The organism is Pseudomonas sp. Y39-6, from assembly GCF_023651955.1.
GTDB classification, from domain to species: Bacteria; Pseudomonadota; Gammaproteobacteria; order Pseudomonadales; family Pseudomonadaceae; genus Aquipseudomonas; species Aquipseudomonas veronii.
Genome location: NZ_CP069594.1, coordinates 4,975,458 through 5,090,800 on the forward strand (window position 1 = coordinate 4,975,458; position 115,343 = coordinate 5,090,800).

The 115,343-nt window shown below is 60.4% G+C and carries 97 protein-coding genes, 1 tRNA gene and 8 pseudogenes (2 of these 106 cut by a window edge); 42 read left to right on the top strand and 64 right to left on the bottom strand.

Annotated elements, in window-relative coordinates:
• The 5 genes and pseudogenes from JN756_RS22535 to JN756_RS22560 all read right to left on the bottom strand — a co-directional run.
• Nucleotides 1-493, bottom strand: the beginning of a protein-coding gene (locus tag JN756_RS22535; protein ID WP_201021395.1) for a Druantia anti-phage system protein DruA. The gene continues 737 nt to the left of window position 1, outside the view; 493 of the gene's 1,230 nt are visible here — the first part of the coding sequence; the start codon lies at nt 491-493; its stop codon lies off the left edge, out of view.
• A 798-nt stretch (nt 494-1,291) separates the two neighbouring features.
• Nucleotides 1,292-2,193 (bottom strand): annotated as a pseudogene (locus JN756_RS22540) (IS3 family transposase); the annotation flags it as partial.
• A pseudogene (locus JN756_RS32470) lies at nt 2,194-3,544 on the bottom strand (IS110 family RNA-guided transposase).
• A 222-nt stretch (nt 3,545-3,766) separates the two neighbouring features.
• Nucleotides 3,767-4,027, bottom strand: a pseudogene (locus JN756_RS22555) (transposase); the annotation flags it as partial.
• Nucleotides 4,028-4,092: 65 nt separating this feature from the next.
• Nucleotides 4,093-4,383, bottom strand: a pseudogene (locus JN756_RS22560) (LexA family protein); the annotation flags it as partial.
• A gap of 100 nt (nt 4,384-4,483) precedes the next feature.
• Between JN756_RS22560 and JN756_RS22565 the strand changes: the two are divergent.
• Complete coding sequence (locus JN756_RS22565; RefSeq protein ID WP_201021396.1) at nt 4,484-5,134, top strand: SOS response-associated peptidase family protein; 651 nt, start codon at nt 4,484-4,486, stop codon at nt 5,132-5,134.
• Between the two features lie 81 nt (nt 5,135-5,215).
• On the opposite strand, the gene JN756_RS22570 is transcribed toward JN756_RS22565, so the two are convergent.
• Together JN756_RS22570 and JN756_RS22575 are read right to left on the bottom strand one after the other, a co-directional pair.
• Nucleotides 5,216-6,919: a LeoA/HP0731 family dynamin-like GTPase gene (locus JN756_RS22570; protein ID WP_201021397.1), complete on the bottom strand. Its 1,704-nt coding sequence runs from the start codon at nt 6,917-6,919 to the stop codon at nt 5,216-5,218.
• Nucleotides 6,919-10,164, bottom strand: a complete 3,246-nt coding sequence (locus JN756_RS22575; RefSeq protein WP_201021398.1) for a DUF726 domain-containing protein — start codon at nt 10,162-10,164, stop codon at nt 6,919-6,921. Before JN756_RS22575 ends, JN756_RS22570 begins: the two co-directional genes overlap by 1 nt.
• 654 nt (nt 10,165-10,818) lie before the next feature.
• Here JN756_RS22575 and JN756_RS22585 point away from each other — a divergent pair.
• Nucleotides 10,819-12,057 (top strand): Shedu anti-phage system protein SduA domain-containing protein, encoded by a 1,239-nt coding sequence (locus JN756_RS22585; RefSeq protein ID WP_201021399.1) that lies wholly within the window; start codon nt 10,819-10,821, stop codon nt 12,055-12,057.
• 159 nt (nt 12,058-12,216) lie between these two features.
• Here the strand turns inward: JN756_RS22585 and JN756_RS22590 are convergent, their stop codons facing one another.
• From JN756_RS22590 to JN756_RS22600, 3 genes are all read right to left on the bottom strand, one after another.
• Complete coding sequence (locus JN756_RS22590) at nt 12,217-12,591, bottom strand: hypothetical protein (protein ID WP_236255053.1); 375 nt, start codon at nt 12,589-12,591, stop codon at nt 12,217-12,219.
• A gap of 316 nt (nt 12,592-12,907) precedes the next feature.
• Complete coding sequence (locus JN756_RS22595) at nt 12,908-13,294, bottom strand: hypothetical protein (RefSeq protein ID WP_201021400.1); 387 nt, start codon at nt 13,292-13,294, stop codon at nt 12,908-12,910.
• Nucleotides 13,243-13,542 (bottom strand): DUF8453 domain-containing protein, encoded by a 300-nt coding sequence (locus tag JN756_RS22600; RefSeq protein ID WP_201021401.1) that lies wholly within the window; start codon nt 13,540-13,542, stop codon nt 13,243-13,245. Before JN756_RS22600 ends, JN756_RS22595 begins: the two co-directional genes overlap by 52 nt.
• 243 nt (nt 13,543-13,785) lie before the next feature.
• On the opposite strand from JN756_RS22600, the pseudogene JN756_RS22605 reads away from it, so the two are divergent.
• A pseudogene (locus JN756_RS22605) lies at nt 13,786-15,216 on the top strand (IS1182 family transposase).
• Between the two features lie 229 nt (nt 15,217-15,445).
• Here the strand turns inward: JN756_RS22605 and JN756_RS22610 are convergent.
• From JN756_RS22610 to JN756_RS22660, 12 genes are all read right to left on the bottom strand, one after another.
• Nucleotides 15,446-15,841, bottom strand: coding sequence for a single-stranded DNA-binding protein (locus JN756_RS22610; RefSeq protein WP_201021402.1), 396 nt, complete (start codon nt 15,839-15,841; stop codon nt 15,446-15,448).
• Between the two features lie 2 nt (nt 15,842-15,843).
• Complete coding sequence (locus tag JN756_RS22615) at nt 15,844-16,416, bottom strand: DUF3158 family protein (RefSeq protein WP_201021403.1); 573 nt, start codon at nt 16,414-16,416, stop codon at nt 15,844-15,846.
• A 4-nt stretch (nt 16,417-16,420) separates the two neighbouring features.
• Complete coding sequence (locus JN756_RS22620; protein WP_201021404.1) at nt 16,421-17,194, bottom strand: PFL_4669 family integrating conjugative element protein; 774 nt, start codon at nt 17,192-17,194, stop codon at nt 16,421-16,423.
• Between the two features lie 239 nt (nt 17,195-17,433).
• Complete coding sequence (locus JN756_RS22625; protein ID WP_268933211.1) at nt 17,434-18,741, bottom strand: STY4528 family pathogenicity island replication protein; 1,308 nt, start codon at nt 18,739-18,741, stop codon at nt 17,434-17,436.
• Entirely contained in the window at nt 18,741-19,328 is a 588-nt protein-coding gene (locus JN756_RS22630; RefSeq protein ID WP_236255054.1) for an STY4526/YPO1902 family pathogenicity island replication protein, read from the bottom strand. Before JN756_RS22630 ends, JN756_RS22625 begins: the two co-directional genes overlap by 1 nt.
• Nucleotides 19,315-20,454, bottom strand: a complete 1,140-nt coding sequence (locus JN756_RS22635) for a hypothetical protein (RefSeq protein ID WP_328804352.1) — start codon at nt 20,452-20,454, stop codon at nt 19,315-19,317. The genes JN756_RS22630 and JN756_RS22635 overlap by 14 nt, the downstream gene beginning before the upstream one ends.
• Before the next feature lie 27 nt (nt 20,455-20,481).
• Complete coding sequence (locus JN756_RS32245; protein ID WP_328804353.1) at nt 20,482-21,042, bottom strand: ParB family protein; 561 nt, start codon at nt 21,040-21,042, stop codon at nt 20,482-20,484.
• A gap of 27 nt (nt 21,043-21,069) precedes the next feature.
• On the bottom strand, nt 21,070-21,429 hold the full coding sequence (locus tag JN756_RS22640; protein WP_201021406.1) for a hypothetical protein: 360 nt from the start codon (nt 21,427-21,429) through the stop codon (nt 21,070-21,072).
• Nucleotides 21,429-22,769: a replicative DNA helicase gene (gene dnaB / locus JN756_RS22645; protein WP_201021407.1), complete on the bottom strand. Its 1,341-nt coding sequence runs from the start codon at nt 22,767-22,769 to the stop codon at nt 21,429-21,431. Before dnaB ends, JN756_RS22640 begins: the two co-directional genes overlap by 1 nt.
• Nucleotides 22,766-23,653 (bottom strand): ParA family protein, encoded by an 888-nt coding sequence (locus JN756_RS22650; protein WP_201021408.1) that lies wholly within the window; start codon nt 23,651-23,653, stop codon nt 22,766-22,768. The genes dnaB and JN756_RS22650 overlap by 4 nt, the downstream gene beginning before the upstream one ends.
• Nucleotides 23,654-23,775: 122 nt before the next feature.
• Nucleotides 23,776-23,851, bottom strand: a tRNA-Asn gene (locus JN756_RS22655).
• Nucleotides 23,852-23,934: 83 nt separating this feature from the next.
• Entirely contained in the window at nt 23,935-24,819 is an 885-nt protein-coding gene (locus JN756_RS22660; protein ID WP_046382593.1) for a LysR family transcriptional regulator, read from the bottom strand.
• A gap of 101 nt (nt 24,820-24,920) precedes the next feature.
• Here JN756_RS22660 and lldD point away from each other — a divergent pair, with 101 nt between their 5' ends.
• Together lldD and JN756_RS22670 are read left to right on the top strand one after the other, a co-directional pair.
• Nucleotides 24,921-26,063, top strand: a complete 1,143-nt coding sequence (gene lldD, locus JN756_RS22665; RefSeq protein ID WP_046382592.1) for an FMN-dependent L-lactate dehydrogenase LldD — start codon at nt 24,921-24,923, stop codon at nt 26,061-26,063.
• 304 nt (nt 26,064-26,367) lie between these two features.
• On the top strand, nt 26,368-27,294 hold the full coding sequence (locus tag JN756_RS22670) for a GGDEF domain-containing protein (RefSeq protein WP_046382591.1): 927 nt from the start codon (nt 26,368-26,370) through the stop codon (nt 27,292-27,294).
• A 21-nt stretch (nt 27,295-27,315) separates the two neighbouring features.
• On the opposite strand, the gene JN756_RS22675 is transcribed toward JN756_RS22670, so the two are convergent.
• The 5 genes from JN756_RS22675 to trhO form a co-directional block, all read right to left on the bottom strand.
• Nucleotides 27,316-28,086, bottom strand: coding sequence for an iron-containing redox enzyme family protein (locus tag JN756_RS22675; protein ID WP_186352193.1), 771 nt, complete (start codon nt 28,084-28,086; stop codon nt 27,316-27,318).
• A gap of 78 nt (nt 28,087-28,164) precedes the next feature.
• Complete coding sequence (locus tag JN756_RS22680; protein WP_169865548.1) at nt 28,165-30,627, bottom strand: EAL domain-containing protein; 2,463 nt, start codon at nt 30,625-30,627, stop codon at nt 28,165-28,167.
• A gap of 71 nt (nt 30,628-30,698) precedes the next feature.
• Nucleotides 30,699-32,516, bottom strand: a complete 1,818-nt coding sequence (locus tag JN756_RS22685; RefSeq protein WP_201021409.1) for an ABC transporter ATP-binding protein — start codon at nt 32,514-32,516, stop codon at nt 30,699-30,701.
• Entirely contained in the window at nt 32,509-33,111 is a 603-nt protein-coding gene (locus tag JN756_RS22690) for a DsbA family protein (RefSeq protein ID WP_169881343.1), read from the bottom strand. Before JN756_RS22690 ends, JN756_RS22685 begins: the two co-directional genes overlap by 8 nt.
• A gap of 36 nt (nt 33,112-33,147) precedes the next feature.
• On the bottom strand, nt 33,148-34,089 hold the full coding sequence (gene trhO, locus JN756_RS22695; protein WP_017845867.1) for an oxygen-dependent tRNA uridine(34) hydroxylase TrhO: 942 nt from the start codon (nt 34,087-34,089) through the stop codon (nt 33,148-33,150).
• An 86-nt stretch (nt 34,090-34,175) separates the two neighbouring features.
• Here trhO and JN756_RS22700 point away from each other — a divergent pair.
• Nucleotides 34,176-34,298, top strand: a pseudogene (locus JN756_RS22700) (outer membrane lipoprotein carrier protein LolA); the annotation flags it as partial.
• A gap of 17 nt (nt 34,299-34,315) precedes the next feature.
• On the opposite strand, the gene JN756_RS22705 reads toward JN756_RS22700, so the two are convergent.
• The gene (locus JN756_RS22705) at nt 34,316-34,609 is read right to left on the bottom strand and encodes a BolA family protein (protein WP_026139887.1); all 294 of its coding nucleotides are present in this window, start codon (nt 34,607-34,609) and stop codon (nt 34,316-34,318) included.
• Between the two features lie 6 nt (nt 34,610-34,615).
• Nucleotides 34,616-35,134, bottom strand: coding sequence for a DUF2059 domain-containing protein (locus JN756_RS22710; protein ID WP_010567461.1), 519 nt, complete (start codon nt 35,132-35,134; stop codon nt 34,616-34,618).
• Nucleotides 35,135-35,327: 193 nt separating this feature from the next.
• Between JN756_RS22710 and JN756_RS22715 the strand changes: the two genes are divergently transcribed.
• The gene (locus JN756_RS22715) at nt 35,328-36,716 is read left to right on the top strand and encodes a class II fumarate hydratase (RefSeq protein ID WP_017845865.1); all 1,389 of its coding nucleotides are present in this window, start codon (nt 35,328-35,330) and stop codon (nt 36,714-36,716) included.
• 493 nt (nt 36,717-37,209) lie between these two features.
• On the opposite strand, the gene JN756_RS22720 is transcribed toward JN756_RS22715, so the two are convergent.
• The 3 genes from JN756_RS22720 to pap all read right to left on the bottom strand — a co-directional run bounded on the left by JN756_RS22720 (nt 37,210) and on the right by pap (nt 41,069).
• On the bottom strand, nt 37,210-38,166 hold the full coding sequence (locus JN756_RS22720; RefSeq protein ID WP_201021410.1) for a DMT family transporter: 957 nt from the start codon (nt 38,164-38,166) through the stop codon (nt 37,210-37,212).
• A 108-nt stretch (nt 38,167-38,274) separates the two neighbouring features.
• Nucleotides 38,275-39,459 carry a thiolase family protein gene (locus JN756_RS22725; protein ID WP_046483950.1) on the bottom strand — a complete coding sequence of 395 codons (1,185 nt, stop codon included), beginning with the start codon at nt 39,457-39,459 and terminating at the stop codon, nt 38,275-38,277.
• 92 nt (nt 39,460-39,551) lie between these two features.
• Entirely contained in the window at nt 39,552-41,069 is a 1,518-nt protein-coding gene (pap, locus tag JN756_RS22730; protein WP_046382583.1) for a polyphosphate:AMP phosphotransferase, read from the bottom strand.
• Between the two features lie 141 nt (nt 41,070-41,210).
• Here pap and mnmC point away from each other — a divergent pair, with 141 nt between their 5' ends.
• The 5 genes from mnmC (at nt 41,211) to JN756_RS22755 (ending at nt 48,549) form a co-directional block, all read left to right on the top strand.
• Nucleotides 41,211-43,196, top strand: a complete 1,986-nt coding sequence (mnmC, locus tag JN756_RS22735; RefSeq protein ID WP_046382582.1) for a bifunctional tRNA (5-methylaminomethyl-2-thiouridine)(34)-methyltransferase MnmC2/FAD-dependent 5-carboxymethylaminomethyl-2-thiouridine(34) oxidoreductase MnmC1 — start codon at nt 41,211-41,213, stop codon at nt 43,194-43,196.
• Nucleotides 43,197-43,480: 284 nt separating this feature from the next.
• Nucleotides 43,481-45,253: an N-acetylglutaminylglutamine amidotransferase gene (locus JN756_RS22740; protein ID WP_201021411.1), complete on the top strand. Its 1,773-nt coding sequence runs from the start codon at nt 43,481-43,483 to the stop codon at nt 45,251-45,253.
• Between the two features lie 3 nt (nt 45,254-45,256).
• On the top strand, nt 45,257-47,002 hold the full coding sequence (gene ngg, locus JN756_RS22745) for an N-acetylglutaminylglutamine synthetase (protein WP_128192359.1): 1,746 nt from the start codon (nt 45,257-45,259) through the stop codon (nt 47,000-47,002).
• Nucleotides 47,003-47,077: 75 nt separating this feature from the next.
• The gene (locus tag JN756_RS22750; protein ID WP_046382579.1) at nt 47,078-48,262 is read left to right on the top strand and encodes an osmoprotectant NAGGN system M42 family peptidase; all 1,185 of its coding nucleotides are present in this window, start codon (nt 47,078-47,080) and stop codon (nt 48,260-48,262) included.
• A 59-nt stretch (nt 48,263-48,321) separates the two neighbouring features.
• Entirely contained in the window at nt 48,322-48,549 is a 228-nt protein-coding gene (locus JN756_RS22755; RefSeq protein ID WP_003236706.1) for a YheU family protein, read from the top strand.
• Between the two features lie 9 nt (nt 48,550-48,558).
• Here the strand turns inward: JN756_RS22755 and csrA are convergent, their stop codons facing one another.
• Both csrA and JN756_RS22765 read right to left on the bottom strand, forming a co-directional pair.
• Entirely contained in the window at nt 48,559-48,756 is a 198-nt protein-coding gene (csrA, locus tag JN756_RS22760) for a carbon storage regulator CsrA (RefSeq protein WP_017845857.1), read from the bottom strand.
• Between the two features lie 169 nt (nt 48,757-48,925).
• Complete coding sequence (locus tag JN756_RS22765) at nt 48,926-49,741, bottom strand: SDR family oxidoreductase (protein WP_046382578.1); 816 nt, start codon at nt 49,739-49,741, stop codon at nt 48,926-48,928.
• 331 nt (nt 49,742-50,072) lie between these two features.
• Here JN756_RS22765 and JN756_RS22770 point away from each other — a divergent pair, with 331 nt between their 5' ends.
• Nucleotides 50,073-50,225 (top strand): DUF3309 family protein, encoded by a 153-nt coding sequence (locus tag JN756_RS22770; protein WP_010208879.1) that lies wholly within the window; start codon nt 50,073-50,075, stop codon nt 50,223-50,225.
• 55 nt (nt 50,226-50,280) lie between these two features.
• On the opposite strand, the gene JN756_RS22775 is transcribed toward JN756_RS22770, so the two are convergent.
• The 5 genes from JN756_RS22775 to JN756_RS22795 form a co-directional block, all read right to left on the bottom strand.
• A complete protein-coding gene (locus JN756_RS22775) occupies nt 50,281-52,368 on the bottom strand; it encodes an LTA synthase family protein (RefSeq protein ID WP_046382577.1) in 2,088 nt (695 codons plus the stop codon).
• A gap of 414 nt (nt 52,369-52,782) precedes the next feature.
• The gene (locus tag JN756_RS22780) at nt 52,783-52,974 is read right to left on the bottom strand and encodes a PLDc N-terminal domain-containing protein (RefSeq protein ID WP_010567448.1); all 192 of its coding nucleotides are present in this window, start codon (nt 52,972-52,974) and stop codon (nt 52,783-52,785) included.
• Nucleotides 52,975-53,041: 67 nt separating this feature from the next.
• Nucleotides 53,042-53,572, bottom strand: coding sequence for a hypothetical protein (locus JN756_RS22785; protein WP_046483965.1), 531 nt, complete (start codon nt 53,570-53,572; stop codon nt 53,042-53,044).
• A 41-nt stretch (nt 53,573-53,613) separates the two neighbouring features.
• Nucleotides 53,614-54,129 (bottom strand): ankyrin repeat domain-containing protein, encoded by a 516-nt coding sequence (locus tag JN756_RS22790; protein ID WP_017845853.1) that lies wholly within the window; start codon nt 54,127-54,129, stop codon nt 53,614-53,616.
• 111 nt (nt 54,130-54,240) lie between these two features.
• Nucleotides 54,241-56,067, bottom strand: coding sequence for a long-chain-acyl-CoA synthetase (locus JN756_RS22795; protein WP_169865542.1), 1,827 nt, complete (start codon nt 56,065-56,067; stop codon nt 54,241-54,243).
• Between the two features lie 395 nt (nt 56,068-56,462).
• Here JN756_RS22795 and JN756_RS22800 point away from each other — a divergent pair, with 395 nt between their 5' ends.
• Nucleotides 56,463-56,741, top strand: coding sequence for a DUF3509 domain-containing protein (locus tag JN756_RS22800; protein WP_016970113.1), 279 nt, complete (start codon nt 56,463-56,465; stop codon nt 56,739-56,741).
• 55 nt (nt 56,742-56,796) lie between these two features.
• On the opposite strand, the gene JN756_RS22805 is transcribed toward JN756_RS22800, so the two are convergent.
• From JN756_RS22805 to aroC, 4 genes are all read right to left on the bottom strand, one after another.
• Nucleotides 56,797-57,063 (bottom strand): response regulator transcription factor, encoded by a 267-nt coding sequence (locus JN756_RS22805; protein ID WP_046382574.1) that lies wholly within the window; start codon nt 57,061-57,063, stop codon nt 56,797-56,799.
• A 210-nt stretch (nt 57,064-57,273) separates the two neighbouring features.
• The gene (locus JN756_RS22810) at nt 57,274-57,804 is read right to left on the bottom strand and encodes an acireductone dioxygenase (protein ID WP_017845848.1); all 531 of its coding nucleotides are present in this window, start codon (nt 57,802-57,804) and stop codon (nt 57,274-57,276) included.
• Nucleotides 57,801-58,964 (bottom strand): MFS transporter, encoded by a 1,164-nt coding sequence (locus tag JN756_RS22815; RefSeq protein WP_017845847.1) that lies wholly within the window; start codon nt 58,962-58,964, stop codon nt 57,801-57,803. Before JN756_RS22815 ends, JN756_RS22810 begins: the two co-directional genes overlap by 4 nt.
• Nucleotides 58,965-59,016: 52 nt before the next feature.
• Entirely contained in the window at nt 59,017-60,108 is a 1,092-nt protein-coding gene (gene aroC / locus JN756_RS22820; protein WP_046382572.1) for a chorismate synthase, read from the bottom strand.
• Nucleotides 60,109-60,250: 142 nt separating this feature from the next.
• Between aroC and JN756_RS22825 the strand changes: the two genes are divergently transcribed.
• Nucleotides 60,251-61,213 (top strand): alpha/beta hydrolase, encoded by a 963-nt coding sequence (locus JN756_RS22825; RefSeq protein WP_169865539.1) that lies wholly within the window; start codon nt 60,251-60,253, stop codon nt 61,211-61,213.
• A 99-nt stretch (nt 61,214-61,312) separates the two neighbouring features.
• A complete protein-coding gene (locus JN756_RS22830; RefSeq protein WP_017845844.1) occupies nt 61,313-62,119 on the top strand; it encodes a hypothetical protein in 807 nt (268 codons plus the stop codon).
• 105 nt (nt 62,120-62,224) lie between these two features.
• Here JN756_RS22830 and prmB read toward each other — a convergent pair whose 3' ends face one another.
• A complete protein-coding gene (gene prmB, locus JN756_RS22835; protein WP_057003896.1) occupies nt 62,225-63,133 on the bottom strand; it encodes a 50S ribosomal protein L3 N(5)-glutamine methyltransferase in 909 nt (302 codons plus the stop codon).
• A 240-nt stretch (nt 63,134-63,373) separates the two neighbouring features.
• On the opposite strand from prmB, the gene JN756_RS22840 reads away from it, so the two are divergent.
• From JN756_RS22840 to JN756_RS22860, 5 genes are all read left to right on the top strand, one after another.
• Complete coding sequence (locus JN756_RS22840; RefSeq protein WP_026139885.1) at nt 63,374-63,964, top strand: cysteine hydrolase family protein; 591 nt, start codon at nt 63,374-63,376, stop codon at nt 63,962-63,964.
• Nucleotides 63,965-64,104: 140 nt separating this feature from the next.
• Nucleotides 64,105-64,425 (top strand): hypothetical protein, encoded by a 321-nt coding sequence (locus tag JN756_RS22845; protein ID WP_046382569.1) that lies wholly within the window; start codon nt 64,105-64,107, stop codon nt 64,423-64,425.
• A gap of 75 nt (nt 64,426-64,500) precedes the next feature.
• On the top strand, nt 64,501-65,058 hold the full coding sequence (locus JN756_RS22850; RefSeq protein ID WP_017845840.1) for a Smr/MutS family protein: 558 nt from the start codon (nt 64,501-64,503) through the stop codon (nt 65,056-65,058).
• 78 nt (nt 65,059-65,136) lie between these two features.
• On the top strand, nt 65,137-65,682 hold the full coding sequence (gene folE, locus JN756_RS22855; protein ID WP_017845839.1) for a GTP cyclohydrolase I FolE: 546 nt from the start codon (nt 65,137-65,139) through the stop codon (nt 65,680-65,682).
• Nucleotides 65,683-65,782: 100 nt separating this feature from the next.
• Nucleotides 65,783-66,154 (top strand): glutathione S-transferase N-terminal domain-containing protein, encoded by a 372-nt coding sequence (locus JN756_RS22860; RefSeq protein ID WP_169865535.1) that lies wholly within the window; start codon nt 65,783-65,785, stop codon nt 66,152-66,154.
• Between the two features lie 16 nt (nt 66,155-66,170).
• Here the strand turns inward: JN756_RS22860 and JN756_RS32475 are convergent.
• The 4 genes and pseudogenes from JN756_RS32475 to JN756_RS22880 form a co-directional block, all read right to left on the bottom strand.
• A pseudogene (locus JN756_RS32475) lies at nt 66,171-66,296 on the bottom strand (outer membrane lipoprotein carrier protein LolA); the annotation flags it as partial.
• On the bottom strand, nt 66,266-66,583 hold the full coding sequence (locus JN756_RS22870; RefSeq protein ID WP_046382567.1) for an AtuA-related protein: 318 nt from the start codon (nt 66,581-66,583) through the stop codon (nt 66,266-66,268). The pseudogene JN756_RS32475 and the gene JN756_RS22870, both read right to left, overlap by 31 nt.
• Nucleotides 66,580-67,905, bottom strand: coding sequence for an acyclic terpene utilization AtuA family protein (locus tag JN756_RS22875; RefSeq protein WP_169865533.1), 1,326 nt, complete (start codon nt 67,903-67,905; stop codon nt 66,580-66,582). The genes JN756_RS22870 and JN756_RS22875 overlap by 4 nt, the downstream gene beginning before the upstream one ends.
• 1 nt (nt 67,906) lies before the next feature.
• Nucleotides 67,907-69,199, bottom strand: coding sequence for a CitMHS family transporter (locus tag JN756_RS22880; RefSeq protein ID WP_201021412.1), 1,293 nt, complete (start codon nt 69,197-69,199; stop codon nt 67,907-67,909).
• Nucleotides 69,200-69,310: 111 nt separating this feature from the next.
• Here JN756_RS22880 and JN756_RS22885 point away from each other — a divergent pair, with 111 nt between their 5' ends.
• Nucleotides 69,311-70,207 carry a LysR family transcriptional regulator gene (locus JN756_RS22885; RefSeq protein WP_046382564.1) on the top strand — a complete coding sequence of 299 codons (897 nt, stop codon included), beginning with the start codon at nt 69,311-69,313 and terminating at the stop codon, nt 70,205-70,207.
• A gap of 42 nt (nt 70,208-70,249) precedes the next feature.
• On the opposite strand, the gene JN756_RS22890 is transcribed toward JN756_RS22885, so the two are convergent.
• Entirely contained in the window at nt 70,250-70,852 is a 603-nt protein-coding gene (locus tag JN756_RS22890) for a glutathione S-transferase family protein (protein WP_017845833.1), read from the bottom strand.
• A gap of 10 nt (nt 70,853-70,862) precedes the next feature.
• The gene (locus tag JN756_RS22895) at nt 70,863-72,029 is read right to left on the bottom strand and encodes an aminotransferase-like domain-containing protein (protein WP_017845832.1); all 1,167 of its coding nucleotides are present in this window, start codon (nt 72,027-72,029) and stop codon (nt 70,863-70,865) included.
• A gap of 81 nt (nt 72,030-72,110) precedes the next feature.
• Between JN756_RS22895 and JN756_RS22900 the strand changes: the two genes are divergently transcribed.
• The 3 genes from JN756_RS22900 to JN756_RS22910 all read left to right on the top strand — a co-directional run bounded on the left by JN756_RS22900 (nt 72,111) and on the right by JN756_RS22910 (nt 74,781).
• Nucleotides 72,111-72,545, top strand: coding sequence for a MarR family winged helix-turn-helix transcriptional regulator (locus JN756_RS22900; protein WP_046382563.1), 435 nt, complete (start codon nt 72,111-72,113; stop codon nt 72,543-72,545).
• A gap of 196 nt (nt 72,546-72,741) precedes the next feature.
• Nucleotides 72,742-74,073: an NCS2 family permease gene (locus JN756_RS22905; protein WP_201022321.1), complete on the top strand. Its 1,332-nt coding sequence runs from the start codon at nt 72,742-72,744 to the stop codon at nt 74,071-74,073.
• 66 nt (nt 74,074-74,139) lie between these two features.
• A complete protein-coding gene (locus JN756_RS22910) occupies nt 74,140-74,781 on the top strand; it encodes a LysE family translocator (RefSeq protein ID WP_169881302.1) in 642 nt (213 codons plus the stop codon).
• Here JN756_RS22910 and JN756_RS22915 read toward each other — a convergent pair.
• The 6 genes and pseudogenes from JN756_RS22915 to uraH form a co-directional block, all read right to left on the bottom strand.
• Complete coding sequence (locus JN756_RS22915) at nt 74,762-80,026, bottom strand: dermonecrotic toxin domain-containing protein (protein ID WP_201021413.1); 5,265 nt, start codon at nt 80,024-80,026, stop codon at nt 74,762-74,764. The genes JN756_RS22910 and JN756_RS22915 overlap by 20 nt on opposite strands.
• 588 nt (nt 80,027-80,614) lie before the next feature.
• Nucleotides 80,615-82,960, bottom strand: coding sequence for a T6SS phospholipase effector Tle1-like catalytic domain-containing protein (locus JN756_RS22920; protein ID WP_177029979.1), 2,346 nt, complete (start codon nt 82,958-82,960; stop codon nt 80,615-80,617).
• Nucleotides 82,948-83,463, bottom strand: coding sequence for a Tli1a family immunity protein (gene tli1a, locus JN756_RS22925; RefSeq protein ID WP_177029978.1), 516 nt, complete (start codon nt 83,461-83,463; stop codon nt 82,948-82,950). Before tli1a ends, JN756_RS22920 begins: the two co-directional genes overlap by 13 nt.
• A gap of 102 nt (nt 83,464-83,565) precedes the next feature.
• The gene (tla1, locus tag JN756_RS22930; RefSeq protein WP_104904523.1) at nt 83,566-84,321 is read right to left on the bottom strand and encodes a toxin Tle1 chaperone Tla1; all 756 of its coding nucleotides are present in this window, start codon (nt 84,319-84,321) and stop codon (nt 83,566-83,568) included.
• Between the two features lie 291 nt (nt 84,322-84,612).
• Nucleotides 84,613-84,720 (bottom strand): annotated as a pseudogene (locus JN756_RS22935) (IS110 family transposase); the annotation flags it as partial.
• 129 nt (nt 84,721-84,849) lie between these two features.
• Nucleotides 84,850-85,203, bottom strand: a complete 354-nt coding sequence (gene uraH / locus JN756_RS22940; protein ID WP_017845823.1) for a hydroxyisourate hydrolase — start codon at nt 85,201-85,203, stop codon at nt 84,850-84,852.
• Between the two features lie 389 nt (nt 85,204-85,592).
• On the opposite strand from uraH, the gene puuE reads away from it, so the two are divergent.
• The 7 genes from puuE (at nt 85,593) to JN756_RS22975 (ending at nt 91,340) form a co-directional block, all read left to right on the top strand.
• Complete coding sequence (gene puuE / locus JN756_RS22945) at nt 85,593-86,519, top strand: allantoinase PuuE (protein ID WP_108524669.1); 927 nt, start codon at nt 85,593-85,595, stop codon at nt 86,517-86,519.
• Nucleotides 86,516-87,031: a 2-oxo-4-hydroxy-4-carboxy-5-ureidoimidazoline decarboxylase gene (gene uraD, locus JN756_RS22950; protein ID WP_017845821.1), complete on the top strand. Its 516-nt coding sequence runs from the start codon at nt 86,516-86,518 to the stop codon at nt 87,029-87,031. The genes puuE and uraD overlap by 4 nt, the downstream gene beginning before the upstream one ends.
• 41 nt (nt 87,032-87,072) lie before the next feature.
• Entirely contained in the window at nt 87,073-88,074 is a 1,002-nt protein-coding gene (alc, locus tag JN756_RS22955) for an allantoicase (RefSeq protein WP_201021414.1), read from the top strand.
• Nucleotides 88,075-88,215: 141 nt separating this feature from the next.
• Nucleotides 88,216-88,719 carry an ureidoglycolate lyase gene (locus JN756_RS22960; RefSeq protein WP_017845819.1) on the top strand — a complete coding sequence of 168 codons (504 nt, stop codon included), beginning with the start codon at nt 88,216-88,218 and terminating at the stop codon, nt 88,717-88,719.
• A gap of 51 nt (nt 88,720-88,770) precedes the next feature.
• Nucleotides 88,771-90,054, top strand: coding sequence for a urate hydroxylase PuuD (locus tag JN756_RS22965; protein ID WP_104902724.1), 1,284 nt, complete (start codon nt 88,771-88,773; stop codon nt 90,052-90,054).
• A gap of 107 nt (nt 90,055-90,161) precedes the next feature.
• Complete coding sequence (locus JN756_RS22970; protein WP_152032038.1) at nt 90,162-90,539, top strand: hypothetical protein; 378 nt, start codon at nt 90,162-90,164, stop codon at nt 90,537-90,539.
• A 15-nt stretch (nt 90,540-90,554) separates the two neighbouring features.
• The gene (locus JN756_RS22975) at nt 90,555-91,340 is read left to right on the top strand and encodes an outer membrane protein OmpK (RefSeq protein ID WP_026139882.1); all 786 of its coding nucleotides are present in this window, start codon (nt 90,555-90,557) and stop codon (nt 91,338-91,340) included.
• Between the two features lie 46 nt (nt 91,341-91,386).
• On the opposite strand, the gene JN756_RS22980 is transcribed toward JN756_RS22975, so the two are convergent.
• The gene (locus tag JN756_RS22980) at nt 91,387-92,541 is read right to left on the bottom strand and encodes a patatin-like phospholipase family protein (RefSeq protein ID WP_017845816.1); all 1,155 of its coding nucleotides are present in this window, start codon (nt 92,539-92,541) and stop codon (nt 91,387-91,389) included.
• Nucleotides 92,542-92,571: 30 nt separating this feature from the next.
• Nucleotides 92,572-93,507 (bottom strand): lipid A biosynthesis lauroyl acyltransferase, encoded by a 936-nt coding sequence (locus JN756_RS22985; protein WP_057003886.1) that lies wholly within the window; start codon nt 93,505-93,507, stop codon nt 92,572-92,574.
• Between the two features lie 119 nt (nt 93,508-93,626).
• Here JN756_RS22985 and minC point away from each other — a divergent pair, with 119 nt between their 5' ends.
• From minC to JN756_RS23020, 7 genes are all read left to right on the top strand, one after another.
• A complete protein-coding gene (gene minC, locus JN756_RS22990; RefSeq protein WP_017845814.1) occupies nt 93,627-94,364 on the top strand; it encodes a septum site-determining protein MinC in 738 nt (245 codons plus the stop codon).
• A 200-nt stretch (nt 94,365-94,564) separates the two neighbouring features.
• Nucleotides 94,565-95,377 carry a septum site-determining protein MinD gene (gene minD, locus JN756_RS22995; RefSeq protein WP_003209098.1) on the top strand — a complete coding sequence of 271 codons (813 nt, stop codon included), beginning with the start codon at nt 94,565-94,567 and terminating at the stop codon, nt 95,375-95,377.
• A 3-nt stretch (nt 95,378-95,380) separates the two neighbouring features.
• Entirely contained in the window at nt 95,381-95,635 is a 255-nt protein-coding gene (gene minE, locus JN756_RS23000; RefSeq protein ID WP_003175252.1) for a cell division topological specificity factor MinE, read from the top strand.
• A gap of 96 nt (nt 95,636-95,731) precedes the next feature.
• On the top strand, nt 95,732-96,367 hold the full coding sequence (locus JN756_RS23005) for an RluA family pseudouridine synthase (protein ID WP_015885133.1): 636 nt from the start codon (nt 95,732-95,734) through the stop codon (nt 96,365-96,367).
• A gap of 161 nt (nt 96,368-96,528) precedes the next feature.
• Nucleotides 96,529-97,818 (top strand): M18 family aminopeptidase, encoded by a 1,290-nt coding sequence (locus JN756_RS23010; RefSeq protein ID WP_046382553.1) that lies wholly within the window; start codon nt 96,529-96,531, stop codon nt 97,816-97,818.
• A gap of 146 nt (nt 97,819-97,964) precedes the next feature.
• Entirely contained in the window at nt 97,965-98,141 is a 177-nt protein-coding gene (locus JN756_RS23015) for a hypothetical protein (protein ID WP_169796378.1), read from the top strand.
• A 72-nt stretch (nt 98,142-98,213) separates the two neighbouring features.
• Nucleotides 98,214-100,382: a mechanosensitive ion channel family protein gene (locus JN756_RS23020; RefSeq protein ID WP_057003885.1), complete on the top strand. Its 2,169-nt coding sequence runs from the start codon at nt 98,214-98,216 to the stop codon at nt 100,380-100,382.
• Nucleotides 100,383-100,454: 72 nt separating this feature from the next.
• Here the strand turns inward: JN756_RS23020 and JN756_RS23025 are convergent, their stop codons facing one another.
• The 5 genes from JN756_RS23025 to JN756_RS23045 form a co-directional block, all read right to left on the bottom strand.
• Nucleotides 100,455-100,676, bottom strand: coding sequence for an MbtH family protein (locus JN756_RS23025; RefSeq protein WP_017845810.1), 222 nt, complete (start codon nt 100,674-100,676; stop codon nt 100,455-100,457).
• 82 nt (nt 100,677-100,758) lie between these two features.
• Entirely contained in the window at nt 100,759-102,171 is a 1,413-nt protein-coding gene (locus tag JN756_RS23030; RefSeq protein WP_046382551.1) for an aspartate aminotransferase family protein, read from the bottom strand.
• A 174-nt stretch (nt 102,172-102,345) separates the two neighbouring features.
• Entirely contained in the window at nt 102,346-103,113 is a 768-nt protein-coding gene (locus JN756_RS23035) for an N-acetylmuramoyl-L-alanine amidase (protein ID WP_046382550.1), read from the bottom strand.
• A 124-nt stretch (nt 103,114-103,237) separates the two neighbouring features.
• Nucleotides 103,238-104,557: an ATP-binding protein gene (locus tag JN756_RS23040; RefSeq protein ID WP_046382549.1), complete on the bottom strand. Its 1,320-nt coding sequence runs from the start codon at nt 104,555-104,557 to the stop codon at nt 103,238-103,240.
• Nucleotides 104,557-105,237 carry a response regulator gene (locus tag JN756_RS23045; protein WP_046382548.1) on the bottom strand — a complete coding sequence of 227 codons (681 nt, stop codon included), beginning with the start codon at nt 105,235-105,237 and terminating at the stop codon, nt 104,557-104,559. Before JN756_RS23045 ends, JN756_RS23040 begins: the two co-directional genes overlap by 1 nt.
• A 177-nt stretch (nt 105,238-105,414) precedes the next feature.
• Between JN756_RS23045 and dsbD the strand changes: the two genes are divergently transcribed.
• From dsbD to dsbG, 3 genes are read left to right on the top strand one after another with little or no spacing between them, the layout of a single operon-like run.
• Nucleotides 105,415-107,142: a protein-disulfide reductase DsbD gene (gene dsbD, locus JN756_RS23050; protein WP_128192343.1), complete on the top strand. Its 1,728-nt coding sequence runs from the start codon at nt 105,415-105,417 to the stop codon at nt 107,140-107,142.
• Nucleotides 107,142-108,002, top strand: coding sequence for a TlpA disulfide reductase family protein (locus JN756_RS23055; RefSeq protein ID WP_046382546.1), 861 nt, complete (start codon nt 107,142-107,144; stop codon nt 108,000-108,002). Before dsbD ends, JN756_RS23055 begins: the two co-directional genes overlap by 1 nt.
• Nucleotides 107,978-108,739 carry a thiol:disulfide interchange protein DsbG gene (dsbG, locus tag JN756_RS23060; protein ID WP_017845803.1) on the top strand — a complete coding sequence of 254 codons (762 nt, stop codon included), beginning with the start codon at nt 107,978-107,980 and terminating at the stop codon, nt 108,737-108,739. Before JN756_RS23055 ends, dsbG begins: the two co-directional genes overlap by 25 nt.
• A gap of 114 nt (nt 108,740-108,853) precedes the next feature.
• Here dsbG and JN756_RS23065 read toward each other — a convergent pair whose 3' ends face one another.
• Nucleotides 108,854-115,343 carry the 3' portion of a non-ribosomal peptide synthetase gene (locus tag JN756_RS23065; protein WP_201021415.1) on the bottom strand. It continues 6,407 nt past the right edge of the window, so 6,490 of the gene's 12,897 nt are visible here — the last part of the coding sequence; the start codon falls outside the window, past its right edge — the gene reads right to left on this strand; the stop codon is at nt 108,854-108,856.

Consider the following 115,343-nt stretch of genomic DNA (forward strand, 5'->3'; position numbering starts at 1 on the left):
TGTCATGAATATCCCAGCCAATGAATTTGTCTCTAACTCCCAGATTGAAGACAGGATCACCAATCGCGATAAGCCCCATGAGCTTGCCGTTGCTTTCATCCCAAACCAGGTAACGCAGACGCCTACCGAAACCGTTTGAAACTGGCACCGACCAGGACAAGGCAGCAAGCCTGAATAAATCGCCCTGCCAAGTATTTGAGGAAACCCGTTCCAAAACCGGAGAAATCTTCTCAGGATTCACATCTTTGCCCGATGCAAAAAACTGCATCAGCTTTCCCCCTGCCCGCGACACGAATTTCTCGCTCGCGAGAAGTCGCTCCTCGCGCTGGGCGCTGTGAAGGGTTCGGATCGCGTCTTTGGTATTACCTGGGGCTCGTAGAGCCCCCTCATCCGTTTTGGTGAAGCCTAAGGAGTGCAGATGTTCGCGCAGCTTTCTCTTGAGGTTCGCTTCCCGGGGATTGAGCCCAATGATGATTGCATCGCCTTTTGGCATTAGCTGCTTCCTGCCCAATACTTTTCCAATTGAACTCTTTAAAAACAGAGGGCTCGGGTTCCGGTACTAATACACGGATGATGCTAGTGGTCTTAGCAAAACATAGGCCGTGGAGTTGCAAAGCAATGCGTGCATGGACAGCTAGTGAGCACACACTCGCCAACCATATCGATCAGCGTCAGCATGCCCGTTATGGCGTTCAAAATGTAACTTCCCCAAGCGTTCAAGCTGTAGCTCGCTAGGTCGGCAAATCGTACAGCTCTGTCGGGCTTATAGAAAGGCTACTGACGCTAAACACCCCGTAGCGGCAGCCCGAGCTAGTCGCTGGTGCGATCTGGTCCAGCGCCCTAACGGTTTGCGAACGGCTGCTCTGGCCGTTCTCTACCGATCATGGTTACAAAGCGTGCAGGTGGTCAGGTTGAGTGCCTTTCGCAACCGTGACCACACGACTTGTAGGTTGCGATCGCAGCCTGAGGTGTCGCCCCTAAATAAATGTCTAGGGTAATTCCGAATTTTGTAACCTTAATTTTTGCACTGTAAACCAAGGTAGTTAACAAGTCACAAAAATTGGTTTACACGAAGCAGTATCACCACCTCGAAGAACTTGGAGAGGCTGGTTTTTCACTGCGCGAAGAAGTGATTGAACCTTACTGGTCGAGCTTGAGGTACACACCCCTACGCGCTGTTATCTCAAAGCTTTCTCGGCCCGCGCGGATCCAACGAAATTAAGTTTGACGCGGGTAACTGCCGCTCGAGTTCAGCGATACGGTCATACAACTCAATGTATTTTTGTAGTGGTCAACTAATCCCGGACACGACGTTAAGTTTTTCCTCGGCCCGCGCTGGTGCCAACCCCTCGTTGAATTGGTGAGGCCGAATCCAGTTGTAGCGATGCATCAAAAAATGGCTGATATCGCGCTGTGCTTCCTGCGCAGTTCGATAGCCCACGGTCGGTATCCATTCTGTTTTCAAGCTGCGAAATACGCGCTCCATCGGTGCGTATCCCAGCAGTTTCCTCGTCGACTCATGCTCTGGCGCATGCGGTATCGCCACAACCGCTGGCGAAAGAGTCGGCTTGCATATTGCGATCCTTGGTCCGAGTGGAATAGCAGATCCGAAGGCCTGCCACGCTGCTCGTAGGCCATATCCAACGCTTTGATCACCAGTTCAACGTCTGGCTTTTCCGACAGCGCCCAACCCACGATCCGACGCGTACAAAGATCCAAGACGACAGCCAGGTAATGCCACTTTCCTTGCGCCCAAATGTAGGTGATTTCGCCGCACCAGACTTGATTGGGCGCTGGCACGTTGAACTCGCGGTTCAATGTGTTCGGGATATCGAGTCTTTCTACTGTTGCTCGTTTGTAGGCATGGGAGCCGGGTTGTTTGCTGACTAAGTCAAGCTCGCGCATCAAGCTACGCACTTTGAATCGACCGAGTTACTCACCGTCTTCACGCATCAGCGACAGAATGCTACGACTGCCCGCAGAGCTGCGACTTTGCGAGAATAGCTCACTGACGCGACTACGTAATCGAAGCCGTTCAACATCGGGCGTGCGGCGCCGCAGGCGCTGGGCGTAGTAACATGAGCGAGTGACGTCAAACACCTTGCACAGCCAATCAACCGGCTCATGGGCGCTCAACTGGTCAATCAGCGCGAACGCTCGTGATCTTCCGACATCAAGAGCGCGGTAGCCTTCCTAAGAAACACCCTCCAGTGGTTGCAGCGTAAAACCAAACTCAGCCGCGCGTCGGTGTAGGCCTTTGACGACTCGCTCGCGATATTTTTGCTCATAGTGATCTGCTCCAGGGTCTTGATAATTCATGCCGAAACGCATGGCGTTGTAGAACAGGATCGCGATCTTTCGAGCGGTAGCCGTGACCGCCTTGGCTTTGCCGATTCGCGCCGCGAGCCGCCGATAAAACGCCCCCAATGCGGTATTGGTTCTGCCGACCGTCACTGCGGCTAAGCGCAGATGGGCGGTCACTCGATTTTTGGTCTTGCGGGTATGGGCCGAAAGTACCTTGCCGCCACTGATGCGACAGCCGGGTGCAAGGGTGAGCCAGGAAGTGAAATGGTGACAAGTCCGCCATCGACTCAGATCCGTGCCACACTCGGCGACCAGCCGAAGAGCCAGGTAGGGGCCGATGCCGTGGCATCTGGGTCAGATCAACACCGACCAGTTGATAGAGCAAGGTACGTACATCGAAATTGAGCGCGTTGGGTTGCCGAGTGTTATGCCGTGGTTTTGGCAGCGGCTCAGCGGGCAATGTCTTTTCCTGCGAGAGCTTAATCAACGTTTGTGCAATCTGCTGGTCGCAAACCAGTAGCTGCGCTTGATAAGCGTCATACATGGACAGCGCCTGCGTCAAAGCGAAAACGTGCTCGGGCTGGTAGTTGCCGACCAGCGATGCCTCAATCACATCAACACCTGCCTTGCAGCGCTTGTCACTCAGCGCCGCTAACGAGGAGGGGTTGCGCTCGCCTGCGACGATGGCGCGAATTATCCGCATCCCCGACAAGCCGGTGATATCGGCCACGACGTGATGCAATTGCAGGTTCATGTGCGTGAGAGCTTTTTGCATGTGCTGAATATGCGCCGCGGCATAATCGAGATGACGCTCCCGCAGCCGCAAATAGCTGCGCAAAGCCGAAATTTCACGATCAGGGTGAAAGCTGGCTCGAAGCAGCCCACATGCATGGAGTCGTTGAATCCACTGTGCATCATTCACATCGGTTTTGCGTCCTGGCACCGCACGGGCATCACGCGCATTGGCGAGTACGACCTGAAGGCCGTGCGCTTCCAGTATTTCGTAAACCGGAATCCAGTAAACGCCTGTTGATTCCATGGCGACCGTCGTTATCCCAAGACTTACCAGCCAGTTGGCCATGCGCTCGAGATCGGCAGTGAAGGCCTGGAAAGTTTGAACGGATTCTTTGGCCAGGTCTGCAGGAACGGCCACCACATGAAAGCGTGAGCCAATATCAATGCCGGCTGCGTAATCATGAATAACCGGTAACCCACGCTGCTTCAGATCATGCTTTTTCATGAGCACCTCCAGTCAAGTTGAACTGGACGGGGACTCGGATCAAATCACCTTCCTAAACGGGGTCACGGAACGTGCCACCACTAACGGGTCCGCAGCTTCCCCTGGGTCAAGTTTTTTGACGGGGACTAAGCCTCCAAAAAGCCAGCGACCACTGTCCAGTAAGATCAGTGTAGAACGCAGTGTTTCTAATCCAATGGGCCGCGGAGCGCCGGGGAGGCGGTTTTTTAGTATTGATTTCTCTCGCTCAAGCCGAGCAATCCGGGCTTCCAGCTCCTGAATTTTTTGCTGCTCCGACGTCAGTGCCTTGCTCTGCGGAGTGATGCCTTTATGTTCTTTCTGAATCTGGTCAACCCAGCGGCGCAATGCCGACTCACCAATGCCGAGTGAACGGCTGGCTTCGATGTAGCTGTAGTTTTGTTTGAGCACAAGGTCGGCAGCCTCGCGCTTGAATTCAGCGGAAAAGGAACGGCGTTGTTTGGTCATCTGACACCTCGATCTGGCGAGCATTCTCGCCTAAATGGGTGTCCGGTTTCATTAGACCACTACATGCACACTGGGTCGTTGTTAAGCAACGCTATGACGACATGCCCGTTAAGAGGCTCAATGGACCGATCCACAATCGCCAAGTCACCGTCGAAAATTCCGATGCCTTGCATGCTATCTCCCGCAATCGACACCAGATAAACATGGGGCGCTCGGATGTTCAGCAGCTCATCCAATGAGATCTGTTGTTCGATATGGTCGGCCACCGGTGAAGGGAAACCCGCCGGGACTTTGAAGGAGCAGAGAGGCAGTTGGACGCCGCCCTCTGTCAGAGGGCCTAGAATGACAACGCTCATGACGCAAGATTTCTCAGATACTGTATAGAAATACAGTTAACTTTGAAGGCAGTCTGCGGTCAATTCAGTTGTAGGAAATTACGACAAGCGGGTGATTACCATGTGCGGACGGTTTGCTCAGTACCAAGGTATGGCGGACTACCTAAGAGAGTTCGATGCAGAGCAGGACGTGATCAGCGGCTACGACAACCAGCCAATCGCCCGCTACAACGTTGCACCGACCACCCGAGTACTCATCCTACACAGCGTCGACGACGGTTTGCGAATTGACCCCGTTCACTGGGGATGGGCGCCATTCTGGGCCAAAGGCAAACGCCCTGACCCGATCAACGCCAGGGTTGAAACAGTCACCACCGGCAAGTTCTTCAAGCAGCTCTGGCCAAATGGCCGGGCACTTGTTGTAGCTGATGGTTGGTATGAGTGGGTAAAGGATCCTGATAATCCAAAGAAAAAACAGCCTTACTTCATTCGTCTCAAAACCCAGGCTCCTATGTTCCTCGCAGCGCTCGCTCAAGTTCATACCGGTCTTGAGCCTCACGGGGGAGATGGGTTCGTCATCATCACGGCGGCCAGCGACCAAGGCACGGTGGACATCCATGATCGGCGACCGTTGGTTTTGTCTCCGGAACACGCTAGGGAATGGTTGGATCTGGATCTGTCGCCAGCTCGAGCGGAAGAGATAGCAAAAAACCTATGCCTGCCCGTCGACGAATTTGAGTGGTATCCGGTGGGAACTCCGATGGGGAATTAGCTGAGTGCACAAGCCCTGTTAGTCGTGGGGACCCTGGCCGTGAAGCTCCCGCTGCATCCTGCTTCGGGCGCTTGAGTGAGGTCAGTTCAATCGCTTGAATTCTGCATCGATGGTTTCCGCTTCAACGCGCCATGCCTGGAAGCGCTGCTGGCGTATACGGCTGTCATCCACATTGCTCTGCAATTCCTGGCGGCGAGTGTTGAGCAACAGATAGTCAGGGAAGAACTCTTCCTTGAAGCGCTCTGAGTTCACGAGGGCGAGGAAGTCCTGACGCTGCTTTTCGAAGTTGCTGACCATCGTCGTGACGGCCTTCTTGAAGGCCTCTTCGCGCTTGTATTGCTCCCAGCTGTCCCAGGCTTCAAGGGCCACACCGAGGAAGACCAGTGCCCCGTTGGCACCTTTGGCGAACTTCACCGCGCCCCACGGTTTGAATTTCAGGTACTTCCCGATATCCATTCCCACTGTCTTTGCGATGGTGGTGAGCCCATCACGTGCGGCCAGTACAGTGGTGTTATTGATGAAGTTGCCTTTCAGGACGTGGTTGATACCCTGTTTGCCCAAGGCTTTGACGGTGGTGTTGAAGTGGTTCACTTCGCTGTCGAAGCCCGTTTGCATCTTTTCGACTTCAAGCGTGATCGACTGAGTCTGGCGGCTGAATTCATTCTGCAATCGGGTGGACAGGATGATGCCTTCAGCACCGACCTCACGCTCGAAGAAATCTGCGAAGGTTTCCAGACTGCAACCATTGACCTGCAGGATCAGGTCAGAGAAGTAACGAGTGGCGAAATCGCGCAGACTGATGCGCGCTTCTTCGATTTGCTGCCCAGTCGTCGTCAACTGCTTACCCAGGCGAGAGTTGAGCTCGTCGAGCCTAGCTACTTCCTGGGAAACCTTCTGATCGTTCTCGATGGCAACAGGCAACTGGTTGTGGAGCACGTCACGGATGACGCTGGCGCGCATGTCGTGGACCAGCGCGGTGCTCCCACCGTTTTGCTGGATCTTTCCAGTGGTCGCCGTCTGAAGTGTGGAGATGTGCGACAGCGCCTTGAACTGCTCAAGGTTGCGGAGCCAGTGCTCCACACCCATATCGAAGGGGTTGGCGGCAACGGCGACGATGGACAGCTCGGCCGCTTCCTGATCAGTCAACCCAATCTGCTCGCGAAGCCGGCCTGTCACGTTTTCGCGTTTGACCTGCAGGTTGGTCTGATAGTCCTGCTCGTCCTCTACGTCGGCCACTTCATCGAAGCGACTGAGAACAAAAATCGTACGCGGCAGCAAATTCAGAGTGCGGAACAACCAAGTCAGGTCCTCCTTGTGGCTTTCCTTGACGGGGTTGGTCGAGTTCATCACATAGAGCACCAAGTGAGATTCGCTCACGTACTTTTTGGTGATGTCCTTGTACTTTTCGATGGCGTGAGTTTCGGCATTCTCCTGTTCCTTGAAGCCAAACAGCCCAGGGGTATCGATCAGCACGAAGTCTTCGTCGACTTCATAGACCTTCACCTCGTTGGAGGACTCCTGATGGCTGATCTTCATGCTGGACCGGTCCAACTCCTCCATCCAGGCTGCTGCAATCGAAGTCTTGCCTTCAGAGAAGCCGCCAATCAGAGCGACCTTGAGTTTCTCACCAGACACGCTGCTGATGACATTCTGCAGCTTGCTGCTCAACGCCGGGTCAATCGGTACGCCGGCCTGCGCGCCCTGGCCGAGGAACGTCTGCAGTCTGTCGAGCAGCGTCAGCGCGTTTGCCTGTTGGACCTTGAACGTCTTGAGAGTGTTTTCCATTACAGGTTTCCTGCGATTTCAATTTGGCGGGATAGGATTTTCAGGCGGATGGTCGAGCGAGATAGCGTGTTCACCTGGTTGGCAGCCTGTTTGGCTGGTGCTTCAAGTGCCAGGTCGAGTTGGTCGATCGTTCCCTGCATTTCGTTCAATGCGATATCCAGGCTTTTGCGCAGCATGTCGCGCAATTGCTCGGTTGCGCTGCGCAAGTTCTTATCAAGGGCTTGCCGTTGCTGGGACATCTTGTAGTCCGTGCTGAGCGCGCTCCAGAGTGCCTTGCTGATCGAGACTATCGCGGTCAGTACAGACGCCCCAACGAACCACAGACTGGCGCCTCCAGTGAATGGTGCTGCGGCGATACCAACGAGGCTGGCCAGTAGCCCCGCAACCTTGACGCCGTTGTCGATTTTTATGTCGAGATTGAACGGCTGGTTGAATCGCATGCTGCCGAGCTTTCCGTAGCTTGCGGCCAACTCCTGGGCGTGTTTTTCAAAACGGCTGAGAATATCCTCGGCCGCCTTCTGGAATTTGCTGACCTCTGCGTTGACTGCAACAGGCAGTTGTTTGCTCAACTGTCGCTGCTGAGTTTCAAACGCCTCGGTCAGGGCACTTTTGAAAGCGTCGTTGCTGATGTCCTCTTCAATGCGCGCATAGATGCTGTTCCGCACCTTGCTGGCGAAGCTGTCGATCAAGGTTTCGCCGCAAGACTCTAGACGTTTTTTCAGCGCCCCAAAGCTGCTGCTCAACTGGCTCTTGGCGCTTTGCTCTTCCTGGGAGAGCTTGTCCGACAGTGCGCTAAGGGTTTGCTGAACGCCCCGGAGCGTCTGGGTAGTCTGGTTGAGCGCGTCATTTGCCTTGTTGAAGTTGGCGCGAATGATCTTGGCTTTGCTGTTTTGAATCAGCTCGCGGTCGAGCAGATCCAGAAAGTCACGCAGGCGGGATTTCTCAAGCAACTCGTCGGCACCGAAATCCTCGAGCACTTTGCTGCGGCGCTTGGCATCCTGCGACCCCGGCGCGAAGTGGTCGGTCGAGGCGAGGAAGGCAGGCATCGCGCTCAGCGGAAACACCTTCTTATAGTGTTTGCCAAGCTGTTCGCCCATTCTCTGGTCAAGGCCGGCAAGACTAATGTTTTCGTCTTCGGAGACCAGCGGACGGTCAGACAATGAGCGCTTGGGGTTGGTGATCTTCTTGTTGAAGACGGTCCAGACCTCCGTTTGCGCTCCCAGGTGCTGTTTGATTTTTTCCAGCATGCCTTGGTGTTTCCCGTCGCCCGTTTGCGGTGGGGCCGGCTGATTGGTGACATAGAACACTGCATGAGCGGTCTGCACCGCGCGTCTTATGTGATCGAGTACCAGGTCTTCCTTCCCCTCGATTCCGGGTACGTCCAATAGTGCGAAAGGCTGGCCGTCCAGCTCAAGCTCATACCGCTGCGTCTCTCGCGTGAAGTCGGCTCTGCCGTCACCGATGATTTCCCCGTCGGCGTGAACCTGGAGTTCCCCCAGCAACTGCGCCAGCCGGGTTTCATTATCGAGGCCCTGCTCGGTGAGCGTTCGGTGCTGATGTGCGGCCTCTGCCTGTTGCGCGGAAAGCACCGCACAAGCGTCGTCGCGCTTCATTGCGATCTCCTTCACCTGCCGCTCCATCGCAAGGCGCTCACATTCAGCCTTCTGCTGTTCGATGCCCAGGGTCGCGGCAGCACTGTCACGTGCTGCTGTGCTCTCTGTCAACGCTGCGGTGGCGGCACTCAGTTGAAGCTCTTCCGGCATTTTTCTGAAGAAATTCAGCAGAGTCTGCCAGAGCGAGGCGTTACTTTTGCGTGTCGTAAGAAGCGTATGAAGACGGGTGACCGCAGCCAGGGCGTCCTTGTGCGATTGCTCGTGATGCTCGAATGCACTGCCAAGCCGTTGCGTCACCTCGCTGGAGCGGGCGTTGGCCTGGCCAAGGGCATTCTGAGCGTCCCTGAATGGCTGTTCGAACTGCAGCATTGTTGCACTCAGTTGTTGCGTCAGTGCTTCAAGTCGCGCTTCAGCTTGTTCGATGCTCTGCCGCAGGTGCTGCAGAGTGTCTTCAGTCAGCCCATACTGCTCCCGCACCTTGCGAAATGCCTGCTGGCTGGCCCGCTTACCGGGCTCCTGGAGCAGGATTCGCAACGTCTCGATCAGAGTCGACTTGCCCGCACCGGTCTCGCCATAGAAGGCAATGGTGAACGTGTTCCATTCGGCGTTCTTTTCAAGCTCAGCGAGCCGGTCGAGCAGCGCTGAGCGATGCTCGGTAAGTCGGCGGATTGCCTCCTCGCGAGCCTGGTTCAAGGCTTCGTCGTCCGAGGGATGTCTCAGTTCACCTATGATGAGCGCCAACTCGTCATTGATCTGCTGGTAAACCTCATGTGGGCTATTTAGTTCGAGTTTCATATCAGGTTCTTCGGCGATTTGTTCGGGCATCAGAGGGGGCAAGAGTGCGTCGGCTGGGGGTTGAGCAGGCCCTGACGAGCCGGGGGCGAGAGCTTTGAAGCGGGTTTCGTTCAGCACTTCCGGAAGCCGCATCCAGTAATCGGTATGACCGAAGTCATTCATCTCGATGCTTTCGAAATGCTCGACCTCGTTACGCCCCAAGCAGGCTTCACCCCAATTCAACAGCAGGGTACGGTCTGTCTTTGAATAAGCATTGATCAGACGCCCCTTGAAGCGATCACGCAACTGGCGCGCTTCAATGGCGGTCACTTCAACAGCAGCCGCCATCAGCAGCACATCGTTGATAGCCAACTGCTGACAGTACGAAAAGGTCTTCAGACTGCTAATCAACAGCCGGCCGCCAAGCGAGTGGCCGATCAGGTTGATGGTCTTGATCCGTGGGTGGTTGCTGCGCAGGTACTCCTGCAACTGATCGAGCAACACAGCCCCCATGTGCTCCGCCCGGGTGCGCGCCTCAGTGAAATTGCCCATCCGATCCTTGGCGAATGCCCCCGCAAGGCCAAAAGATTCGAGGGGCGAACTCGACATGGTTTTGCCGAAACTCAGACCTGCGGCGCCAAGTGCCCAAAGCGAAGACTTGTTGAAACGCAGAAGATGATTCGAAGGCCAAAACGCAAAGATATTGGTGTAGTGCTGCAACTGATAGGGAATCTTGTCGAGCAGAAACTTCTTATCCTCATCGCTATGCCCGGCGCTGTAGCCATGGACGAAAATGTTGGCTTCAGTCGTGTCCTTTGCGGCGGATGGCGAGGTTTGAAACTGAAAAAGGTGTGGCATGGATTCTCCTTATCCGGTCATGCCATTCGGCGGCTTGGCTATCAGACTTATTCGCGTGGGTACTTGGCCTCCGGGTGCGATAGAGCAAGTCCCTTGGGACCCTCATTGCGGGCGGGCATGAATACGTCCTTATGCTGTTTGGGGGGAGCGGGCTTGTTCGCATCACTTCTTTGGCTAATCTACCTTAAAAATATGGCAAGTTGATATCAGAAGGGGCGGGGGTTGAGGAATGCGGGGTGGCGATGCCTTTTGAATTTGGACATGCACGGCCGAAAACAGCCATCACCCCTAGGCTGAAAGTCACGCTGCGTGTAGGAAATGAATTCGAAGGTGAAACGTACGAGATAATCCATGAGGCTGATACGCTCAGCACTCTCCTGGCAGAGTAGGAAGCAACCAAGGCTGCGAGGAAAAAGTTCAGGTATGTGGAAGTGACATCGGTCATGTCGATGTGACAGTGACCTCACTCAGCTCGCACCAAGACTTTGCTGTCAGACCAATTGTCTGGCAGATCACGTTGAGTTGAGCCTCCAACGACAGGCCGCCATCGGCCCAAAGGGGCAATCGCGTGTCTAGGATATCCGGGGGGATTCAGTATACTCAGCCACCACACTTGATAGAAAAACCATATCAAACGCCAGGCTCACTTAAATAATGAACAAAACACTAGCCCGAGAACATGACGAAATTAACATATTTGAGAAATTCCTTGAGCAATTATTCAAAGTGTATTTGGATCCTCTTAGAGAGTACGCTAAAAGCAAGCCTGCGCTGATACGCACTGCGCCTGGGTTTTTAATAAATCCAGAAGAAATAATTCTCTATATTGGCCGCACACACATTGCTGTAGAATACCTCGGCTCAGAAGTCTCGGAGGAAATTAAGCCAATTAAAGGAATAAAGGTACAAGTCTGCAATTACCTTTCAAAAGAATGCAATCTTTTCGAAAAAATCGTAGGGTTCGAATACGATTCCACTTCAACGCATTTGTTTTCATTACCGCTCCCGCCATTTAGCGAAGATTTGATTCTCCCAACAAATAAAGGTTGGGATATGCTTTGTGAGCTGAAATGGAATTTTGCAGCACAAAACAGCATCACCGGATTCAACGTACCAAACCCGAAACCAGTCGCGGGTCAGTTTACTCGAATTGTAAATGGAATGTTCTTTGACGCCAATGAGTCCGGCTTGAAGACAAGACATATAAAATGGCTAGACTTTTTCCCAATCGATTATGATGATAGCAACGAAGATTTCGACAGATTCGGCTTTAGTCTTGATTATATCGCGACGCGTGTCGAACAAGATGCACATTATCGCTACCCCTTGCCGGATGACTATAAATATATCCAACTCCCAAAAATAAACAGGTTCATTGAGATATGGGGAAACTCAAAAAGCACTGAGCCAGAAATAACCTCTCACATCTCAAAGCCAGAAAACAAATTCATCCTCACGATGAAGTTCGGAGCAACAGATATTTTCCCTGAGTTGACCTGCGAGTGGCAGAGCGAATCACGTAACAGTATCAGGCCCGACTTTTTTGTGTTGCAACCAAATGGCTATGCAGACATAGTAGAATTCAAACTTCCTCACATAGATAAAAGTTTTCTTGTAGGCAGTGAGAACAGAGAGGTGTTTGCTTCGTGGCTTAGTTCTTATATCGCTCAGACCAGAGTATACGCCACCTACTTTGACGACCCGAACAATAGAATATGGTTTGAGAAAAAATACGGTTTCAAAGTTCATAAGCCTCGTAGGTGGCTTGTTGTAGGGCGTAGAGGTGATTTCAAGGCTGAGGTATGGAGGGAAATCATGGCTGACTATAAAGACCTAGAAATCCTGACGTTTGACGACTTAATTGATGGGGTAGTGGTGCAGTTTTACAAATAACTCATACCCAAACCGTGCCCGAAGCTCTGGCAGCTAGGGGTCGAGTTCTATCGGTCTTGACAGGCAGAAATCGACCCCTTGCAACCACTCCCTACGTCCTGGTTATGAACTACGGAATGCAGTCCCGATTGAGAACAGTAACAGATTTTATCAATAGTTCTAAAAGTTGCTCGGAAGCGCTGCTTGTTCGCCCCACGCATAGAGGTCTTTGCCTTGTATGCACTCAAGAAAACGAATTGTCGTGTGGTACTTGATGGCTGTGGGACTTGTGAAATCATTTTTAGCTGCGTACGACGCAGCTTTTTCCCGCAGAAACTTGAATCCAAGAATATCGTTGGGAAATTCCGGTGCATTCCATTGCGAGTACGACTTATCAACTTCTCCCATCAAAGCGGATGAGTACCAAGAGCGGAGCTTAAGGAATGGATTCAGAAGCAGAACTCCATCTTCCCTCTTTGCCCATACTTTTTCACTTGCAAATGTATCGATAATTCCTGGATCCGCGGCTTCAAAGGGTCTCCATGCCGAAGGCATGATCGTGATTCCGATCCACTTCTCCTGTTGCTCTGCTTTGTAAGCCTCTATAAGTGCTTTACCGAAATAGACTTGAAGAGTCCATTAAGTTCCTCCCATCGCTCAAAGGACTTAAGCGCGTTATCAATGATTGCGTAAATTTCTTGAGTGCTCTTGGTTTCCACAAACTCGCTAAAACCAAGAACGTCTAGAAAGAGCAGATAGCGTCCCTGGCTCAGATCGGTAGTTGTTTTCATTATGGATGGCCACCATTTGGTTAAAGGGGGACTTTCAGTCCGTGACTATACTCAGGCCTCGCCATTCCCAATATGGCTAATTACTTGTCAGCTAATGCTGATGTTTTGGAATCATCCAGAACTGGCAACGTAGGCAAATCAAGCAACGGTTTTTCAAGGTGCCTATCAATTGATTTTAAAGTGGCATTTAAAGCTTTTAGCTCTTTGACGAGATTCGGGCCATAGCCGTGCTCAGTTGACTCAGAAGTTTGGAACATTCTTATATCAAGAGTTGAGCTTGATCGAAGCTTCTTTGAAAACAGACCGTTAGAATGTGCTCTGTAGCAAAAAACATCAATACGAATGGGCTCATTCCCTAAGTACTTATGTAACCCACCATACTGCCCCCAAGAGATTGAAAGTCGCTGGCCAGGCGCTAAAAACGGTATTCCGCTGGCGATTGGCCCGGATTGCATTTGGTCTGGCATTTTTTCTGGTACCTGGATGGAAAATGCATTTTCTGGTAAGGGGCGACTGGATTTAAAAAAACTCCGTGGGCTGCGCCTCTGCCGATATTTTCGACGATGAGGTTCACTATTGATTGTCTTTGAAGGTCCGGCTGCGCATATACAATCACCGTCGGATCTGTTGCGGAGCGGAAAACAGCGTACGTGACAATCGCTGTGGCCACGGCAATCAAAGCCATAAATATTGAGATCCAGCTAGCGAGATCCATCAGCCTTTTCCTTTACCAATTGATGTCCCATGACGGAGCGTGACCATGATTCCATTTCCGCTATGATCATACGTGCAGAAGGCTTTCACTTGAGATTTATTCACGACAACAACTAACCCCTGACCTGAATTGCCACCACATTTCGCAAACACACCTGAAGGACCGCAATTGGCCCAGAGTGGGTAAAAACGCTTTCGCAAACCCTTGCTATGATTTCTGAGGATTTCATCGCAGGGATCGCCCATGAAACGCTTTATCCAAGGTGAACATCGAGGCCAAGGAACCTTCCTTCCGGAGAGCCTCGACGATTACGTCACGGATACCAATCCGGTGCGCGTAGTCGACGTCTTTGTCGACGAACTCGACCTGGTCAATCTGGGTTTTGAAGGTGCCATTCCAGCCGATACTGGCCGGCCTGCTTACCACCCCGCGATCTTGCTGAAGATCTACATCTACGGCTATCTCAACCGCATCAAGTCGAGCCGACGTTTGGAGCGAGAAGCTCAACGCAACGTCGAGCTGATGTGGTTGACCGGGCGTTTGATGCCGGATTTCAAGACCATCGCCAACTTCCGAAAAGACAACAGCAAGGCCATCCGAGGCGTCTGTCGCCAGTTCGTCGTGCTGTGTCAGCAATTGGGGCTGTTCGGAGAACATCTGGTCGCCATCGATGGCAGCAAATTCAAAGCAGTCAACAACCGCGACCGCAATTTCACCTGCGCCAAACTGAAGCGGCGCATGGAAGAAATTGAATCGAGTATCAATCGTTACCTGGCGGCACTTGATGCTGCCGATCGGCAAGAACCAACAGCTTCCGAGCCCAGCGCCGTGCGGCTGGAAGAGAAAATCGCCAAGCTGAAAACTCAAATGAAGGAGCTTCAGGCGATTGAAATCCAGCTCAACGAATCCCCGGATAAACAGGTATCACTGACCGATCCAGACGCCCGTTCCATGATGACGCGCGGCACTGGAATCGTCGGTTACAACGTGCAGACAGCGGTCGATACCAGGAACTATTTGATAGTTGCGCATGAGGTGACCAACGTCGGTTCCGACCGCGATAAACTCAGCTCGATGGCCTAGCAAGCCCGCGAGGCGATGGCATCAGATACGTTGTCGGTAGTGGCTGATCGAGGTTACTTCAAAAGCGAAGAGATCCTGGCTTGTCACAATGCAGGCATCACTGCCTATGTGCCCAAGCCGATGACCTCTGGAGCCAAAGCGGACGGGCGTTTCAATAACGATGCTTTCATCTACGACGCGGCAAAAAACGAATACATTTGCCCGGCGGGAGAAGCACTGATCTGGCGCTATACCAGCGTTGAAAAAGGCCTGACGCTGCACCGTTACTGGAGTTCGAAATGCAGGGGCTGCGCAATGAAACCGCAGTGCACGCCGAGCACGGAACGGCGGGGTCGACGCTGGGAGCCTGAAGCCATACTGGAGGAAATGCAGAACAGACTGAGCAACACGCCGGACATGATGCGAGTCCGCAAGCGTACGGTCGAGCATCCCTTCGGGACACTCAAACAATGGATGGGCGCCACGCATTTCCTGACACGAAAGCTGAACGGAGTAAGTGCGGAGATGAGTTTGAACGTCCTCGCCTACAACTTGAAGCGGGTCATGAAAATTCTCGGTACCAGCGGTTTAATGAAGGCGCTGTCGGCCTGAAGAGGTCTGTATTTTGGCCACCCAGCAAGGTAGAAGCGGCGCTGAGGGCTCCCAGGCCCTAGTGATGATCCGCAGGACTTGTTGCGAGCAATTACTCAGCTAACAACCGTCGGCGCTGCGCGCCGACAGTGCATCAGCGCGTTTTTACACACTCTGGGCCGACTGCAGCCCTTTGTGAAGAGCAGCAATCGGGTCGAAGGCAGAAACTGCGTAACAGCCAAAACTTTTTTTAAACTACGTCTTCAGAAGGTGCATGGTCGTTCGATCTCACCATCAAACTCTGAAGACGGTTCGGCAAAATCCCCACCCGGCTAGCCTGCACCTTCATCGCACTGCACTCCTCGCCACTGTCATCCTCCCACTTGTCCATGACCATGCGACCTATCACCAGCACCCGCATGCTTTTACTGTAAAGCTCCGAGTAGCGCTCTGCATCTTTATGCCAAAGCTCCACGTTCGCCCAGAAACCACCACGATCTTCATACTCTCCATCACCCTTAGGCACCGGGTTGTCAAAGTAGACGTTGAGTCTGAGCAGTCGCCTGGGTTCTTTGTTGCCGTTCGCAAACTCCCTGAACTCGGGCTTCGTGCCGATGTTCCCCTCGCCCCAAAACTTGGTGGCCATGTTCATACCTCCGTTGTATTGCTTGAGACCTGCTGAGAAATTCGCTGCTGATAAATCTGTTCGGCAACTCGGATTTTGGAAGCACACAAAAACGCCTGTCGGCTGATACTGTGGATTAAGCTGATCTGCATGTTGATCGTTATGCGCTGAAGCTCCATGGCGTAAAGATCCGGAACCAGGCTGATCGGCGTCTTGTCATTGCCTAACAGGTCAGCCCATAGATCGACTCCCATCTTGCTGCGATCCATTCGGCTCCAGCGCAGAAATACCGTGCCCGCTCCAGTCGACTGCCGTGTCATACGAATGGGGAGCAACGTGAACGGATAACGTTCAGCCTGAGCCAGCACGTCATCGGTAGCTAACTGAATCAGGCTGCTCATGAGCCGACTGCACACGTCACCAAATTGGATGAGCTCCCCCTTACCCTTAAAAGGCTTTAAAAGCCCTTTAAGGAAGGCAGCGTGTTCTATCGATGAGAAGGCACTCTGTTGCAGCGGCTGGAAGGCAATGTGTTTCGCATCTACCGTCGATTCGGCAGCAGTGACAGCGCCGGTGGCATCTTCGGAATGAACCATCGACTCATCCTCCAACCGCTTCTGTTGGCATTATGGTTTCCACTGGAGCGATGCTGAGTGGGCTATCCGGATCGTCATCTGGATCATCGTCCTGCCCTTCTTCCCGTGGTCGACGCTGGTATATCGGAGGCGCAAACTCACAGCGGCGTATCCCTTCCAGGACGTCCTGTGGCAGCTCTCCATACCTCTCTCGAGCCTCCCGGGCGACCGCATTGTTCGTCACAAAGTCATCACGCGTGGCGCCCGAGACTTTGTATTGTTGGGCCAACCCAAAGAGACTACGCAGCACGTACCCCCCGGCGTTGATCCAGACTTCCATGTCTCGCCGGCCCATCAACGCTGTGTGGTGGGCCAGCAGCAACCGACGAACCATGTCGTCATAGGCGATGAGGAGGTATACAGCCAAAAAGCCAAACGGAGAGTTGATGTAGACCGGAAGCGTGACCGGGTGAACGTTGAGGTTCTCCCCCACACTCAATGCTTCAGGCAGACTGTTCATGGACTGGTCCAACCGGGCTTTTATTTCTCCCAGTTCGGATTTTGAAGACTCAAGTTTTTCATGAATTCGGATCAGCCAGAAGTCTGCATAAGGGTCATCCTGCTCCGCCGCGCGCTTCATTCTGTTCATCAAGCTGACAAAGCCACTCAACCCAATAATGCCGTTTTTGCCATTCCCTGCAGGTCTACCATGCCAGACACGGGCCGCATGATGGGTATGGAGAGTGAGCTTCATGGCACTGCGCAACGGGCCAAGATTTAGTTGAACAAGGTCAGACATGGATTGCTCCTGCAAGTAGATGTCACTGCATCAGTGTTGCGGGGAACAAGATCGTCGTCAGTCCGGAAACAGATTCGTAGACGGGCTGTTTTGAGAGCGCCTCCCAAGCTGAGGGAATGGTCCAACAAACCCAGCGAGCTGATTCCACTGGAATCAAAGAAGCGGTCTGCCAGCATGATTCCAGTGGAATCAGCATGCTGCTCGGACAAGAGTGATTCCACTGGAATCACTCCACTCACCTATGGTCTTGGTCCAGACCTCAGGAGCTCCATAATCGCGTTCATACCTTCACGACCCGCCAGAAGGCTCTCAGACGTCGGTTTGTCGCGCTGTATCAACGTCTCAGATAGGTGCGGTACTCGAGCCGACACGGCGCTCCCTGACCCGCTGCGAGCATTGGGAGGTCTATTACCGCCACCGTTGTCACTGCCTTGATTGAACTCACCGCGTTGAGCCTTCTGGATCATGCCGAATAGGTATCCCGCAGGGTTGCGCACCTCCGCACTGACGCACCTTGCAGCCCACTGATCCAGCACTTTTTGCTGCAACCCAGGCTGAATTGATCCAAGCGCTACCATGACGGTACGCCGCTGCTCTGAGGCAAGCTGGAGGAGTTGCTCGGGTAATCGCAGATCCTCGCGCGCCCGCGGTACTGTGTTTTTACAAACATCTGTATGAGTATTAGTACTAGATGAGTTCGGATTCCGAACTAGGCTCACGACACAAGCTTTTCGGCTGAGTTCGGAATCCGAACTCGGTCCAACGTGACTCCGAACTGGGGTCTTTTCACTGAGTTCGGATTCGTTTCTACTGAGTACGGATTCACTTGCCCCAGCTTGAGCAATTGTAGCGTTGGTCCACCCCTGCCCCACCATTCGCTGCTGCAGCTTCTCAAGATGTGAAGGCAGGGCGTTCTCGCGAAGGTAGGGGTCAGTTGCTAGCTCCTCAAAGACATGGGCTGCAACGTCCCGGATCGACTTGTTTGAGTGGCCTACGCATTCCGCTATCAACTCCAGGTAACCACTGTCCAACAAGACTGCTTCAGCAATGCTCACTGGCTCATCGTGCAGTAGGTAAATATTGCCCTTCATTTGCCCTGTGGACTCATCGCGCACTCGTCCTCCAAGACTGAGCCAGCGAGTCATGCGCAAGGCCGTCAGGGCTTTGGCCACAGTTTCTCTGGACGCCAACTTAAAGGGTGTGGATGCCAAATAAGGACGTAGTTGCTCGTAGGTAGGGAAGGACGTCAGGCCATCATCATTGAGCAGCAAGCGAAAGACCTGCCAGGCATTACGCTCCAATGGGGTAAGGCGGTTATCCAGCAACAGCCTCCTTGGCACTGCCTCATGTGGATTACCGGTGAAGATAATCCCGGTTCTCTCCGTATCCAAAATAGGCGTGAGCGGCCGTGTCGACGGCCTCTCACTTTTCGCCGCCGCATGCTTATCAGTTCGAGTCTCGCTGAGTGCCGCGCTGGCCGAGTCGAGCAAAGCATTTAGCGCATCAAGGTTCCCTGGGTTGAACCGGGAGTTGCCTCCTCCTCTCATCACACCAAATCCTGCGCAATCCAGCTCTGAATGGCGCTCCAGATGATCGCGAGATTCAGACTGCGCTCACGCTCAGCCATCAACATTGCTACATCAAGAATAGATCGAGGATTCCCCAGATTGGTGCCCAGCTCTTTAGTAAGGCTTACCCAATGCTTCCAAAGAATTGCCTCATCCTCAGGACCAACATGAGGCCATCGCCCCCTACGATGTGGCACGCCCAGAATCTCCCGCCTGATTGCTGACTCCTTAGGCGGGAGCCCGAAGAGCTCAAGAATCATTGGAGAACTTGCCCCAAGGGATATCGCACGATTGATCAGTTCATCTTCGTCAGTGTTTTTTGCGTGTGCGAGTACTCGTCTCACTGCAACACCGTCCACCACAACTTTGAACCAAGGTACCGGTGAGTTAACCAGCGCCCCCATGCAAAGCGGGTCAATGAGCGTCTTCAGGTCGTTTTCTTCAAAACCCATAGCCAGACAACTGCGCAACTGGCCATTTTTGATGTTGTTCAAAATCTGAAAGGCGACTGCCAGATTTAAGGGATGCACAGAAACCTCCACCACTCCGTGGTTATTGGATGACATCGCAAAAAGACTGCTTGGATTCCAACTCAATGAGCCGACGCCCCAGGCGTATGACTCTAAATAGCTTGACCAGGGCAACATCACTCAGCCGACCAGCTAGAGAGGCCGGTTGATCTTTCAAGGGGGAACCGCCGAGCAGGAGTTGCCCCAACTCGGCGAGAAAGCGATAGCTATTCATCTCAGGCCCCGGATCTACTGCTTGCTCCCGAAGCAGCTTCAAAGCCGGAGCGAAACGCCCACTCAACCCATCCAGAAGATTGAGGACCGTGTAGGCCTCAGGACTGAGGGCCATGGGAGTTTCAGAAAAGAGGTCGTTACCCCAATCAGTTGGTCGAGCGCATAGAAAGCCAATACCCCAATCACTCTGGGTGAAGTATTCATGAGGAAGCGACACTTCAGTTGCTATGTCCTGTACCAGGCCGAAAATGGCCTGGCGCAACGAATCAGGCGAGTCAACAGCACGCTCGATGTACCAAAGGTCAGCGACCGGATGAAGCCCACCCGCCTGGATGGGAATGGACTGAAGGCAAGAGTCCTCGAAATGCGGAATCGCTTCACCAGTCGCTTGCGCCAACTGATGTTTGATAGCCTGAGTCCGCGTTGTAACTCCTGCAATAGGGGAAAGCGTATTGGACTGCATACGCGCTTGTTGCTCATCCTCATGAAGCATGAACACAGGCTCATCCGGTTGTGCCAACTCATCAGGTGCGTTTTGCCCCAATCCATCGCTGTCCGATACTTGCTGAGGTCGCTGTGCGAGTGGAGCGACGGCATGAACCTGAGGAGTCAGATCGCGGCCGCGGAGGGCAGGTTCAGGCCGCTCGATCGGATATGAACGATCTGGCTCGAGCACATCCAGCTTCAAACTGTTGTAGTCCTGCCCCAACAGCTGCCCCATTTTATGGAGCAGTTCATCCTGGAAACGCTCGTAACTAAACTCGCCTTGGTCGAAGAGAGAAAGCACCTCTTGGAACAGATGCTCATGTTCAATTTCTTGAGGTGTTGCCCCAGCATGCTTAAGCCAAGCCTTTTCGCTCGAACGGCGCAAACTCGTTAGTTTTTCGATCTGAGGTTTACCAAGCCCGGCATATAAAGCGTTAGGGATTGCTGGCAAGAGATAACGCACCGCATCCTGCATTTTGCTGATATGCGGCTAAGAGATTGGGTAACCATCCTGCTTCAGAAGCCTCGCCAACTCTCTTTGGGAGATCTGTGTATCGGCCTCAAGCTGATAAAACTCCCGCGCGCGCTCCACTCCCAGAGCTCGCTCTATGAAGGTCAATTCACCATGGAGATCGCTTTCGGCTAGGTGCCCAGTAAGAGCAACAATTTCCCCGCGGCTAGGCCAAGGCCTGAACAAGCAGTGAATGCGAAAGAAGCGTTCCTCTCCGGTCTCTCGCCATAATTCATTGAGAATAGCCAGGCGTGTGTTGCCGCCATTGCGGATGATGAAATGCTCCTCACCCTCCCGACGTGTTACCGGAGGTGGAGCGTCCAAGCCTCGACTCTGAATTGAGGCACGAAGGTCATCGTAACGAGGGTTCCGGTTCAACCTGGGGTTGTGGTCATATGGCCTGAGCTGGTCCAACGTCAGGACCATTGGAGTGTCAACAATTGGATCAGACAGACGACCTACCAGCGGTGCGTTGTTCGTAAAAGCGCCCTGCAGCAGCTTCCCTTTAATTTGGTCCGTCGACATAAGCTTAGCGGCCATTAGCTCACCTCCATGATCAGCATGACGTCACTCATGGTTGTGCCCTTCTATGGCGGGTAACTCAGAGCAGCGTTCGGGCAACTGGACATGCACTATCTCCACCCCCTTCCACCCATCAGTGCGACAGGCCAAGGCATACAGAAAGTCGCGGCTGTCCATCAGTTCCTTGCTAACGCGGAACACCACCGTACAGGTGTCGTCGTAGTTGTCTTCGCGCCCCAGAATCATCAGCGCATCTTCCACGCTGTAACTGCCACACTCAGGGCAGATATCTATATCGACTTCTCCATCAGGCAAAGACTCGCCAGCAAATCTCTTAACGGACACGTGAAGCAGAAATTCTGCGCCGCAGTCACAGCAGCGTCCTCGTTGGTTGAACACCCCCATCACTGTGCCCCCCGCTGATCCAGGGACAAGTTTGAAAAGCGTGTCTGCTCAGGAGTGAAAGCGACTCGAACGGTGCCGGTAGGACCGTTGCGATGCTTGCCGAAAATGAGCTCTGCCACCCCGCAGTCACTTGTTTCGGGGTGATAAACCTCATCGCGGTAGATGAACATGATGACGTCACCGTCTTGCTCAATCGCACCTGACTCGCGAAGATCACCATTGAAGGGGCGCTTATCAGCTCGCTGCTCTACCGAGCGGTTGAGTTGCGACAATGCGATAACAGGGCAATTGAACTCCTTGGCCAGAGCTTTCAACGACGCGGTGATACCGGCGATCTCAAGGTTGCGATTTTCCTTCCCATCCAGCCGCATCAATTGGAGATAGTCGACCATGATCAGACGAGGCATGCCCGAACGCCGTGCCGCGCGCCGCACCTTTGACCTTAACGCTGACGGGGTGAGACTAGAGGTGTCATCAATAATGAGTCGCTCACCGTAACTATTGATGCGGCCGACTGCCGCTATCACCTTAGGCCAATCTTCATCACGCAACTGACCGCGCATCAAATCCGCCAAGTTGAGCTGGCCCAGGATCGCGATTAAGCGAAACATCAACGCATGAGCAGGCATCTCCTGACTGTAGATCTGAACCGTATTGGTTGGTTTCTGCTGGAGGGCGGCGTCCACCACGCTGAGCGCGAGGCTGGTTTTACCCATGGAAGGACGTGCCGCGATGATGATCAAGTCAGCATCTTGAAACCCACCTGTAACCTGATCCATTGCGTCCAGCCCACTAGGGATACCGGTGATGCTGTCGCCCTCGTTGAAGTGGTAATCGATCCTCTCAACCACCTCCATTAACGTCTGCTTCACATCAACAAAATCACTCCGCCCCCTGTCCTGCCCCAGCAAGAAGAGTTTCTGTTCAATAAGCTCCTGGACCTCAGCACTCTTGGCTTGGTTTGAGGAAGCTTCACGGCTGCATTCGTATCCGAGCATGACCAACCGTCGGAGATGGGAACGCTCATGAACGATGGCGGCGTAGGTCGAGATATTGGCAACCGAAGGAGTGTTCTTGGCTAACTCTCCTAGGTAGCTCAGGCCTCCTACTTCATCTGGCTCATCCAATGACTCTAGGACGGTGACCACATCAATCGGCGAGCCGCGCACAGCAAGCTTCTGGATCGCCTGGTAAATCAGACGATGGTCACGCCTGAAAAAATCGTCTGCGGTAATGACGTCTGCAACGAGATCCCACGCGGAGTTGTCGAGCATCAGGCCACCGATAACACCTTGCTCAGCCTCAACTGAATGAGGTGGGGCTAAATCAAGCACGCTCATACTGCCGCTCTCCCCAGGGGCGCCCTCTTCGATAGCAACGATACGTTCTGGCTCAGCCGCTCCTCACTCAGCGCCTCGAACTTCAAACGCCATTCGGGGAACAGCTCCATGGAGAGGTCTTTGATGACCTTGAAAGCCGTTGGTGAACGGCGGTGTGTGGGCAGCCGATATTCCAATCGGTGGGCGGGAGTACCTTCAGTGGCGGCACGACGAAAACTTACCGCCGCAGGGATTGTTGTGCGAACCATCTGAACCTGGGGATGGTCCGAAAAGGTCTCGGCTAAAGATTGATAAATCAGGTTTGCATCATTCGTTGCGTCAAGCTTGTTAATCACCACATTCAGAGGTGGCGTCACAGCACCAAGCGCTGCCAGTGGCTCAAGATCCCGGTAAAGCTGGAGCATCCCGCGGTGAAACTCTCGAGCAGTCAACATATCCGGCGTGATGGGAGAAATAGCCATTTGGGCGCCCAATAGCGCCATCTCCAAGAGGATGGAGCGCGCGCCCTGGGTGTCGATCAAAATCAAATCAAAGTCGCCCTCAAATGCCGGCATCAAATTTTTGAGACGAAGACGGCCGTCAGCTGCGTGCAAAAGCAGATTGCTCAACTGGTTGAAAGGGTCATTTGAGTGAATCAGCGAGAGATTAGGAATGCAGGTGTGGGAGATGACTTGGTCGGCCCGGGTCTCATTATTCGCGATCAGTTGATAGGTACCGCCTGGCGCTTCATGCAATAGCGCGTAGAACGACGACAGCGATGGCTGGTTATCAAGATCAATAAGTAGGGTTCGAAGACCTGCATCGGCGCAGAACGCGCCTAGATTGGCGCCTACTGTGGTTTTACCCGGCCCGCCCTTGGTTGAAACGATTGCTGCGATTTTCATACTGCTTGCCTCTGAATCGAAGGATTAGAGGCAGCTTCAAAAAAGTCAGGCTATAAGATGGCGCTCAGGAAAACCGCCCTGAACGAAAAAAGCCTGCATCTCTGCAGGCTTTTCTCAATGTCTGGCTCCACGACCTGGACTCGAACCAGGGACCCAATGATTAACAGTCATTTGCTCTACCAACTGAGCTATCGCGGAATTCACCGTATGTTACTGATTAAAAAGGACAAGTCAAGCACTACCTGGCATTGCCGAACGCAATCGGATAACCCGTTCGGCTTTTACCCTGCGTGGGCCATTTCCTTGGCCAGGTCCAGCCAGGCGCGCGCTGCGGGTGGCAGGTGGGCGCTGGCGCGCCAGGCCAGGGCGATGTGCCAGTCGGTGTGGGGTTCGTCCAAGGGGATCAGGGCGATGCCGGCGTGCTGGTGCTTGTGCGCGAGCATGCGTGGCAGGAAGGCGACGCCCAGCCCTGCCGCCACCAGGTCGACGATGAAGTCGATCTGCCCACTACGGGCGGTGACGCGGGGCGTCACGCCCTTGCGTTCGCAGGCGGCGAGGATTAATGCGTTCAGGGCAAAACCGGCTTCGAACAGGATGAACGGTGAATCCGCGAGGTCGGTGAAGTCGATGCGCTTGCGCCGCGCCAGCGCATGGCTCATGGGCAGCACGGCCATCAGCGGCTCATTGCGCACGGGCTGGTAGTCGAAGCCATCGTCTACCGGCAGCAACAGGGCCGCCAGGTCGACCTCCCCGGCTTCCAGGCATTCATGCAGTTTTTTGCTGCCGTGCTCGGTGAGTTCGATATCGATGTCCGGGTAGCGGTTGCGGTAGGTGGCGAACATAGACGCGAACAACACGCCGCATCCCACCGGCGGCAGGCCGATGCGCAGCACGCCGCGCTTGAGGTCGCGCAGGTCGTTGATCTCGGCGACCAGATCGCTGCGTTCGGCGAGCAGCACCAGGGCGCGACGGTAGGCAATTTCGCCTGCGGCGGTAAGTTCGTTCTTGTGTCCAAGACGATTAAGCAGCGGCGCGCCCAGTTCTTCTTCCAGGGTCTTGACGGCCTTGCTCACCGTCGACTGGGTCAGCGACACCACCTGCGCCGCCTGGGAAAACCCGCCCTGGCGCACCACCTCAACGAAGACACGCAGTGTTCTCAGGTTCATCGGTATTCCTTTTTCGACTGGGCACTAACGATAAAAGTTGTTTTTATCATGCCAGAAGTTTGCTTACCGTAACCCCCCTTTGCCCTGTGGAGTCACTGCTCATGATCATTTCGTCGGCATCCGATTACCGTGCCGCCGCCAAGCGCAAGCTGCCGCGCTTCCTGTTCGACTACATCGACGGTGGCGCCTACGCCGAACACACGATGCGTGCCAACAGTTCGGACCTGGCCGAGATCAGCCTGCGCCAACGCATTCTGCGCAACGTGGATAGCCTGAGCTTGAAGACCACGCTGTTCGGTCAGGAACATGCCATGCCGATCATCCTCAGCCCCGTTGGCTTGACCGGTATGTACGCACGGCGCGGCGAGGTGCAGGCGGCCAAGGCGGCGGCCAACAAGGGGATTCCCTTCTGTCTGTCGACGGTGTCGGTGTGTTCGATCGAGGAAGTGGCGTCGCAAAGCGCGCAGTCGATCTGGTTCCAGCTCTATGTGCTCAAGGACCGCGGCTTTATGCGTAACGCGCTGGAACGGGCGCAGGCCGCCGGGGTGACGACGCTGGTGTTCACCGTCGATATGCCGACGCCGGGCGCGCGTTATCGTGATGCACACTCGGGCATGTCCGGGCCGTATGCCTCGGCGCGCCGGATGCTGCAGGCCGTCACCAAGCCACAATGGGCCTGGGATGTCGGCGTGCTGGGCCGCCCACACGACCTGGGCAATATCTCCAAGTACCTGGGCAAGCCCACCACCCTCGAAGATTACGTCGGTTGGCTGGCCAACAACTTCGACCCGTCGATCAGTTGGAAAGACTTGGAGTGGATACGCGAGTTCTGGAAAGGCCCGATGATCATCAAGGGCATCCTCGACCCGCAGGACGCCAAGGACGCAGTGAGCTTCGGCGCCGATGGCATCGTGGTCTCCAACCATGGCGGCCGCCAGTTGGACGGCGTGCTCTCCACCGCCAAGGCACTGCCGCCCATTGCCCAGGCAGTCGGCGATGACCTGACGGTGCTGGTGGACTCCGGCATCCGCTCCGGGCTCGACGTGGTACGCATGCTCGCCCTGGGCGCCAAGGCATGCCTGTTGGGACGTTCGACCGCCTATGCGTTGGCCGCCGATGGCCAGCACGGGGTGGAAAACCTGTTGGATATCTTCGCCAAGGAAATGCGTGTGGCCATGACGCTGACCGGCGTGACGTCGATCGAGCAGATCGACGCCACCACGCTGGTTCAGTACGGCGGGTAAAACCGCCGTCACCTGCCAAATAACTGACATCCTTTCGCCATGGCTGTTTTTGACCCCATAAACAGCCTTTGATTTATAAGGATTTTATTCAAAATAAAACAAAGTGGCATGAATCTCGCTCTAGCCCTTTCAAGCAGGTTAAGCGATGACAAGACGTGTGGCAGTGCCCAAGGGTTATAACCCCTGGCAAAGCGGTTTAAACTGTTTCCAATGTTTTACGGAACTGAAGGAACAGTAAGACGCTTGGCACTCGCCACTCTCATCGAGCCTGTAAGACAGCTAAGTGCTTAGAGGCCGACTGCTTATGAAAAACCCGCCCCAGCTCCACGCAATTGACTTCGACAGTGCCAAATTGCAACGCCTGGGCTTTAGTCAGTCATCCCCTCTCTCGCACCGCCCCACCACGGTTGCTCAACTGCGCCAACAACTGGGCCTGCAACTGCAGACCAGCCTGGAACCGCAATGCATCCTCGGTCTGTTCTTTCGCGAGATCCAGCGCCTGGTGCCCCTGGACGCTCTGCACTACAGCCATCAGGCCAGTGACCTGCGCCTGGAATTCGGCCATCGCGGCCATCATTCGGTGAGCTACGCCTTGAGCCATGAAGGCGAACATCTGGGCGAACTGGTATTCCGTCGCAACCAACGTTTGATGGAAGAAGAACTGAGTCAACTCGAATCACTGCTGGCCACCCTGCTCTACCCGATGCGTAACGCCCTGCTCTATCGCGCCGCGACCCGCAGCGCCCTGCGTGACCCGTTGACCGAAACCGGCAACCGCATCGCCATGGACCAGACCCTGCAGCGGGAAATCGACATGGCGCGGCGACACTCGACCCCGTTGTCCCTGCTGATGCTCGACATCGATCACTTCAAACGCATCAACGACACTCACGGCCACGCGGCCGGCGACAAGGTACTGCGCGCCGTGGCTGCGTCGATCAAGGGCCAGTTGCGCAATGTGGACATGGTGTTCCGCTTTGGCGGGGAAGAATTCCTGATCCTGCTCTCCAACACCGGCCGGGATGCGGCGGCGGTCGTCGGCGAGCGCCTGCGCCAGGCGACACAGGCCCAGGAATATTGGGCGGATGACATACGCATCGATCTGACGGTGAGCCTGGGCTGCTCGACGTTGTTGCCTGCCGAGTCTGCCGAAAGCCTGTTGCGTCGGGCCGACAGCGCCTTGTATGTGGCCAAGCGCGAAGGTCGCAACCGCTTGGCAATGGCGGGGTAAACCCCCGCCACGCGTTTCACATCACGCTTCGCTGGCGACGCGCACCAGGCGCTCGCGAACAGGTGCTGCCGCCGGTTTGTCTTTCTCCAGGCGCATGCAGTTTTCCAGGAACAGGTACATGTAGTTGTAGCTCTTGCACACGGCCTGGCGCAGCTCTGCCTGCAGTTGTCGGCTGGGGTTCGTACCGGCCAGGGTGCAGACGATTTCCAGCGCTTCCCAAGGGTGGGCATCGTCGTACTGAGCATGCATCTTCAGCCACTTCATCGCGCGCTTGCGGTCTTCCTCGGGGAAGGCTGCCGCATAAACGCCGGTGGAGCACACCAACGCGGACCACTCCCCCGTCGCGCCCTCGATGGCGTAGTTGGTGGCGGCGATCGCAACGATCAACGAATCGGCCGAACTGGTGTGCCAGCACCAATGGCTCAGTGCATGCAATTCCGGGGGTACGTTCTGTGCTTGCAGGTCTTCGAGGCTGACGCCGTGGGCGCGGGCCCAATGCAGCCAGTAATCGGCGTGGTTCAATTCCACCCGAATATTGCGCATCAGCCAACGCCGCGCCATATCCTCGCCAGGATGACGGGCAAACTTGGTCTTGGTGAGGTTCTGTGCCATATACAAGGCAAACTGTTCGACCACCGGCCAGCCACCGATCAGGTATTGGCGCATGGTCTTGGCGCTCAGCGTGTTATCACGCATGCGCTGATACAGTTCGTGTTCGACAACTCGGCGCTTGCTCTCGCTACAGTCCTGGATCAATTGCTGAGCCCAGGTGGGGTAACTCGAGGCTTCCATAAGCGGGCCGGTTCGGTTGAAGGTGTCGATCACTGTAAGGCTCCTTTTTAAGTGTGATTGTACAGACCAGCAAATGTTTCAGCGGAATGTGCCGGGCGCCTTGAATAACAGAGGCTGCGGCCGCACAGGTCGACACTGCAAACTATCAAAGGTAAACAATTGCGGGCGTTCAATCACATAGCCCTGAGCGTAATCCACACCAATCTCAAGCAATGCCTGTTCGATGTGCGGCGTTTCAACAAACTCAGCAATTGTGCGCTTACCCATGACGTGGCCGATGTGGTTGATCACTTCGACCATGGCGCGGTTAATCGGGTCGTCCAGCATATCCTTTACGAAACTTCCATCGATCTTCAGGAAGTCTACAGGTAAATGTTTCAGATAAGCGAATGAGGACATTCCGGCGCAGAAGTCATCCAGTGAGAAATGGCAACCTAAGGCTTTGAGTTCATTAATAAAGCGAATCGCACTGCCCAAATTGGCAATAGCGCAGGTCTCAGTTATTTCAAAACAAATCATTTCTGGCGGAACACTGTAAGCCGCGAACTTCTCGCGTAAAAAACCGAGAAAAGCGTCATCACCAATCGTTATGCCTGACAGATTAATCGCACACATTGCCATGGGCCGGCCCGGACGCTCATGCATGCAACGGGCAATCAGGTTGAACACGTTGTCCACCACCCAGCGATCCAGGGAACTCATCAACCCGTAACGTTCGGCGGCCGGAATGAAACTGTCGGGCAGAATGATGCGGCCGGCCTCGTCATGCAGGCGCAGGAGGATTTCAATGTGCCCATTGTCGGCGTCGGTGTGCCCCAGGGGCGCGATTTCCTGGGAGTACAGGCAAAAACGGTTTTCTTCCAGGGCCATGTGCAGGCGCTGCACCCAGGCCATCTCGCCAAAGCGCAAGGACAGCTCGGAGTCGTCCGCGTGGTAGACCTGCACGCGGTTGCGGCCCTTTTCCTTGGCCATATAGCAGGCCATGTCGGCGGCGCGCAGCGACGTTTCCAGGGTGGTCGGCACCTGGGAGATATGCACCAGGCCAATGCTGACGGTGGTCATGAACGGCCGGCCCTTCCACACGAAATGCAGGTTCTGCACCGTGTGGCGCAGGCTTTCGGCGATTTTTTCCGCCACCGACGCCGGGCAGTTCTCCAACAGGATGCCGAACTCGTCGCCCCCCAGTCGCGCCAGGGTGTCACCTTCACGCAGATCCGATTGCAGCAGTGCGCAGATATGCCGCAACAGCTCGTCGCCTGCCGCATGGCCGCAGGTGTCGTTGACCAGCTTGAACTGGTCCAGGTCGAGGAACATCAAGGCATGCCGCCCGCTGTGCTCACGCGCGACCTGTTGCAGCACCTGTTCCAGGCGGAACTCGAACTCGCGACGGTTGGCCAGGCCGGTCAACGCGTCATGGGTCGCTTGCCACGACAGGTTGGCGATGTACTGACGTTCCTGGGTCATGTCGTGCAGCACCAGCACCGCGCCGCTGACTTTGCCGGCGCTGCGGATCGGCGCGCCCACCAGGGTCACCGAAACGGTGCTGCCGTCCAGGCGCTGGATGGTTTTGGAGTGTTCGCTGCCGCCGCTCAAGCGGCCCTTGGTGATGTGCTCGATCAGCGCAAAACCATCGGGCTGAGCATTTTCATCCAGCAGGTTGAACAGTGCCGCCAGGGGCAGGCCCTGGGCATGGGCCGACGTCCAGCGCGTCAGGGCCTCGGCGGCCGGGTTCATGTAGGCAATGGCGCCATCGACATCGGTGGTGATCACCCCATCGCCGATCGACTCCAGGGTGATCTGTGCCCGCTCCTTCTCCACTTGCAGGGCATCGGCGAACGCGTGCCGCTGCGCCAACAACTTGTGGGTACGCAGCAGCGCCAGGGCGATCAGGCACAAGGCCGTGGCCAGGTTGGTGATCAGCAACAGCCGCAGGACGACGCGCGAGCCTTCACCCAAGGCATCGCTGAACGCCTTGGCCGCCGGCGTCACGCCGTCGTTGATGGCAAAGATATGCGCCTTCCATTGCCGCACATCGTCGTCATGGACCTGACCCGCGGTGATCGCCCGGTGCATCGACCGGGCCAGATCATCCAGCTGGACCAGGTAGCCATCGCCCACGGTCCACAGTTCGATGGCTTTCTCCAGGTAGCTGAAATGGCGAAAGTTGAGGTACAGCCAGATCACGCTGGAGACGTCGTCCGGGTGGTTGCCACCCTTGATGATCCCCTGGCGCGCCGCCTTGAGGTCGGGGGCGGGACGGTCCAGGGCGACACGCAGTTCATGCCCGCCCTGGGGCACGGCAATGGCTTGCTGGTATTTGAGGTAGGTGGCTTCGTCGCGATTATCGGCGTACAGCGTCAGATAGTAGATGGCGTCTTTCTGGCCCTTGGACCACAGGCTTTCGCCGCCCACATAGACGCGCACCGCTGAAAGCACATACAGACTGACACAGCCTAATAATGCCTGGAACAATACGACGGCAATAAAGGGCCAGACAATGCCCAACAACCTTGGCGTTCCGAGAGTCCGCTTCTGCTTCATGAAGTCCCTTGCACATGCACAGCTGAATACGCACGCGAACATCCGCTCCTAATAGCACAGCGTAGGCTAAATCAACGCACTTGTTGCAAGTGCCCGTAAAGTTTGGCGTACAAGCCACCCTCCGCGATCAGTTGCTGATGGTCGCCGTCCTCGGCGATATGCCCACCGTCGAACACCAGCACCCGATCAGCTTGTTTCACCGCCGAAAGCCGATGGGCAATGATCAGTGTAGTCCGCCCACTGAGAAACCGCGCCAACGCCTGGTGCAGGTTGTACTCGGTGGCGGCGTCCAGGGCCGAGGTTGCCTCATCCAGGATCACCACCTTCGGCTCGGCCAAGACCATGCGCGCAATCGCCAGGCGTTGGCGCTGGCCGCCGGAAAAGCGCACGCCAGAGCGCCCCACCACACTGTCCAGGCCCAGGGGCAACGCCTTGACGGTCGCCTCCAACTGGGCGGTTTCCAGGGCCTGCCAACACGCCTGGTCACTGCGGTTGCGGCCCATGGTCAGGTTGGCACGCACGGTATCGTTGAACAGCGCGGGGTGTTGCAGCACCACCGCGACGTGCTCGCGGATAGTCTCCAGGCCGATTTCCTGCTGGGTTGCACCACCGAAACGAATACTGCCGGCCTGCGGTGTGTACAGCCCCAGCAGCAGTTGCACCAGGGTACTTTTACCGCCGCCGCTGGCGCCGACAATCGCGACCTTCTCACCGGGTTCGATGCTGAGGTTCAACTGGTCGAGCACCCGCTCTTCGCCATAGCCGAACGTCAGGCCACGCACGTCGATGCCGACCGTTTCGCGCCCAGTGAACGGGTCTGCGCCGCCGACATATTGCGGCTCATCGGCACGGGCGAGCAGCTCGTTGATCCGCGTCAGCGCCCCGCCCGCCGCGTAGTAGGCATATTGCAGGTTCAACAACTGCTCCACCGGGCCGATCATGAACCACAGGTAGCTGAACACGGCGAGCATCTGACCGATGGACAGGTCGGAAAACAGCACGGTGAGCATGGCCGCCGCGCGAAAAATATCGATGCCGAACTGGAACAGCAAACCGCTGGCGCGGCTGGAGGCGTCGGTTTTCCATTGGGAGTGGATCGCATAGTCACGCACTTCCTGGGCGCGCTGGCCGAGGCGCCCGAGGAAAAAGCCCTGGCGATTGCCGGCACGCACTTCCTGGATGGCGTCGAGGGTTTCGGTCAACGCCTGGGTGAAGCGCGAGGTGCTGTCGTTTTCCAGTTTTTTCAGGTGTTTGACGCGCTTGCCCAACTGCACCGTGGCATAGATCACCAGCGGGTTGAACAGCAGGATCAGCAACGCCAGTTGCCAGTGCATCCACACCAGAATCGCCGAGGTGCCGACCAGGGTCAGCATGGCCACCAGGAAACGGCTGAGGGTTTCGCCGACGAATTTGTCCAGCGTGTCCAGGTCGGTGACCAGGTGCGTGGTGACGGTGCCGCTGCCGAGGCTTTCGTACTCGCCGAGGGAAATACGCTTGAGCCGCTCGATCAGGCGCACGCGGATGCGGTAGACGATGTCCTTGGCCAGCCGCGCAAACAAGCGCGCCTGCACCACGTTGAACACCAGCGCACCACAGCGCAGGGCCAGCGTCACCAGCAGCATCAGGCCGATATAACCGGCGGCTTTCTGCCAGCCCAGGGGCAGCGCGTGGTTCATTACCTTGAGCGCGGCATCGCCATGGCCCAGCAGTACTTCGTCGACCAGCAAGGGCAACAACAGGGGGATGGGCACGCTGCACAGGGTCGCCAGTACGGCGACACCATTGGCGATCCACAGGGATTTCTTGTGACGCAAAGCCAGGCGGCGGATTTCCGCCCAGGTCAGTCGATCGACGCGGTGGGAGGGCTCTGTGTCAGGCTGATCAGGCACAGGCGGCTCGCTCCAGCCAGCGGCCGAGCAGCGGCGACAGCTCGGACAGCGGCTGGTAGCCATTGGTCAGCAAGGCCAACTGGCCATTGCGCTCGGCCAGCAACGTCGGAAAACCGGCGATCCCCAAATCCTGCACCCAGGTGAAATCGGCGGCGGTGGCGGCGTGCTGCTCAGCGCGGTCAAACGCCCCGGCGAACTCGATACGCGGTATGCCGGCTTTTTCCGCCAGCTCCACCAGAATACTGGCGAGGGTCACGTCGCGCCCCTCGACATAAAACGCATGCTGGATCAGCCCCAGCAGCTTCCACGCGCAATCCGGCGCCAGGCTGCGCGCGGTGACGATGGCGCGGCACGCCGGCTCAGTGTCGTAGACAAAACCGTCGGGCAGCGCGCCCTCATGCTTGAACGTCTGCCCGGTAGCGTCGGTGACCGCCTGCCAGTGTTCCAGGATATAGCGCCGGGTCGACGGGTCCAGCGCCGCGCCGCTGCCGGTGCGCAAGCCGCCCACCACCAGGTGCAACTCCACGCCGGCCGCCTGGGCCTGCTCGACCAACGCCTCGGCCACCGGAGCAAAGCCCCAGCACCAGGAACACATCGGGTCCATTATGTAGAGCAGGCGCGCGGACATGGTTCAGGCCTCGGAAGGGGTTTGCTTGTAGTTGTAGCCAATCGGGTGCGGCATATTGCGAGCCTTGGCCAATTCAATCTGCTTTTGCCGGTCGATCGCGCTGCGACGGGTTTTCTCCGGCAGCTTATCCCAGCAATGCGGGCAACTGATGCCCGCCACGTAGTGCTCGGATGCGCGGTCTTCCACACTAACCGGTGTGCGACAGGCATGACATTGATCGTAGTCGCCTTCGCTCAAGTCGTGGCGCACAGTGACGCGGTTGTCGAACACAAAGCAGTCGCCCTGCCATTTGGTCTCGGCCTGCGGCACCTCTTCGAGGTACTTCAGGATGCCGCCCTTGAGGTGGTAAACCTCATCGAAGCCTTCGCTGAGCATATAGCTGGAGGCCTTCTCGCAACGAATGCCGCCGGTGCAGAACATGGCGACTTTCTTGTGCTTGGCCGGGTCGAAGTTGGCTTTGATGTAGTCGGGAAATTCGCGAAAACTGGTGGTTTTCGGGTCGATCGCGCCTTCAAAGGTGCCGATGGACACTTCATAGTCGTTACGCGTATCGATCAACAGCACTTGCGGGTCGCTGATCAGCGCGTTCCAGTCCTGCGGCTCGACATAGGTACCGACTTTTTTGTTCGGGTCGACGCCTTCGACGCCCAGGGTCACGATCTCTTTCTTGAGCTTGACCTTGGTGCGATAGAACGGCTGCTCGTCGCAGTACGACTCTTTGTGGTCGATATCGACCATGCGCGGGTCGTTCTTCAGCCAGGCCATCAAGCCATCAATGCCTTCGCGGCTGCCGGAAACGGTGCCGTTGATGCCTTCTTCGGCGATCAGCAAGGTGCCTTTGATGCCGTTGTCGACCATCGCCTGCAGCAAGGGCTCGCGCAGGGCGACGTAATCTTCGAGGGTGACGAACTTATACAGTGCCGCCACGACAATCGGTTGAGTCATGGGTGTTCTCTCCAGGTGGCTACCCTCGTAAGGGGTGAACCGGATGCAAAAAAAACGCGCCGGCTAAGCGGCGCGTTGCGGATTCTATCAGGGATGAACCGTTAACTGTAGGAGCGAGCTTGCTCGCGAAGGTCGTGAACGATGACACGGATAACCTGACGCCCAGCGGCGCTCTGAGTTTTTTCGCGAGCAAGCTCGCTCCTACAGTAGATTCAACATCAACCCGTCAATGGCCGCCCGCGCAGGTCGGCGAGGCCGGGGCTGCGTCGGTTTTCGCCCATTCCTCAGGCGTATAGGTATGCAGCGCCAGCGCATGAAACTCGCTCATCAGGTCACCCAGGGTGGCGTAGACCTTCTGGTGGCGCTTGACGCGGTTAAGCCCTTCGAACTGCTGGCTGACCAGCACGGCCTTGAAGTGGGTCTGCAACCCACGGCTGTGCATGTGGCTTTCGTCCAGCACGCTCAGGTGGTCCGGGCCCAGGGCGGCAAGCGCCGTTTCGATACGCTGTTGCATGGTCATTCCTGCTTACTTCTTCTTGGCCGGTGCGGCGGCTTTAGGTGTCAGCTCGTTGGTCATGTCTTCCAACAGCTTGTTCACCACCGGCACGGCGCTTTCCAGCTTGGCCTGGGTCATCTGGGCCGATTGCTGGGTCAGTTGCGGCATTTTTTCCAGGACTTTCTTGCCCAGCGGCGACTGGTAGAAGGCAACCAGATCCTTGAGTTCGGATTCGCTGAAGTTGCTGGTGTAGAGCTTGACCATGTCCGGTTTCAGTTTTGGCCAGCCGATGGCCTGGTCCAGGGCGGCGTTGGCCTTGGCCTGGTAGCTGTCCAGTACGGACTGCTTGGCGGCAGGCGCTTTGGTCTGTTCGAAACGCTGGGCGAACATTTGCTGCACTTGCATGTACACCGGGGTCCCCAGCTTGTCAGCGTGGGCCAGGGTAAGGAAGGCTTCGGCACTGGCGTTGTGGCTGGCGGTATCGGCAAAAACCTGGCCGCTGGCGCAAACCAGAGCAACCGCGGTACAGATGGCACGAAGACGAGTCATCGAGTTTCCTTTTCTAGCAGGCGAGGTAAGACCCCAAGGGCGCCCATTCTGCGCCTAAAAAACGCCATGGCTCAACCCCACCCCTTGTCAGGCATGGATTTGCGGTGGATGAATCCGATGAAAAGGCTTTTATGGAACCCCCAGGGCCGATCACGGCCTAAACTGCGCAAACGAACCTGAAGGAGTGTACCCGATGAGCCGTATCGAAACCGACAGCCTGGGAGAAGTCCAAGTCCCGGATGACGCTTACTGGGGCGCGCAGACCCAACGCTCGCTGGTGAACTTCGCCATCGGTGAGCAGCGCATGCCCCTGGCGGTCTTGCACGCCCTGGCCCTGATCAAGAAAGCCGCCGCCCGGGTCAACAGCCGCAACGGCGACCTGCCCGCCGACATCGCACGCCTGATCGAACAGGCCGCCGACGAAGTGCTCGACGGCCAGCATGACGACCAGTTCCCGCTGGTGGTGTGGCAGACCGGCAGCGGCACCCAGAGCAACATGAACGCCAACGAAGTGATCGCCGGGCGTGCCAACGAGCTGTCGGGCAAGACGCGCGGCGGCAAGAGCCCGGTGCATCCGAACGACCATGTGAACCGCTCCCAGAGTTCCAACGACTGCTTCCCCACCGCGATGAACATCGCGGCGGTGCAGGCGGTCAACCAGCGACTGCTGCCGGCGATCACACACCTGTCCGGGGGGCTGGCGGAATTGTCGGCGCGGCATATGAAGCTGGTGAAGACCGGTCGCACCCACATGATGGATGCCACACCGATCACCTTTGGCCAGGAACTCTCGGCGTTCATCGCCCAGCTCGATTACGCCGAACGCGCGATCCGCAGCGCCCTGCCCCAGGTGTGCGAGCTGGCCCAGGGCGGCACCGCGGTCGGCACCGGGCTCAATTCGCCCCACGGCTTTGGCGAGGCGATTGCCGCCGAGCTGGCAGCCTTGTCGGGTTTGCCGTTCGTGACCGCACCCAACAAATTCGCCGCCCTCTCCGGCCACGAACCGCTGGTGACGCTGCACGGCGCCCTGAAAACCCTGGCCGTGGCCCTGATGAAAATCGCCAACGACCTGCGCCTGCTCGGCTCCGGCCCGCGCGCCGGGCTGGCGGAAGTCAAACTGCCGGCCAACGAACCGGGCAGCTCGATCATGCCCGGCAAGGTCAACCCGACCCAGTGCGAAGCGCTGTCGATGCTCGCCTGCCAGGTCCTGGGCAACGACGTGACCATCGGCATTGCCGCCAGCCAGGGGCATTTGCAGTTGAACGTGTACAAACCGGTGATCATCCACAACCTGCTGGAATCGATCCGCTTGCTGGCCGACGGCTGCAACAACTTCCAGGAACACTGCATCACCGGCCTCGAGCCCGACGCCGAACAAATGGCCGCGCACCTGGAACGCGGGCTGATGCTGGTGACCGCGCTCAACCCACACATCGGCTACGACAAATCGGCGCAGATCGCCAAAAAGGCTTACGCCGAAGGCCTGACCCTGAGGGAAGCCGCGCTGGCCCTGGGCTACCTCACCGACGAACAGTTCGACCAATGGGTACGCCCGGAAAACATGCTGGAGGCCGGACAATAAGCGCATAGCGCGTGCTTTTGCTTTGCTCTTGCTCTTGATCTGCTTTTGATCTTGATCTTAGGCGCCCCGTAAAACCACGCTGGCCGAACGCAGGTTTGAATCCGTGGGTAACCCGGCAGGACGCCGGGTTAGCCGTCCTGGGCCATGGATGGCCCATGACGGCGGCCCACGGATTCAAACCTGCGTTCGGGCACACCGAGCCTAGGCGAGGTGCCGAGTGGTGGGGCAAGAGCCCTTTTGGTTACTTTTGGGGCTCTTTTCCAAAAGTGACCCGCTGTAAGAGCGGAACCTATAGCAGCCGTTACCAAAGAAACGGATATGTACTCAACCCAAAAAAATGGTCGGCCCAGAGGCCGCCATCGGGGGCAAGCCCCCTCCCACATTTAGAACGAGGTGAACCTGTTGGATATGTATCGACTGTCAGGTCGCCATCGCCAGCAACCCCCCTCCCACACTTAGGCCCGCGTACACCCGATAAAAACACCTGGGCCAATCAAGACACCAACCGCGCCCGCCGCGCCTTGAGCCCCGCAAACAACGACGGCGCCAACGCCACGGTCGCCGACCCCAACACCACCACCAACGCCCCCACATACCCCAGCGCATTGATCTCTTCAGCCTGCACAAAATCCGGCCACCACCACGCCGCCAGGGCCACCGCCACAAACGTCACCAAGGGCGTCAGCGCCAGGGTCGCACTCACCCGCGAGGCTTCCCAATGGGCCAGGGCCTCGGCAAATGCGCCGTAGGCCACCAGCGTGTTCATGCAGCACGCCAGCAGCAGCCAGCCTTGCAGCGGACTCAGTTGCAGGGCCTCCAGCGGATGCGCCCAAGGCGTGAGCAACACCGCGCACGACAGGTAGATCACCATCATCACCTGCAGCGAATTCCACACCGTCAGCAATTGCTTCTGGCCCAAGGCGTAGAACACCCAGATAGTAGTGGCGAGCAGGACCGTCAGTACCCCGGCGGTGTAGCTGCCCAGGGACGTCAGCAACTCCACCAGACGCTGGTTGAAGAACAGGCCAAAGCCGATGACCAGCACCACCAGGCCCAACACCTGGCCCAGGCTGAAGCGCTCTTTAAACACAAACACGCTGGCGACCATCAGGAAGATCGGCCCCATCTGCACCACCAGTTGCGCCGTGCCGGGGCTGAGCATGTTCAGACCCACCAGGTACAGCACGTAGTTGCCCACCAGCCCACACACGGCCATCGCCACCAGCCAACCGCAACGCGGCCCGAGCACGCGCAGGCTGGGCAAGCGCTTGACGGCGGCGAGGTAGACGAACAGGCAACTGCCGGCGACCGTCAGGCGAAACCAGGTGACGGTGATCGGGTCCATCACCTGCAACACTTGTTTGAGTTTGACCGGGAGAATGCCCCAGAGCAGCGCGGCCAGCAGGGTCAAGCAAAAGCCATAGACCCAGCGGCCGGAAGAGATGTGCATGAGTGCCCCAGAAGCCAGAGGAAGTGGAACCGGCATTCTAGGGGCAAGTACACGGATTGGGATACGGCACTGTGCAAGTGCGGGAGCCGGCCTGCCCCCACAGTGGGCTCAGCGCACAGCTTCGAACAGCCCGGTCGCCCCCATGCCGCCGCCCACGCACATAGTGACGATGCCGTAACGCAGATTACGCCGCTGCAACTCACGCACCAGGTGCCCGACTTGCCGCGAGCCGGTCATGCCGAACGGGTGGCCGATGGAGATCGAGCCGCCGTTGACGTTGTATTTGGCATTGTCGATTTCCAGGCGGTCGCGCGCATACAGGCACTGGGAGGCGAACGCCTCGTTGAGTTCCCACAGGTCGATATCCGCCACCTGCAAGCCCTTGGCCTTGAGCAACTTGGGCACCGAGAACACCGGGCCGATGCCCATCTCGTCGGGCTCGCAGCCAGCCACAGCAAAGCCACGGAAAAACGCCTTGGGCTTGAGCCCCAGGGCCAGGGCTTTTTCCAGGCTCATCACCAGGGTCATCGAGGCGCCGTCGGACAATTGCGAAGAGTTGCCCGCGGTCACCGAGCCGTCTTCGGCAAACACCGGCTTCAAGCCCTGGAGACTGGCCAGGGTGGTGTCGGGGCGGTTGCAGTCGTCGCGCTCGACCACACCGTCGAGCACCTGCACGGCGCCGCTGTTCTTGTCCTCGACCGCGTACTTGACCGCCATCGGCACGATTTCATCGTTGAACAAGCCATCGGCCTGGGCCTGGGCGGTGCGCTGCTGGCTTTGCAGGGCATACCGGTCCTGGTCCTCGCGGCTGACGTGATAGCGGCGCGCAACGATTTCGGCGGTCTGGCCCATGGGAAAATAGAGGCCCGGCACCTGCGCTTTGAGCAACGGGTTGATCAGGTTGTCGGTGTTGACGCTTTTCATGGTCAGGCTGATGGACTCGACGCCGCCGGCGACAATGATATCGCTGCAGCCCGAGGCGATCTGGTTGGCCGCGATGGCAATCGCCTGCAAGCCCGAGGAACAGAAACGGTTGAGAGTCATCCCCGCCGTGCCGGTGCCCAGTTGCGACAGCACCGCGACGTTGCGCCCGATGTTGTAGCCCTGGGCGCCCTCGTTGGAGCCCGCGCCGACGATGCAATCTTCCACCGTGGCCGGGTCGATGCCGTTGCGTGTCAGCAGCGCGTTGACGCAATGGGCCGCCATGTCATCCGGTCGGGTCTGGTTGAACTTGCCGCGAAAGGACTTGGCCAGGCCGGTTCGCACGCTGTCGACGATCACTACTTCACGCATGGGGCTACCTCGATCTTGTCGTTGTTGGGAGAGCGCTCGAGAATAAATCCAGGCCCGCCCAACCGCGATGATCATTCACCCCGCCTATAGGCCTACTTCTTCTTGCCTTTCTGGTCATGCTTGTCGGACTGGGCGAACGCCTCCTCCAACGCCAGGTTGATAGTGCGCAACACCTTGACCCGCGCCCAGCGCTTGTCATTGGCTTCGACCAGGGTCCACGGCGAAACCTCGGTGCTGGTGCGGTCGACCATATCGCCCACGGCGGCACGGTATTCGTCCCACTTCTCGCGGTTGCGCCAGTCGTCGTCGGTGATCTTGAAGCGTTTGAACGGGATCGCTTCGCGGGCCTGGAAGCGCTCCAGTTGGGTCTGCTTGTCGATGGCCAGCCAGAACTTGACCACGATCACTCCGGCATCGCGCAGTTGCTCTTCGAAATCATTGATCTCGCCATAGGCGCGCATCGAGTCCATCGGGGTGCAGAAGCCTTCGATGCGCTCCACCAGCACGCGGCCGTACCAGGAGCGGTCAAACACGGTGAACATGCCCCGTGCCGGAATCTGCCGCCAGAAACGCCACAGGTAAGGCTGGGCGCGCTCGTCTTCGGTGGGCGCGGCGATCGGCACGATGCGGTACTGGCGAGGGTCGAGGGCCGCGGCGACCCGGCGGATCGCGCCCCCTTTGCCGGCCGCATCGTTGCCTTCGAATACCGTGATCAACGCGTGCTTGCGCATGCGCTTATCCCGCATCAGGCCGGAAAGACGCGCCTGCTCGGTGATCAACTGCTCTTCGTAGTCTTCTTTTTCCAGGCTCAGGGTCATGTCGAGACTGTTGAGCAGGCTCACTTGGTCCACGGCCGCCGGCAACGGCGCCGGGTTCATCCCGCTGACTTTGCCCTTGGGTTGCCTCAGGGCGTTTTGCAGGCCCTCGAGCAGAATCTTGCCGACGGTGAGGCTGCGGTAATTGCTGTCGACCCCTTCGATCACATGCCAGGGCGCGTAGTCGCGGCTGGTGCGACGCAGCACACGTTCGCCGAAGTGAACGAACTTGTCGTAGGTCTTGGACTGCTGCCAGTCCAGCGGGCTGATCCGCCAACTGTGCAGCGGGTCGTCGGCCAGGGCCTTGAGCCGCGCCTTCATCTGTTTCTTGGACAGGTGAAACCAGAACTTGAAGATCACCGCGCCTTCGTCGCAGAACATCTTCTCCAGGCGTTCGGCGCCGGCGATGCCCTGGTCGAGCCGGGCGTCCTTGATTTCGCCCTGCACCCGGCTCTGCAGCATCTGGCTGTACCAGTTGCCGAAGAACACCCCCATGCGGCCTTTTGCGGGCAACTGCCGCCAGTAACGCCAGGCGGGCGGATGGGCCAGTTCTTCGTCGGTCTGCTGGTCGAAGGTACGCACTTCGATCAGACGCGGGTCCATCCATTCGTTGAGCAGTTTGACCGTCTCGCCCTTGCCGGCACCTTCGACGCCGTTGATCAGGATGATCACCGGGAAACGTTTCTGCTGTTGCAGCTCGAACTGCACTTCCAGCAAGGCTTCGCGCAGGGCCGGTACTTCGGTGTCGTAAGTGTCTTTGTCGATGGCATGACCGATTTCAGCGGATTCGAACATGAGCAGCTCCGTTTCAAGATCGCTCAAGACTAGCGGATTGAGCAGCAACACGCGGGAGGAAATTCCACGTGCGCTTGCCGTGGGTCAATTCATTGCCGGTTGATCGGCTAGAATGGCCACCTTGCCTTTGCCGAGTCGCCCATGAACCCTGTAACCCACGCCCAGCTCGACTGGGATGACCAAGGTCGCCCGCATTCGCGGGTCTTCGACGATGTGTACTTTTCCGACCAGTCGGGCCTTGAAGAAACGCGCTATGTGTTCCTCGAACAGAACCGTTTGCAGGCACGGTTTGCCGCCTTGCCGGCGGGCGGGCGCCTGGTGATCGGCGAAACCGGGTTCGGCACCGGGCTGAATTTTCTCTGCGCCTGGCAGTTGTTCGAACAACACGCGGTGGCCGGCGCGCGCCTGCATTTTGTCAGCGTGGAAAAATACCCGCTGAGCCACGCCGACCTGCAACGCGCCCTACTCCTCTGGCCGGAACTGCAGCCGTTCGCCGCGCAATTGCTGGCGCAGTACATCGCCATCCACCCAGGCTTCCAGCGCCTGGTGCTGGATAACGGCCGTGTGACCTTGACCCTGCTGATCGGCGATGCGCTGGAGCAGTTGCCACAGTTGGATGCGCAAATCGACGCGTGGTTTCTCGACGGTTTCGCCCCGGCGAAGAACCCCGACATGTGGACCGCCGAGCTGTTTGCCGAACTGGCGCGCCTGGCGGCCCCGGGGTCGACCATCAGCACCTTCACCAGCACCGGCTGGGTACGACGCCTGATCAATGCCGCCGGGTTCAAGATGAAGCGCACGCCGGGCATCGGGCATAAATGGGAAATCCTGCGCGGTGAATTCCTCGGCTGGCCGGCCGAGACGCCGTTGCCTGCCGCGGGTAAACCGTGGTTCGCCCGCCCGGCGCCGCTGCACGGCGAACGCAGCGCCCTGGTGATCGGCGGCGGCCTGGCCGGCTGCACCACGGCGGCCAGCCTCGCCGCGCGCGGCTGGAACGTCAGCCTGCTGGAACGCCATGCCCGCCTGGCCGAGGAAGCCTCGGGCAACCCGCAAGGGGTGCTGTACCTCAAGTTGTCGGCCCATGGCACGGCCCTTTCGCAATTGATTTTGAGCGGGTTCGGCCACACCCGGCGCCTGCTCGAACACCTGCACCGGGGCGTCGACTGGGACGGTTGCGGCGTGTTGCAACTGGCGTTCAACGCCAAGGAAGCCGAGCGCCAGGCACAGCTGGCCGCGGCGTTTGCGCCCGGTCTGCTGCAGCCGTTGGACCAGGCCCAGGCTCAAGCGCGCGCCGGGGTGGCGCTGGAACACGGCGGGCTGTTTTTCCCCGAAGGGGGCTGGGTACACCCGCCGGCCTTATGCGAATGGCAAGCCCGGCACCCGTTGATCAACGTGCTGACGCATCACGAGGCCCTTGAGTTGCAACGGGTCGACGGGCAATGGCAAGCCCTGGCCGGCGACACCCTGCTGGCCAGCGCCACGGTGGTGGTGCTGGCCGGCGCGGCCGAGATCAAGCGCTTCCCGTTCAGCGCCGAGCTGCCCCTCAAGCGCATTCGCGGGCAAATCACCCGCCTGGCGCAAACCCCAGACAGCCAGGCGCTGGCCACCGTGGTCTGTGCCGAGGGCTACGTGGCTCCGGCGCGCCTCGGCGAGCACACCCTGGGCGCCAGCTTCGACTTCAAGAGTGACGACCTGACACCGACAGTCGCCGAGCATGTCGGCAATCTGGAGATGCTGCAGGAAATCTCCGTCGACCTGGCCCACCGCTTGAACGCCGACACACTGGCCGCCGATCAGCTCGAAGGCCGCGCCGGGTTCCGCTGCACCAGCCCGGACTACCTGCCGATTATCGGGCCGCTGGCCGATCGCGCCCTCTTCGACCAGGCCTACGCCGCGCTGCGCAAGGACGCCCGTCAGCCCCCCGAAGCCGAGTGCCCGTGGCTCGACGGCGTGTACATCAACAGCGGCCACGGCTCACGCGGCCTGGTGACCGCGCCGCTGTGCGCCGAACTGCTGGCGGCCTGGCTGGACGATGAACCCCTGCCGCTGCCCAGAAGCGTGGCCGACGCCTGCCATCCCAATCGATTCGCCGTGCGCGCGTTGATTCGCGGCACCGGCGGGTCATAACAACGGCGCGGTCAAGCGCCCGAGCGACACACTGTTGGCCCTCTTCAAACAGCCGGTCCACAACGGCAAACCGCGCAAAACTTGTATATTTGCCAAGCCTATTTACCACCCGCAAATCCGCCGCCACACGCTGCGCAGGCTCACGCCCGAACAGTCAAGGCGGTTTGCCTTATAACAGATTGATCTAAAACTCCACTGATAGCCGTGTGTCAGTTTCTGGGTACGCGCCTTTTGGGCGTATTGAGTATTGACCCCTCCCCAACGGAAAAACCGGTAAGGAATTTATGTGCGGATTAGCTGGAGAACTACGTTTCGATGCCCAACCTGCCGACCTGGCTGCGATTGAGCGCATCACCCATCACTTGGCCCCACGCGGCCCCGACGCCTGGGGCTTCCATGCCCAGGGGCCGATTGCCCTGGGCCATCGACGCCTGAAAATCATGGACCTGTCGGACGGCTCTGCCCAACCGATGGTCGATGCGCAGCTGGGGTTGTCCCTGGCCTTCAACGGCGCGATCTATAACTTCCCGGAACTGCGCCAGGAGCTCGAAGCCCTGGGCTACGCCTTCTATTCCGGCGGCGACACCGAAGTGCTGCTCAAGGGCTATCACGCCTGGGGCGAAGCCCTGCTGCCCAAGCTCAACGGCATGTTTGCGTTTGCGATCTGGGAGCGCGATGCCCAGCGGCTGTTCATCGCCCGTGACCGTCTCGGCGTGAAGCCTTTGTACCTGTCGCGCACCAGCCAGCGCCTGCGCTTTGCCTCGACATTGCCAGCCCTGCTCAAGGGCGGCGATATCAACCCGGTGCTCGATCCGGTAGCGCTCAACCACTACCTGAACTTCCACGCCGTGGTGCCCGCGCCGCGCACGCTGCTGGCCGGCATCGAAAAACTGCCGCCAGCCAGCTGGATGCGTATCGACGCCCACGGCAACACCGAACAGAAAACCTGGTGGACCCTGCCTTACGGGCCGCGTGAAGATGAGCAGCACCTGACCCTCGAAGACTGGACCGAGCGCGTACTCGACAGCACCCGCGCAGCCGTGGCGATCCGCCAACGCGCCGCCGTGGATGTGGGCGTGTTGCTGTCCGGCGGCGTCGACTCGAGCCTGCTCGTCGGCCTGCTGCGTGACGTCGGCGTGCAGGACCTGTCGACCTTCTCCATCGGCTTTGAAGACGCCGGCGGCGAACGCGGCGACGAGTTCCAGTACTCGGACCTGATCGCCAAGCACTACGGCACCCGGCACCACCAACTGCGCATCGCCGAGGGCGAGATCATCGAGCAACTGCCAGCGGCGTTCCGCGCCATGAGCGAGCCGATGGTCAGCCACGACTGCATCGCCTTTTACCTGCTCTCGCGGGAAGTGGCCAAGCACTGCAAAGTGGTGCAGAGCGGCCAGGGCGCCGACGAGTTGTTCGCCGGTTACCACTGGTACCCGCAAGTGGACGGCGCCAGCGACCCGTATGCGGCGTACCGCGAGGCGTTTTTCGATCGCAGCCATGACGACTACGCGGCCACCGTCGCGCCGAAATGGCTGACCGCCAATGACGCCGCCGGCGACTTCGTGCGCGAGCATTTCGCAATGCCGGGCGCCGATGCCGCCGTGGACAAGGCGCTGCGCCTGGACAGCACGGTGATGCTGGTCGACGACCCGGTCAAGCGCGTCGACAACATGACCATGGCCTGGGGCCTGGAAGCGCGCACACCGTTTCTCGACTACCGCCTGGTGGAACTGTCGGCCCGCGTACCGGGCAAATTCAAATTGCCCGATGGCGGCAAGCAGGTCCTCAAAGAGGCGGCGCGTCGGGTCATCCCGAGTGAAGTCATCGACCGCAAGAAAGGTTACTTCCCGGTGCCCGGCCTCAAGCATTTGCAGGGCGATACCCTGAACTGGGTCCGCGAGTTGCTGCTGGACCCGAGCCAGGACCGCGGCCTGTTCAATCCGGCCATGCTCGACCGCTTGCTCACCGACCCACACGGTCAACTCACCCCGCTGCGCGGCTCCAAGCTGTGGCAACTGGCGGCGCTGAACCTGTGGCTCAGCGAACAAGGAATCTGATCGATGAAACCTCTCGCAGCGGCTTACAGCCAACGCTTGCTCAAAGGCCAGGCGCCGACCTACGAGCGCCTGCAAGCGCGCCTGGCCGAAGACGGCAGCCCACTGGCCGCCGAGCCGATCGCGGTGCATTGCGGCTGGGGCCGGTTGTTGATCGGCCACACGTTTCCCGACCCGGCCAGCCTGGCCGAGGAACTGCTCAACGAGCAGGCCGGCGAGCGCGACATCGCACTGTACGTGGCGGCGCCCCAGCAGATCCTCGGGATCGATCCGCAGCAACTGTTCCTCGACCCGTCCGACACCTTGCGCCTGTGGTTCTCTGACTATCGTCCGTCGACCCGCGTGTTTCGTGGCTTCCGTATTCGACGCGTCCAGACCGCGGCCGATTGGCAGGCGGTCAACCAGCTCTACCAGGGACGCGGCATGCTGCCGGTCGACGCCGAGCGCCTGACGCCCCGCCACGCGGGCGGCCCGGTGTATTGGCTGGCCGAGGACGAAGACAGCGGCGCGGTGATCGGCAGCGTGATGGGCCTCAACCATCAGAAAGCCTTCCACGACCCGGAACACGGTTGCAGCCTGTGGTGCCTGGCGGTCGACCCGCACTGCACGCGCCCCGGCGTCGGCGAAGTGCTGGTGCGCCACCTGGTGGAACACTTCATGAGCCGTGGCCTGAGCTACCTGGACCTGTCGGTGCTGCACGACAACCGCCAGGCCAAGAGCCTCTACGCCAAGCTCGGCTTTCGCGCCCTGGCCACCTTTGCGATCAAGCGCAAGAACGGCATCAACCAGCCGCTGTTCCTCGGCCCGGGCCCGCAGGCGGGGTTCAACCCTTACGCGCGGATCATCGTCGAAGAAGCCCATCGCCGTGGCATCGACGTGCAGGTAGACGACGCCGATGCCGGCCTGTTCACCCTCAGCCATGGCGGGCGCCGCGTGCGCTGCCGTGAATCGTTGAGCGACCTGACCAGCGCCATCAGCATGACCCTGTGCCAGGACAAAAGCCTGACCCACAAGGTGCTCAAGGCCGCCGGGTTGAAACTGCCGGCGCAACAGCGGGCGGGCAGCGCCGACGACAACCTGGAGTTCCTCGACCAACACCAGCGCATCGTGGTCAAACCGCTGGATGGTGAACAGGGCCAGGGCGTGGCGGTGGACCTGCAGACCATCGAAGAGGTGCAACAGGCGATTGAAGCAGCGCGTCAGTTCGACAGCCGGGTCTTGCTCGAAAGCTTCCACGAAGGCCTGGACCTGCGCATCCTGGTGATCGGCTTCGAGGTGGTCGCCGCGGCGATCCGCCGCCCGGCCGAAGTGGTCGGCGACGGCCAGCATTCCATCCGCGCCCTGATCGAGGCGCAAAGCCGCCGGCGTCAGGCCGCCACCGACGGCGAAAGCAAAATACCGCTGGACGCCGAAACCGAACGCACCCTGCACGCGGCCGGTCATGACTACTCCAGCATCCTGCCCCGTGGCGCGCAATTGGCCGTGCGCCGCACCGCCAACCTGCACACCGGCGGCTGCCTGGAAGACGTCACCGGCATCCTCCATCCGACGCTGGTCGACGCCGCCGTGCGCGCCGCGCGTGCCCTCGACATCCCGATGGTCGGCCTCGACCTGATGGTGTCGGCCGCCGATCAACCGGAGTACGTGTTTATCGAAGCCAACGAACGGGCCGGGCTGGCCAATCATGAACCGCAGCCAACGGCAGAACGGTTTGTGGATTTGTTGTTTCCGCACAGTCAGCCCAGCGCCTGAACGAAGTGTTGCCTGGGCCGGCGCCGCTCCACCCTCATCGAAACCATCGATGCCCTCAACCCATCAGGAGTTTCCATGACCCGAACCATTCCCGAACCGGACCTCAACTACCTGCAAAAAGTGCTGCTGGAAATGCTCGCCATTCCCAGCCCGACCGGGTTTACCGACACCATCGTGCGCTATGTCGCCGAACGCCTCGAAGAACTGGGCATCCCCTTTGAAATGACGCGCCGCGGCACCATCCGCGCCACCCTCAAGGGCCAGAAAAACAGCCCCGACCGCGCGGTGTCGGCGCACCTGGACACCATCGGCGCCGCCGTGCGCGCGATCAAGGACAACGGCCGCCTGACCCTCGCTCCGGTGGGCTGCTGGTCGAGCCGCTTCGCCGAGGGCAGCCGCGTCAGCCTGTTCACCGACAACGGCGTGATCCGTGGCAGCGTGTTGCCGCTGATGGCCTCCGGGCATGCGTTCAACACCGCCGTGGATGAAATGCCGGTGAGCTGGGACCATGTCGAACTGCGCCTGGACGCGTACTGCGCCACCCGCGCCGATTGCGATTCCCTGGGGATCGGCATCGGTGACTATGTGGCGTTCGACCCGCTGCCCGAGTTCACCGAGAGCGGGCATATCAGCGCGCGTCACCTCGACGACAAAGCCGGTGTCGCCGCGCTGCTCGCCGCCCTCAAGGCGATCATCGACAGCGGCGAACCCTTGCTGATCGACTGTCACCCGCTGTTCACCATCACCGAGGAAACCGGCAGTGGCGCGGCCGCCGCCCTGCCCTGGGACGTCAGCGAGTTCGTCGGCATCGACATCGCCCCGGTCGCCCCCGGCCAGCACTCCAGCGAACACGCGGTCAGTGTGGCGATGCAGGATTCCGGCGGGCCGTATGACTATCACCTGTCACGCCACCTGCTGCGCCTGGCGGCGGATAATGACCTGCCGGTGCGCCGCGATCTGTTTCGTTATTACTTCAGCGACGCACACTCGGCGGTCACCGCCGGCCACGACATCCGCACCGCCCTGCTGGCGTTCGGGTGCGATGCGACCCACGGCTACGAGCGCACCCACATCGACAGCCTCGCGGCCCTCAGCCGGTTGTTGAGCGCTTACATTCTCAGCCCGCCGGTGTTCGCCAGCGACGCACAACCAGCGCAAGGGTCACTGGATCGGTTCAGTCATCAGATCGAACACGAGACCCAAATGGAGAGCGATACCCGCGTGCCGTCGGTGGACAGCCTGGTCGGCCAGAAGTCCTGACACTGGCAACAACGGTCCCGGCGCAGTAGCATCGCCGGGACTTAACCCCAGAGGCTTGTATGCTGATTCCCTACGACGCACTTGAAGTCGACACCCTGACCCGCCTCATCGAAGACTTCGTGACCCGCGACGGCACCGACAATGGCGACGACACGCCCCTGGAAACCCGCGTACTGCGCGTGCGCCAGGCACTGACCAAGGGCCAGGCATTGATCGTCTTCGACCCCGACAGCGAGCAATGCCAGTTGATGCTCAAGCACGACGTGCCCAAGCACCTGTTCGACTGAAGGTGCAGTTCAGGGATTGGGCAGCGGATGGCTGGCGGTGTCCTGGCGTTCGACGATCTTCTGGTACACCTCGGCGCGGTGGACCGACACCTCGGCCGGGGCTTGAACTCCGAACTTCACCTGGGAACCGTTGAGTTCGAGGATGTGCAAGGCGATGTCATCGCCGATGGAAATGATTTCGCCTACGGTGCGGCTTAAGACCAGCATGGCGGTTGTCCTTTTCGAGTGACAGGACCCCGACCTTGCGCGCTTGGGTGATGCTCAGCAACGGCTTGCGGTCAAATCAGGCACCACCTACAACGGTAGGTAACTTGCCTGACAGACCACATGATTTTTTGCGCCGAGCCCCGCTCCGAGATTTACGACAGTGCCCCGCTCAGCCTTTAATCGCCTGGGCCTTGGCGCGCATTTTGTCGGCCATCACGGTCATCTCGTCATACAGCAACTGCGGGTTTTTCTGCTTCAACGCCCAAGCCATCCGCCCTTGCTCGTGGGGCAGGATCATGAACTCGCCCTCGGCCACCCGCTGATAGATGTAATCGGCGATATCCGCCGCCGAGATCGGCGAGCTTTCCAGCAGCTTGCCCACCTGCGCCTTCATCGCCGGGGTCGGCCCACGGAACGAGTCCAACAGGTTGGTCTGGAAGAACGACGGGCACACCACGTGAACCCCGATTTCCTGTTGCTTGAGTTCCACCAGCAGGCTCTCCGACAACGCCACCACGCCCGCCTTGGCCACGTTGTAGTTGCTCATCGCCGGCCCTTGCATCAGCGCCGCCATCGAAGCGATGTTGATGATGCGGCCCTTGCTCTTTTCCAGCAGCGGCAGAAAGGCCTTGCAGCCCTTGACCACGCCCATCAGGTTGATTGCGATCTGCCAGTCCCAGTCTTCCAGCGACAGTTCGGCGAAGAACCCGCCGGAGGCCACGCCGGCATTGTTGACGATCACATCGATCCCGCCCAGCTTGACCTCGCAGGCCTGGGCAAAGGCGGTGAGCTGGCTGTAGTCGCGCACGTCGCAGCGTTGGACAAAGCCATCGCCACCCGCCTCGCGCACCAACCTGAGAGTCTCTTGCAAGCCTGGCTCGCTGACATCCGACAAGGCCAACTGCCAACCCTCGCGGGCCCAGCGCAGCGCGATTTCGCGACCCAGGCCGGACCCGGCACCGGTGATCATCATGCGATTTTGCATAGGAAAATAGCCTTGTGGTTCACAGAAGAAGTGATCGGCAGTGTAGCGAAGGTTTTTCCTACACCCACGCACCATCCAATTGATGAATGCCCCGAGCAAACCACGGGCCGGGTCGGATACCACGGCACGCCCTAAGTTCAATTTTTTTCAACTAAGCGCAGGCATTCAGCGACGCATTAAAAGAAATAAGCAGGTCTTCGAAATGCTTTAAAAAAACACGGAATTTTCTGCGAAGCGGCACAGTCGGAGTTATTAAGGCGTCCGCGATTAAACCCACGGGCCTAACTTTAAACAACCGGTCCTTGCAGAAGGCCTATAAGGAAATACAATTATGAGCCTCATTTTAATCATCATCCTGATTCTCCTGCTGGTCGGCGGTTTGCCAGTGTTTCCGCACTCCCGTAGCTGGGGTTATGGTCCGTCGGGTATTCTCGGCGTAGTCCTGGTGGTGCTGCTGGTGCTGTTGTTACTCGGCAAGATATAAACGCCGGGCAAAAAAAAGAGGCCTTCATGAAGGCCTCTTTTTTATTGCCGGTCAATCAGTCCGGCTTGCCATCGACAACACCGGCGGTGTTATCCAGCAAACTTTTGGTCGCGGTCTGCAGGAACGATTCGAGCTTCTGTTTCAGCCCTGCCTCGTCCGGCGATTCCGCGATCACTTTACCGGTCGGCTCGGCGCCCAGTTCGTATTCCCACAGCTTCGGTGGCATTTCCTTAGGCAATACCAGCACGCGGTCGCCGGTGACCAGCGCCACGGTCTGATCGCTGCCCGAAGGCTTGATCACGCCGAAACCCTTGTCGCCTTCCGGCAGGTTGAGCAGGTCACGCCCCCAGCACTGGTGCAGAGTATCGCCACCCAGACGGCCCATGATGGTCGGCACGATGTCGATCTGGGTGCCCACGGTGTGGTCACGCACGCCGAACTTCTCTTGCATGCCCGGAGCAATCATCAGCATCGGCACGTTGAAGCGGCCCAGGTCCATCTCGGTGATCTGCTGCTCGTTGCCGAAACCGTGGTCGCCCACGATCACAAACAGGGTTTCCTTGAAGTACGGCTCCTTGCGGGCCTTTTCAAAGAACTGGCCGAGGGCCCAGTCGGAGTAGCGCATCGCCGTCAAATGCTCGTTGAGGCTGCCACGGTCGGTGACTTTCTCCACCGGCAACGGGGTCGGCAAGGCATACGGCGTGTGGTTGGACAGGGTTTGCAGCAGGGCGTAGAACGGCTTGCCGCCTTCACGCGCTTTCAGTTCTTCCAGGCCACGGTTGAACATGTCCTGGTCGGACACGCCCCAGGTCGGGTCGGAGAACACCGGGTCGACAAAGTCGTTGCGGCCGATGAAGTTGGTCATGCCCTGGTTGCTGAAGAAACCCGACTGGTTGTCCCAGGCGAAGTCGCCGTTGTAGACATACACGTCGTCAAACTTGCGCGCACTGAGCAACTGCGGCAGGCCCGACAGCTTGTGGCTGCCTTCCGGGGTCTGCATCAGGTATTCGAAACCCGGCAGGTTCGGGAAGCACGCCATGGTGGCAAACATACCCTGGTGGGTGTGGGTGCCGTTGGAGAAGAAGCGGTCGAACAGCAGGCCTTCCTTGGACAGTTTGTCGAAGTACGGCGTGATATTGCCCGGACGCCCCAGGGCGCCCACCGAGTGACCGGCGAAGCTCTCCATCAGGATCACCACGACGTTCTTGATCGGCAGGGTTTTCTCGGCCGGTGGCGTGAAATCACGGCGCACGGCGGCGGTGTCGGTATCCACCAGCTTCTCTTGCGGCAACACCAGCATGTCGCGCACGGTCTGGGTGGCCAGTGGTTGTTCGAGGGTGGCCTTCCAGATGTTGGTGCGTTCTTCGGAGAAGCGCGACTTGGCCGCGGCGATCAACGACAACGTGCCATTGAGGCCCAATTGGTTGGCGAAGTTCGAGTCGGTGGTGTAGACGTCACCCCAACGCAGCGGCGGGCCCTGGCGCAGGGTGCCGCGAGCGGCGACCACGGCGACCAGCAGGCACACCACAAACACCGCGATGCGCGAATACCACGGCGCCACCTGGCGGGTGCCGATGCTGCCGCCGCTGAACGGGCCGCGTGGACGCGTCGCCCGATCGGCGCCCTTGAAGGCCACGCTCAGGATCAGCGTGCCGACGGCCCAGGCCAGCAGGTAGCGCACCACCGGGAAACCGTACCAGAGCATGCTCATCACGGTTTTCGGGTCTTCCTTCACGTACTGGAAGACCAGGCCGTTGAGGCGCTGGTGGAATTCGCGATAGAAGTCCATCTCCATCAGGCCCAGGAACAGCGCGATGCTGGAGGCAAGGGTCAGCCAGAAACGGAAGAACCCCCGCGCGGCCATGGCCCGCACGCTGAACAGTGACAGCAGCAAGGGGATCGTCAGGTACACCACCAGGCGAATGTCCAGGCGCAGGCCGTTGGCGAACGCTTCCAGGAAGGTCGAGGCCGGTGTGTCGAGGATCATCTCGCGGTTGTAGGCCAGCAGCGCCAGGCGCAGCAGGGAGAACATCACCATCATGACCAGTGCACAAAGCAGCGTGTATGCCAGATGGGATTTGACGGTCGGTTGCAGCAGGCGATTAGAAGCTCGCTGCTGATTCAGGGCGTCCGGGTTTGCCATGTCGTTTCAGGACCCATTGGAGGTTTAAGTTGCGAAAAAGAGTGCAGTGGCGTCCGGCCCTCGCCCAGGCTGGCTGGGGTAGGCGGTAAACGCGATGGCGCAAATGGTGCCCGATCACTGCCGGCAACGCCATTAATTACTGAATGCGTGCCGCAATCCTGCAACTGGCGGTGCTTGAGATAGAGCCGTTGCAGGGAGATAAAGCCGGCGAATTGTCTTGGATGAGATGTGAAAATTTCGTACAGCGAATATTTCGACACACAATATCAAGGCATTTGCTGAAACCATTGTGGGAGGGGGCTTGCCCCCGATAGCGGTGGTTCAGTCACTGTTGTAACGACTGATACACCGCTATCGGGGGCAAGCCCCCTCCCACATTTTCCGTGCCCGCTTCAGCTTGAGTGAAGCTGGCGCTCAGAACCGCACGTTGCCCCGCGGCCCGGCAATCGCCCAGATGATCAGGCCCAGGACCGGCAGCAGCAGGATCAACAGAATCCACAACACCTTGGCACCGGTGCTCGCGCCGCTTTTGAACACATTGATGATCGCCCAGATATCCAGCGCGAGGATGATCAGCCCGACCAGACCGTTGAAAGTGGAACCCATGGTGTCGCTCCTAAGTGAGGGCATGCCCTTGTAGGATAGCCAGCCCTGGCTGGGGTTCCGTTTTATTTCAGACGTGGACGGCGACCCGCAGGGCTTCCAGGGACGGTTCGCCGTGGATGCCGACTTCGGCGCACAGTTCCAGCACGCGCGGCAGGTCGTTGCCGAACACCAGCACGGCCTGGATCTCGTCATCCAGCGGCTGGCTGAAGTTCAGCAACACATAACCACCGTCTTGCGGGCTGAGCGCACTCATCTGGATCTGGATGCGATTGAGCGCGGTGAGGGCTTCGGTCTTGGCCAGTTGCTTGGGCTTGAGGTTGAACGCCACGCCGGGGCCGAACGAGGCAACGATCTGCGCAAACAAGTCGCCATAGGTGTCGGCCTGGAACAGCACCGTGTCCGGCAGGCTGCCGACCACCACCCACTCGCCCAGCGGAATCGGGAAAGTATCGTCGTAGTTGATGTCCGGGTTCGCCGCCAGAAAGGCCACCGGGTCGGCGTAGGCCTGCGCCGCTTCCTCGGCGATTCGCGCCACCTCGTCGTCGCCCATGACGCCGGCGCTGATTTTACGGATGAGTTCGACGAGGGCGTTTTTCATGAAGGGGTCCTGTGGCGGGCGGGTTTTCGAGGGCGCGTAGCCTACACCAGTTTCTGCAACTGCGCCGCCGTATCCACCGCGCCCATGGTCTGTGCCGCGGCCAATGCCGTGGCGCCCTGGGCGTCGGCAGTCTTGGGGTTGGCGCCCTGGCTGAGCAGGTAGTCGACCATTTCAACGCGGTTAAACATCGCGGCCATCATCAATGCCGTGCGGCCGTCGGAGGACGACGCATCAACCGGCGCGCCGCCTTCGATCAGCGCCTTGACCACGGGCAAGTTGCCCTTGAACGCCGCGCCGGCGATCGGCAGTTGATGCTTATCGTTGGCGATCTGTGGGTCGGCCTTGAACTCCAGCAGCACTTTGACCGCGTCGGCGTGGCCGTGATAGGCGGCCAGCATCAGCAAGGTGTCGCCATTGTGGTTACGCAGGTTGGCTGGCAAGCCCTTGGCCAGCAGCGCGGCAAGCAAGGCCGCATCGCCTCTGCGCGCGACGTCGAAGACCTGCTCGGCAAATTCGGCGGCTTCGTCTTCGGTCATTTGTTTGGCATGGTCTGACATGTGGGGGCTCCTTGTCTGGTGCGGCTTCGGGTACTGAAGAGTAGGCGCCCAGTGTCGCGAGGGAGTTCCCCACTGTCATGGTTTTTTTGTCAACAGCCACCATAGGCAGAATCAATAGCGGAACTGTCCGCCCTGGATCTGCGCCAACAATTGCCCGGTGACCGGCACATAGCAATCCGAACCGGGCAGCCAGGCGTAGACCGGGTCGTTGCCGGCCTTGGCCGGGTCGAACGCTTCTTCCTTGAGCCGCACTTTCTGGTATTTGAACGTGCCCGTTGTCTCCATCTTCATCTTGATCCGCAGGAACAGCGGCACCGCATAGTGCGGCAACTGGCCATGAGCGAACTGCAGCAACTCGCGCATATCCAGGGCGGCCAGGGATTCGCTGGGGGTGATGGCGACCATGCCGGCGCGGCCATTGGTGTTTTCGATCTCGACACCGTAGGCCACCACCTCGGCGATCTGCGGGTGTTGCAACAGGATGTTCTCGACCTCGGTGGTGGAAACGTTTTCGCCTTTCCAGCGATAGGTGTCGCCCAGGCGATCGACAAATTGCGCATGGCCGAAACCGATGCTGCGCAGCAGATCGCCGGTATTGAAGTAGCGGTCGCCCTTTTCGAACACGTCGGTCAGCACCACCTTGCGGTTCTTTTCCGGGTCGGTGTAACCGTCGAACGGGGCCTTTTCATCGATCCTCGCCAGCAACAGGCCCTCCCCGCCCGTTTGCACCTTGCGCATGAAACCATCGGCGCCACGCAGCGGCTCACCGCTGTCGTGGGCGTAGTCCACCAGCGCCCAGCGCTGCAGGCAGAAGCCGATGGTGTTGTCGAAATTCAACACATTGGTGAAGCCGATATTGCCGTCACTCGCGGCATACAGCTCACAGATATGCTCGACGCCAAAGCGTTGCTTGAACTGCGCCCATACACCGGGCCGCAGGCCATTGCCGACCATCTTGATCACCCGGTTGTCACGGTCCTGGGCGCTGGCCGGCTGGTCGAGCAGGTAACGGCACAGCTCACCGACATAACCCAGGGTGGTCGCGTTGAACTTGCGCACATCGCCCCAGAACTGGCTGGCGCTGAATTTGCGGCGAATCGCGAACCCCGACGCGCCGACGATCGCCGAGCCCCAGCACACGCAAAGGCCGGTGGCGTGGTACAGCGGCAAGGTGCAATACATGACGTCGGCGGGGCCCATGTCGAGGGCGATGCTGGCGAAGCTGACCGCGGTTTTGGTCCAGCGGCCATGTTTCATGATGCCGGCCTTGGGCAAGCCGGTGGTGCCGGAGGTGTAGATATAGAAGCACGGGTCGTTGAAAAAGATCTGCCGGGAACTGGCCGGGTTGTCCAGCGTGCACTCGGCGCTGGCCGCCATCAGGTCGATATAGCCGGCAGGCACCGCGCTGCCGGGTTGATCCGCGACAAACCAGGTGCGATCGGCCGCGATCACCACTTGATCGCGCACCGCTGTGTAGGCCTCCACCAACTCCGCCCCCACCACAATCGCCACCGGGTTGACCAGATTCAGGCTGTGTACCAGCGCCGCCTGGGTTTGCGAGGTATTGAGCATGGCGCAGATGCCGCCCAGCTTGGCCACGGCCAGCACGTTGAGCAGCAATTCGGGGCGATTTTCAATAAACAGCGCCACCACATCGCCTTTGCGGATGCCCTGGCTCTGCAGGTGGTGGGCGATGCGGTTCGCACGCTGGTTGGCATCGCGGTAACTGAGCACGCTGTCGCCGTACAACAACGCCGCGCCGTCAGGGTTGCGCAGGGCGGCTTGCTCGAAATGCCAGCCCAGGCCACAGGGCTGCGCGGGGTCGGTGACATTCGCGGCACGCATGCCGCGGACCACCCGTGGCAAGGCGCGGACGATGGCGGGCACCTTACGCAGCAGCATGCTCCAGGTAATCATGTCGTTTTGCGGATGGCGCATGGAGGAACGTCCTTTTTCTTATTCTTCGTCGGGGCCAGAAACTCCGGCATTTTTTGCAGGCAGGAAGCCAAATGCTCAGGGGAAAATACGCCAGCCGTTCTTCGACTGTACACGCGGGATTTGAAATGTTTTGTATCCCGAAGCCGCAACCGCCCCACAGGGAATTTTGCGACACATCGGCAGTCCCTATCAGTGACGAGGCGCCCGCCCGGCCGGATCGAGTAGCGCAAAATGCAGGATGCATGATGGCCATTCATGCAATTTGCACGAAATCAAAAATCCTGACTTTTTACAAGTTATTGATTTTTAAAGACTTTATATAAAAACGCGAGATGGCACAATCACTGCACCTATCACTCCATGCTTGCCAACTTGAGCCAACGGAGCTGATAGACATGAGCCTGATCCAAGATAAATTCGCCTCAGTATTCTCCCAATACGACGTCACCACTCAGCCACGCCCGGACGGCGGTATCCTGCTGACCCTGCGCAACAGCGAAGGCAAGCAGGTCAAGCGCTCGATCTCCTACCAGCAACTGCACACGGCCGATCAACTCACCTGGGTGATCAGCGCCATTCGCCGCGACCTGGCCGAACAAGCCAGCGAACTGCCGCAGATTTCCATGCTGCAGAGCCAGAACCGCTTTGCCCTGCCGACTTACCATTCGGCCTAAGACACACAAAAAAGGGCCGCGACGCCATCCAGCGTCGCGGCCCTTTTTCATGGGTTCAGGACAGGCCCAATCGGGCGGCTTCATTCATCGCTTGTACACGATTGTTGACTTGCAACTTGCCATAGATGTTACGCAGGTGGAATTTCACTGCGGCTTGGGACGTTTCACGAATCCGGCTGATTTCCCAGATGGTCTTGCCTTCGGAGGCCCAGCGCAAGATCTCCAATTCGGTCGGAGTCAGGGGCTTGCCGGACAAGGCCAAGCGTTTTCTGACATCGGTGGGCACGCTCAACGGCGCACCTGACGCCTCTGGATCACTCATCGCTTTCTCTCCTTATTGTTGGCTGATGCTTATCGCCTTTCGGATTCCTCCTATTGACAGGCGATACAAACATTAAGACCGGAGAGAGTTACATAATGGAGCGCGTCAAAGCGTAAGGCCGGCGATAAACAGCCAGGCCTTACAGATAAATAAGCTTCTTCCCACAACAACTTCCAACTCGTCGGGGTTGAAGATTCAAGTCGATTAAGCCTAGTCATCCAACCCAGGGAAACCAGCGGCGATATCGTCCCCGCTGAATTCAGGCACCCCGCCGCCTGCCGCATGGGACAGGCGCAGCGTCACAAAATGTGGGTGCTCGCCCATATCAAACCAATGGGGCATGCCGGCCGGGATCAGCAGCAGGTCATTTTTCTCACAGCGCACGCCGTACACATAGTCACCAATGTGCAAGGCAAACAGGCCTTGGCCGGCGATGAAAAAGCGCGCTTCATCTTCGCTGTAACGCCGCTCGGCAAGGAACTGATCGCGCAATGCCGCCTTCTGCGCAGGGTCGCCGGGAGCATGCAGCACCTCGACGCAGGCGTAGCCGAGGGCGTCGATCCGTGGCTGATACGCCGCGATCATGGTGGCGTCGTCCGCGCCTTTTTCAATAACGGCGGGCTGCCAGCGCTCGAATCGCACGCCATGCTCGGCCAGGGTCGACGCGATATCGTCGAAGTGGGTCAGGACTTTGTTCGGTGTATCCGGTGTGGCGACGTGGTAAACGGCTACATAACTCATAGGACGGTTCCTTGGTTCTGCTCGTGCAATCGAAAGCCGATGATAAGGGCGGCGGCCAGGGCCGCGACGCTGGCGATACTGAAGGTCAGGGCCGGCCCCAACAGGTTCCAGCTGTAACCAGCGTACAGCGCGCCAAGCGCGCCGCCGGTGCCGGCCAAGGCCGCGTATAACGCCTGGCCCTGACCTTGCTGGCGCGCACCGAAGCTGCGCTGCACAAAGGCAATCGCCGCCGCATGAAAACTGCCGAAGGTAGCCGCGTGCATCACCTGCGCCAGCAGCAGCACCCAGAAAAATTCCGCGAACGCGCCCAGCAACAACCAGCGCAGCGCCGCCAACAGGAAACTCGCCAGCAGCACCCGGCGCACCGAGAAACGCGTGAGGATGCGGCTCATGCCCAGGAACATCAACACTTCCGCCACCACCCCGAGGGCCCACAGCATGCCGATCACGCCACGGCTGTAGCCCAAGTGTTCCAGGTGCAGGGTGAGAAAGGTGTAATACGGGCCATGGCTCATTTGCATCAACGCCACGCAGGCGTAAAACGCCAGGACGCCGGGGCTGCGCAACTGCTTGAGGAAGCCCTCGCCCGCCAGGCGGGGGCCGTGGTTCGCCGGCTGCGCATTCGGCACCCACAGGCTGGCACCGATGATCCCGGCCATGATCACCACGACCACCACCGGGTAGATATCCAGGCTCAGCCAGTCGAACAGGCGGCCCATGATCACCACCGTGAGGATGAAGCCGATGGAGCCCCACAGGCGGATCTGGCTATAGCGCGAGGTCTGCTTATGCAGATGGGCCAGGGTGATCACTTCAAACTGCGGCAGCACCGCATGCCAGAAAAACGCATGCAGGGCCATGACCAGGGCCAGCCAGGCATAGGTTTTGCTGACGAAAATCAACGCAAAACTCACCAGCGTACACAGTGCGCCCACACGCACGATGGCCAGGCGCCGGCCGGTATAGTCGCCCAGCCAGCCCCACAGATTGGGGGCCACGCAGCGCATCAGCATGGGGATGGCCACCAGCTCGCCGATACGCGCGCTGGAGAACCCCAGGTGATCGAAGTACAGCGCCAGGAACGGCGCCGTGGCCCCCAGCAGGGCGAAGTAGAAGAGGTAGAAGCTGGAGAGTCGCCAGTACGGAAGTGCTGGAGTCATGCAAGAGGCCGCTTTGCGGCAAGGCGCGAGCAAGCTCGCGCGCCACACACCGTCACAGCTGGCCCAGTACCGGAGTACTCACGCGCACATCGGCGTTTTGCCCACGGTTGCGCAGCAGGTGGTCCATCAACACGATCGCCATCATCGCTTCGGCGATCGGCGTGGCGCGGATGCCGACGCACGGGTCGTGACGGCCCTTGGTAATCACGTCCACCGGGTTGCCGTGTACATCGATCGAACGGCCCGGGGTGGTGATGCTCGACGTGGCCTTGAGCGCCAGGTGCGCAACGATCGGCTGGCCGGAGGAAATACCGCCGAGGATGCCGCCGGCATTGTTGCTGAGGAAACCCTGCGGGGTCAGTTCGTCGCGGTGCTCGGTGCCGCGCTGGGACACGCAGGCGAACCCGGCGCCGATTTCCACGCCTTTGACGGCGTTGATGCTCATCAGCGCGTGGGCCAGCTCAGCGTCCAGACGGTCGAAGATCGGCTCGCCAAGACCCGGTTTCACGCCCTCGGCGACCACGGTGATTTTCGCCCCGACCGAATCCTGGTCGCGGCGCAACTGGTCCATATAGGCTTCCAGCTCCGGCACTTTGTCCGGGTCCGGGCTGAAAAAGGCGTTGTCGTCGACGCTGTCCCAGGTCTTGAACGGGATTTCGATCGGGCCCAGTTGGCTCATGTAGCCACGGACGACGATGCCCTGGGTCGCCAGGTATTTCTTGGCGATGGCACCGGCAGCCACGCGCATCGCGGTTTCGCGGGCCGAGCTGCGGCCGCCGCCACGGTAGTCGCGTTCGCCGTATTTGTGGTGGTAGGTGTAGTCGGCGTGGGCCGGGCGGAACAGGTCCTTGATCGCCGAGTAGTCCTTGGACTTCTGGTCGGTGTTGCGGATCAACAGGCCGATGGCGCAGCCGGTGGTGCGGCCTTCGAACACACCGGAGAGGATCTCGACTTCATCGGGTTCCTGGCGCTGGGTGGTGTGGCGGCTGGTGCCGGGCTTGCGGCGGTCGAGGTCACGCTGCAGGTCTTCCAGGGACAGCTCGAGGCCGGGCGGGCAGCCGTCGACAATGGCGACCAACGCCGGGCCATGGCTTTCGCCCGCGGTGGTGACAGTGAACAGCTTGCCGAAGGTATTGCCGGACATGCAGGGCGCTCCGTGAAATCAGTTGTAATCACTCAGCGGTGATAACCAAGCGCACCAGTATACGCGGGCCAACCGACTAGTTCATCCTCGAAACCTTACCGGTAGACGTTGGTCGAACCGGCACCTCCTGAATAATGGCCCGATGATGCTTCGAGTTTTGCTGTTTACCCTCACCCTGTTCACCGCCGTAGCCCATGCCGCGTCCCCCGTGGTGTTGCAACGGCCCATCAGCCTCGACACCGGCAGCGGCGAGCTGTTCGGCTCGCTGTTGCTACCGCAGTCCGACAAACCGGTGCCGGTGGTGCTGATCATTGCCGGCTCCGGCCCGACCGACCGCAACGGCAACAGTGCCGACGGCGCGCGCAACGACAGTCTCAAGCGCCTGGCATGGGTGCTGGCCCGGCATAACATCGCCAGCGTGCGCTATGACAAGCGCGGCGTGGCGGCCAGCCTGGCCGCCACGCCCGATGAACGCGACCTGACCCTCGACGCCTACGTGGCCGACGCCGTGGCCTGGGGCAAGCTGCTCAAAACCGACAAGCGCATGGGCCCGCTGATCGTCCTGGGCCATAGCGAAGGCGCGCTGGTGGCCGCCCTGGCGGCACCGCAACTCGACCCGGCCGGGGTGATTTCCCTGTCGGGCAGCGCCCGCCCGGTCGACCAGGTGATCCGCCAGCAACTGGCCGGTCACCTGCCCCCGGCCCTGCAGTTGCGCAGCAATGAAATCCTCGATCACCTCAAGGCCGGCCAAGTGGATACCGATGTGCCTGGCCCGCTTGAAGGGATTTTCCGACCCAGTGTGCAACCGTATCTGATCAGCCTGTTTCGCGCCGACCCGTCGGCCGCCTTTGCCAGACTGCGCATGCCCGCGCTGATCATCCAGGGCACCAACGATATCCAGGTGGGTGTGGGCGATGCGCGGCAATTGAAGGACGCCAAGCCCGATGCCGAGCTGACGGTGATCGAAGGCATGAACCATGTGATGCGTATCGTGCCCAAGGAGGTGAAGCAACAGTTGGCGTCCTACAACGACCCGCGATTGCCCCTCGCCGCCGAGCTGGAAACCCGCCTGGTTGGCTTTATCGACGGACTTCAGCCCCGTTAACCGACTAATTGCCTCCAGTACTGGGAAAAACGGCCGATAAGCCGAAAGTCGACAGCAAAAAGCCTGTCGACTGGCTGGGCTAGGACAGGATCGCGCCGCATGACTAACACCGAAGCAACACCAGAACCTACCGCCGACACCCCGGCGGAACACACCGAGGTCGTCGACGCGGCGCCCCTGCCGTGGGCGGACGTACAGGCCGAACATTTCAAAATGCTGCGCCTGGCGCCCCTGCCCACCGACCGCTCCACCGGGGTACGCCCCTTGCGGTTTGTGCAATTTGGCTATGTCGAACGCCACGACCACCATCACAGCCTGTTGCGCATGGTCATCCAGTTGCCGGGCCAACGGGTGCGCCGCGAGCAGAATCACCTGGATATCTGGGTCGATCACGCTAAACACCGTGTGCATTTCGGCCCGGGCAACAGCCTGGAAATCGAACCGGCCAACCGTGGCATCGGCCGTTTCCTGGTGGCCCAGGGCGCCGCGTGGGCGAAGAAGAAATGGTCGCACTACCGCGTCGACGGGGTGGACCTGGCCAACAAGGACGCCCTCAACGAAGCCACACGCCTGCGCCGCGATCACTTCCTGCGTATCCAGGGCTTTGATGTGGCCTACGCCGACGTGCAGCATCTGAAGGGCAACGTGCAGCCCGGCAAGGTCAGCGACGTGCTCGATAGCTGGAACACCGAGAAAGTGCAGTTCGTGGAAATCCTCGAAGCCGCGCAAATGCTGCAACAGGCCGAGCAGAACCTTACGGAGCAGGAAGTGAAGCTGCGCAAGGAAGAGGAAAAGGTCACCAAGTTCAAGCGTGAGGACAGCGGGCTACGCTTCACCATCACCTGTCTGGTGGCGTTTACCGTGTTTCAGGCGGGGTTGTTGATCTGGATTGCCACCCATCGGTGATGTGGGAGCAGGCTTGCTCCCGATAGCGGTGCATCAGTCAATGCATTCAGTGACTGACACGCCCTCATCGGGGGCAAGCCCCCTCCCACACGTCAGAGCGGTCGATTAAACCCGGGCGGCGAATACCGCCTGATGGTTGCGGCACTGCTCGGCCGTGAGCATGAACACACCGTGCCCGCCGCGCTGGAACTCCAGCCAGGCGAAGTCGACTTCCGGGTACAGCGCCTCGACATGCACCTGGCTGTTACCCACTTCGACGATCAACAAGCCCTTCTCGGTCAGGTGGTCCGCCGCTTCGGCGAGCATCCGCCGGACCAGGTTCAAGCCATCGTCGCCGCAGGCCAGGCCCAGTTCCGGTTCGTGCTGGTACTCGTCCGGCATGTCGGCGAAGTCTTCGGCGTCCACATACGGCGGGTTCGACACGATCAAGTCGAAGCGCTGGCCCGGCAGCCCGTCAAAACCGTCGCCCTGTACGGTATACACACGCTCGTCGACGCCATGGCGCTCGATGTTCTGATTGGCCACTTCCAACGCTTCGAACGACACGTCACCCAACACCACTTCGGCGTCCTGGAACTCGTAGGCACAGGCGATGCCGATGCAACCGGAGCCGGTACACAGGTCGAGAATGCGTGCCGGCGGCTGGGCCAGCCAGGGTTCGAAGCGGCTTTCGATAAGTTCGCTGATCGGTGAACGCGGGATCAGCACGCGCTCGTCGACGATAAACGACATGCCACAGAACCAGGCTTCGCCAATCAAGTAGGCTGTCGGCACCCGCTCATGAATGCGACGGTGCAGCAGCCGTTGCAAGTGGGAAACTTCCTCTTCTTCTAGGTTGCAATCCAGGTAGCTGTCGGCAATTTCCCAGGGCAGATGCAAGGCGCCGAGCACCAATTGCCGGGCGTCGTCCCAGGCGTTGTCGGTACCGTGCCCGAAAAACAGCTCTTCCCCATGGAAACGGCTGACAGCCCAACGGATATGGTCGCGCAAGGTGCGCAGGCGGGAAGTGATCACGGGGGCAGACTCCTGGAAAAAACGACTGGCGATTCTAACAGCCTTCGTCTGTAGCGACGACGTGCGAAGAGCCTCAACCGTATGTCGGATTTCATCCAATTTGCCATCATTGCGTCAAACAACCGCACCGCTTGACACGGCTGCACGCCAGCAACGGCGTAGCTTACGATGGAAGCGATTCACAGAACCGCTCAGCCAGTGGACAATGGCGCAAAAGCCCCCCTCACAGGAGCCCCCAGAATGTCCGTTCCAAAGACGATGTTTCAAATCAGCGGTCGAGGTTATGCAGCGGCCAATCTCAGCCATGCGACCCTCGTGATCATCGACGCCCAGAAGGAGTACCTCAGCGGTCCACTCGCCCTCGCGGGCATGGATGCGGCGGTGGGCAATATCAAGCAACTGGTCGCTGCGGCGCGCAACGCCGGTCGCCCGATCGTGCATGTGCGCCACCTGGGCACCGTCGGCGGCCTGTTTGACCCACAAGGCGAGCGCGGCGAATTCATTCCCGGCCTGGAGCCAATGGGCAACGAAACCATCATCGGTAAACTGCTGCCCAGCGCGTTCCACGGCACCGGCCTGGAAAAACACCTGCAGGACCTCGGTTCCCTGGACCTGATCGTCTGCGGCTTCATGAGCCACTCCAGCGTCAGCACCACCGTGCGCGCCGCCAAGAACCTGGGCTTTCGCTGCACCCTGGTGGAAGACGCCTGCGCCACCCGCGACCTGCCTTACAAGGGCGGTGTCCTGAGTGCCGAGCATGTGCAACAAACCGAAATGGCCATCATGGCCGACAACTTCGCCACCCTCGCCTTGACCAAAGACCTGATCTGATTGCCCCGAAATGAGCGGTGCGGCCGATTCGAGGCCCCGCTCATCTGCAAATGCCTGTCATTTGCTGCAATTACCTCTGGCGCCGGAACAACCTGTGTATCTTCCGGTCGAAGGGCCGATACCCTGGAGGAAAGGTCGGAATGAAGATATCCGATGGTTTTGATGCTCGTCGCTTGCGCCCCAAGGGCCCGAGCAACTGGCGTCTGCGCCTGGTAGCCGGCATTGCCGCGCTGCTGGCGATCATAGGTGTGCTGCTGGCGGTCGCCGGTGGCGCGGGTTTGTCGGGGCATTCCCCGGCGCTGGGCGAACTGAATGCCAGCCCCGGTGGCTCGGCGATGCTGTTGGTGGGCGGCCTGCTGGTGCTGTGGTTCGGCGTGTGGTTATGGCGCCGCAGCCGGCGGCGGATGCGCCAGCCGTTGTCGCTGAACATCGCCTCGCACCTGATGAAAAAGCACGACTGATGGCGCTTGGATAGCGTTTCCTGCGCCCCGGCCGCCGCGATTTAGGTAAACTGCCCGCCCCTCGCGGAGGCTGACATGCAAGACGACGATTTTTCCCTGTTCAAAAACGAGCTGCGCGGCGTCAAGCCGATCAAGCACGACCGCGCCGACACCGGCAAACCCAAGAGTGACCGAGCGCAGATCGCCAAGCTGCGCCAGGCCGCGACCGTACGCACTGACGCCACCACCGTGGACGGTCTGTCGGACCAGTTCGTGATTGACGTCGGCCCCGAAGACGAGCTGATGTGGGCCCGCGACGGCGTGCAGGAAAGCCAGATACGCAAGCTCAAGACCGGCCAGATCCCCTTCGAAGGCAGCCTCGACCTGCACGGCATGAGCGTGGAAAAAGCCCGGGAAACCCTCTGGGCCTTCCTCGCCGAAGCCACCCGGTTCGAAATCCGCTGCGTGCGCGTCACCCACGGCAAGGCCGTGCGCCTGGACGGCAAGCGGCCGATGATCAAGAGCCACGTCAACACCTGGCTGCGCCAGCATGCCCAAGTACTCGGCTTTACCTCCTGCCAGCCCCGCCACGGTGGCGCCGGCGCGGTGTATGTGATGCTCAAGCGCACCATGCTGGAAGGGCGCGACGAGTAACCCGTGCCATCGTCAGGCTTGCAGCGATGGGTCGGCCACCGTACCCTTGCGCTTTGCGAAAATCCCACAGGTAGTTTCATGTCCCTGGAACAGAATTACACCGCGATCCTCGGCCAACTCGGCGAGGACGTTACCCGCGAGGGCCTGCTCGACACGCCAAAGCGTGCCGCCAAGGCGATGCAGTACCTTTGCCGCGGCTATGAACAGACACTGGAAGAAGTCACCAACGGTGCCTTGTTCAGCTCCGACAACAGCGAAATGGTGCTGGTCAAGGACATCGAGTTGTACTCGTTGTGCGAACACCACCTGCTGCCGTTTATCGGCAAGGCCCACGTCGCGTATATCCCGAGCGGCAAAGTGCTGGGCCTGTCGAAGGTCGCGCGGATTGTCGACATGTATGCGCGCCGCCTGCAGATCCAGGAAAACCTCAGCCGCCAGATCGCCGATGCCGTGATGCAAGTGACCGGCGCCCTGGGCGTGGCCGTGGTAATCGAAGCCAAGCACATGTGCATGATGATGCGCGGTGTGGAGAAACAGAATTCGTCGATGATCACCTCGGTGATGCTGGGTGAGTTCCGCGAAAACGCGGCGACCCGCAGCGAATTCCTCAGCCTGATCAAATAACCGGTCGGGTAGGAAAAAGCCGGCGTTCATCGCCGGTTTTTTTTCGCCCCCACAAATCAAGTAAGATGCGGCCCTCTGTTCTGGGCAAGAGGTTTCAGCCATGTTCGTCAAAGCACTTCGAGTGGGCCTCGGCCACGTCATCATCGCGGGCGACTACATTACCCGTCCACGCAAAAAGCAGCGCCCCGCCGAGCAGCAAGCGCAGGTCAACGCGGCCGCCAAGGAACTGACCCTGTATCAGTTCCACGCCTGCCCGTTCTGCGTGAAGACCCGTCGCACCCTGCATCGCCTGAATGTGCCGGTAGCGTTGAAGGATGCGAAGAACAACGAACAGGATCGCCAGACCCTGCTGGAGCAAGGCGGCAAGATCAAAGTGCCGTGCCTGCGCATCGAAGAGAATGGCCAGACCACCTGGATGTATGACTCCAAGGTGATCATCGATTACCTGGACAAGCGCTTCGCCGCCGTCTGACAAACGCCCTCTCCTCTGTAGGAGCGAGCTTGCTCGCGAAAAACCTGAGGACGCCGCTGGGTGTCAGGTTCCCCTCGTTATCGTTGACGATTTTCGCGAGCTAGCTCGCGCCTACAGAGGGGGGATTTCCATGTCCAGTAATGCGGAGCCCAGGCACTTGCCATGGGCGTCCAGCGCCAGCGAACGGGTCACGCCGCCGCGCAAGATCCCCGGCAACACGAAGTTCAGCGCCTGCACGTTGGGCAATTCATAGCGTCGCACCGGCGCCGCCCCCGGCTCCAACAGCCCGGCGAAGAACGCCGTCACGCGCGCGGCAGTGAGCTGTTCGCAGAGCAGCGGATAATCCTCAGGGCGATAGGCAATGATCGAAATGTTCGAGGTGTCGCCCTTATCCCCGGTGCGGGAATGGGCCAGGGTATGCAGCTTCATGCTTCGATCCTCGGGTTGACGGCGTCACGCGGCAACAACAACGAGGCCACCGCCACCACCTGGCGCACGCTTTTGCTGGCACCGCCGCCGCCGGACGGGCCGTTGGTGTAGAGGGTTTCCACTTCATTGCCGACCCGCACCGCTTCGCTGCGTTCCTCACAGCGCGCAGCGACGCGCAGGCGCACTTCCCACGGCTCGACGCGGCTGCGCGGGCCGTGCAGCGAGTCCATGCCGATCAACTCGGCGCGCACGTCCTGCATCTTCACCCCCATCAGTTCCAGGCGCTTGAGCACCACCTCTCGCGCCAGTTCGGCGCGTGCGACGGCTCCCGGCCCGCCGTAGGACATCTGCCCCTCGCCGATCCAACCGTCCAGGTAACCCACGCTGACTTTCAACCGGTCCGGCCGCGCCCGTCCCGCAGCACCCTGGGCGCGTACCCGGTCGACGCTTTCCTCGACAAAGCTCACCTGGGAAAAGTCGGCCGTCACGTCCGGCGTCAGATAGGCCGCCGGGTCGTGTACTTCGTAGATCAATTGTTCAGTACACGTAGCGCAGCTGACGCGCCCGCCGGACCCGCTCACTTTGGTGATCACGGCGTTGCCCTCGGCATCGATCTCGGCCAGGGGGAAGCCGAGGCGCGCCAGGTCGTCTACGTCCTTGAACCCGGGATCGGCGAAATAGCCGCCACTGACCTGCCCCGCGCATTCGAGCAAATGCCCGACCAGCGTGCCGCGCCCCAGGCGCAACCAATCGTCAGCCGCCCAGCCGAACGCAAACATCTGCGGCGCCAGAAATAGCGACGGGTCGGCCACGCGCCCGGTGATCACTACATCAGCCTCGGCGCGCAACGCCTGCAGAATACCGTCGACGCCCAGGTAGGCGTTCGCGGAAATCAGCCGCGCACCCAGCGAGCCAAGGGTCTGGCCGTTATCCAACACCTGCTCGGGGCGCAACACGTCGAGCACATCATCGCCCACCACCGCCACGACCTTGAGGCTCAGGCCCAGCTCATTGGCAATGCGCCGCACTTCAACGGCCGCCGACACCGGGTTGGCCGCGCCCATATTGGTGATCACGCGCAAGCGCCGGCGACCTGCCTGCTCACCGACAAAGGGCAGCACCCGGCGCATGCGCTCACTCAGCAACGGGTCATACCCACCCTGCGGATCGCTGATGCGTGCCTGTTGCGCCAAGGCGATGGTGCGTTCGGCCAGGCATTCGAAGACCAGGTAATCGAGGTCGCCCTGTTCGGCCAGTTCCACGGCAGGTTCGATGCGGTCGCCGGAATAGCCGGCGCCGGAACCGATGCGCAAGGTTTTCATCTCAAAATACTCCCAGGAGCAACGCGGTCAGGGTCATCAACACCGACGCGGCGAACAGAAACGGAATAGTGAAGCGCTGGTGATCGGCCAGCTCGATCTTGCACAGCCCCACCAACAGGAAGGTCGCGGGGGTCAGCGGGCTGACCGGGAAACCGGTGGTGTGTACGCCCAGCAGCGAGGCCTGGGCCACTTGCAGCGGGTCGACGCCCAGGGCCTTGCCGACTTCGGCGATCACCGGCATCACGCCGAAATAGTAGGAATCGGGGTCGAACAACATGCTCAGCGGCATGGAAATAAAGCCCACCACCGCCGGGATCAACTTGCCGTGGCCGGCCGGAATCTGCGCCACCGCCACTTCGGCAATCGCCTTGAGCATGCCGGTGCCTTGCATGATGCCGGTGAACACCCCGGCGGCGAGCAGGATACTGGCCATGGTCAGGGCGGTCTTGGCATGGGCGTCGATGCGTGCGCGCTGGGCGTCGACATTTGGGTAGTTGATGCACAGCGCGACCACGGTGCCGAGCATGAACATCACCACCGGGTCGACCCAGCCGGCGATCATCACCACCATCACCAGCACGGTGAGCATCAGGTTGACCCAGAACAGCCGCGGGCGTCGCAGCTTGACGTCGTCGTCGCTGAGCACCCGTTGCGGCACGGCATCCACCGTCGAACCGGCGCCCAGGCCAAGGCGTTTTTCTTCACGATGGCCGAGCCACCAGGCGCAGGCGAAGACAAAGATCAGGCCGACGATCTGCACCGGGATCAGCGGCTGGAACAGATCCGCCACTGGCACATGCAACGCCGCCGACGAGCGCAGCACCGGGCCGGTCCACGGCAGGAAGTTGACCCCGGCAGCCATCGCGCAGACGCAGGCGAGGATGCGTTTGTCGATGCCCAGCCGCGTATACAGCGGCAGCATCGCCGGCACCGTCACCAGAAACGTCACCGCGCCGGAACCGTCCAGGTGGACCAGCAAGGCGAGGGTCGCGGTGCCAACGACAATTCGTGTAGGACGCGTCCCTACCGTGCGCAGGATGCGATCAATGATCGGGTCAAGCATGCCGGCATCGGTCATGATCCCGAAAAACAGAATCGCGAACACAAACATGCCCACCACCGGGGCAACGTTCTTGATCCCGGTAATGATGAAGGCACTGGTTTGCAGGCCGAACCCGCCGAGCAGCGCAGCGATGATCGGCAAGGCGATCAGCGCCACCAGGGGCGAGAGGCGTTTGCTCATGACGGCAGCGAGCAAGCAAAGGATGGTAATGACACCCAGGGTAGCGAGCATGGGTTACTCCAGAGCGGCCTTGGTGGCCGGTTATTGTTTTCCCTGGAGTATTGGAAACGCGTTAGTCTTTGTAAATTGGAATATTCACCAGCTAGTGTTCGGAAAAACAAAATGAAGAACTCTATCCAACACATCCAAGCCTTCCTCGCTGTCGCGCGCACCGGCAGCTTTACCAAGGCAGCCAACGAACTGCACCTGTCGCCGTCCGCGCTCACCGTGCAGGTTCAGCAACTCGAGGACTGGCTCGGCGTCGCCCTGCTCGACCGTAGCCCGCGGCATGTCAGCATCACGGCCGCCGGCCAGGAAGCGCGCGGGCCGATGGAAAAGCTGCTGCTGGACCTGGACAACATCGTCACCGGCTCCCGCGACCTCGCGGCGTTACGTCGTGGCGTGGTGACCATCGCCGCCCTGCCCTCGGTGTGCGCCGGCGCCTTGCCGCCCGCGCTGCGCCTGTTTCGCGAACGCTTCGGCGGGATCGAAGTGCGCCTGCATGACCTGGTGGCCCATCGCATTCATGCCCAGGTGCGCTCGGGCGAGGTGGACTTCGGCATCGGCGTGCGCGCACGGCTGAACCACGGGCTGGCGTTCGTGCCGGTATTGAATGATCGGCTGTGCGCGTTCGTACCGCTGGATCATCCCCTCGCCCGCTATCCGGCGCTGACCCTGAGGCAACTGGCGGATCAGCCGATCATCCTGACCGGGCGCGACAGCAGTGTGCGCGAACACGTCGAGGCGTTATTTGACGAGACACGCCTGACGATGAACGCGGGCATGGAGGCCAACTACATGTCGACGGTGTTGGCGCTGGTGCGTCAGGGCTTGGGGATCAGTGTGCTGCCGGAGTCGGCGGCGGACAGCCTGGAGGGGTTGAAGCGCATCAGCATCGATCATCCCGGCGTGAACCGCGAGATCGGGTTGATCAGTCGCAGCGCGATGGCGCTGAGCCCGGCGGCGCAGCGCTGTTTCGACTTGCTGCATGACAAATTATCCGACACACCACTGAGCTAAATGTGGGAGGGGCTTGCCCGCTCCCACAGTTGACCGAGTGAGTCAGTCGAGCATCGCCACATGTCTGGGATGGCTGGCCACACGCTTCAGCCATGCCTGCAGCGCCGGGTAAGGCGTCAAGTCAAAACCGCCCTCATGCGCCACATGGGTGTAGGCATACAGCGCAATATCCGCAATCGAATACTGCTCGCCCACCAGGTACGGCGTGCTTTGCAGTTGGCGCTCCATGACCTTCAACGCCTTGTAACCGCCCTTGTGGGTGGTTTTGTATTCGTCGAGGCGATCCTCTGGCATCCCCAAGTACAGTTGGATAAAGCGCGCCACCGCAATGTACGGCTCATGGCTGTACTGCTCGAAGAACTGCCACTGCAACACTTGGGTACGCAAGCGCGGTTCGGTCGGCAGAAACTCGCTGCCATCGGCGAGGAAATTGAGGATCGCATTGGATTCCCACAGGCAGGTGCCGTCTTCGAGCTCCAGCACCGGGATCTTGCCGTTGGGGTTCTTGGCCAGGAATTCGGCGGTCTGGGTGTCGCCCTTGAGGATGTCGACATCCACCCATTGATACGGGATGCCCAACAGGTTGAGCATCAATTTGACCTTGTAGCAGTTGCCCGACTTGTAATCGCCATAAACCTTGTACATGGGGCTCCCCTTATGCCGCTCGCGCGTGCTGTGCTTGACGGACCACTGCGGCCAGGCGCTTGAGACCTTCGTCCAGACGGGACGGGTCGATATGGCTGAAATTGAGCCGCAGTGAGCCAAGGTGCTGGTCCGGCTCGGAAAAGAACGGTTCACCGGGCATGAACGCGACGTTCTGATCGAGCGCAGGTGCCAACAAGGTGCGGGTGTCGAGCGGCTGTTTCAAGGTCAACCAGAAGAATAATCCGCCCTGGGGCACTTGCCAGTCGGCCAATTCGCCGAAATGCCGCTCGAGTGCCGCCTGAAAAGCATCCCGGCGCGCGCGATAGAAACCGCGCAGCTCGACCAGATGCTGTTGATATTTTTCGCTGCCGAGCCACTGCATCGCCTGCCACTGGCCGACGCGGTTGGTGTGCAGGTCGGCCGACTGCTTGAGCTTGAGCAAGTGCGGGAACAGGTCGGGGCTGGCGATCAGGTAACCGACGCGCAGGCCGGGCAACAAGGTTTTCGACACGGTGCCGGTGTAGATCCAACTGGCCTTTTTCAGGCGGCCGGCGATGGGCTGCGCACTGCCGCCGTCGAAGGTCAGTTCGCGGTACGGTTCGTCTTCGATCAGGGTCACGTCGAATTCATCGAGCAGCGCCGCGACGGCTTCGCGCTTGGCCTCGCTGTAACGCACGGCCGACGGGTTCTGGAACGTCGGGATCAGGTAGATGAACGCCGGGCGGTAGCGTTCGAGACGTGAGCGCAACGCGGCCAGGTCCGGGCCGTCGGCTTCCAGTTGTACGGTGAGGCACTCGGCGCCGAACAGTTGGAAAATCTGCAAGGCCGCCAGGTAGGTCGGGCCTTCCAGGAGGATGTTCGTGCCCTTGTCGATATACAGCTTGGCCGCCAGGTCCAGGGTCTGCTGGGAACCGCTGACCACCAGCACCTGGCTGGCCTGGCACGGCACACCCAATGCACGCGCCTCGGCGGCGAGCAATTCACGCAGCTGCGGCTCGCCTTCGCTCATGCCGTATTGGCCGATGTTCACCGGCATGTCGTCCCAGTTCAACGCGGGCAACATCGCTTCGGCCGGCAGCCCACCGGCGAACGACATCATTTCCGGGCGCTGGGCCGCCGCGAGGATTTCACGGATCAAGGAGCTTTTGAGGCGCGTAACACGTTCTGAGAAGGCCATAGGGTCACCGGTAGCAAAGCCTGTGGGAAATACGTCAAACTGGTTGACCGAAATTACGACGACTTGTGTGGATACGTCAATATGCTTGACCTTAAAAACCAGACCAGCCAGCAAACCGCCATGGAAGCGTTCTTCTTCGGCTACCAGGCGTTCACCGCCAAGGCCGACGAAATGCTGGAGCGTCGTGGCCTGAGCCGGGTGCATCAGCGCATCGTATTTTTTATCGCGCGCTACCCCGGCCTGAGCGTGAAGGAACTGCTGGAATTGCTCGGCGTGAGCAAGCAGGCGCTGAACATGCCGCTGCGCCAATTACAGGAAATGCACCTGGTGCAGAGCGTCGCGTCGGAGACCGACAAGCGCAAACGCCTGCTGGAATTGAGCGCCGAAGGCCTGCGTTTCGAGCAGTCCTTGCGCCGCGAACAGGTGAAGTTGTTGCAGCGCGCCTTCAATGAAGCGGGGGAAGCCGCGGTGAACGGCTGGCTGGCGGTCAATCAGGCGTTGAGTGCGGTGAATTAGCCTTTCATCCTTTTTTGCGCAGACAATCGAAAACATTATTTGCTTTTTTTGTATACAAAAGCATAATTCGCTTCGTGCGAGTTCCTGACCTATCAGTCAACAAACCCGCCAGTACCTCACAGCGCCTGCGCGCTGACCATAACAATAAAATGCTTGAGGAGTACTTGCTGTGGATAGCCGCAAATCCGAAGCCCCGCTGGACCTCGCCGCGCCGAACCTCTCCGCCGCCGACAGCGGCTGGCTCGAACGCCTGTTCAAACTGCGCGTGCATGGCACCACAGTGAAGACCGAGTTGATCGCCGGCCTCACGACGTTTATCACCATGGCCTACATCATCTTCGTCAACCCGAACATCATGGCCGATGCCGGTATCGATCACGGCGCCGCCTTTGTCGCCACGTGCATCGCTGCCGCGCTGGGGTGCCTGTTGATGGGCCTGTATGCCAACTGGCCGGTGGGCCTGGCGCCGGGCATGGGCTTGAACGCGTTCTTCACCTACACCGTGGTCGGGACCATGGGCTACACCTGGGAGACGGCCCTCGGCGCGGTGTTTATCTCCGGCGTGTTGTTCATGGTGCTGACGCTGTCGCGCATCCGCGAATGGCTGCTCAACAGCATTCCGGTGAGCCTGCGCCATGCGATGGGCGCCGGTGTCGGCTTGTTCCTCGGGGTGATCGGCCTGAAAACCGCCGGCATCATCGTCGACAGCCCGGCCACCCTGATCAAGCTCGGTTCGCTACACGAGCCGGCACCGTTGCTGGCGGCCATCTGCTTTCTACTGATTGCCATCCTCAGCTACCACCGGGTGTTCGGCGCGATCCTCATCAGCATCATCGCCGTGACCCTCGCCGGCTGGGGCCTCGGGCTGGTGCACTACAACGGCATCCTCGCCACCCCGCCGAGCCTGGCACCGACCTGGTTAGCCATGGACGTGATGGGTGTATTCAATGTGAGCATGATCAGCGTGGTGTTCGCCTTTCTGTTTGTACACATGTTCGACACCGCCGGCACCCTGATGGGCGTCGCGCAACGGGCCGGGCTGGTCAACCCCGACGGCAAGATCCACAACCTGTCCCGTGCGTTGAAGGCCGACAGCGCCTCCAGCGTGTTCGGCGCCATGGTCGGCGTGCCACCGGTGACCAGCTACGTGGAAAGTGCCGCCGGTGTCGCCGCCGGCGGCCGTACCGGGCTGACCGCCGTGACCGTGGGCGTGCTGTTTGTGGCGGCGATGTTTTTCGCGCCGCTGGCGGGCATGATTCCTGCTTATGCCACCGCCGGCGCGCTGATTTATGTGGCGATGCTGATGATGGCGAGCATGGCCCATATCAATTGGGACGACGCTACTGACAGCATTCCGGCGATCGTCACCGCGATCATGATGCCGCTGACCTTCTCGGTCGCCGACGGGATCGCCCTGGGCTTTATCACTTACGTGGCGCTCAAGGCCGGCTGCGGCAAGTACCGCGAAATTTCCGTCAGCCTGTGGGTGCTGTGCGCGATCTTTATCGCGAAATTCATCTTCCTCTAGGTCGGCAACCCCCGAAGAAACCGCCTCACCTTTGGGTGAGGCTTTTGCATGAAAGGAGCACTGTGAATGAACCTGGAAACCTGGCTGCTGTTCAGCGGCGCCGCGCTGGTGGTGATCCTGATCCCCGGTCCCCTGTCGTTGCTGATGATCAGCAACAGCTTGAACTACGGCCTGCGCCGTTCGTACCCGGCGTTCCTCGGCGGCGTGTTCGCCTCGATCTGCCTGTTGAGTGCCTCGGCACTCGGCCTGGGTGCGCTGTTGCTCGCGTCGGAACAATTGTTCAGCGTCTTGAAGATAGTCGGCGCGCTCTACCTGTTTTACCTCGCCTGGCAGAGCTGGCAGCAATCGCGCCAACCGGCCCACGGCGCGGTGGTGCCCCTGGCCGTCGCCACGCCGCGTTTTCGCGCCTTGTTTGGCCGTGCGTTTGTGCTGGGCGCCAGCAACCCCAAGGACATCCTGTTCTTCGCCGCCTTCCTGCCGCAGTTCCTCAGCAGCCAACAGCCGTTTCTGCCGCAACTGCTGGTGATGATCGCCACCTGGACCGTGCTCGACCTGTTGTGCAAGCTCGCCTACGGCCTTGGCGCCCACGGCGCGGCACGCTATCTGCGCAGCGGCAACGGCCAGAGCTGGTTCAACCGCACCAGTGCCGGGCTGTTCGGGGCGGCTGGCGCGGTCTCGCTGCTCAACGTCAGAGCGGGGTCACTTTGACAAAATACACGCTGGGGCGGACCGACCCCGTCGACTGCCACTGAATGCCGGCGGCGATCCGAACCAGACGGTTTTCCCGCAGCGCACTCTTGACCGCAGCCAACGCCAGCGAGGTCGGGTGTCTGATGATCGCGGCATTGAACCAATGGTCTGTCAGGCGGTTTTCCAACGGTACAGAGCCGCGCCCAAGCCAATGCAACGACACGTAGTACAGTTTGTTTGAACCGCAGCGCGAATGTGTCACGAGCAATTCATGGCTGGGCTTTTTGCCGCGCATGACCTGCAGTTCCTGCACGTCGAAGCCCTGCTGTTCGAGCACGCGCTTGACGGCTGCGCGCTGTGCAATCTCCCGCTGCGGCGCACGCGCGCGGCCGCCGGTGCGCAGGGTCGGGTCCAGGCCGACGACGTTGAAGTCGACGCGAGTGAAGCCCGGTGCCTTGCCGTCGAAGCCGATATAGATCGATCGGCCGCTGCTTTCGGTGGGCCGCAGCATTCTCAGCAAATCATCGGTCTGGCCCAGCCGGTTGGCGGTGGGGGTCAACCAATTGTCCAGCGCTGCACGCACATTGAGCAGGTGGCTGGCCGTCGCCGAGCGAGAAGTATCGGCCAGTTCGACCAGCCGGGCGACGGCCATGCTGCGGCTATGAGTAGTAAGGTTCGGGAACGCCGTGGCGACAGACCGTTCCAACGGCGTGTCGAACAACGGCGCATGCAGCCGCCACTCGCCCGCCTGGGTGCGTGATACCGGGATGGGCTGTTCCTCCAGCGCAGTGTCTGTCCAACGCTCAAGGTCCGCCCGGGCCAGTGACACCAGCGGTTCATCCTTGGTAATGAAAGCAAGGCCGCTCCAGGGCGCACTGTCCCCCGGCGCCAGTACCCGGTAATAACCCACCCCCGATGCCGTCGGGCGGTCGTACTGGGCGCCGATATAGATGACATCGTAGGGAAACCCCGGCGGGTCCATATGCACATGAAACGTGCCGAACGCCGAGGAGCCAGGCACTTGGCCCATGGGCACGCGCGCGCGCCAGGCGAACCACTCGGTGTTCGGCGCAGACGAGCGATAAATGCGGCTTTCCGTAGCGGCGCGCACCGTCGGTGGGCGCCAGTCCGGTGGCGGCGTCACGGGTGGACGCCATGGGTTGAGCACCCCGGAACTGGTGCCCGCGACCGGTTGCGGTGCATCCGCGCCGAGTAACCATTCCTTGGACTGGTGGATGTGCAAAATCAGTTCGTCCTGCCCCGGTGCCTGCGGGTTCTTCAGGCGAAACGCCGGTTCGTCTCCACGTCGGTAAAGGGGGTAAGTGTGGGTGTCGTCCGCCACAAAGAGCTCACCGTGTTTCACCTGCACGCCTGCCGTGTCCGGCCCTTTCAGCGCAACGGCGCCCTCAGGCACGCCGTTGATTTTGAAGCGATCCAAGGCCTTGAGCCGAGTCACGGGCGGCGTTGCCACGCGGGAAACCCCGGCATCCGTCGCCATCCGTAAACGATGTAGCCGCCCCAGCACGGCCCTCAGCGCCGGCCGCGCGACACCTGCGCCGACACGTCCGACTTTCCTGGGGCCGGGGACAAAGTTCAGCAACACGTCGATCACCATAAAGGCGCTCATGAAACCCACATCGACCGCGTCCCGGGGGTCGCCGAAACGGTGATAACGCCGTGACACCAGCAGCAGCTCATGGAAGTCATTGAACGTCCCGTACAACGGCGAAAAAAACCCCACCAGCGCCCGTGCGCGGGTATCGCCCTGCTCATTCAGGCGCTGGTTCCGATAGTGCTCCAATGCCTTGCCGGAATGACTGGCCGCTTGAGTGCGGCGTTGCAGCTCCTGCACGCTGGCGTGGTAAAGCAATGCCTGGGCGTTGCAGTGGGGCACGGCCACAAGCGCGAGCCAATCCTGCGGAGCACTGGCGATCTGTTCAAGGGTCTGGGCTTCGATCTCCTCGAGCACCACCGCAGGTTCCAGGTGCTTGATGCCGAATGAGCGCACGAAGTCGATCCCCCGCCAGATGCCCTTCATCATGAAAAACGCCGGTATGGCTTTCAGCGTTTTGGCGGCCTGGGTGCGCGTATCGACACCCTCCGGTGGCTGGGGGAGCGCCTCGAATGCCCAGCCCGGCGCGACCTGCCGCGCCAGTGTCTTGACGTTATCCGCTAACGCACCGATGCGGTTCAATGCAGCATGGGCCTGTTGCAAGCTGCCGTACTCGGTCAGGACCAGGGCCGGCGGCGCATCGGGCCAGTAAACCACGCACAGGTCGGTACGCGGGTCATGTACCGCGACGATCCCTGCGACATAGCGATCATGCTGCAGGGTGTGGCCGACCAGATGGACCACATACAGTTGCAGCGCGGGCTGACTGCTCGACAGGTCCTGCGGCGTGCGTGCCGCCATCGCCGTCTTGAACAGGCTTTGTGCCGTTGCCGTCAGCCCCCGTTGCACCGCATCGAACAGGTGATATGCAGCGCCCGCTTGCAAGGCGCGATTCAATAACCCAGGGATACGTCCGTTGCTGAGCACACGGTCGGTTTCACGACGGGGATAAAAAACCTGCTGGATCAGGGCATCGTAGCGGCCACCGATGTCCAGCGAAGACACCAGCCCGATCAAGTAAGCCGCATTGAGGCGCTGCTTCCACTCGGGTTGCAGATAACGCGCGTGATCGAATCGCCACTGCGTCCAGGGTGCCAGCGGGTCCAGGTTATGCAGCGCCAGTTGCAGCAGGCTGAAGGAGGTGCGCGTCGCGGTCGGGGTCAGCACGATGCGGCGATCGCCCACGGCGCAGCCACTGGTCCAGCCACAGAAAGCACCGTGGACATCATCGGGCATCTCAATCAACGCTTGGTCGATATCCAACTGCGGAAAAAAACCGTCCTCGCGCAAACGGGCGATCAAGGTGCGCCGGGCAAAGGTGTTCAGATCAGGCAGGCATTGCTCCAGCCGGCTTTTGAAGGCCAACGCGTTGCCCAGGTACAAGCGCAGCAAGCGCTTGAAGTGTTGACGCTGGGCCCGTGGTGCGCGCGCGAGCCAGGCGGGCAGCGTTTTCGCCTCAGACGCCGCCGTGCGCAGCAGCTCAATATTGGCCAGCACCTGGCTCAGGGCATTATTGGGCGGGATCTTCAACTGCGCTTCCAGATCGACCATCAGCAGCGCGCGGCTCAGGTCGGCATCCGTCACTTCGCTGAACACCCGCGTGATGTCCTCGCTGCTGCGGTGTAAGCGGTCGTAGCTCCCCAGCAGTTTCTTGAGCGCAGCCAGCGCGGGCTTGCCGTTGATTTCAACGTAGCGCACGCCGAGTGTTTGCGCGGCGGCATGGGCGCGCAGGTCGGCGCGTTTATCGTGCTCGACGCAGCGCCACAACACCGAGTCGTCTGGGCTGTTCAGGCTTGCCTTGAGGCTGCGGGTCAACGCGTCCAGCCCGGCAAACGCCTTGATCCCACCCTCCACGCCGAAAGCGTAAAGCACCACCGGCAGTTGGCGCGACGAGCGCTCTAGCGCCGCAGCCGTGGTCACCACCCACACGTTATGGAGCGGGTAGAAAGCGTCCGGCGCGCTGCCCACCGCGATCGACAGCACTTGGGCAAGACTGCCCGGGCGGCGGCTGGCCAACGGTTGGTCGACCACCTCGATCATCAGGTCGCGATGCGCCGTACTGATCAGCTTGAGGCGGTGTTGCAACTCCACCTCGCAACGCAGGGCCGCGGTTTGGGCCTGCATAAACAACGACACGCGCCTGGGCGTACCCGCTCCCCCCGGACGTTCAGCCCAAAAAGCCAACTCCAGCAGCCGTTGCCCGGCATCTTGCATCAACGTATTCAACGCTTGGATATGCACGTCAATTTGGCTCATCAGCGACGCAATGACCCGGTACGCCAGGGTATCCGCGCTGGGATCAGCCGGGACCAACAGCGCGAGCAGCGCATCTTCGTAGCGTGCGACCTGACGCTGTGCCGTGTGCAGGGCCAGGCCGGAGGCCGTGCTGGCGAAGATGATTTCTGCGCCTCGGCGTTGCCGGTCCCACTTGAGTAATTGCGCGCCGATCACGCCAAGCCGAGCGCCGCCGACCCATTGCTGCCTCGCCCCTTCGACCGCGGCCAGAAACGGTGCGGCATCCGGCAGTCGAGGCCGCCCTTCGGAAAACACGTAGCCGTCATTCATCTTCGCCGCACACGCCAACTCGTTGCTCCATTGCCCACTCAGCAAGGCCTCGGCACCCAGCGCCAGCGCATCGGCCATCAGCGGCAGGCCGCGCATAAAGGCGCTCGTCGCAGACAAGGCAGCGGGGCGGTACACGTTATCGCGCCGACTTAACGGCAGGCACTGCCAGAGTGCGTGGAACCGCGACCGGTCCAGCGCCAGCAGGCCGTCCTGCAGGGCGGCGAAGGACGGGTACTCGTAGAAGTTGCGGCCCCCACCCGGCAGGTAAACCACGTGCGGCGCATCGCTGGGGTCGCCCTCGCGATACAGATGCAGTGCCCCTGGGATCGCGACCGCCGATGCCCCCGGCCATAGCAACTGGCCGACGCGCAGCGTAGCCCAAGCCCCGCCCGCACGTCGGCGCTCCTCAGCGCTGGGCGCATCGATCAGGGCCTGAACCATGGCGAATCCCGCACGCGATAGCTCGTCCAGTTGCCACGCCAAAAAGGCCCGGTCCGCAAACAGCTCCGTGTGCAACTCAACCCAGCGTTCCCGGCGTGTGAGCCAGGTGCCCTGCGCCAGGCAGTCCCAGTAGGCGCTCACCGCATGGGCGAGCCGCTCGAACAGCTGCAGCGCGACGACGCGGCGCAGGGCTTCCAGCGGCGTATACGGCAAGCGCCGCTCCGGCGCGTCTTTGACACTCAGGGCGGTGAATTGATTGACGTTGATCACCACCGTCGGCAGGACCAGCAACGCCAGCGCCCGCTCGGTCAGGCTCTCGACTTTGCGCGGCGCGGTGGGCGGCTTGGGCTCGCTGAACAAGAGGTGGTCCGGGTCCATTTCGAACGCTTTGCGCAGCTCGGCGCGGATGACCGTCAAGACTTTCGGCGAACGGCCTATCAGCCGCGCCAGCGCGCGTGTCGCGGCGACGCAACGCGCGTCGGCAAGCGCAATTCGATTGATCAGGCGACTGGGGTGCGTGTAGGCGTTAATTCGCCGTATCAGTTGCTCGCGAATCGCCTGCGTTTGTACTTGGGCGGCAAGGTCCGGGTCGTCGGCATTAACGGTGTCGGGTGAAGCACTCGCGTGGTCGGGGGACGAGGTCATGGGGTTTTCTTCTGCATGAGGAAAACACCCAGCCTAGGCAGCGCCGCAGGGCAAAAGGCGCTAGATAGTTGCATGCGCAAGCGGCATAAAAATCTATGGCCACCCCCATTTTTGCAATACTGATTAACGGGTGGTCCAGACAAAGCGTCAGCCAAGAGAGTTCGAATTCCCTACGGTTATTGAAGTCACCGAGTTCCTCGCGATATGTCAGCGCTTGAACATCCCCTCCGATATTGCTCCCATCGCAGAACATTGCGCAGTGGTTATCGAGCCGACGTCCATATATCTGGCAACTGCTCGCAGATCGACAGCAGGAAGTCGCTGATGACAATGCGATCCGCATTTTGCTTGAACAGCTACACAGCCCTGAAGGTTTGCCGCCCAAGGCCGACAGCGTCTGCCATTTGATCAATCAGCATCTGTTGGAACACCCTCAACTGCTCTGGCCAATTGGTTGGGCAGCCGAGAACAGTTGCGGGCTGAATGGGGTGGGAAGCGAGAAGGTGCAGCTCGATTATCAAAGCCATCAGTTGAAGTTGGAACTGAGGTTTGTAGGGTAATCGACCAGAATGATTTATTTTTCGCGTCTTAAACGACACTATCCGGTTCGAACAAGCTGCCCGTCTTGCGCAACATGGCTGTGGTTCGTTCCATGCGTCGGGCAAAGTCATCCAGTTCAATCTGATGCTTTTGCTCCGACGCGATCTGACCCACATGGCTGCTTGGTTGCAGGAGTTGTTCCGCGCCTGGCAAGAACGGTACCACTAGGCCAGTGGCCTTATCGATCACCTGGTAGCCGATGGTCGCCGCCCCAATGCCCGCCGCCAGTCCGCCAACACCACCTAATACACCACGGCGCTTGATGCCATACACCGTAGCCCCGGCAATCATCGCCACGCCCAATATGCGACCGGCCACTACGACTGGGGACAGATCACGGCTATTGTCATTGCCGAAATAGGTCATGCGGTAAAAGAAATAACCGGCCCACAACTCCCTCGACTTCAACTTGTCGTGCATGAACCAGGCCCGCGAGTCGTGTATCTGGTCATCGAACAACGCCACCAGTAGGGCCATCTCAGGGTCTGCACCGGACGTGCCTTGAGCATCACGGAACAGTTGCTTACTGCGCAGATCACCTGCCGTCTTGAGGGCGTCATGGTCCTTGGACTCGTCATTCTCGTTAAGTAAATAGATCGCATCGCGTAACACCACGTCGGTCACCGTGCCTTGCCAACTGGATTGCTCACGCTTCTGGCCGGTGTAGTCAGACTTGAATTCCTCGGCAGCTTGGCTGAGTTGGGTCTGATCAATCTGCGGTTCATAGATTCGTGGGCCGGGATACTGAGGGTTATCCCGCCGCATTTTCACGGCATCAGCCTGGTCTTTTTTATACTGTTCGCGCTCAGTAGTTTCCTGATAGGGCGTCGCCTCTTTGGCTTGGGTGAAAAAAGGCTGGCGCTTATAGCTGTCGTTATTACCTTGAGGATCATTGACGTAACGACCAATACGCCAACCGGTGATCCAGCCCAGTTGATCGGCCAGGGTGTCTTCTACGGTGGTGTTCAAACGCAGCGGCTTATAGGCCGAGTCCTCGACGGATTCGTCAGCCGCAACACCTGGTAGGGTTTTGAGGCGCCAGGCGTTGAAACGATCCACTACATGGGGGCTCATATCGAACTCCTCTCTTGTATCTCGTTCCAACTTTCGCCACAACATCTCCGAGCTATTATTAAACGTGTCCGGCAGTACCTCTTCTGGCACTTGCAGAGGGGCACCCGCTGCAAAAGCAGCGGCATACAAGTCGTGCAAGACAATCTGCGACACCAGCTCATGAGTACCTTCACGAGCTTTGCCCTGGTCATTTTTCGGGTAGCCGCCGCCCACATCCGAATGCACACCGGGGTACACCACTTCGTAGGTATTGGCCGGATACTGGCCGTTTTCGTTACGAATCGAATCCAACGGAAAGCATGAGCGTTGCTCGAAGCCCGCGACAAAATGCCGACAACACTTGACCAGTTCCGGGAACCGCTGCGCATCCGGTAGCAACTGGGTGTTATCGGCCCAGTCCATATGCCCAGCAAAGAATGGGGCTACATGGGCAATACCCACCGAGGCCACCGTGTCCAGCACGCCAAGAAACTCGACGCTGACAGGCAAGCCCAACAGTTCCTGTTTTGGCAGTTCATCCCCTTCTGGGGTGTCGAACAACTGACTCAACCAGGTAACAAAAGTGCGAGCCTCTGCCGCTCCCCGAGAGAAACCGTACACGTACAGTTTGACCGCCAGCACTTTAGGCTGGGCCTCGTCCTTGCGAGCGTGTAAAGGGGCCAGCAGCTCTTTCATGATTCGGCGGCGATTGCCTTCACCCAGAGCACTCATCAGCGGTGCCTTCCAGGTGCTCATGGCCTCGACCTTGGTCTTGGCGACAATGTCATCAATTCCGCTTTTATTGTTCAGAGCATAAGATAACGCGCTGGCCACCTGTACCAAGGCCCAGTTGATCCGGTCTTCCCCCCCAGTGGCATATTGCAGCCCGCTATCGCTGTAATCCAGTTCGCCAACTTCGGGGAATGGCGTGCCGACACCGGGCATGTAATACGAAAAATAACCCTGCCCCATCGCGTCTTTACCTCGTAGTGAGGCATGAAACAGCTTGGCGATATTAGTGGGATGCCCCTCCTGGGTGTCGCTCTTTTCGTTATTGTTGGTGCCATCGAAAAACAGACTGATATGCAGGCTATGACAACAGGTAAAACGCTGTGTGCGACGCCCTTGATCGTCACGTTTTTGTTGAAGCCGATTTTGCTCAGCAATTTGCTTATTGTAGTTATCTGTCACATCCGATGTTTTCGTCGGAAAACGCCCCGTAGCAGGAAAAACTGGCGGCCCCCAAGCTTTGTCTTTTGAATTATTGTTCACTTCGGACATACGGCCGGCTCCTTCATTTGCGAGGGTTCTTTAATCGGGTAATGCTCTGAGTTAAATGCCCAACATGAACTCGTAACCTTGATCTGGTTACAAACCAAAAAGTGTACCTTCAAGCCACATCGTTCCGTCCCAGGCCACTCTGGAATGTCCACGGTGGTGTTGTGGCGCTGATAGTTGGCTTTATGTTTAACCATAAAAGCTCTGAACTCGTCTGTTCCTAAAGGCGGCGTGGGCCCAAATGGCTCAGGATCGACCTCCCATTCAATCTGGGCCTTTAAGCCAGGACGCCATTTGACGGGCATGATGATGCAACACGAGCTTCCACCACCACCGTCCGCTCGGTAACCATTGACCGACATCCAGTTAATACCGTGCATGGTATGGTTGATGGCTTGCAGGTTTCCCCCAGCCATTTCATTGTTCGCTGAAGAACACCCAGATAACGCGAATCCCAAGAAGTAAAACGCGACTTTTTGTGTTGTTTTTTTTATTATCGATTGCATTGCTAGCAACTTCCTTGCTGATCACCTTGATCGCGTAAACCATTCAAACCACTTATGCATGCAATACACTCTTGTCCCAGCGCAAAGTGGCCATCCAGGCACCTAGGTTCTGCTTAAGTTCTGTTTCACATACTCGGTCAAATCGCCGAAATAATTTTCCTGACCCGCTTGCACAACAAGTGAGTGAATTAGCGCGAAACGCCGCTCTCGGCTCTCATCCAGGAAATCAAAGTTTTTGCCATTTAACAGTTGCTGCGCATCGCTGATACAACCAAGCAGGTCAAATTGTTGATCGTTCATTTCCACGAAGGGACTGACCTGGATGTTGCTCTGATGGGTGAGCCTCGTGCCTTGTAACCACTGCGGCTGGTTATCCCGATCAAGCCAGCCCCAATAAGCAGCGGCTTGCAGAAACTCGGCGCGCTGCTGATCGGTGAGGATCGAGGACATCAGCAGGGGAAAGATGCGTGAGTCGTAATACCGTAACAAACCGGTTTGTCCACCCCAAGCCAATTGCGAAAACCCTTGCAGGGCTTTACTCAAAACTTCGAAGGGCAATGACGAGATCACCACCATTAGGCGGCCATCGGTGGCATGCTCCACCAACTGTTCCAGCCAGGCCTTATGTCGCCACTGCGTCAAGTCCAGACGCATCAACAGAGGGGCCTGATCCAACAGGTTTTGCTCTGACGTGCCGGTGAACAACGAGAACCAGGGGACTTTTGGCGTTAGCATCTCCAAGGCAGGCACAGCACGGTGGCTCCATCCTGCCTGGTCGAGCAGTAAGTCAATCTGGCTTATGCCAATGTGGGCGCAAACATGTTCGATCTGTTCTTGCCATTGAGTGGGCATCGTCATGTCCATATTCCCTCGATTAATTATCGCGGATCAGTCCGGTCGAGGTTCTCGCGTCGGCGGGCAGACGCTCAAACGATGCGCCAAAGGCTGCACACATAAAAATCGAGAGTAAATAGGACATTTCCCAAAGATGAGAGCTTAGTCATGCAAAATATTTCATGGCGATCACACTGGAAACTACTCCCTGGTGCAATTGCCACAAAGCAGCACTGATGTACTTAGCGTGTCAGAAAGTCGATGAATGCGAGTCGCATATTTTTCAAGCGCGAACCGTTACAAGTAGGCAGAGTTTTGGTGTGAGCATTTTCTGCGAAAGACCTCGCGGCCCGACTTATCCTGGCCATGCAGGTGGAAAGTGTGTTTGCCGAGATCGGTACCGATCAGTGTTGACTCGCTCATGATGATGGCCTCCGAAAACAAAACACCCCGTGAAAGCGTAGCCCTCACAGGGTGTTGGGGGTGACCATCTCATTAGCCCGCAGTGTGGGCGGGCAAAAAAACCAACGAAGAGCGTCGAGGGGATGATGCTCAGCTACCGCGATAGGTGGAATAGCTATAAGGCGAAATCAACAGCGGCACATGGTAGTGCTCCTGTTCGGCGCTGATGCCGAAGCGCAGCACCACCACGTCGAGGAACGCCGGCTCCGGCAATTGCACGCCACGCGCCCGGTAATAGTCGCCGGCGCTGAATTGCAGTTGGTACACACCGCTGCGGTAGGCGTCGCCTTGCAGCAACGGTGCGTCGCAGCGGCCGTCGCTGTTGGTGACGGCAGTGGCGACCAGTTCCAGTTGCGCGCCGTCGACGCGGTACAGCTCAACCGTGATGCTGCTGCCGGGACAGCCGTGAGCGGCGTCCAAAACGTGTGTGGTCAAACGTCCCATGGCGTGTACGCGCCTCCCGAGGTCAGTAGAAATGAGTGCCGCACTTTTTCAGGGCAGCGAAAAAGCTGGTGTGGGACGATTAAGACACTTTTCAAAAAAATTGTACACAATAAAAATCACAAACCTTGCGATCCTTCCACTGGCCTGGCGCGACCGGCCGATTCATGAGTCATCCTTGCTTTTAAACGACCTTTTGTCCATTAGCTGACCAGTCAGGCAAGTTTCTTGCTACACCCTTGAAGGTGAGCGTTGCGGAAAAAATGCAGAAATCCGGGCTTACAAAGTGGCGAATAAGTTGTATACAATCACTCATCGCTGTGACGCCACTCAGTCTTTTCACTGCCCGGCCGCCACACCCACCGCTACCACGCACAAGAAGGAAGACTGCAGTGAGCGCTGACTACCCACGCGACCTGATCGGTTACGGCAGTAACCCTCCTCACCCCCACTGGCCGGGCAAGGCACGCATTGCGTTGTCTTTTGTACTCAACTACGAAGAAGGCGGCGAGCGCAATATCTTGCACGGTGACCAAGAGTCCGAAGCCTTCCTTTCCGAAATGGTCTCGGCCCAGCCGCTGCAAGGCGAGCGCAACATGAGCATGGAGTCGCTGTACGAATACGGCAGCCGTGCCGGCGTGTGGCGCATCCTCAAATTGTTTAAAGCATTCGATATCCCGCTGACCGTCTTCGCCGTGGCCATGGCCGCCCAGCGCCACCCGGACGTGATCCGCGCGATGGTCGCCGCCGGCCATGAAATCTGCAGCCACGGCTACCGCTGGATCGACTACCAGTACATGGACGAGGCCCAGGAGCGCGAGCATATGCTCGAAGCCATCCGCATCCTCACCGAACTGACCGGCGAACGCCCGCTGGGCTGGTACACCGGCCGCACCGGTCCGAATACGCGGCGCCTGGTGATGGAGGAAGGCGGCTTCCTCTACGACTGCGACACCTACGACGACGACCTGCCCTACTGGGAACCCAACAACCCCACCGGCAAGCCGCACCTGGTGATCCCTTACACCCTGGACACCAACGACATGCGCTTCACCCAGGTGCAAGGCTTCAACAAGGGCGATGACTTTTTCGAGTACCTCAAAGACGCTTTCGACGTGCTCTACGCCGAAGGCGCCGACGCGCCGAAGATGCTTTCCATCGGCCTGCACTGCCGCCTGATCGGCCGCCCGGCGCGCCTCGCGGCGTTGAAGCGCTTTATCGAATACGCCAAGGGCCATGAACAGGTGTGGTTCACCCGCCGGGTCGACATTGCCCGCCACTGGCACGCCACTCACCCTTATAAGGGTGCGGCGCAATGACCAGGTTCCAGACCGTCAAACCGTCGACCTTGAGCCGCGATGCATTCATCAGCGCCTTTGCCGACATCTACGAACATTCGCCATGGGTGGCCGAAAAGGCCTTCGACCTGGGGCAGGACGCTTCGCTCGACGAGATCGAAACCCTGCACCAGCGCATGCGCGATATCCTGCTCAGCGCCGATCACGCCACGCAACTGGCGCTGATCAACGCTCACCCGGACCTGGCAGGCCGTGCAGCCGTCCAGGGCCAACTGACCGAAGCCAGCACTCATGAACAAGCCGGCGCCGGTATTCACCAATGCACGGCCGAAGAGTTCTCACGCTTCACCGAGCTGAATGAGGCCTACAAGGCCAAGTTCAAGTTTCCCTTCATCATGGCGGTAAAAGGCAGCAACCGGCATCAGATCATCAAAGCGTTCGAAACGCGCATCCACCACCCGGTCGACACCGAGTTCAAGTGCGCGCTGGACGAGATCAACAAGATCGCGTTGTTCCGCTTACTGACCCTCTAAACGACCATCCCCAGCCACTCTATCCAAGGCAGACAAGAAGAATGAAAGCGCAACCCGTACCTTTCGAAAAGTTCGTCAACCTGGCCGACGCCCGCCTCGGCACCAAAATCATCTCGGTGACCGATGACTGGTTCGCCGACGCCAACCGCCTGTTCCAGCCGACCCCGGCGGTGTGGAAGGAGGGCGTTTTCGATGACAACGGCAAGTGGATGGACGGCTGGGAGTCGCGCCGCAAGCGCTTCGAAGGCTACGACAGCGCGGTGATCCGCCTGGGCGCATCCGGCACGATCAAAGGCGTGGACATCGACACTTCATTCTTCACCGGCAACTTCCCGCCGTCGGCCTCCCTGGAAGCCTGCTTCCTCGCCTCGGGCGAGCCGGATGACAGCACCCAGTGGGTGGAAGTGCTGTCGGCCGTCGAGCTGCAAGGCAACAGCCACCACTACCACGCAATCAACCATGACCAGGCGTTCAGCCACCTGCGCTTCAACATCTACCCGGATGGCGGCGTGGCCCGTCTGCGCGTGTACGGTGTGCCGTTCCGCGACTGGTCCGCAGTGGGCGACAACGAACAGGTCGACCTGGCGGCGGCGCTGAACGGCGGTCGCGCCCTGGCCTGTTCTGACGAACACTTCGGCCGCATGGGCAACCTCCTCAACCCCGGCCGTGGCGTCAACATGGGCGACGGCTGGGAAACCGCGCGGCGTCGCACGCCAGGCAATGACTGGGTAATCGTCGCGCTGGGGCATGCGGGCGAGATCGAGAAAGTCATCGTCGACACCCTGCACTTCAAGGGCAACTACCCGGACACCTGCTCGATCCAGGCCGCGTTCGTGAAAGGCGGCACCGACAGCCAGATCGAAACCCAATCGCTGTTCTGGCGCGAACTGCTGCCGGCGCAGAAGCTGGAAATGCACGCCGAACACACCTTCGCCGAGCAGATCAAGGCGCTGGGGCCGATCACCCACATCCGCCTGAACGTGTTCCCGGATGGCGGTGTGAGTCGCCTGCGCGTCCTGGGCAAGGTCGCCAAGTCATGCTGAACCTGTAGGAGCAAGCTTGCTCGCGAAAAACTCAAGGACACCGCGTTCATTCAGGATGCACGCGTTATCGTTGACGACCTTCGCGAGCAAGCTTGCTCCTACAACGGTCCATCAATAACCCAACAGATTAAGAAGCCAGCCATGCGCACACTGATGATCGAACCCCTGACCAAAGAAGCCTTCGCCCCCTTCGGAGACGTGATCGAAACCGACGGCAGCGAGCACTTCATGATCAACAACGGGTCGACCATGCGTTTTCACAAGCTGGCAACGGTGGAAACCGCCCAGCCGCAAGACCACGCCATCATCAGCATCTTCCGCGCCGACGCGCTGGAAATGCCGCTGACCGTGTGCATGCTGGAGCGACACCCGCTGGGCAGCCAGGCCTTCATTCCGCTGCTCGGCAACCCCTTTCTGATCGTGGTCGCGCCACTTGGCGATGCACCTGTATCAGGCTTGGTCCGCGCCTTCGTCACCAACGGCAGGCAGGGCATTAATTACCATCGCGGCGTCTGGCACCACCCGGTGCTGACGATCGAAAAGCGGGATGACTTCCTGGTGGTTGATCGCAGTGGCACCGGCAATAACTGCGATGAGCATTTTTTCAAAGAGGATGAGCGGTTGATCCTCGCCCCCCACCAATAAGAGAAGGCCGGATCACCCGACAACAAGGGTGACAGGCGAGAGGTAAAGACTGTGGAAGCACATCTGTTGGAATGGCTGAACCTCAGCGTGCGCTGGGTTCATATGATCACTGGCGTGGCCTGGATCGGCGCGTCGTTTTACTTCGTCTGGCTGGAAAACAACCTCAACCGCGTCAACCCCAAGGACGGCCTGTCCGGTGACTTGTGGGCGATCCACGGTGGCGGTATCTACCACCTGGAAAAATACAAACTGGCCCCTCCGACCATGCCGGACAACCTGCACTGGTTCAAATGGGAAGCCTATTTCACCTGGATGTCGGGCGTCGCGCTGCTGTGCGTGGTGTTCTACCTCAACCCGACGCTGTACCTGCTCGCCCCCGGCAGCAGCCTGAGCGGCACCGAAGGCGTGTTGCTGGGCATCGGCTCACTGTTCGCCGGCTGGTTCATCTACTCCTTTCTCTGCGACTCGGCCCTGGGCAAACGCCCGGCCCTGCTCGGTTTGATCCTGTTCGTGCTGTTGATCGCGGCGGCATACGGCTTCAGCACAGTGTTCAGCGGCCGGGGCGCGTACCTGCATGTGGGGGCGATCATCGGCACCATCATGGTGGGCAACGTGTTCCGCATCATCATGCCGGCACAACGCGCGCTGGTGGCGGCGATCGCGGAGCAGCGCACGCCGGACCCGGCCCTGCCGGCCAAGGGCTTGCTGCGTTCACGGCACAACAACTACTTCACCTTGCCGGTGCTGTTCATCATGATCAGCAACCACTTCCCGAGCACCTACGGCAGCCACTACAACTGGCTGATCCTGGCGGGGATCGCCGTGGCGGCGGTGTTGGTGCGGCATTATTTCAACACCCGGCACAACAGCCAGAAATATGCCTGGACCTTGCCGGTGGGCGCGTTGGCGATGATTTGCCTGGCGTATGTCACCGGGCCCAAGCCGATCGCCGAAGTGGCCAAGGCACCAGCGGCCATCGAGTACCAGCCGTTGCCGGAGACCGCATTGGGCGGCGGCGAGAAACCCGTCGCACCGGCCGCCCCCGCTGCGGCACCCGTGCCGGCCCAGGCGACGGTCGACTTCGACAAGGTGCATGGGGTGATCCAGGCACGCTGCGCCGTGTGCCATTCGGCCAAGCCCACCAGCCCGCTGTTCAGCACCGCACCGGCGGGGGTGATGTTCGACACGCCGACGCAGATCCAGCAACAGGCCGCGCGCATTCAGGCGCAGGCCGTGGCGAGCCAGATCATGCCGTTGGGCAACATCACCCAGATGACCCAGCAGGAACGCGATCTGATCGGCACCTGGATCAACCAGGGCGCCCGCACGAACTGACTGACTCACACAGATCCCAATGTGGGCGGTTCTGAACGACCCGCCGTCGCCCACACTCATTGATTCCTTCGTCACAACAAAAACAATAACGAACAGGGAACGCCCACATGTACACCTTTGACCTGGGGACGGCCACAAGCCGTGCCCCATTCTCGCCCCACGCGCGCTCTAACAGCGCACTTGAGCCAAGGCTTTGGAGCCAGTATTCTCCGCGCCCGCTCGAATCGACTGAAAAAAAAACAGCGAATGTAAAAGCTGACTGCAAGGCCAACTTATCCCGGCCTGCGGGCGGCGGCCCAAGTGCGCAAAAGCCCTCTGAATTCGACTGCAGCCGCTGCAGCCGACGGGGATTTTTTTGGCTTTTTTTACACCTTGGCGCAGCTCTTGCTAAAAGCATTAAAGCTGACCGAACAGACGATTTTTTCAGCAAACCAAAAGGCGCCACACCAGAGCGCCTGCTTAGAAGAAAAACCATAAAACTTTAACTCGGGAGCAACCGAATGAAACCTATGTTCAAAGGCCTGATGCTGGCGGCAACCCTGCTGGCGGGCGGCCAAGCCGTTGCCGGCGACTTGTTGCAGTGGCAGAACAACAGCCTGACGTACCTGTGGGGCAAAAACTTCACCGTCAACCCGCAGATCCAACAGACCGTCACGTTTGAACACGCCGATGCGTGGAAGTACGGCGACAACTTCTTTTTCCTCGACCGCATCTTTTACAACGGCAAGGAAGACGGCAACGTCGGCCCCAGTACTTACTACGGCGAGTTCAGCCCGCGTCTATCGTTCGGCAAGATTTTCGACAAGGACTTGTCCTTCGGACCGATCAAAGATGTATTGCTGGCATTCACTTATGAGTTCGGCGAAGGCGATAACGAATCGTACCTGCTGGGCCCGGGCTTCGACCTGAACATCCCTGGTTTCGACTACTTCCAGTTGAACTTCTACCAGCGCCAGACCGAAGGCAATCGCCCGGGCGACGGTGTGTGGCAGATCACCCCCGTGTGGTCGTACACCCTTCCCGTGGGCAACTCCAACATCCTGATCGACGGCTATATGGATTGGGTGGTCGACAACGACAAGAACGCCCGTGGCACTTATCACGCCAACCTGCACTTCAACCCACAAGTCAAATATGACCTGGGCAAGGCGTTGAACTGGGGCGAGAAACAGCTGTACGTCGGTTTTGAATACGACTACTGGAAGAACAAGTATGGGATCGAAGATTCCGGCGCGTTCAAGACCAACCAGGATACCGCGAGCTTTTTGGTCAAGTACCACTTCTGACCACACCGCGGGCCTGATGGGGGAGCTGGCGTGCCTGCTCCCAAATTCAGCTAGGGGACAGCCCCAAAAACCGGGTTATCTCCTCGCGCTTGGCCAGCGCATCACTGCGCCCCAACTCGATCAACTCGCTGCAATACCCCGCCTCGAACAGCAAGTAACTGAGCACCCCCGCCCCGCTGGTCTTGGTCGCACCCGGCCCGCGCAGGAACAGGCGCAACGCCGCGGGCAATTCCTGCCGATGCCGCGCCGCGATTTCATCGATCGGCTGACTCGGCGCAATCACCAGCACATCCACCGGCGCCAGGCCCCGGGCCGCGCTGTCGGCGGGCTGGAAATGGCTGAACTGGTTCAAGCGCTCCAGCAACTCGATATCGCTTTCCAGGCTGTCAATGAACGTGCTGTTGAGCATGTGCCCACCGATCTGCGCCAGGGTCGGCTGCTGGCCAGTGTAGGCGCGCTGCGAGGCGTGTTCATGCTCGACGCCGCGCGGGTTGCCGCTGACACCCACCACCAGCACGCGGCTGGCGCCCAGGTGCAAGGCCGGGCTGATGGGGGCCGATTGCCGCACCGCGCCATCGCCGAAATACTCCTGGTCGAGCTTCACCGGAGCAAACAGCAAGGGGATCGCCGAACTGGCCAACAGGTGTTCGACCGTGAGCCGGCTGGGCACACCGATACGTCGATGGCGCAGCCAGGCATCGATGGTGCCGCCGCCCTGGTAAAAGGTCACTGCTTGCCCGGACTCGTAACCGAAGGCCGTGACCGCCACCGCCTTCAGGTGTTTTTCGCGGATGGCCTGGTCGATGCCATCCAGGTGCAGCATCTCGTGCAGCAGGTCCCGCAGCGGCGCGCTGTTGAGCAGCGCCACCGGGACCTGGGCGCCCAGGCCGAGCAGGCTGTGGAAACAGAAACGAGCGGCCTGGTGAATCACCCCCGGCCAATCGCTGCGCAGCACCAGGTGGCTGCGAAAGCCCTGCCAGAACGCCGTCAGACGCTCGATCGCCGCGCTGAAGTCCATGGCGCCACTGGCCAGGCTCACCGCGTTGATCGCGCCGGCCGATGTGCCGACGATCACCGGAAACGGATTGGCCGCGCCCGGCGGCAGCAACTCGGCAATCGCCGCCAGTACCCCCACCTGATACGCCGCACGCGCCCCGCCGCCGGAAAGAATCAAGCCTGTAACCGGTTCAGCTGGGCGCATTGCGTCACTCCATGTAGAGAAAGGCGGGTCTTACCGACGGCGTTTTTCGTACAACTTGGGCTCACCCGGCGGCCGGCTCTTGAAGCGGCGATGGGTCCAGAGGTATTGCTCGGGGCATTCGCGCACCGAGGTCTCGACCCACTGGTTGATGCGCAGGCAATCGATCTCATCGGTTTCGCCGGGGAAATCGCTCAACGGCGGGTGGATCACCAGGCGATAACCGCTGCCGTCGGCCAGGCGCTCCTGGGTAAACGGCACCACCAGCGCCTTGCCCAGGCGGGCGAACTTGCTGGTAGCGGTCACGGTGGCGGCCTGGATGCCGAACAGCGGCACGAAGATACTTTGCTTGGCGCCGTAGTCCTGGTCCGGCGCGTACCAGATGGCGCGGCCGGCGCGCAGCAGCTTGAGCATGCCGCGCACGTCTTCACGCTCCACGGCCAGGGAGTCGAGGTTGTGGCGCTCGCGGCCACGGCGCTGGATAAAGTCGAACAGCGGGTTGCCGTGCTCGCGGTACATGCCGTCGATCGTGTGTTTTTGCCCGAGCAGGGCCGCGCCGATTTCCAGGGTGGTGAAATGCAGGGCCATGAGGATCACGCCCTTGCCGTCCAACTGAGCCTGCTTGAGGTGCTCCAGGCCTTCGACGTGGGCCAGCCGCGCCAGGCGCTGGCGCGACCACCACCAACTCATGGCCATTTCAAAGAAGGCGATGCCGGTGGAGGCGAAGTTTTCCTTGAGCAAATGTTTACGCTCTTGCGCGGACTTTTCCGGGAAGCACAGTTCCAGGTTGCGCGCGGCGATGCGGCGACGTTCGCCGGCCACGCGGTACATGCCCGCGCCCAGCAGGCGACCAATGGTCAGCAGCGCGCGGTATGGCAATTGAGTGACCAGCCACAACAGGCCGAGTCCCAGCCATAGCAGCCAAAATCGCGGGTGAAAAAATACAGCTCGAAAACGCGGGCGATCCATTACAGATTCCGGTAAAGACAAGGGCCGCGCATTCTACAACGGTTCGACTCGGCTTGCGGCCAGTGGTTGTTCTCGTTATAAGTCTCGACACTTTTCGTGACAAGCCGCTTTTGCCGACCATGAGCCAAACCGAACCGCTAGACCAAGATCCCGTGTTCCAGCTGAAAGGCAGCATGCTCGCCATTACCGTGCTGGAATTGGCCCGCAATGACCTCGACGCCCTGGACCGCCAGCTCGCCGCCAAGGTCGCCCTGGCACCGAACTTTTTCAACAACGCGCCGCTGGTGCTGGCCCTGGACAAGCTGCCAGCCGGCCAAGGCGCAATCGACCTGCCGGGCCTGATGCGCGTGTGCCGCTCCCATGGCCTGCGCACCCTGGCGATTCGTGCCAGCCGTATTGAAGACATTGCCGCCGCCATCGCTATTGAACTGCCAGTACTGCCACCGTCCGGTGCCCGCGAGCGCCCACTCGATCCGCTGGCCGGTGAAGTGAAGAAAAAACCGGAAAAACCGCCGGAGCCGACGGTCAAGCCGACCAAGATCATCACCTCCCCCGTGCGCGGCGGGCAGCAGATTTACGCCCAGGGCGGCGACCTGGTGGTGATCTCGTCGGTCAGTCCGGGCGCGGAACTTCTGGCCGATGGCAACATCCATGTATACGGCCCCATGCGCGGACGTGCCCTCGCCGGCATCAAGGGTGATACCAAGGCACGTATTTTTTGCCAGCAGTTGACCGCTGAACTCGTTTCGATCGCGGGTCAGTACAAGGTTTCCGAAGATTTGCGCCGCGATCCGCTGTGGGGCGCCGCGGTACAAGTCAGCCTGTCGGGCGATGTGTTGAACATCATCCGTCTTTAACGGATACTGCCGCATTTTCCAAGCATCTCTAGACTCTGATAGCACAGCGAAACCGGCAAGACTTGCGTAGGACTAGTTTGAAGTTGGCGTTTCCACGCGGAAACCACCTCTTTTCCCTACAAAGGCTGTCCGCCTGCAGCGAGTTCCAAGAGATGTTTTTCGGGGGCTGAAAAGTCCTTTTTCCTTAGGGGTGAAACACCTTGGCCAAGATTCTCGTGGTTACATCCGGCAAGGGTGGTGTGGGTAAGACCACCACCAGCGCCGCTATCGGTACCGGCCTCGCTCTGCGCGGCCACAAGACAGTCATCGTCGACTTCGACGTCGGTTTGCGTAACCTCGACCTGATCATGGGCTGCGAACGCCGCGTGGTGTACGACTTCGTCAACGTGGTCAACGGTGAAGCCAACCTGCAACAGGCCCTGATCAAGGACAAGCGCCTTGAGAACCTGTACGTACTGGCCGCCAGCCAGACCCGCGACAAAGATGCGCTCACCAAGGAAGGCGTAGGCAAAGTCCTCGCTGAACTGAAGGAAACCTTCGAATACGTGGTGTGCGACTCCCCGGCCGGTATCGAAACCGGTGCTCACCTGGCGATGTACTTCGCCGACGAAGCCATCGTGGTGACCAACCCGGAAGTCTCCTCGGTACGTGACTCGGACCGCATGCTTGGCCTGCTGGCCAGCAAGTCCCAGCGCGCCGAAAAAGGCGAAGACCCGATCAAGGAGCACCTGCTGCTCACCCGCTACAACCCTGAGCGCGTCAGCAATGGCGAGATGCTCGGCGTTGAAGACGTCAAAGAGATCCTCGCAGTGACCCTGCTGGGTGTCATTCCCGAGTCCCAGGCGGTGCTGAAGGCCTCCAACCAGGGCGTCCCGGTGATTCTGGACGACCAGAGCGACGCCGGCCAGGCGTACAGCGACGCGGTTGATCGCTTACTGGGCAAGACCGTGGAACACCGCTTCCTCGATGTCAAGAAGAAGGGATTCTTCGAGCGTATCTTTGGAGGCAACTAAACAATGAAATTTCTCGACTTCTTTCGCGCCAACAAAAAGCCAAGTACCGCGTCGGTAGCGAAAGAGCGTCTACAGATCATCGTGGCGCACGAACGCGGCCAACGCAGCACCCCGGACTACCTGCCAGCCTTGCAGAAGGAACTGGTCGAGGTGATCCGCAAGTACGTCAATATCGGTAACGACGACGTACATGTCGCCCTGGAAAACGACGGCAGCTGCTCGATTCTGGAACTCAATATCACCCTGCCCGATCGTTGATCGAAAGGGCGGTCGCCACGGCGGCTCCGTCACCTTGATCCCTTTGCGGGAGCCGGGTGATCGAGCCGCCGTTGGCGTTTGTTACGAGGCTGTTTAATGCCGTTGTCCAACATCCATATCCTCTACCAGGACGCCGCCGTCCTGGTGGTGAACAAGCCGACTCTGCTGCTCTCGGTGCCCGGCCGCGCCGACGACAACAAGGACTGCCTGATCACCCGCCTGCAGGAAAACGGCTACCCAGAGGCCCGAATCGTCCATCGCCTGGATTGGGAAACTTCCGGGATCATCCTGCTCGCGCGGGACGCCGACACCCACCGCGAACTGTCCCGCCAGTTTCATGACCGCGAAACCGAAAAGGCCTACACCGCCCTGGCCTGGGGTCAACCGGAACTGGACAGCGGCAGCATTGACCTGCCCCTGCGCTACGATCCGCCGACCAAGCCACGCCATGTGGTCGACCACGAGTTCGGCAAGCATGCGCTGACCTTCTGGAAGGTGCTGGAACGTTGCGGTGACTGGTGCCGCGTCGAGCTGACGCCGATCACCGGGCGCTCGCACCAGTTGCGGGTACACATGCTTTCCATCGGCCACCCGCTGCTCGGCGACGGCTTGTACGCCCATGAACAAGCCCTGGCCGCCTGGCCGCGCCTGTGCCTGCACGCGAGCATGCTGAGCTTCACCCACCCGCAAAGCGGCGAGCGGCTGCGCTTCGAGTGCCCGGCGCCCTTCTAAAGCTGTAAACACCGTCAAATGTGGGAGGGGATTGCAGTGGGTCAGTGAACAAATGCAGTGACTGACACTCCGCCATCGGGGGCAAGCCCCCTCCCACATTTGTGCTGTGCACTTCTCGCCATCGAACGGTAAACTCCGCGCATTGCTGTCTGGAGCTATTTATGCGCGAAGCGTTGAATCAAGGCCTGATCGACTTCCTCAAGGCCTCCCCTACTCCTTTTCATGCCACTGCGGCCCTGGCCCAACGCCTCGAAGCGGCCGGTTACCAGCGTCTCGACGAGCGCGACACCTGGACCACCGAAGCCAACGGGCGCTATTACGTGACCCGCAACGACTCCTCGATCATCGCCTTCAAGCTCGGCCGCCACTCGCCGCTGCAGGGCGGTATCCGCTTGGTCGGCGCCCACACCGACAGCCCGTGCCTGCGGGTCAAGCCGCAACCCGAGCTGCAACGCCAGGGTTTCTGGCAACTGGGCGTCGAAGTCTACGGCGGCGCATTACTGGCGCCGTGGTTCGACCGCGACCTGTCCCTGGCCGGCCGCGTGACCTTCCGCCGCGACGGCAAGGTCGAAAGCCAGCTGATCGACTTCAAGCTGCCGATTGCCATCATCCCCAACCTGGCGATCCACCTGAACCGTGAAGCCAACCAGGGCTGGGCGATCAATGCCCAGACCGAACTGCCGCCGATTCTCGCGCAGTTCGCCGGCGACGAGCGCGTGGACTTCCGCGCCGTGCTCACCGAGCAGTTGGCCCGCGAGCACGGGCTGAACGCCGATGTGGTGCTCGATTACGAGCTGAGCTTCTACGACACCCAAAGCGCCGCCGTGATCGGCCTCAATGGCGACTTCATCGCCGGCGCCCGCCTGGACAACCTGCTGTCGTGCTACGCCGGCCTGCAAGCCTTGCTCACCAGCGAGACCGATGAAACCTGCGTGCTGGTGTGCAACGACCACGAAGAAGTCGGCTCCTGCTCGGCCTGCGGTGCCGATGGCCCGATGCTCGAGCAGACCCTGCGCCGCCTGCTGCCCGAAGGTGACGAATTTGTCCGCACCATTCAGAAATCGCTGCTGGTATCGGCCGACAATGCCCACGGCGTCCACCCGAACTATGCCGACAAGCATGACGCCAACCACGGCCCGAAACTCAATGCCGGCCCGGTGATCAAGGTCAACAGCAACCAGCGCTACGCCACCAACAGCGAAACCGCCGGTTTCTTCCGCCACCTGTGCATGGCCGAGGAAGTCCCGGTGCAGAGCTTTGTGGTGCGCAGCGACATGGGCTGTGGCTCGACCATCGGCCCGATCACTGCCAGCCACCTGGGCGTGCGGACCGTCGACATCGGTTTGCCGACGTTCGCCATGCACTCCATTCGCGAACTGTGCGGCAGCCATGACCTGGCACATCTGGTGAAAGTGCTCGGCGCGTTCTACGCAAGCCGCGATCTGCCCTGATCCAAAGGCCGAATGCAGTTAAACATATGGGAGGAGCAAGCCCCCTCCCACATTTGGCTTCGCGTGGACCTGATCTATATCACCTGCATTTCCCGCAATCCCACCTAGACTTGTCAGTATTCCCACTCTGAGAAGGCCATCGCCTCATGATCACCATGTCCTCCTTCCATGCCATGCTCATCCCTATCCTGATCGGCATGATCATGCTCGCGGTCGGCTTCAACTTTCGTGACAAGCCCCTCGGCGTGTTCAGCATGTGGATCGGCATGCTGTTGATTCTGGGCACCGTGGTTTACAAGATCCTCGCTAAACTCGCTGAATAACAAATGCACTCGCATTGGGCATAGGGGCCTCGTACACTCGGTCAATTCGTCGTTTTCAAGGTTGACCGCCTCGTGCTTTCCCGTCTGCTTGCCCTGCCCTGCTGTTTGCTGATCGCCCTGCTCACCCTGCTCCCGCTCGCCCCGGCCCAGGCCGTGGGTTTGCCCGGGCTGCTGGGTGGCACCAGCAAGCCGCAACCCCAGGCCGAGCTGCCGCTGGGTCAGTCGCTGGACGAGGTGATCAAGACCCTGGAAAACGACCAGCAACGCACCCAGTTGCTCAACGACCTGAAAAAGCTGCGCCAGACCACGCAAAAGGCCCAGCCGGCCGCCGAACAAGGCGTGCTCGGGCTGATCGGCAGCACGCTGTCCGGCCTTGAGCAGCAGTTTTCCGGCGCCGACAGCCCACTGGGACGCTGGTCCGACGAAGTGGACATGGCCACAGATGAACTCGAGGCCTTGATGCTGCCGGCCAACGAATGGCTGCCGATCATCTTCGGCTTTGCCCTGATCCTCGCCGTGTGGAGCCTGCTGGCCGCCGCGCTGATCTGGCTCAGCCACCGGGTGCGCGAGCGCTTCGGCCTGACCGAAGAACTGCCGCAACACCCGCGCACCTGGGACATGCTGCGCTTCGCCCTGCGCAAACTGGGGCCGTGGCTGATCGCGCTGGTGATCACCGTGTACCTGAGTTACGCGTTGCCCTCGTCCCTGGGCAAATCCCTGGCGATGGTGCTGGCGTATGCGCTGGTGGTCGGCACCTGTTTCTCGGCGATCTGCGTGATCGCATTCTCCGTGCTGGACGGTCCCCATCGCCGTCACGCGTTGTATATCCTGCGGCGCCAGGCGTTCCGGCCGTTGTGGTGGATCGGCAGTTTCGCCGCCTTTGGCGAAGCCCTGGGCGACCCCAGGCTGGTCGCTGCGCTTGGCCAGCACCTGGCGCACACGGCCGCAACCGTCGCCAATGTGATGGCCGCGTTGTCCACCGGCGTGTTCATCCTGCGCTTCCGCCGGCCGATTGCGCACCTGATCCGCAACCAGCCGCTGTCCCGCCGCCTGACCCGCCGCGCCCTCAGCGACACGATCGAAATCATCGGCACCTTCTGGTACATCCCGGCCCTGCTGTTGGTCGGCATTTCACTGTTCGCCACCTTCGTCTCCGCCGGCGACACCAGCACCGCCTTGCGCCAGTCGCTGCTCTGCACGGTGTTGCTGGTGCTGTGCATGGTGATCAACGGCCTGGTACGCCGCCATGCCCTCAAGCCGCAACGCGGGCACAAGCGCCATGCGCTGTACTCCGAGCGCTTGAAGAGTTTCGTCTACACCCTCGCCCACCTGCTGGTGTGGCTGACGTTTATCGAACTGGGGCTGCGGGTCTGGGGCCTGTCGCTGATCCGCTTCACCGAAGGCGACGGCCATGAAATCAGCGTCAAGCTGTTCGGCCTCGGCGGCACGCTGCTGTTTGCCTGGCTGATCTGGATTCTCAGCGACACCGCGATCCATCACGCCCTCACCCGTTCGCGCAAAGGCCTGGCCAACGCCCGTGCGCAGACCATGATGCCGCTGATCCGCAACGTGCTGTTCGTGACCATCTTCATCATTGCCGCCATCGTCGCCCTGGCCAACATGGGCATGAACGTCACGCCGCTGCTGGCCGGTGCCGGTGTGATCGGCCTGGCCATCGGTTTTGGCGCGCAGTCGCTGGTGGCGGACCTGATCACCGGCCTGTTCATCATCATCGAAGACTCCCTGGCCATCGACGACTACGTCGACGTCGGCGGCCACCTCGGCACGGTCGAGGGCCTGACCATCCGTACTGTGCGCCTGCGCGACATCGACGGCATCGTGCATACCATCCCGTTCAGCGAGATCAAGAGCATCAAGAACTACTCCCGTGAGTTCGGCTACGCGATCTTCCGGGTAGCGATCCCCTACAACATGGAAATCGACGATGCGATCAAGTTGATGCGCGACGTCGGCCAGAAAATGCGCAACGACCCGCTGCAACGCCGCAATATCTGGTCACCGCTGGAGATTCAGGGCGTGGAAAGTTTCGAGTCGGGCAGCGCGATTCTGCGGGCGCGCTTCAAGACTGCGCCGATCAAGCAATGGGAGGTGTCGCGGGCGTTCAACCTGTCGCTGAAACGTCATCTGGACGAGGCTGGGCTGGACCTGGCCACGCCGCGCCTGAGTGTGCAAGTGGTGACCGGCGCGTCGGGCGGGCTGGAGAAAGACAAGAACGCCTGAGTCCTGAGGGTCAATGTGGGAGCAAGCGGTCGAGCCCCACATTGGATCTTCGCTGATGTCAGTGTCGCGGGCTCAAGCCAGCGCGGTGCCGTCCATTTTCTGGCGCAGGCTCAACGGACGCATGTCGGTCCAGACCTCTTCGATGTAGGCCAGGCACTCCTTCTTCATGCCGCTCTTGCCCACGGTGCGCCAGCCTTCCGGCACGGCCTTGTAGTCGGGCCAGATCGAATACTGTTCTTCATGGTTGACCACTACCTGAAACAGGATGTCGTCGCGGTCGAATACTGAGGTCATTGCTGTTCTCCATCGCTCAAAGGCCGGCTGCGCACCACGCGCAGCGCTGATATCTGTAGGAACGTACCAGGCGGGTAAAAAATTAGAGGCTGGCGACCGCCGCAGCCAGGGCACGCCCGAAGATCTCGGCGACCTGATCGATCTGGGCGGCACTGATCACCAACGGCGGCAGGAAGCGCACCACGCTGCCATGGCGGCCGCCCAGTTCCAGAATCAGGCCGCGCTTGAGGCATTCACGCTGCACCAGCGGCGCCAGTTGGCGGTGGACCGGCGGGTGGCCCTGGATATCCGGCGCGCCGTTCGGGTCCACCAGTTCCACGCCGAGCATCAGCCCGCGCCCGCGAATATCGCCCAATTGCGCAAAGTCGCGCTGCAGGATGCGCAACTGCTCCGCCAGGCGCTCGCCCATCGCCGCCGCATGGCCGGCCAGGTCGTGCTCCTTGAGGTAGCGCATCACCGCCGACCCTGCCGCCATCGCCATCTGATTGCCACGGAAGGTGCCGGCATGGGCGCCCGGCAACCAGGTGTCGAGCCAGTCGCGGTACACCACCACCGCCAACGGCAGGCTGCCGCCGATGGCCTTGGACATCACCACCACATCCGGAATGATGCCCGCGTGTTCGAAGGCGAACATCTTGCCGGTGCGCGCGAAACCGCTCTGGATTTCATCGACGATCAACGCCACACCCGCCTGCTCGGTGATCCGCCGCAGGCCGCGCAGCCAGTCGAGGTCCGCCGGGATCACGCCACCCTCGCCCTGCACCACTTCGACAATCACCGCCGCCGGCAACAGCACCCCGGCTTCCGGGTCGTTGAGCAGGTTTTCCAGATAATGCAGGTTGACCCGCACGCCTTGCGCGCCGCCCAGGCCGAACGGGCAACGGTAATCGTAGGGGAACGGCAGAAATTGCACGCCATTGCCGAGCAAGGCGCCCAAGGGTTTCTTCGGCCCCAGGCTGCCCATCAAGCTCAGCGCGCCCTGGCTCATGCCGTGATAACCGCCCTGGAACGACAACACCGTGCTACGCCCCGTGGCGGTGCGTACCAGCTTCAACGCGGCCTCCACCGCGTCAGTGCCGGTGGGGCCGCAGAACTGGATTTTCGCCTCCTGCGCCAACGCGGCCGGCAACAGGCCGAACAGGTCTTGCACGAATTGATCCTTGACCGGGGTGGTCAGGTCGAGGGTGTGCAACGGCAGTTCGTCGCTCAACACCTGCTGGATGGCGGCGATCACCACCGGGTGGTTATGCCCCAACGCCAAGGTGCCCGCGCCGGCCAGGCAGTCGATGAAACGGCGGCCTTCCACGTCTTCCACGTAAATGCCCTTGGCACGCTTGAGTGCCAAAGGGATGCGCCGCGGGTAGCTGCGGGCGTTGGACTCCTGCTGACGCTGGCGTGCCAGCAGCGGGCTTTCATCGAACTGGTAGAGCGTTTCCACGGGTGCCGGGCTGACCTGCACCCGAGCGTCTGCGATTTGGCTGGTAGCGACTGACATCTCTGGATCCCTCGATACGCGGGTGATGGTGACCAAACTGCCGATCCGTTGGCGTCTGGCCCAAGGGCCTGCGCGCGGATTGCCTGTTGTGGAAACGCACCAGCGTCGAATGGATTTAGGTGTTGTGGCGGTTAACGGACGGATCAAGCGCCGCCAATTGAGCCGCGCTCGCTGTCAAAGGCCCCGATACTTGTCATTCAGCGCATACAAAATCGCACACGTCTCAGCATCCAGGGCCCCGCCGTAATCCCTGGGCCGAAAGTGCATTTGAAACGCGCGGGTCCGCAGTTCGAACGCCTGGCGATTCTGCGCCGGTTTATACCCGTAGCGCTGAAACGCCCGCTCCACTTCCACCTCGGGCGGTAACCCGACACAAAAGCGGCGCTGATACATCGCCCGCGTTGCTTCATCGAACCAGGCCCCTACGCCCGCCTCGAACAGGCCGCGCCAAGGCAAGCGCGGCCCCGGATCGCTCTTGCGCCAGTACGCCACATCCGAATGCCCGAGGATGTCGCTCGGGCCGATGTGCGGGTAACGCGCGAGAATGTCGCGCAGCAATTCAATCAATACCTCCACCTGCTCCCGAGGGTACGCAGGAAAGGTAAACACCCCGCCCTCATCCCGCGCCAGGTTGACGACCTCGATGCCGATCGCGCGGCTATTGAGGTTGTCCCGCCCACCCCAGTGGCTCGCCCCGGCATGCCAGGCGCGCTGGCTCTCATCCACCAGGCGGAACACGCGCAACTCGTCGTAACCGGCGGCGCGGTAGCCGGGCTCGGCCGGATCAGGCAGCAGATAGTGCGCGCTGACGCCGTGTCGCGTCAGGGTGTGCAGGGATGACATAAAGGGCGCGGCGGTGTAATGCAGGACCACTTGCGCCACGGGCTCGCCGTTGCGTGCGTTGAAGTCCTTGGCGGGAAAACTGGTATCGATGACCAACATAAGAAGCGTCCTTTTCGGTACAGGCCGAGTCATTCGGCCCGTTCAAGCGCAAAACAATGACCGCCATCCTGAAGGGTTGAACGTCAGGCGGGCGGTAACTATTTGGCACACGAAAGAACGCGGGTCAGCGCCGCAGCGGCATGCCCAGATCGACCCGCAGGCCATCCGGCTGGCTGTCGAACGTCAACGAGCAGGAGCAGCGCTGGACGATCGCCTGCACAATCGCCAGGCCCAGGCCGCAGCCCTCGCTGTTGCCGTTGCGCCAGAAGCGCTGGGTCAGGTATTGCAGGTCTTCGCTGGCGATCTGTTTGCCGTGGTCGCGCACGCGGAACACCACCTGATCGCCGGCCATCAACACACTCAGCTCCACCCGGGTATCGGCCGGGGTGTGGCGCAGGGCATTGTCCAGCAGGTTGCGCAGGGCCGCGACGGCCAGGCCCACCGGCATTTCCAGCGGGGTATCGCTGAGGTCGTCCGGCAGGATCAGGTCGATGCGCTGGTTGTCGCCGGCGTTGGCATCCTGGATCGCCAGCCGTGCGACTTGCTCGGCACTCGACTGCACGCCGTCGTCGAACGACAGGCTGCCCTCCACCCGTGCCAACAACAGCAATTGCTCGAGGGTGCGGTGCAGGCGGTCGGCGCCCTCCTCGGCATGGGCCAGGGACTGGTCGCGGGCCGCGCCGTCGGTCATGCGCGCCACTTGCAGGTGGGTCTTGATCGCAGTCAGCGGGCTGCGCAGTTCGTGGGCGGCGTCGCCGGTGAGGCGGCGTTCGCGCTCGATGGTCTTGGCAATGCGCTGCAACAGCTGGTTCTGGGTGTCGAGCAGCGGTTTCAGCTCGCTGGGCAGCGGGTGGATCTGCAACGGTTCGAGGGAATCGGCGCTGCGCCGCATCAATGCATCGCGCATGCGATTGAGCGGCTGCAGGCTTTGACCGATCCCCAGCCACAGCAGGCACAGGCAGCCCAACAACGCCACACCGACCGGCACCGAGGCCGCCAGCAGGATCGACAGGTTCAACGCCTCGCGCTCCACCTGGCGGTCGGCGGTGGTAATGAACAGATCGCCACGGGCCAGGGTGAAGCTGCGCCACGCCGCGCCATCGATGATCTGGTCGCGAAAACCGCTGCGATGGGATTCCAGCCCCTGGTCCGGCGTGGTGTGGCTGCGCGCCAACACTTCGCCGCGCAAGGAACTGACCTGACAGGCCATGCCGCCCGGCACGTTCAGTTGCTCGGCGCTGAAGTGCTTGCCCTCGGCGCTGCTCGCCAGGCCCGGCATCTGCTCCATCAAACCGGCGACCATACGCGCCGACGCGACCAGGCGCTGGTCGAGGGAGAACATCATCTGGTTGCGCAGATCGTTGAGCATCCAGGCCGCCGCCAGCGCCCAGATCAACACAAAAGCGGCACCGAGCTTGAAGGTCAGGCGCAGGCGCAGGCTCATCACGAAGCGCTCTCTCCACCATCCGCCGGCCCCAGGCGGTAGCCCAGGCCACGCACCGTTTCGACGATGCCGTTGCCCAATTTGCGCCGCAGATGGTGGATATGCACGTTGAGGGCGTTGCTTTCCAGTTCGTCGTTGAAGCCGTAGACGCTGTCTTTGAGCTGTTCGCTGGAGAGCACGCGGCCCTTGTTGTGCAGCAGCGCCTGCAACAGCGCTTGTTCACGGCGGGAAAGGTCCACGGGCTGCCCGGCCAGCAGGGTTTCGCGGCTGCTCGGGTCGTAACTGAGGCGGCCGTGTTCGATCAGGTTGACGCTGCGCCCGGCCACGCGCCGCAGCAAGGTTTGCAGGCGCGCGGCGAGTTCGCGCAGGTCGAAGGGCTTGAGCAGGTAATCATCGGCGCCGGCTTGCAGGCCGTCGACGCGGTTGGTCACCGAATCCCGCGCGGTGAGGATCAGCACCGGAATTTCCAGGCCCTGGCTGCGCTGTTGTTGCAGCAACTTGAGGCCGTCTTCGTCGGGCAGCCCGAGGTCGAGCACCATGATGTCGAATTCGGCAGCCTTGAGCATCGCCCGCGCGGCGGCGGCAGTGGCCACGCGCTCGACGGTAAAGCCCTGGGCACCGAGGCCGGCCACGATGCCGCTGGCGATCAGTTCGTCGTCTTCACAGACCAGTACGTGCATGCTGAACCCTTCATGAAAGATGCGGGGGATTAGAAGACAGATCGATTAAGCGCGCATTATGCCGCCAAAGTTCGCAACATCAGATAATCCCTACGCTCTAGAATAGCGTCCGGTTAATCATCGGTTAATCAACGCCACACATTGTGTGCCTCACTTGCATCGAACTAAGGCTTGACCATGCGGCATCTATTTACCTTACTGCTGATGTTGTTCGCGGGATTCGCCCAGGCTGCGCCGGGTAACCCGTTCGAGACCAAACCCGACTTCCTCCCGGTGGGCAAGGCCTTCACCTTGACGTCCGAACGCCTGGAGTCCGGCGAAACCCAGCTGTTCTGGCAGATAGCCGATGGTTATTACCTGTACCAACAACGCATGAAGTTCGACGGCCTCGCCGAAAAACCCGCGCTGCCCGAGGGTGAAGCCCATAGCGATGAGTTCTTCGGCGAACAGCAAGTATACCGCCAAGGCCTCGAAGTGAAGATTCCGGCGGGGACGACCGGCCAGGTCAAGCTGGGCTGGCAGGGCTGTGCCGATGCCGGCCTGTGTTACCCGCCACAGTCGATGACCGTGGACCTGGGCGGCAACCCGGCCGTCGCCGCCACCGCACAAGCCCAGGACCAGAGCCTGGCCAGCGGCCTGCAGCAGCGCAGCCTGGGGTGGAGCCTGCTGGTGTTCTTCGGCCTGGGCCTGTTGCTGGCGTTTGCCCCGTGTTCGTTGCCGATGTTGCCGATCCTCGCCGGCCTGGTGGTCGGCAGCGGGGCCAACCCGCGTCGCGGTTTTGCGTTGGCCGGCAGCTACGTGGTGTGCATGGCGCTGGTGTATGCCGCGCTGGGCGTACTGGCCGCGCTGCTCGGCAGCAACCTGGCGGCGCTGCTGCAAACCCCGTGGATACTCGGCAGCTTCGCGGCCTTGTTCGTGATCCTGGCCCTGCCGATGTTCGGCTTTTTCGAACTGCAACTGCCGGTGGCCCTGCGCGATCGCCTCGACAACGTCAGCCGCAACCAGAGCGGCGGCAGCCTGATCGGCGCCGGAGTGCTCGGCGCGCTGTCCGGCCTGCTGGTCGGCCCCTGCATGACCGCGCCCCTGGCCGGCGCCCTGCTCTATATCGCCCAGAGCGGTAATGCCCTGCACGGCGGGCTGATCCTGTTCGCCATGGGCATCGGTATTGGCGTGCCTCTGTTGCTGCTGGTGACCGTGGGCAACCGCTTCCTGCCCAAGCCGGGCACCTGGATGAACGTGCTCAAGGGCGTGTTCGGCTTCCTGTTCCTGGCCACCGCCGTGTTGATGATCCGCCCAGTGGTCGGGGAAAACCTGTGGCTCGGCCTGTGGGGCGCGCTGGCCATGGCCATGGCCTATTGCGGCTGGCGCCTGGCCCAGGATTTCGGGCGGGTCGCCATGCTGTCCGGCGCCGTTTCCGTGGTGCTCGGGTTGTGGGGCGGCTTGCTGCTGGTCGGTGCGGCAGGTGGCAGCGACGATGTGTGGCAACCGCTGAAGGTCTACAGCGGCTCGCGGATCAGCGGCGCGCCGAGTGCCCACGATGCGTTCATGACGATCAACGACCCGGCCGTGCTGCAAAGCCAGCTCGACAGCGCCAAGGCCCAGGGCCAATGGGTGCTGGTGGATTACTACGCCGACTGGTGCGTGTCATGCAAGATCATGGAAAAACAGGTGTTCGGCAAACCCCACGTAATGGACGCCTTGAAAGACGTGCGCCTGCTGCGCCTGGACGTCACCGCCGACAACGCCGCCAGCCGCGCACTGCTCGAACGCTACAAAGTGCCGGGGCCACCGAGCTTCGTATGGATCGGCCCGGACGGTGAAGAACGCCGCGCCCGACGCATTACCGGCGAAGTCGATGCCGATACGTTCCTGCAACGCTGGACCCAGACGCGGGACGCCCGCTGATGCTGACCCTGACCATCGGCACCTTCGCCATCGCCCTGAATCACATCCTGCTGATCGGCGCGCTGATTCTCGCCACCCTGGTGGGCTGGCGCGTGGCCAAGCGTGGCGGGGAGAACCCGGAGTCGGTGCTGTTCAGCCTGTTCCTGCTGGGCATGTTGACGGCCCGCGTCAGCTTTGTGCTGATGTACTGGAGTTACTACCGCAACGACCCGTTGCAGATCGTCGACCTGCGCGACGGCGGCTTTCTCGCCTGGCCCGGCGTCATTGCACTGATCCTCGGCGCGCTGCTGTATGGCTGGCGCCGCCCGGCCCTGCGCAAACCGTTGAGTGCCGGGGTCATCACCGGCCTGCTGTTCTGGGGCATGACCAGCCTGTCGCTGAGCCTGTATGACAAGGGCTCGCGCCTGCCGGACATCACCCTGCGCAACGCCAACGGCGAGGTGGTGCAACTGGGCGATTACCAGGGCGGCCCGCTGGTGATCAACCTGTGGGCCACGTGGTGCCCGCCGTGCCGTCGGGAAATGCCAGTACTGGAACGCGCCCAACGCCAACGCCCCGACGTGACGTTCCTGTTCGTCAACCAGGCCGAAAGCATGCAAAGCGTCAGCACTTACCTGGCGACCCAGGGCCTGACCCTGGACAACGTCTTGTTCGACGCCAGCGGCCGCCTCGGCCAGGCCGTGGGCTCCATGGCCTTGCCGACCACGCTGTTCTACCAAGCCGATGGACGCCTGATCAACAGCCACCTCGGTGAACTGTCCCAGGCCAGCCTGGCCCGTGCCATGGAACCCTTCGACACCGCCCCCGCCGTCACGCCCCCTACAAGGAAACCGACATGCCCCGCCTCCGCCACCTGCTGACCCTGTTATCACTGAGCATGGCCGCCACCCTGGCCCAGGCCGAAGACTGGCCGGCCCCGATCAAACAGATCGAAGCCAAGGGCGCCAAGATCCTCGGCAAGTTCGACGCCCCCAGCGGCCTCACCGGCTACGCCGCGCAGTACCAGAACCGCGGCATGGCGCTGTACCTGAGCGCCGACGGCAAAAGCGTGCTCGCCGGCACCCTGTACGACGCCCAGGGCAATGACCTGAGCAGCGCGCCCCTGGAACAACTGGTGTACGCGCCGATGGCCAAGGAAGTCTGGGCGAAGATGGAAAAAAGCAGCTGGATCCAGGACGGCGACACCAACGCGCCGCGCACGGTCTACCTGTTCAGCGACCCCAACTGCCCGTACTGCAACATGTTCTGGGAACAGGCGCGGCCCTGGGTCAAGGCCGGCAAGGTGCAGTTGCGTCACATCATGGTCGGCATCATCCGCCAAGACAGCCCAGGCAAATCCGCCGCCCTGCTGGCCAGCCCAGACCCGCAAAAAGCCCTGCAAGAACACGAAGCCGCCGGCAAGGGCAGCAAGTTGCAGGCGCTGGACAAAATCCCGGCGGCGATTGAAGCCAAGCTCGAGGCCAATATGAAGTTGATGGATGAGCTGGAGTTGTCGGCGACGCCAGCGATTTTCTACCTCGATGACAAGGGCGGTTTGCAGCAACAGCAAGGGGCGCCGTCGCCGGATAAGTTGGTGAAGATCCTTGGGCCGAAATAGGCGGCGTCTGGACTGACGCTATCGGGGGCAAGCCCCCTCCCACATTTGAAGGCATGAACCCGGTCGAGTGTGGGAGGGGGCTTGCCCCGATGAGGCCCATGCAGGCAGCGAAAATTACAGGCCCTCCAACTCCGCCATCAAATCACTCAACCGATCCACCTTCTCGGCACTGATCGCTGTCGCCGCCAGCCCATCGATGTACTCGGCCAACTGCGCCACCGTGCTGCACTCGAACATCGCCCGCAACGGCACATCCCGTTGCAACGTCTTTTGCACGCGCGAGGCGATCTGCGTGGCCAGCAACGAGTGCCCGCCCAGTTCGAAGAAGTTGTCCTGCACGCCCACCCTTTCGACTCTCAGCACTTCGGCCCAGATTGCGGCCAAGGTGGTTTCCAGCTCATTGCGCGGCGCCAGGTAGCCCTGGCTGTGCAACTGGCCGATCTCCAGGGCCGGCAGGGCGTTGCGGTCGAGTTTGCCGTTGGCGTTGAGCGGCAGGCGCTCGAGCCAGAGCCAATGCAGTGGCACCATGTATTCCGGCAGTTCAGAACGCAGGTGTTGCTTGATGCGCTCCAGGCACTCGCCAGGGTTGAACGCAGCATCAGCGGCCACTAGATAGCCGACCAGATGCTTGCCACTGACGCCCTCCTGCACCCCGACCGCCGCGTCGCGCACTGCCGCTTGCTCATGCAGACGCGCTTCGATTTCCCCCAGCTCGATGCGGTAGCCGCGGATCTTCACCTGATGGTCGATACGCCCGACGTACTCCAGCACCCCATCGCTGCGCCGCCGTGCCAGGTCGCCGCTGCGGTACAGACGCTCGCCCGCGGCGCCGAACGGGTTGGGCACGAACACCTGGGCGGTGCGCAGCGGGTCGCTGACGTAACCGCGCCCTACGCCGGTACCGGCGACGCACAGCTCGCCCACCGCGCCCTGCGGCACCAACGCCAGTGCAGCGTCCAACACGTACAAGCGGTTGTTGTCGGTCGGCGCACCAATCGGCAGGTAAGTGCCCCGGGTCGAGGCCAGGTCGACACGGAAGAACGCCACATCATCCGAACATTCCGCCGGACCATAAGCGTTGACCAAGCCAATCTCGGGGTAACGCAGCAACCACTGCTGCGCCAGCTCCGGCGGCATGGCTTCACCGGTCGGCAGCATCCAGCGCAGGCCGTCCAGGCGGATGCGTGCCTCGGCCAGCATGCCCTGGATCAGCGACGGCACGCTTTCCAACACGCTGATGCCCTGGGCCTGCACATGGGCGAGCAAGCCCTGAGGATCGTGGGCGACGGCATTCGGCACGATATCCACCCGCGCGCCGAACAGCGGCGCGGCAAGGAACTGCCACACCGAAATATCGAAACTCTGCGAGGCGGTTTGCGCGATCACATCCACCGGGCTCAGGTCCAGGTACGGCACCTTGCTCAACTGGTTGTTGAGCATGCCGCGCTGTTCGACCATCACGCCTTTGGGCTGGCCGGTGGAGCCCGAGGTATAGATCACATAGGCAAGGTTGTCCGGGCCACTGTAAATGCCGGGGTTTGCCCCACGAGCAGGCACCTCCTCCCACACCAGCAACTGGCATTCCACGCCTTGCAGCAGCTCAATGGCCTGCTCGCGACACGCCTCGGTACACACCAGCAACGGGGTGCGGCTCAGCTCGATAATCCGGCTCAGACGCTGACCGGGCAGCCCCGGGTCGAGCGGCAGGTAACCGGCACCGGCCTTGAAGCTACCGATGATCATGCCGAGCAAATCGAGACTGCGCTCCGCCAGCAATGCCACCGGCTGATCCAGGCCGACACCCGCGGCGATCAGTGCGTGGCCCAGGCCGTTACTGCGCCGGTTCAACTCGGCATACGTCCACTGTCGGTCGAGGCACGTGGCGACGATGCGTTGCGGATGCTGCGCCACCTGGGCTTCGAACAGCTCGATATAGCTGCGCTCCAGCGGGTAGGCGTGCTCGCTCCGGTTGCAGCCGTGTACCAGGAATTCACGCTCCTGCGCGCCCATCAATGGCAGCTCGGCCATGTCGCCATGAAAACCCTGCATCAGCGCCAGCAGCAGGCGCTTGAACTCACTCAACATGCCCTGCACGGTGCTTTCATCGAAGTAACGCTGGTCGTAGGACAGGTGCAAACCAAGCTCATCGCCCGGATAGCACACGGCCGTCAGCGGGAAGTTGGTGTGGGTGCGGCCGGAGTCCGAGGTAGCATTCAGGCTTTGCGCACGGTCGAGTACCGAGACTTCCACCGGGGCGTTTTCGAACACGAACAGGCTGTCGAACAGCGGTTGGCCCTTGGGCAATTCGCTGTGTTCCTGAAGGGTCACCAGCGGCAGGTATTCGTACTCGCGCAGTTGCATATTGCTGTCGAGCAGGCCATTCAACCAGTGGCGCACGCTGCACTGTTGGCCCTCCTCGGGCAGCTTCACACGCAGCGCGATGCTGTTGATGAACAGGCCGACGGTCCGTTGCATGTCCGGCATGTCCACCGGACGCCCGGCCACGGTAACGCCGAACAGCACGTCACGCTCGCCGCTCAAGCGCCGCAGCACCAGGGCCCACGCGGCCTGGGCAAAGGTGTTGACGGTCAGCTGATGGGCCTGGGCCAGTTCGCGCAGGTGTATACCGTCGCGGGCATCGAGGCGGGTGTAGCAATCGCCCACTACCATGCCGCCGCTGCCGCCGGCGTGTTCGCGCAGGAACGGGCGGTCGCTGGGGATCGGCGTGGTGCGCTCGAAGCCCCGCAGGTTGTGCTGCCACCACTGGCGCGCCGCACTCAGGTTCTGGCGTTGCAGCCAGGCGATGTAGTCGCGATAACGCGGCGGCGTGGCCAGTTGCGCGTCGTGGCCTGCGCCGAGGGCCGTGTAGAGGTCGAAGAAATCATTCATCAACAGCGAACGGCACCAGGCATCGATGAGGATGTGGTGGTTGCTCATCATGAACCAGTAGCGCGCTTCAGCGACGCGGATCAGACGCAGGTGGAACGGCGCCTGGTTGAGCAGATCGAAACCGGCTTCGCGCTCGGCCTTGAGCAGCGCTTGCAGGCGCGGTTCCTGTTCGGCCTCGGCAACGGCGCGCCAGTCCAGGTACTCGATCGGCGTACTGCCGGGTTTGTGGATCACTTGCAGCATGTCCTCGCCGACGTTCCAGCAGAACGAGGCGCGCAAGGCTTCGTGACGGGCGATCACCGCTTGCCAGGCCTGGGCGAAACGCTCGGGGTCGAGGGCGCTGTCGATGCGGTAGCGGTCCTGCATGTAGTAGAGGCCGGTGCCCGGTTCAAGCAGGGTATGCAGCAGCAGGCCTTCCTGCATCGGGGTCAGCGGGTACACGTCTTCGATCGCACTGGCCGGCACCGGCAAGGCGTCCAACTGCGCCTGGGTCAAGCGCGCCAGGGGGAAGTCGGAAGGCGTGAGGCCGCCGGCACCGTCCTTGAGGCAATGGGCGATCAGGCTGTGCAGTTCGTCCAGGTAGGCCGCGGCCAACTCGCCAATCGTCTGCTGATCGTGGCGTGCGCGGCTGAAGGTCCAGCGCAGCACCAGTTCGCCGCCGTACACCTGGCTGTCGACACTCAGTTCGTTGGGCAGCGGCGCATCCGGGTCATGGGCGAGGCCGGCGGATTCCTCCAGCGGGTGGAACAGTGCATCGGCGCCGAAGCTCTGGTCGAACTGGCCGAGGTAGTTGAAGGTGATGTCGGCACTCGGCAGTGCGGCCATCGTCTGTTTGCACAGGTCGTCCGCCAGGTAGCGCAGCACGCCGTAGCCCAGGCCTTTGTGCGGCACGCCGCGCAGTTGCTCCTTGATGGCTTTGATCGATGCGCCCTGCTCCGCCAGCGGCGTCAGGCGCACCGGATAGGCGCTGGTGAACCAGCCGACGCTGCGGGTCAGGTCGATCTCATCGAACAGGGTTTCGCGGCCGTGGCCTTCCAGTTGGATCAGCGCCGAGGCGTGACCGCTCCAGCGGCACAGTACGCGGGCCAGGGCGGTCAGCAGCAGGTCGTTGACCTGGGTGCGATAAGCGCTGGGGGCTTGTTGCAGTAACTGGCGGGTGCGTTCGGCGTCCAGGCGCACACTGAGCGTCTCGGCATCGCGATGGCGCAATGCGCCGTGCGGGCGCGCCACCGGCAAGGGCACCGCCGCACCGGCCAAGCGCTCCTGCCAGACGCACAATTCTTCGCGCAGGGATTCGCTGCCGGCATAGGCCTGCAAGCGGGCGGCCCAGTCGCGCAAGGCACTGGTCTTGGCCGGCAGGCTGACGGATTGGCCGTCGCTCAATTGGCGATAGACGTTTTGCAGATCCTCAAGCAACACACGCCACGACACACCATCCACCACCAGGTGATGGATCACGATCAGCAGGCGCTGCTGGCCTTGCGGGCCATCCACCAGCAACGCGCGCAACAGCGGGCCGTGGGCCAGGTCGAGGCTGCGTTGGGTGTCGCTGAACAACGCGCTGCACTGTTGCAGATCACACACTTGCGCCTGCATCAGCACACCGCCCTCCGGCACGGCCAGGTGTTCGGCGTGCCATTGCGCGTCGCGCCGGGTGAAGCTCAGGCGCAGCGCGTCATGCTGTTCCAGCACCGCCAGCAGGGCTTGCTCCAGGCGATGGGGATCGAGCAGTTGCAGCGGTTTGAGCACCAGCGCCTGGTTCCAGTGTTGACGCGCGGGAATCTCTGTCTCGAAGAACCACTGCTGGATCGGCGTGAGCCCCGAGCGGCCGCTCAGCACGCCTTGCTCGGCGCTGACCTGCTCGGCGCGCGTGGCGACGGCGGCTAGGGTCTGTACGGTCTGGTGCTGGAACAAATCCCGCGGGCTGAAGTGAATCCCGGCCTGGCGCGCACGGCTGACCACCTGGATCGACAGGATCGAATCGCCGCCCAGTTCAAAGAAGTTATCGTCGAGACCGACCTGCTGCACGTTCAACACCGCGCACCAGATCGCCGCCAACGCTTGCTCCAGCGCGTTGCGCGGCGCCACGTAGTGTTGGCGATTCGCCTCGGCATCCGGCGGCGGCAAGGCGCGGCGGTCGAGCTTGCCGTTGGCGGTCAGCGGCATGCTGTCCAGCACGAGCCAATGGGCGGGCACCATGTAGTCCGGCAGTTGCGCTTTGAGGTGCGCCTTCAAGGCGTCGCGCAAGGGGCCGTGCTCGGCGTCGCTGGCCAGATAGGCCACCAGCTGTTTGCCGCTCGGCGAATCCAGCGCCAGCACCACCGCTTCCCGCACGGCGGGATGTTCAAGCAGGCGCGTTTCGATCTCGCCCAGTTCGATGCGGAAACCACGGATCTTCACCTGATGGTCGATCCGCCCGAGGTATTCCACCTGGCCATCGCTCAGTTGGCGCACCAGATCGCCGGTGCGGTACAGGCGACCGCCACGGGCCGCGAAGGGGTCCGCGACAAAACGCTCCGCGGTCATCCCCGGACGCTGGTGATAACCCTGCGCCAGCCCTGCCCCGCCGACGTACAACTCGCCGCTCGCGCCTTGCGGCACCAGGGCCAGGTCGGCGTCGAGAATATAGGCCACGCGGGCGCCGACGATGCTGCCGATCGGCACGCTGCCGACGCCCTCCGCCAAGTGCTGCGGTGCGAGGCCGGCCAGCGGCATCACCACGGTTTCAGTCGGGCCGTAGGCGTTGAAAAACACCTGCGGCTGGAACGCCGCGCGGATGCGCTGCAGGTGTTCGCCGGTCAGCGCCTCGCCGCCGGTGATGCACAACCGCACCGGCAAGGTCTGCCGCTGGGTTGCCAGCCATTGCGCCAACTGGCTGCCGTAGCTCGGGGTGAAGCCCAGCACATTGATGCGATGGGTGCGGATCAGCCCGCAGATCTGCTCGGCATCCCACTGGCCCTGGGCGCGCAATACCAGTTGTGCGCCGCTGAGCAACGGCACCAGCAAACGCTCGGTGGCGGCGTCGAAGTTGATCGAATAGAAGTGCAGCTCACAGTCATCCGGGCGCATGCCGAAACGCTCGATCACGGCCTGGCAGTGCATGGCGATTTCGCCGTGGCACACCACCACGCCTTTCGGCTTGCCGGTGGAGCCGGAGGTGTAGATCAGGTACGCCGGGTGTTGCGGCAGGCTGAGAAACGGCGGCTCACTGGCCGGGTAGTTCGCCAGCACCGGCAGGTCGTCTTCCAGGCACCAGCACGCCAGCGTCGCCGGCAGTTCACCGAGGGCGGCGAACATCGCCGCATCACTGAGCAGCAAGCCGATGCCGCTGTCTTCGATCATGTAATGCAGGCGGTCCAGCGGGTACTCCGGGTCCAGCGGCACATAGGCGCCGCCGGCCTTGAGAATCGCCAGCAGGCCGATGACCATTTCCAGGGAGCGCGGCAACGCCAGGCCGACGCGCACCTGCGGGCCGACGCCACGCTCGCGCAGCATCCAGGCCAGGCGGTTGGCGCGGGCATTCAGTTCGCGGTAGCTGAGGGTCTCACCGGCAAACGTCAGTGCCGGCGCGTCGGCACGGGCCAGTGCCTGCTGGTTGAACAGTGAGTGAAGGCACTGGTCGAGGCGCTGTTCAGCCGCGTCGCTCCCCAGGCTGCGCTGCAATGCGTGCTGCTCGTCGGCACCCAGCATCGGCAGTTCGCTGAGGCGTTGCTGC

Bases quoted from the DNA above. Each gene is read 5' to 3' on its own strand.
- JN756_RS22750 (WP_046382579.1), top strand. From the start codon at position 47,078: ATGACCCGAACCATTCCCGAACCGGACCTCAACTACCTGCAAAAAGTG.
- JN756_RS22765 (WP_046382578.1), bottom strand. From the start codon at position 49,741: ATGCAAAATCGCATGATGATCACCGGTGCCGGGTCCGGCCTGGGTCGC.
- JN756_RS22650 (WP_201021408.1), bottom strand. From the start codon at position 23,653: ATGAAAATCGCAGCAATCGTTTCAACCAAGGGCGGGCCGGGTAAAACC.
- JN756_RS22785 (WP_046483965.1), bottom strand. From the start codon at position 53,572: ATGAAAAACGCCCTCGTCGAACTCATCCGTAAAATCAGCGCCGGCGTC.
- JN756_RS22805 (WP_046382574.1), bottom strand. From the start codon at position 57,063: ATGAGTGATCCAGAGGCGTCAGGTGCGCCGTTGAGCGTGCCCACCGAT.
- lldD (WP_046382592.1), top strand. From the start codon at position 24,921: ATGATCATTTCGTCGGCATCCGATTACCGTGCCGCCGCCAAGCGCAAG.
- JN756_RS23005 (WP_015885133.1), top strand. From the start codon at position 95,732: ATGCCGTTGTCCAACATCCATATCCTCTACCAGGACGCCGCCGTCCTG.
- JN756_RS22680 (WP_169865548.1), bottom strand. From the start codon at position 30,627: ATGAAGCAGAAGCGGACTCTCGGAACGCCAAGGTTGTTGGGCATTGTC.
- JN756_RS23025 (WP_017845810.1), bottom strand. From the start codon at position 100,676: ATGACCTCAGTATTCGACCGCGACGACATCCTGTTTCAGGTAGTGGTC.
- JN756_RS22850 (WP_017845840.1), top strand. From the start codon at position 64,501: ATGCAAGACGACGATTTTTCCCTGTTCAAAAACGAGCTGCGCGGCGTC.
- JN756_RS22920 (WP_177029979.1), bottom strand. From the start codon at position 82,960: ATGTCCGAAGTGAACAATAATTCAAAAGACAAAGCTTGGGGGCCGCCA.
- dnaB (WP_201021407.1), bottom strand. From the start codon at position 22,769: ATGAGCGTGCTTGATTTAGCCCCACCTCATTCAGTTGAGGCTGAGCAA.
- tli1a (WP_177029978.1), bottom strand. From the start codon at position 83,463: ATGCAATCGATAATAAAAAAAACAACACAAAAAGTCGCGTTTTACTTC.
- JN756_RS22755 (WP_003236706.1), top strand. From the start codon at position 48,322: ATGCTGATTCCCTACGACGCACTTGAAGTCGACACCCTGACCCGCCTC.
- JN756_RS22600 (WP_201021401.1), bottom strand. From the start codon at position 13,542: ATGGATCTCGCTAGCTGGATCTCAATATTTATGGCTTTGATTGCCGTG.
- JN756_RS22795 (WP_169865542.1), bottom strand. From the start codon at position 56,067: ATGCGCCATCCGCAAAACGACATGATTACCTGGAGCATGCTGCTGCGT.
- JN756_RS22810 (WP_017845848.1), bottom strand. From the start codon at position 57,804: ATGAGTTATGTAGCCGTTTACCACGTCGCCACACCGGATACACCGAAC.
- JN756_RS22585 (WP_201021399.1), top strand. From the start codon at position 10,819: ATGAACAAAACACTAGCCCGAGAACATGACGAAATTAACATATTTGAG.
- JN756_RS22570 (WP_201021397.1), bottom strand. From the start codon at position 6,919: ATGGAAAACACTCTCAAGACGTTCAAGGTCCAACAGGCAAACGCGCTG.
- JN756_RS22825 (WP_169865539.1), top strand. From the start codon at position 60,251: ATGATGCTTCGAGTTTTGCTGTTTACCCTCACCCTGTTCACCGCCGTA.
- ngg (WP_128192359.1), top strand. From the start codon at position 45,257: ATGAAACCTCTCGCAGCGGCTTACAGCCAACGCTTGCTCAAAGGCCAG.
- JN756_RS22910 (WP_169881302.1), top strand. From the start codon at position 74,140: ATGAACCTGGAAACCTGGCTGCTGTTCAGCGGCGCCGCGCTGGTGGTG.
- minC (WP_017845814.1), top strand. From the start codon at position 93,627: ATGAGCCAAACCGAACCGCTAGACCAAGATCCCGTGTTCCAGCTGAAA.
- JN756_RS22660 (WP_046382593.1), bottom strand. From the start codon at position 24,819: ATGAACCTGAGAACACTGCGTGTCTTCGTTGAGGTGGTGCGCCAGGGC.
- JN756_RS22625 (WP_268933211.1), bottom strand. From the start codon at position 18,741: ATGAGAGGAGGAGGCAACTCCCGGTTCAACCCAGGGAACCTTGATGCG.
- mnmC (WP_046382582.1), top strand. From the start codon at position 41,211: ATGAACCCTGTAACCCACGCCCAGCTCGACTGGGATGACCAAGGTCGC.
- JN756_RS22975 (WP_026139882.1), top strand. From the start codon at position 90,555: ATGAAACCTATGTTCAAAGGCCTGATGCTGGCGGCAACCCTGCTGGCG.
- JN756_RS22845 (WP_046382569.1), top strand. From the start codon at position 64,105: ATGAAGATATCCGATGGTTTTGATGCTCGTCGCTTGCGCCCCAAGGGC.
- JN756_RS22640 (WP_201021406.1), bottom strand. From the start codon at position 21,429: ATGGGGGTGTTCAACCAACGAGGACGCTGCTGTGACTGCGGCGCAGAA.
- JN756_RS22875 (WP_169865533.1), bottom strand. From the start codon at position 67,905: ATGAAAACCTTGCGCATCGGTTCCGGCGCCGGCTATTCCGGCGACCGC.
- JN756_RS22860 (WP_169865535.1), top strand. From the start codon at position 65,783: ATGTTCGTCAAAGCACTTCGAGTGGGCCTCGGCCACGTCATCATCGCG.
- JN756_RS22815 (WP_017845847.1), bottom strand. From the start codon at position 58,964: ATGACTCCAGCACTTCCGTACTGGCGACTCTCCAGCTTCTACCTCTTC.
- JN756_RS22610 (WP_201021402.1), bottom strand. From the start codon at position 15,841: ATGGCCACCAAGTTTTGGGGCGAGGGGAACATCGGCACGAAGCCCGAG.
- JN756_RS23030 (WP_046382551.1), bottom strand. From the start codon at position 102,171: ATGTCAGTCGCTACCAGCCAAATCGCAGACGCTCGGGTGCAGGTCAGC.
- JN756_RS22790 (WP_017845853.1), bottom strand. From the start codon at position 54,129: ATGTCAGACCATGCCAAACAAATGACCGAAGACGAAGCCGCCGAATTT.
- JN756_RS32245 (WP_328804353.1), bottom strand. From the start codon at position 21,042: ATGGCCGCTAAGCTTATGTCGACGGACCAAATTAAAGGGAAGCTGCTG.
- JN756_RS22800 (WP_016970113.1), top strand. From the start codon at position 56,463: ATGAGCCTGATCCAAGATAAATTCGCCTCAGTATTCTCCCAATACGAC.
- JN756_RS22590 (WP_236255053.1), bottom strand. From the start codon at position 12,591: ATGCCTTCGGCATGGAGACCCTTTGAAGCCGCGGATCCAGGAATTATC.
- trhO (WP_017845867.1), bottom strand. From the start codon at position 34,089: ATGACTCAACCGATTGTCGTGGCGGCACTGTATAAGTTCGTCACCCTC.
- minE (WP_003175252.1), top strand. From the start codon at position 95,381: ATGAAATTTCTCGACTTCTTTCGCGCCAACAAAAAGCCAAGTACCGCG.
- JN756_RS23010 (WP_046382553.1), top strand. From the start codon at position 96,529: ATGCGCGAAGCGTTGAATCAAGGCCTGATCGACTTCCTCAAGGCCTCC.
- folE (WP_017845839.1), top strand. From the start codon at position 65,137: ATGTCCCTGGAACAGAATTACACCGCGATCCTCGGCCAACTCGGCGAG.
- JN756_RS22710 (WP_010567461.1), bottom strand. From the start codon at position 35,134: ATGACTCGTCTTCGTGCCATCTGTACCGCGGTTGCTCTGGTTTGCGCC.
- JN756_RS22670 (WP_046382591.1), top strand. From the start codon at position 26,368: ATGAAAAACCCGCCCCAGCTCCACGCAATTGACTTCGACAGTGCCAAA.
- JN756_RS22565 (WP_201021396.1), top strand. From the start codon at position 4,484: ATGTGCGGACGGTTTGCTCAGTACCAAGGTATGGCGGACTACCTAAGA.
- JN756_RS22890 (WP_017845833.1), bottom strand. From the start codon at position 70,852: ATGTACAAGGTTTATGGCGATTACAAGTCGGGCAACTGCTACAAGGTC.
- pap (WP_046382583.1), bottom strand. From the start codon at position 41,069: ATGTTCGAATCCGCTGAAATCGGTCATGCCATCGACAAAGACACTTAC.
- JN756_RS22705 (WP_026139887.1), bottom strand. From the start codon at position 34,609: ATGACCATGCAACAGCGTATCGAAACGGCGCTTGCCGCCCTGGGCCCG.
- dsbG (WP_017845803.1), top strand. From the start codon at position 107,978: ATGCCCCGCCTCCGCCACCTGCTGACCCTGTTATCACTGAGCATGGCC.
- JN756_RS22895 (WP_017845832.1), bottom strand. From the start codon at position 72,029: ATGGCCTTCTCAGAACGTGTTACGCGCCTCAAAAGCTCCTTGATCCGT.
- JN756_RS22620 (WP_201021404.1), bottom strand. From the start codon at position 17,194: ATGTCTGACCTTGTTCAACTAAATCTTGGCCCGTTGCGCAGTGCCATG.
- JN756_RS22575 (WP_201021398.1), bottom strand. From the start codon at position 10,164: ATGCCACACCTTTTTCAGTTTCAAACCTCGCCATCCGCCGCAAAGGAC.
- csrA (WP_017845857.1), bottom strand. From the start codon at position 48,756: ATGCTGGTCTTAAGCCGCACCGTAGGCGAAATCATTTCCATCGGCGAT.
- JN756_RS22740 (WP_201021411.1), top strand. From the start codon at position 43,481: ATGTGCGGATTAGCTGGAGAACTACGTTTCGATGCCCAACCTGCCGAC.
- JN756_RS22980 (WP_017845816.1), bottom strand. From the start codon at position 92,541: ATGCGCCCAGCTGAACCGGTTACAGGCTTGATTCTTTCCGGCGGCGGG.
- JN756_RS23040 (WP_046382549.1), bottom strand. From the start codon at position 104,557: ATGAGCCTGCGCCTGCGCCTGACCTTCAAGCTCGGTGCCGCTTTTGTG.
- JN756_RS22770 (WP_010208879.1), top strand. From the start codon at position 50,073: ATGAGCCTCATTTTAATCATCATCCTGATTCTCCTGCTGGTCGGCGGT.
- JN756_RS22725 (WP_046483950.1), bottom strand. From the start codon at position 39,459: ATGCGTGAAGTAGTGATCGTCGACAGCGTGCGAACCGGCCTGGCCAAG.
- dsbD (WP_128192343.1), top strand. From the start codon at position 105,415: ATGCGGCATCTATTTACCTTACTGCTGATGTTGTTCGCGGGATTCGCC.
- JN756_RS22780 (WP_010567448.1), bottom strand. From the start codon at position 52,974: ATGGGTTCCACTTTCAACGGTCTGGTCGGGCTGATCATCCTCGCGCTG.
- JN756_RS23045 (WP_046382548.1), bottom strand. From the start codon at position 105,237: ATGCACGTACTGGTCTGTGAAGACGACGAACTGATCGCCAGCGGCATC.
- JN756_RS22960 (WP_017845819.1), top strand. From the start codon at position 88,216: ATGCGCACACTGATGATCGAACCCCTGACCAAAGAAGCCTTCGCCCCC.
- JN756_RS23035 (WP_046382550.1), bottom strand. From the start codon at position 103,113: ATGTTGGTCATCGATACCAGTTTTCCCGCCAAGGACTTCAACGCACGC.
- JN756_RS22715 (WP_017845865.1), top strand. From the start codon at position 35,328: ATGAGCCGTATCGAAACCGACAGCCTGGGAGAAGTCCAAGTCCCGGAT.
- JN756_RS22915 (WP_201021413.1), bottom strand. From the start codon at position 80,026: ATGACCTCGTCCCCCGACCACGCGAGTGCTTCACCCGACACCGTTAAT.
- uraH (WP_017845823.1), bottom strand. From the start codon at position 85,203: ATGGGACGTTTGACCACACACGTTTTGGACGCCGCTCACGGCTGTCCC.
- JN756_RS23015 (WP_169796378.1), top strand. From the start codon at position 97,965: ATGATCACCATGTCCTCCTTCCATGCCATGCTCATCCCTATCCTGATC.
- JN756_RS22840 (WP_026139885.1), top strand. From the start codon at position 63,374: ATGTCCGTTCCAAAGACGATGTTTCAAATCAGCGGTCGAGGTTATGCA.
- JN756_RS22870 (WP_046382567.1), bottom strand. From the start codon at position 66,583: ATGAAGCTGCATACCCTGGCCCATTCCCGCACCGGGGATAAGGGCGAC.
- JN756_RS22615 (WP_201021403.1), bottom strand. From the start codon at position 16,416: ATGGTTCATTCCGAAGATGCCACCGGCGCTGTCACTGCTGCCGAATCG.
- JN756_RS22830 (WP_017845844.1), top strand. From the start codon at position 61,313: ATGACTAACACCGAAGCAACACCAGAACCTACCGCCGACACCCCGGCG.
- uraD (WP_017845821.1), top strand. From the start codon at position 86,516: ATGACCAGGTTCCAGACCGTCAAACCGTCGACCTTGAGCCGCGATGCA.
- JN756_RS22970 (WP_152032038.1), top strand. From the start codon at position 90,162: ATGTACACCTTTGACCTGGGGACGGCCACAAGCCGTGCCCCATTCTCG.
- JN756_RS22630 (WP_236255054.1), bottom strand. From the start codon at position 19,328: ATGTCATCCAATAACCACGGAGTGGTGGAGGTTTCTGTGCATCCCTTA.
- JN756_RS22595 (WP_201021400.1), bottom strand. From the start codon at position 13,294: ATGCCAGACCAAATGCAATCCGGGCCAATCGCCAGCGGAATACCGTTT.
- JN756_RS22900 (WP_046382563.1), top strand. From the start codon at position 72,111: ATGCTTGACCTTAAAAACCAGACCAGCCAGCAAACCGCCATGGAAGCG.
- tla1 (WP_104904523.1), bottom strand. From the start codon at position 84,321: ATGACGATGCCCACTCAATGGCAAGAACAGATCGAACATGTTTGCGCC.
- JN756_RS22675 (WP_186352193.1), bottom strand. From the start codon at position 28,086: ATGGAAGCCTCGAGTTACCCCACCTGGGCTCAGCAATTGATCCAGGAC.
- JN756_RS22720 (WP_201021410.1), bottom strand. From the start codon at position 38,166: ATGCACATCTCTTCCGGCCGCTGGGTCTATGGCTTTTGCTTGACCCTG.
- JN756_RS22985 (WP_057003886.1), bottom strand. From the start codon at position 93,507: ATGGATCGCCCGCGTTTTCGAGCTGTATTTTTTCACCCGCGATTTTGG.
- alc (WP_201021414.1), top strand. From the start codon at position 87,073: ATGAAAGCGCAACCCGTACCTTTCGAAAAGTTCGTCAACCTGGCCGAC.
- JN756_RS23055 (WP_046382546.1), top strand. From the start codon at position 107,142: ATGCTGACCCTGACCATCGGCACCTTCGCCATCGCCCTGAATCACATC.
- aroC (WP_046382572.1), bottom strand. From the start codon at position 60,108: ATGTCCGGCAATACCTTCGGCAAGCTGTTCACTGTCACCACCGCGGGC.
- JN756_RS22880 (WP_201021412.1), bottom strand. From the start codon at position 69,199: ATGCTCGCTACCCTGGGTGTCATTACCATCCTTTGCTTGCTCGCTGCC.
- JN756_RS22690 (WP_169881343.1), bottom strand. From the start codon at position 33,111: ATGTGTTCCTGGTGCTGGGGCTTTGCTCCGGTGGCCGAGGCGTTGGTC.
- JN756_RS22885 (WP_046382564.1), top strand. From the start codon at position 69,311: ATGAAGAACTCTATCCAACACATCCAAGCCTTCCTCGCTGTCGCGCGC.
- JN756_RS22775 (WP_046382577.1), bottom strand. From the start codon at position 52,368: ATGGCAAACCCGGACGCCCTGAATCAGCAGCGAGCTTCTAATCGCCTG.